At 47.3% G+C, this 115,343-nt stretch carries 110 protein-coding genes, 1 tRNA gene and 7 pseudogenes (1 of these 118 cut by a window edge); 81 read left to right on the top strand and 37 right to left on the bottom strand.

Translation table 11 applies throughout. The features are described 5' to 3' along the window. The 7 genes from gyrA to dnaA form a co-directional block, all read right to left on the bottom strand. Positions 1-1,619: the 5' portion of a DNA gyrase subunit A gene (gene gyrA, locus HMPREF1207_RS13475; protein ID WP_009673409.1), read on the bottom strand. The gene continues 907 nt to the left of window position 1, outside the view; the window shows 1,619 of its 2,526 coding nt (coding positions 1-1,619); it begins with the start codon at positions 1,617-1,619; the stop codon falls past the left edge of the window. A 64-nt stretch (positions 1,620-1,683) separates the two neighbouring features. Then, positions 1,684-3,600, bottom strand: coding sequence for a DNA topoisomerase (ATP-hydrolyzing) subunit B (gene gyrB / locus HMPREF1207_RS13470; protein WP_009673452.1), 1,917 nt, complete (start codon positions 3,598-3,600; stop codon positions 1,684-1,686). Between the two features lie 34 nt (positions 3,601-3,634). Next, on the bottom strand, positions 3,635-3,883 hold the full coding sequence (gene remB, locus HMPREF1207_RS13465) for an extracellular matrix regulator RemB (RefSeq protein WP_009673439.1): 249 nt from the start codon (positions 3,881-3,883) through the stop codon (positions 3,635-3,637). A gap of 6 nt (positions 3,884-3,889) precedes the next feature. Continuing rightward, on the bottom strand, positions 3,890-5,008 hold the full coding sequence (recF, locus tag HMPREF1207_RS13460; protein WP_009673481.1) for a DNA replication/repair protein RecF: 1,119 nt from the start codon (positions 5,006-5,008) through the stop codon (positions 3,890-3,892). A 26-nt stretch (positions 5,009-5,034) separates the two neighbouring features. After that, positions 5,035-5,250, bottom strand: a complete 216-nt coding sequence (yaaA, locus tag HMPREF1207_RS13455; RefSeq protein ID WP_009673395.1) for a S4 domain-containing protein YaaA — start codon at positions 5,248-5,250, stop codon at positions 5,035-5,037. A gap of 39 nt (positions 5,251-5,289) precedes the next feature. Further along, positions 5,290-6,432, bottom strand: a complete 1,143-nt coding sequence (gene dnaN, locus HMPREF1207_RS13450) for a DNA polymerase III subunit beta (protein ID WP_009673444.1) — start codon at positions 6,430-6,432, stop codon at positions 5,290-5,292. A 168-nt stretch (positions 6,433-6,600) separates the two neighbouring features. Continuing rightward, complete coding sequence (dnaA, locus tag HMPREF1207_RS13445) at positions 6,601-7,965, bottom strand: chromosomal replication initiator protein DnaA (protein ID WP_016423740.1); 1,365 nt, start codon at positions 7,963-7,965, stop codon at positions 6,601-6,603. Between the two features lie 477 nt (positions 7,966-8,442). Between dnaA and rpmH the strand changes: the two genes are divergently transcribed. The 12 genes from rpmH to HMPREF1207_RS13390 all read left to right on the top strand — a co-directional run bounded on the left by rpmH (position 8,443) and on the right by HMPREF1207_RS13390 (position 19,610). Further along, positions 8,443-8,577: a 50S ribosomal protein L34 gene (rpmH, locus tag HMPREF1207_RS28810; RefSeq protein ID WP_009673467.1), complete on the top strand. Its 135-nt coding sequence runs from the start codon at positions 8,443-8,445 to the stop codon at positions 8,575-8,577. A gap of 138 nt (positions 8,578-8,715) precedes the next feature. Beyond that, positions 8,716-9,063 (top strand): ribonuclease P protein component, encoded by a 348-nt coding sequence (rnpA, locus tag HMPREF1207_RS13440; protein WP_009673476.1) that lies wholly within the window; start codon positions 8,716-8,718, stop codon positions 9,061-9,063. Between the two features lie 104 nt (positions 9,064-9,167). Then, positions 9,168-9,923: a YidC/Oxa1 family membrane protein insertase gene (locus HMPREF1207_RS13435; RefSeq protein ID WP_016423739.1), complete on the top strand. Its 756-nt coding sequence runs from the start codon at positions 9,168-9,170 to the stop codon at positions 9,921-9,923. Beyond that, the gene (gene jag, locus HMPREF1207_RS13430) at positions 9,920-10,537 is read left to right on the top strand and encodes an RNA-binding cell elongation regulator Jag/EloR (protein ID WP_009673436.1); all 618 of its coding nucleotides are present in this window, start codon (positions 9,920-9,922) and stop codon (positions 10,535-10,537) included. The genes HMPREF1207_RS13435 and jag overlap by 4 nt, the downstream gene beginning before the upstream one ends. An 88-nt stretch (positions 10,538-10,625) precedes the next feature. Further along, positions 10,626-12,002, top strand: coding sequence for a tRNA uridine-5-carboxymethylaminomethyl(34) synthesis GTPase MnmE (mnmE, locus tag HMPREF1207_RS13425; RefSeq protein WP_009673451.1), 1,377 nt, complete (start codon positions 10,626-10,628; stop codon positions 12,000-12,002). A gap of 22 nt (positions 12,003-12,024) precedes the next feature. After that, positions 12,025-13,914, top strand: coding sequence for a tRNA uridine-5-carboxymethylaminomethyl(34) synthesis enzyme MnmG (gene mnmG, locus HMPREF1207_RS13420; RefSeq protein ID WP_009673482.1), 1,890 nt, complete (start codon positions 12,025-12,027; stop codon positions 13,912-13,914). A gap of 8 nt (positions 13,915-13,922) precedes the next feature. Then, positions 13,923-14,651 (top strand): 16S rRNA (guanine(527)-N(7))-methyltransferase RsmG, encoded by a 729-nt coding sequence (rsmG, locus tag HMPREF1207_RS13415; RefSeq protein WP_009673428.1) that lies wholly within the window; start codon positions 13,923-13,925, stop codon positions 14,649-14,651. A gap of 259 nt (positions 14,652-14,910) precedes the next feature. Next, positions 14,911-15,738, top strand: coding sequence for a nucleoid occlusion protein (gene noc, locus HMPREF1207_RS13410; RefSeq protein ID WP_009673389.1), 828 nt, complete (start codon positions 14,911-14,913; stop codon positions 15,736-15,738). A gap of 431 nt (positions 15,739-16,169) precedes the next feature. Further along, a complete protein-coding gene (locus tag HMPREF1207_RS13405) occupies positions 16,170-16,943 on the top strand; it encodes a ParA family protein (RefSeq protein ID WP_036739716.1) in 774 nt (257 codons plus the stop codon). Further along, complete coding sequence (locus tag HMPREF1207_RS13400; protein ID WP_009673433.1) at positions 16,924-17,784, top strand: ParB/RepB/Spo0J family partition protein; 861 nt, start codon at positions 16,924-16,926, stop codon at positions 17,782-17,784. The genes HMPREF1207_RS13405 and HMPREF1207_RS13400 overlap by 20 nt, the downstream gene beginning before the upstream one ends. 101 nt (positions 17,785-17,885) lie before the next feature. After that, complete coding sequence (locus HMPREF1207_RS13395; RefSeq protein ID WP_009673470.1) at positions 17,886-19,049, top strand: aminotransferase class V-fold PLP-dependent enzyme; 1,164 nt, start codon at positions 17,886-17,888, stop codon at positions 19,047-19,049. Between the two features lie 66 nt (positions 19,050-19,115). Beyond that, a complete protein-coding gene (locus tag HMPREF1207_RS13390) occupies positions 19,116-19,610 on the top strand; it encodes a DUF4446 family protein (protein WP_009673398.1) in 495 nt (164 codons plus the stop codon). Here the strand turns inward: HMPREF1207_RS13390 and yyaC are convergent. Further along, a complete protein-coding gene (gene yyaC / locus HMPREF1207_RS13385) occupies positions 19,585-20,199 on the bottom strand; it encodes a spore protease YyaC (protein WP_009673397.1) in 615 nt (204 codons plus the stop codon). The two genes, HMPREF1207_RS13390 and yyaC, sit on opposite strands and share 26 nt — an antisense overlap. Before the next feature lie 153 nt (positions 20,200-20,352). Between yyaC and HMPREF1207_RS13380 the strand changes: the two genes are divergently transcribed. From HMPREF1207_RS13380 to HMPREF1207_RS13365, 4 genes are all read left to right on the top strand, one after another. Next, positions 20,353-20,604, top strand: a complete 252-nt coding sequence (locus HMPREF1207_RS13380) for a DUF3343 domain-containing protein (protein WP_009673485.1) — start codon at positions 20,353-20,355, stop codon at positions 20,602-20,604. A gap of 13 nt (positions 20,605-20,617) precedes the next feature. Then, positions 20,618-21,541, top strand: coding sequence for a mechanosensitive ion channel family protein (locus HMPREF1207_RS13375; protein ID WP_009673459.1), 924 nt, complete (start codon positions 20,618-20,620; stop codon positions 21,539-21,541). Between the two features lie 4 nt (positions 21,542-21,545). Then, positions 21,546-21,782, top strand: coding sequence for a DUF951 domain-containing protein (locus tag HMPREF1207_RS13370; RefSeq protein ID WP_009673430.1), 237 nt, complete (start codon positions 21,546-21,548; stop codon positions 21,780-21,782). A gap of 78 nt (positions 21,783-21,860) precedes the next feature. Beyond that, positions 21,861-21,951 (top strand) — tRNA-Ser (locus tag HMPREF1207_RS13365). Positions 21,952-22,085: 134 nt separating this feature from the next. Here HMPREF1207_RS13365 and HMPREF1207_RS13360 read toward each other — a convergent pair. Together HMPREF1207_RS13360 and HMPREF1207_RS13355 are read right to left on the bottom strand one after the other, a co-directional pair. Beyond that, positions 22,086-22,367: a hypothetical protein gene (locus HMPREF1207_RS13360; protein WP_009673391.1), complete on the bottom strand. Its 282-nt coding sequence runs from the start codon at positions 22,365-22,367 to the stop codon at positions 22,086-22,088. A 17-nt stretch (positions 22,368-22,384) separates the two neighbouring features. After that, positions 22,385-22,567 carry a YjzC family protein gene (locus tag HMPREF1207_RS13355; protein ID WP_009673434.1) on the bottom strand — a complete coding sequence of 61 codons (183 nt, stop codon included), beginning with the start codon at positions 22,565-22,567 and terminating at the stop codon, positions 22,385-22,387. A gap of 244 nt (positions 22,568-22,811) precedes the next feature. On the opposite strand from HMPREF1207_RS13355, the gene rpsF reads away from it, so the two are divergent. The 17 genes and pseudogenes from rpsF (at position 22,812) to HMPREF1207_RS13275 (ending at position 39,731) form a co-directional block, all read left to right on the top strand. Beyond that, a complete protein-coding gene (gene rpsF, locus HMPREF1207_RS13350) occupies positions 22,812-23,099 on the top strand; it encodes a 30S ribosomal protein S6 (protein WP_009673440.1) in 288 nt (95 codons plus the stop codon). A gap of 38 nt (positions 23,100-23,137) precedes the next feature. Next, on the top strand, positions 23,138-23,620 hold the full coding sequence (ssb, locus tag HMPREF1207_RS13345; protein ID WP_009673468.1) for a single-stranded DNA-binding protein: 483 nt from the start codon (positions 23,138-23,140) through the stop codon (positions 23,618-23,620). Between the two features lie 19 nt (positions 23,621-23,639). After that, positions 23,640-23,948 (top strand): 30S ribosomal protein S18, encoded by a 309-nt coding sequence (rpsR, locus tag HMPREF1207_RS28805; protein WP_082211313.1) that lies wholly within the window; start codon positions 23,640-23,642, stop codon positions 23,946-23,948. Positions 23,949-24,287: 339 nt separating this feature from the next. Further along, entirely contained in the window at positions 24,288-24,641 is a 354-nt protein-coding gene (locus tag HMPREF1207_RS13340) for a cupin domain-containing protein (protein ID WP_009673477.1), read from the top strand. Positions 24,642-24,751: 110 nt separating this feature from the next. Continuing rightward, positions 24,752-25,064: pseudogene (locus HMPREF1207_RS13335) on the top strand (MazG-like family protein). A 5-nt stretch (positions 25,065-25,069) separates the two neighbouring features. After that, entirely contained in the window at positions 25,070-25,993 is a 924-nt protein-coding gene (locus HMPREF1207_RS13330; protein ID WP_009673447.1) for a DUF2232 domain-containing protein, read from the top strand. 17 nt (positions 25,994-26,010) lie between these two features. Beyond that, on the top strand, positions 26,011-27,978 hold the full coding sequence (locus HMPREF1207_RS13325; RefSeq protein ID WP_009673385.1) for a DHH family phosphoesterase: 1,968 nt from the start codon (positions 26,011-26,013) through the stop codon (positions 27,976-27,978). Then, the gene (rplI, locus tag HMPREF1207_RS13320; RefSeq protein ID WP_009673400.1) at positions 27,975-28,418 is read left to right on the top strand and encodes a 50S ribosomal protein L9; all 444 of its coding nucleotides are present in this window, start codon (positions 27,975-27,977) and stop codon (positions 28,416-28,418) included. The genes HMPREF1207_RS13325 and rplI overlap by 4 nt, the downstream gene beginning before the upstream one ends. Positions 28,419-28,483: 65 nt before the next feature. Then, positions 28,484-29,839, top strand: coding sequence for a replicative DNA helicase (gene dnaB / locus HMPREF1207_RS13315; RefSeq protein WP_009673460.1), 1,356 nt, complete (start codon positions 28,484-28,486; stop codon positions 29,837-29,839). A 149-nt stretch (positions 29,840-29,988) separates the two neighbouring features. Beyond that, complete coding sequence (locus HMPREF1207_RS13310) at positions 29,989-31,275, top strand: adenylosuccinate synthase (RefSeq protein WP_009673429.1); 1,287 nt, start codon at positions 29,989-29,991, stop codon at positions 31,273-31,275. Between the two features lie 291 nt (positions 31,276-31,566). Beyond that, entirely contained in the window at positions 31,567-32,292 is a 726-nt protein-coding gene (locus HMPREF1207_RS13305) for a hypothetical protein (RefSeq protein WP_009673419.1), read from the top strand. Positions 32,293-32,499: 207 nt separating this feature from the next. After that, complete coding sequence (locus HMPREF1207_RS13300) at positions 32,500-34,014, top strand: M23 family metallopeptidase (RefSeq protein ID WP_009673438.1); 1,515 nt, start codon at positions 32,500-32,502, stop codon at positions 34,012-34,014. 147 nt (positions 34,015-34,161) lie between these two features. Continuing rightward, the gene (yycF, locus tag HMPREF1207_RS13295; RefSeq protein ID WP_009673491.1) at positions 34,162-34,896 is read left to right on the top strand and encodes a response regulator YycF; all 735 of its coding nucleotides are present in this window, start codon (positions 34,162-34,164) and stop codon (positions 34,894-34,896) included. Position 34,897: 1 nt separating this feature from the next. Next, on the top strand, positions 34,898-36,730 hold the full coding sequence (gene walK, locus HMPREF1207_RS13290; RefSeq protein WP_009673424.1) for a cell wall metabolism sensor histidine kinase WalK: 1,833 nt from the start codon (positions 34,898-34,900) through the stop codon (positions 36,728-36,730). Next, a complete protein-coding gene (locus HMPREF1207_RS13285) occupies positions 36,727-38,013 on the top strand; it encodes a YycH family regulatory protein (RefSeq protein ID WP_009673404.1) in 1,287 nt (428 codons plus the stop codon). The genes walK and HMPREF1207_RS13285 overlap by 4 nt, the downstream gene beginning before the upstream one ends. Before the next feature lie 101 nt (positions 38,014-38,114). Beyond that, complete coding sequence (yycI, locus tag HMPREF1207_RS13280) at positions 38,115-38,879, top strand: two-component system regulatory protein YycI (protein ID WP_009673420.1); 765 nt, start codon at positions 38,115-38,117, stop codon at positions 38,877-38,879. Between the two features lie 45 nt (positions 38,880-38,924). Further along, the gene (locus HMPREF1207_RS13275; RefSeq protein ID WP_009673494.1) at positions 38,925-39,731 is read left to right on the top strand and encodes an MBL fold metallo-hydrolase; all 807 of its coding nucleotides are present in this window, start codon (positions 38,925-38,927) and stop codon (positions 39,729-39,731) included. Here the strand turns inward: HMPREF1207_RS13275 and HMPREF1207_RS13270 are convergent. Continuing rightward, positions 39,700-39,912 (bottom strand): hypothetical protein, encoded by a 213-nt coding sequence (locus HMPREF1207_RS13270; RefSeq protein ID WP_009673463.1) that lies wholly within the window; start codon positions 39,910-39,912, stop codon positions 39,700-39,702. The two genes, HMPREF1207_RS13275 and HMPREF1207_RS13270, sit on opposite strands and share 32 nt — an antisense overlap. 173 nt (positions 39,913-40,085) lie before the next feature. Between HMPREF1207_RS13270 and HMPREF1207_RS13265 the strand changes: the two genes are divergently transcribed. From HMPREF1207_RS13265 to HMPREF1207_RS13260, 3 genes are all read left to right on the top strand, one after another. Further along, positions 40,086-41,324 carry a S1C family serine protease gene (locus HMPREF1207_RS13265; RefSeq protein ID WP_009673473.1) on the top strand — a complete coding sequence of 413 codons (1,239 nt, stop codon included), beginning with the start codon at positions 40,086-40,088 and terminating at the stop codon, positions 41,322-41,324. A gap of 19 nt (positions 41,325-41,343) precedes the next feature. After that, complete coding sequence (locus HMPREF1207_RS28800) at positions 41,344-41,511, top strand: CxxH/CxxC protein (protein WP_009673401.1); 168 nt, start codon at positions 41,344-41,346, stop codon at positions 41,509-41,511. Positions 41,512-41,673: 162 nt separating this feature from the next. Further along, positions 41,674-42,081 (top strand): DUF4878 domain-containing protein, encoded by a 408-nt coding sequence (locus tag HMPREF1207_RS13260; protein WP_009673410.1) that lies wholly within the window; start codon positions 41,674-41,676, stop codon positions 42,079-42,081. Between the two features lie 83 nt (positions 42,082-42,164). Here HMPREF1207_RS13260 and HMPREF1207_RS13255 read toward each other — a convergent pair whose 3' ends face one another. Continuing rightward, on the bottom strand, positions 42,165-43,691 hold the full coding sequence (locus HMPREF1207_RS13255) for a gluconokinase (protein ID WP_036739966.1): 1,527 nt from the start codon (positions 43,689-43,691) through the stop codon (positions 42,165-42,167). 392 nt (positions 43,692-44,083) lie between these two features. Between HMPREF1207_RS13255 and rlmH the strand changes: the two genes are divergently transcribed. The 4 genes and pseudogenes from rlmH to HMPREF1207_RS30295 all read left to right on the top strand — a co-directional run. Beyond that, the gene (rlmH, locus tag HMPREF1207_RS13250; RefSeq protein WP_009673450.1) at positions 44,084-44,563 is read left to right on the top strand and encodes a 23S rRNA (pseudouridine(1915)-N(3))-methyltransferase RlmH; all 480 of its coding nucleotides are present in this window, start codon (positions 44,084-44,086) and stop codon (positions 44,561-44,563) included. 68 nt (positions 44,564-44,631) lie between these two features. After that, positions 44,632-45,309 carry a zinc dependent phospholipase C family protein gene (locus HMPREF1207_RS13245; RefSeq protein ID WP_009673493.1) on the top strand — a complete coding sequence of 226 codons (678 nt, stop codon included), beginning with the start codon at positions 44,632-44,634 and terminating at the stop codon, positions 45,307-45,309. Positions 45,310-45,585: 276 nt separating this feature from the next. Beyond that, complete coding sequence (locus tag HMPREF1207_RS13240) at positions 45,586-46,434, top strand: AraC family transcriptional regulator (RefSeq protein WP_016423734.1); 849 nt, start codon at positions 45,586-45,588, stop codon at positions 46,432-46,434. A gap of 262 nt (positions 46,435-46,696) precedes the next feature. Continuing rightward, positions 46,697-46,795: pseudogene (locus HMPREF1207_RS30295) on the top strand (DNA alkylation repair protein); the annotation flags it as partial. 190 nt (positions 46,796-46,985) lie between these two features. Here the strand turns inward: HMPREF1207_RS30295 and HMPREF1207_RS13235 are convergent. After that, positions 46,986-49,991 carry a DEAD/DEAH box helicase gene (locus HMPREF1207_RS13235; protein WP_009673406.1) on the bottom strand — a complete coding sequence of 1,002 codons (3,006 nt, stop codon included), beginning with the start codon at positions 49,989-49,991 and terminating at the stop codon, positions 46,986-46,988. Beyond that, the gene (locus HMPREF1207_RS13230) at positions 49,988-51,172 is read right to left on the bottom strand and encodes a hypothetical protein (RefSeq protein ID WP_016423733.1); all 1,185 of its coding nucleotides are present in this window, start codon (positions 51,170-51,172) and stop codon (positions 49,988-49,990) included. Before HMPREF1207_RS13230 ends, HMPREF1207_RS13235 begins: the two co-directional genes overlap by 4 nt. Before the next feature lie 293 nt (positions 51,173-51,465). Between HMPREF1207_RS13230 and HMPREF1207_RS13225 the strand changes: the two genes are divergently transcribed. The 5 genes and pseudogenes from HMPREF1207_RS13225 to HMPREF1207_RS30290 form a co-directional block, all read left to right on the top strand. Beyond that, positions 51,466-53,205 carry an ABC-F family ATP-binding cassette domain-containing protein gene (locus HMPREF1207_RS13225; RefSeq protein WP_009673487.1) on the top strand — a complete coding sequence of 580 codons (1,740 nt, stop codon included), beginning with the start codon at positions 51,466-51,468 and terminating at the stop codon, positions 53,203-53,205. Positions 53,206-53,439: 234 nt separating this feature from the next. After that, positions 53,440-54,300, top strand: a complete 861-nt coding sequence (locus tag HMPREF1207_RS13220; protein WP_009673415.1) for a S1 family peptidase — start codon at positions 53,440-53,442, stop codon at positions 54,298-54,300. A gap of 45 nt (positions 54,301-54,345) precedes the next feature. Beyond that, entirely contained in the window at positions 54,346-55,920 is a 1,575-nt protein-coding gene (locus HMPREF1207_RS13215) for an ABC-F family ATP-binding cassette domain-containing protein (RefSeq protein WP_009673399.1), read from the top strand. 447 nt (positions 55,921-56,367) lie between these two features. Next, positions 56,368-56,769: a hypothetical protein gene (locus HMPREF1207_RS13210; RefSeq protein ID WP_036739711.1), complete on the top strand. Its 402-nt coding sequence runs from the start codon at positions 56,368-56,370 to the stop codon at positions 56,767-56,769. A gap of 117 nt (positions 56,770-56,886) precedes the next feature. Beyond that, positions 56,887-57,095: pseudogene (locus tag HMPREF1207_RS30290) on the top strand (thioredoxin reductase); the annotation flags it as partial. Positions 57,096-57,562: 467 nt separating this feature from the next. On the opposite strand, the pseudogene HMPREF1207_RS30285 reads toward HMPREF1207_RS30290, so the two are convergent. Together HMPREF1207_RS30285 and HMPREF1207_RS13200 are read right to left on the bottom strand one after the other, a co-directional pair. After that, positions 57,563-57,827, bottom strand: a pseudogene (locus HMPREF1207_RS30285) (serine hydrolase domain-containing protein); the annotation flags it as partial. Between the two features lie 291 nt (positions 57,828-58,118). After that, positions 58,119-58,466 carry a hypothetical protein gene (locus HMPREF1207_RS13200; RefSeq protein ID WP_009673396.1) on the bottom strand — a complete coding sequence of 116 codons (348 nt, stop codon included), beginning with the start codon at positions 58,464-58,466 and terminating at the stop codon, positions 58,119-58,121. A 462-nt stretch (positions 58,467-58,928) separates the two neighbouring features. Here HMPREF1207_RS13200 and HMPREF1207_RS13195 point away from each other — a divergent pair, with 462 nt between their 5' ends. The 5 genes from HMPREF1207_RS13195 to HMPREF1207_RS13175 all read left to right on the top strand — a co-directional run bounded on the left by HMPREF1207_RS13195 (position 58,929) and on the right by HMPREF1207_RS13175 (position 64,962). Next, on the top strand, positions 58,929-59,525 hold the full coding sequence (locus HMPREF1207_RS13195) for a dihydrofolate reductase family protein (RefSeq protein ID WP_009673441.1): 597 nt from the start codon (positions 58,929-58,931) through the stop codon (positions 59,523-59,525). Positions 59,526-59,910: 385 nt separating this feature from the next. Continuing rightward, positions 59,911-60,597, top strand: coding sequence for a response regulator transcription factor (locus HMPREF1207_RS13190; RefSeq protein ID WP_009673456.1), 687 nt, complete (start codon positions 59,911-59,913; stop codon positions 60,595-60,597). Then, positions 60,590-61,591, top strand: a complete 1,002-nt coding sequence (locus tag HMPREF1207_RS13185) for a sensor histidine kinase (protein WP_009673480.1) — start codon at positions 60,590-60,592, stop codon at positions 61,589-61,591. Before HMPREF1207_RS13190 ends, HMPREF1207_RS13185 begins: the two co-directional genes overlap by 8 nt. Before the next feature lie 84 nt (positions 61,592-61,675). Beyond that, entirely contained in the window at positions 61,676-62,359 is a 684-nt protein-coding gene (locus HMPREF1207_RS13180) for an ABC transporter ATP-binding protein (RefSeq protein WP_009673446.1), read from the top strand. Further along, a complete protein-coding gene (locus tag HMPREF1207_RS13175) occupies positions 62,356-64,962 on the top strand; it encodes an ABC transporter permease (RefSeq protein ID WP_009673418.1) in 2,607 nt (868 codons plus the stop codon). The genes HMPREF1207_RS13180 and HMPREF1207_RS13175 overlap by 4 nt, the downstream gene beginning before the upstream one ends. Before the next feature lie 142 nt (positions 64,963-65,104). On the opposite strand, the gene HMPREF1207_RS13170 is transcribed toward HMPREF1207_RS13175, so the two are convergent. Next, positions 65,105-66,484 carry a DJ-1/PfpI family protein gene (locus tag HMPREF1207_RS13170; RefSeq protein WP_009673416.1) on the bottom strand — a complete coding sequence of 460 codons (1,380 nt, stop codon included), beginning with the start codon at positions 66,482-66,484 and terminating at the stop codon, positions 65,105-65,107. 595 nt (positions 66,485-67,079) lie between these two features. On the opposite strand from HMPREF1207_RS13170, the gene HMPREF1207_RS13165 reads away from it, so the two are divergent. Then, the gene (locus HMPREF1207_RS13165; protein WP_009673443.1) at positions 67,080-67,622 is read left to right on the top strand and encodes a hypothetical protein; all 543 of its coding nucleotides are present in this window, start codon (positions 67,080-67,082) and stop codon (positions 67,620-67,622) included. 323 nt (positions 67,623-67,945) lie between these two features. On the opposite strand, the gene HMPREF1207_RS13160 is transcribed toward HMPREF1207_RS13165, so the two are convergent. Next, complete coding sequence (locus HMPREF1207_RS13160; RefSeq protein WP_009673437.1) at positions 67,946-69,394, bottom strand: serine hydrolase domain-containing protein; 1,449 nt, start codon at positions 69,392-69,394, stop codon at positions 67,946-67,948. 476 nt (positions 69,395-69,870) lie between these two features. On the opposite strand from HMPREF1207_RS13160, the gene HMPREF1207_RS13155 reads away from it, so the two are divergent. Then, complete coding sequence (locus HMPREF1207_RS13155; protein ID WP_009673449.1) at positions 69,871-70,347, top strand: DinB family protein; 477 nt, start codon at positions 69,871-69,873, stop codon at positions 70,345-70,347. 127 nt (positions 70,348-70,474) lie between these two features. Here HMPREF1207_RS13155 and HMPREF1207_RS13150 read toward each other — a convergent pair whose 3' ends face one another. Further along, positions 70,475-70,972 carry a YfbM family protein gene (locus HMPREF1207_RS13150; protein ID WP_009673462.1) on the bottom strand — a complete coding sequence of 166 codons (498 nt, stop codon included), beginning with the start codon at positions 70,970-70,972 and terminating at the stop codon, positions 70,475-70,477. A gap of 164 nt (positions 70,973-71,136) precedes the next feature. Between HMPREF1207_RS13150 and HMPREF1207_RS13145 the strand changes: the two genes are divergently transcribed. From HMPREF1207_RS13145 to HMPREF1207_RS13135, 3 genes and pseudogenes are all read left to right on the top strand, one after another. After that, positions 71,137-72,132, top strand: coding sequence for a hypothetical protein (locus HMPREF1207_RS13145; protein ID WP_231392044.1), 996 nt, complete (start codon positions 71,137-71,139; stop codon positions 72,130-72,132). Between the two features lie 86 nt (positions 72,133-72,218). Next, a pseudogene (locus tag HMPREF1207_RS30280) lies at positions 72,219-72,362 on the top strand (VOC family protein); the annotation flags it as partial. A 531-nt stretch (positions 72,363-72,893) separates the two neighbouring features. Next, entirely contained in the window at positions 72,894-73,772 is an 879-nt protein-coding gene (locus HMPREF1207_RS13135) for a PhzF family phenazine biosynthesis protein (protein ID WP_009673414.1), read from the top strand. A 367-nt stretch (positions 73,773-74,139) separates the two neighbouring features. Here HMPREF1207_RS13135 and HMPREF1207_RS13130 read toward each other — a convergent pair whose 3' ends face one another. After that, positions 74,140-74,991: an aldo/keto reductase gene (locus HMPREF1207_RS13130; RefSeq protein ID WP_009673442.1), complete on the bottom strand. Its 852-nt coding sequence runs from the start codon at positions 74,989-74,991 to the stop codon at positions 74,140-74,142. A 176-nt stretch (positions 74,992-75,167) separates the two neighbouring features. On the opposite strand from HMPREF1207_RS13130, the gene HMPREF1207_RS13125 reads away from it, so the two are divergent. Further along, positions 75,168-75,617, top strand: a complete 450-nt coding sequence (locus HMPREF1207_RS13125) for a MerR family transcriptional regulator (protein ID WP_009673426.1) — start codon at positions 75,168-75,170, stop codon at positions 75,615-75,617. Positions 75,618-75,842: 225 nt separating this feature from the next. Here the strand turns inward: HMPREF1207_RS13125 and HMPREF1207_RS13120 are convergent, their stop codons facing one another. Further along, positions 75,843-77,009, bottom strand: coding sequence for an MFS transporter (locus tag HMPREF1207_RS13120; protein ID WP_009673461.1), 1,167 nt, complete (start codon positions 77,007-77,009; stop codon positions 75,843-75,845). Positions 77,010-77,146: 137 nt separating this feature from the next. After that, the gene (locus tag HMPREF1207_RS13115) at positions 77,147-77,734 is read right to left on the bottom strand and encodes a TetR/AcrR family transcriptional regulator (protein WP_036739702.1); all 588 of its coding nucleotides are present in this window, start codon (positions 77,732-77,734) and stop codon (positions 77,147-77,149) included. Positions 77,735-77,999: 265 nt separating this feature from the next. Here HMPREF1207_RS13115 and HMPREF1207_RS13110 point away from each other — a divergent pair, with 265 nt between their 5' ends. The 4 genes from HMPREF1207_RS13110 (at position 78,000) to HMPREF1207_RS13095 (ending at position 82,183) form a co-directional block, all read left to right on the top strand. Continuing rightward, positions 78,000-78,767: a DUF5986 family protein gene (locus HMPREF1207_RS13110; RefSeq protein WP_009673435.1), complete on the top strand. Its 768-nt coding sequence runs from the start codon at positions 78,000-78,002 to the stop codon at positions 78,765-78,767. A gap of 27 nt (positions 78,768-78,794) precedes the next feature. Next, on the top strand, positions 78,795-79,949 hold the full coding sequence (locus HMPREF1207_RS13105) for a helix-turn-helix domain-containing protein (RefSeq protein WP_009673382.1): 1,155 nt from the start codon (positions 78,795-78,797) through the stop codon (positions 79,947-79,949). A 23-nt stretch (positions 79,950-79,972) separates the two neighbouring features. Then, positions 79,973-81,493 (top strand): hypothetical protein, encoded by a 1,521-nt coding sequence (locus tag HMPREF1207_RS13100; protein ID WP_009673457.1) that lies wholly within the window; start codon positions 79,973-79,975, stop codon positions 81,491-81,493. Positions 81,494-81,604: 111 nt separating this feature from the next. Further along, entirely contained in the window at positions 81,605-82,183 is a 579-nt protein-coding gene (locus tag HMPREF1207_RS13095; protein WP_009673417.1) for a hypothetical protein, read from the top strand. Positions 82,184-82,238: 55 nt separating this feature from the next. Here HMPREF1207_RS13095 and HMPREF1207_RS13090 read toward each other — a convergent pair whose 3' ends face one another. Further along, complete coding sequence (locus tag HMPREF1207_RS13090) at positions 82,239-82,661, bottom strand: tetratricopeptide repeat protein (RefSeq protein WP_016423731.1); 423 nt, start codon at positions 82,659-82,661, stop codon at positions 82,239-82,241. A gap of 104 nt (positions 82,662-82,765) precedes the next feature. Between HMPREF1207_RS13090 and HMPREF1207_RS29255 the strand changes: the two genes are divergently transcribed. The 6 genes from HMPREF1207_RS29255 (at position 82,766) to HMPREF1207_RS13065 (ending at position 85,521) form a co-directional block, all read left to right on the top strand. Next, on the top strand, positions 82,766-82,996 hold the full coding sequence (locus HMPREF1207_RS29255; protein ID WP_148498282.1) for a hypothetical protein: 231 nt from the start codon (positions 82,766-82,768) through the stop codon (positions 82,994-82,996). 360 nt (positions 82,997-83,356) lie between these two features. After that, complete coding sequence (locus HMPREF1207_RS13085) at positions 83,357-83,779, top strand: hypothetical protein (RefSeq protein ID WP_231392043.1); 423 nt, start codon at positions 83,357-83,359, stop codon at positions 83,777-83,779. Between the two features lie 136 nt (positions 83,780-83,915). Continuing rightward, positions 83,916-84,098: a hypothetical protein gene (locus tag HMPREF1207_RS30275; RefSeq protein ID WP_009673422.1), complete on the top strand. Its 183-nt coding sequence runs from the start codon at positions 83,916-83,918 to the stop codon at positions 84,096-84,098. Then, the gene (locus HMPREF1207_RS30270) at positions 84,070-84,450 is read left to right on the top strand and encodes a hypothetical protein (protein WP_148498279.1); all 381 of its coding nucleotides are present in this window, start codon (positions 84,070-84,072) and stop codon (positions 84,448-84,450) included. Before HMPREF1207_RS30275 ends, HMPREF1207_RS30270 begins: the two co-directional genes overlap by 29 nt. Before the next feature lie 89 nt (positions 84,451-84,539). Then, positions 84,540-84,947, top strand: a complete 408-nt coding sequence (locus HMPREF1207_RS13070; protein WP_009673464.1) for a DUF7668 domain-containing protein — start codon at positions 84,540-84,542, stop codon at positions 84,945-84,947. A 232-nt stretch (positions 84,948-85,179) separates the two neighbouring features. Then, positions 85,180-85,521 carry a hypothetical protein gene (locus tag HMPREF1207_RS13065; protein WP_016423730.1) on the top strand — a complete coding sequence of 114 codons (342 nt, stop codon included), beginning with the start codon at positions 85,180-85,182 and terminating at the stop codon, positions 85,519-85,521. A 321-nt stretch (positions 85,522-85,842) separates the two neighbouring features. On the opposite strand, the gene HMPREF1207_RS29830 is transcribed toward HMPREF1207_RS13065, so the two are convergent. From HMPREF1207_RS29830 to HMPREF1207_RS13040, 4 genes are all read right to left on the bottom strand, one after another. Then, positions 85,843-85,992 (bottom strand): hypothetical protein, encoded by a 150-nt coding sequence (locus HMPREF1207_RS29830; protein WP_009673466.1) that lies wholly within the window; start codon positions 85,990-85,992, stop codon positions 85,843-85,845. Between the two features lie 80 nt (positions 85,993-86,072). Continuing rightward, positions 86,073-87,266, bottom strand: coding sequence for a phospholipase D family protein (locus HMPREF1207_RS13055; RefSeq protein WP_016423729.1), 1,194 nt, complete (start codon positions 87,264-87,266; stop codon positions 86,073-86,075). Positions 87,267-87,536: 270 nt separating this feature from the next. Then, positions 87,537-89,183, bottom strand: coding sequence for a class I SAM-dependent methyltransferase (locus tag HMPREF1207_RS13050; RefSeq protein ID WP_009673454.1), 1,647 nt, complete (start codon positions 89,181-89,183; stop codon positions 87,537-87,539). 1,208 nt (positions 89,184-90,391) lie between these two features. Continuing rightward, positions 90,392-91,282: a hypothetical protein gene (locus HMPREF1207_RS13040; RefSeq protein WP_016423727.1), complete on the bottom strand. Its 891-nt coding sequence runs from the start codon at positions 91,280-91,282 to the stop codon at positions 90,392-90,394. Between the two features lie 1,009 nt (positions 91,283-92,291). Here HMPREF1207_RS13040 and HMPREF1207_RS13030 point away from each other — a divergent pair. The 3 genes from HMPREF1207_RS13030 to HMPREF1207_RS13020 all read left to right on the top strand — a co-directional run bounded on the left by HMPREF1207_RS13030 (position 92,292) and on the right by HMPREF1207_RS13020 (position 93,898). Beyond that, entirely contained in the window at positions 92,292-92,507 is a 216-nt protein-coding gene (locus HMPREF1207_RS13030; RefSeq protein ID WP_036739699.1) for a hypothetical protein, read from the top strand. Positions 92,508-92,552: 45 nt separating this feature from the next. Further along, the gene (locus HMPREF1207_RS13025; protein WP_009673393.1) at positions 92,553-93,380 is read left to right on the top strand and encodes a helix-turn-helix transcriptional regulator; all 828 of its coding nucleotides are present in this window, start codon (positions 92,553-92,555) and stop codon (positions 93,378-93,380) included. Positions 93,381-93,535: 155 nt separating this feature from the next. Then, entirely contained in the window at positions 93,536-93,898 is a 363-nt protein-coding gene (locus HMPREF1207_RS13020) for a cupin domain-containing protein (protein WP_036739697.1), read from the top strand. 325 nt (positions 93,899-94,223) lie between these two features. Here the strand turns inward: HMPREF1207_RS13020 and HMPREF1207_RS13015 are convergent, their stop codons facing one another. Both HMPREF1207_RS13015 and HMPREF1207_RS13010 read right to left on the bottom strand, forming a co-directional pair. After that, complete coding sequence (locus HMPREF1207_RS13015) at positions 94,224-94,628, bottom strand: hypothetical protein (RefSeq protein ID WP_231392042.1); 405 nt, start codon at positions 94,626-94,628, stop codon at positions 94,224-94,226. A 35-nt stretch (positions 94,629-94,663) separates the two neighbouring features. After that, a complete protein-coding gene (locus HMPREF1207_RS13010) occupies positions 94,664-95,281 on the bottom strand; it encodes a TetR/AcrR family transcriptional regulator (protein WP_016423725.1) in 618 nt (205 codons plus the stop codon). A 297-nt stretch (positions 95,282-95,578) separates the two neighbouring features. Between HMPREF1207_RS13010 and HMPREF1207_RS13005 the strand changes: the two genes are divergently transcribed. Both HMPREF1207_RS13005 and HMPREF1207_RS28785 read left to right on the top strand, forming a co-directional pair. Further along, a complete protein-coding gene (locus HMPREF1207_RS13005; protein ID WP_009673492.1) occupies positions 95,579-96,781 on the top strand; it encodes a pectin acetylesterase-family hydrolase in 1,203 nt (400 codons plus the stop codon). A 33-nt stretch (positions 96,782-96,814) separates the two neighbouring features. After that, positions 96,815-96,922, top strand: a complete 108-nt coding sequence (locus HMPREF1207_RS28785) for a 23S rRNA (pseudouridine(1915)-N(3))-methyltransferase RlmH (RefSeq protein WP_082211312.1) — start codon at positions 96,815-96,817, stop codon at positions 96,920-96,922. An 87-nt stretch (positions 96,923-97,009) separates the two neighbouring features. Here HMPREF1207_RS28785 and HMPREF1207_RS13000 read toward each other — a convergent pair whose 3' ends face one another. Continuing rightward, a complete protein-coding gene (locus HMPREF1207_RS13000) occupies positions 97,010-97,714 on the bottom strand; it encodes a DUF421 domain-containing protein (RefSeq protein WP_036739695.1) in 705 nt (234 codons plus the stop codon). A gap of 250 nt (positions 97,715-97,964) precedes the next feature. Between HMPREF1207_RS13000 and HMPREF1207_RS30265 the strand changes: the two are divergent. Further along, positions 97,965-98,233, top strand: a pseudogene (locus HMPREF1207_RS30265) (transposase); the annotation flags it as partial. Positions 98,234-98,265: 32 nt separating this feature from the next. Here the strand turns inward: HMPREF1207_RS30265 and HMPREF1207_RS12985 are convergent. After that, positions 98,266-98,922, bottom strand: a complete 657-nt coding sequence (locus HMPREF1207_RS12985) for a CatB-related O-acetyltransferase (RefSeq protein WP_009673388.1) — start codon at positions 98,920-98,922, stop codon at positions 98,266-98,268. 664 nt (positions 98,923-99,586) lie between these two features. Between HMPREF1207_RS12985 and HMPREF1207_RS12980 the strand changes: the two genes are divergently transcribed. Then, positions 99,587-99,883, top strand: coding sequence for a hypothetical protein (locus HMPREF1207_RS12980; protein ID WP_016423723.1), 297 nt, complete (start codon positions 99,587-99,589; stop codon positions 99,881-99,883). Here the strand turns inward: HMPREF1207_RS12980 and HMPREF1207_RS12975 are convergent. Further along, complete coding sequence (locus HMPREF1207_RS12975; protein ID WP_231392041.1) at positions 99,868-101,241, bottom strand: DUF1214 domain-containing protein; 1,374 nt, start codon at positions 101,239-101,241, stop codon at positions 99,868-99,870. The genes HMPREF1207_RS12980 and HMPREF1207_RS12975 overlap by 16 nt on opposite strands. Before the next feature lie 1,126 nt (positions 101,242-102,367). On the opposite strand from HMPREF1207_RS12975, the gene HMPREF1207_RS12970 reads away from it, so the two are divergent. The 4 genes from HMPREF1207_RS12970 to HMPREF1207_RS12955 all read left to right on the top strand — a co-directional run bounded on the left by HMPREF1207_RS12970 (position 102,368) and on the right by HMPREF1207_RS12955 (position 107,912). Further along, on the top strand, positions 102,368-105,427 hold the full coding sequence (locus tag HMPREF1207_RS12970) for an AAA family ATPase (RefSeq protein WP_231392040.1): 3,060 nt from the start codon (positions 102,368-102,370) through the stop codon (positions 105,425-105,427). A 4-nt stretch (positions 105,428-105,431) separates the two neighbouring features. Beyond that, positions 105,432-105,875 carry a hypothetical protein gene (locus tag HMPREF1207_RS12965; protein ID WP_009673390.1) on the top strand — a complete coding sequence of 148 codons (444 nt, stop codon included), beginning with the start codon at positions 105,432-105,434 and terminating at the stop codon, positions 105,873-105,875. 14 nt (positions 105,876-105,889) lie between these two features. After that, on the top strand, positions 105,890-106,519 hold the full coding sequence (locus tag HMPREF1207_RS12960; protein ID WP_009673394.1) for a hypothetical protein: 630 nt from the start codon (positions 105,890-105,892) through the stop codon (positions 106,517-106,519). A 295-nt stretch (positions 106,520-106,814) separates the two neighbouring features. Beyond that, the gene (locus HMPREF1207_RS12955; protein WP_009673383.1) at positions 106,815-107,912 is read left to right on the top strand and encodes an L-dopachrome tautomerase-related protein; all 1,098 of its coding nucleotides are present in this window, start codon (positions 106,815-106,817) and stop codon (positions 107,910-107,912) included. Positions 107,913-108,162: 250 nt separating this feature from the next. On the opposite strand, the gene HMPREF1207_RS12950 is transcribed toward HMPREF1207_RS12955, so the two are convergent. From HMPREF1207_RS12950 to HMPREF1207_RS12940, 3 genes are all read right to left on the bottom strand, one after another. Continuing rightward, complete coding sequence (locus HMPREF1207_RS12950; protein ID WP_016423722.1) at positions 108,163-109,500, bottom strand: MFS transporter; 1,338 nt, start codon at positions 109,498-109,500, stop codon at positions 108,163-108,165. A 30-nt stretch (positions 109,501-109,530) separates the two neighbouring features. Next, a complete protein-coding gene (gene deoD, locus HMPREF1207_RS12945; protein WP_009673421.1) occupies positions 109,531-110,247 on the bottom strand; it encodes a purine-nucleoside phosphorylase in 717 nt (238 codons plus the stop codon). Between the two features lie 209 nt (positions 110,248-110,456). Next, complete coding sequence (locus HMPREF1207_RS12940) at positions 110,457-111,200, bottom strand: GntR family transcriptional regulator (RefSeq protein WP_009673387.1); 744 nt, start codon at positions 111,198-111,200, stop codon at positions 110,457-110,459. A gap of 227 nt (positions 111,201-111,427) precedes the next feature. On the opposite strand from HMPREF1207_RS12940, the gene HMPREF1207_RS12935 reads away from it, so the two are divergent. Continuing rightward, positions 111,428-111,871: a cell wall hydrolase gene (locus HMPREF1207_RS12935; protein WP_016423721.1), complete on the top strand. Its 444-nt coding sequence runs from the start codon at positions 111,428-111,430 to the stop codon at positions 111,869-111,871. A gap of 252 nt (positions 111,872-112,123) precedes the next feature. Here the strand turns inward: HMPREF1207_RS12935 and HMPREF1207_RS12930 are convergent, their stop codons facing one another. Next, the gene (locus HMPREF1207_RS12930) at positions 112,124-112,816 is read right to left on the bottom strand and encodes a YetF domain-containing protein (protein ID WP_016423720.1); all 693 of its coding nucleotides are present in this window, start codon (positions 112,814-112,816) and stop codon (positions 112,124-112,126) included. 124 nt (positions 112,817-112,940) lie between these two features. Between HMPREF1207_RS12930 and HMPREF1207_RS12925 the strand changes: the two genes are divergently transcribed. From HMPREF1207_RS12925 to HMPREF1207_RS12915, 3 genes are all read left to right on the top strand, one after another. After that, entirely contained in the window at positions 112,941-113,438 is a 498-nt protein-coding gene (locus HMPREF1207_RS12925) for an SMI1/KNR4 family protein (RefSeq protein WP_009673431.1), read from the top strand. A 156-nt stretch (positions 113,439-113,594) separates the two neighbouring features. Further along, complete coding sequence (locus HMPREF1207_RS12920) at positions 113,595-113,978, top strand: MerR family transcriptional regulator (RefSeq protein WP_016423719.1); 384 nt, start codon at positions 113,595-113,597, stop codon at positions 113,976-113,978. A gap of 19 nt (positions 113,979-113,997) precedes the next feature. Next, positions 113,998-114,843: an SDR family NAD(P)-dependent oxidoreductase gene (locus HMPREF1207_RS12915; protein ID WP_009673490.1), complete on the top strand. Its 846-nt coding sequence runs from the start codon at positions 113,998-114,000 to the stop codon at positions 114,841-114,843. Between the two features lie 155 nt (positions 114,844-114,998). On the opposite strand, the pseudogene HMPREF1207_RS12910 reads toward HMPREF1207_RS12915, so the two are convergent. Continuing rightward, positions 114,999-115,343 (bottom strand): annotated as a pseudogene (locus tag HMPREF1207_RS12910) (hypothetical protein); the annotation flags it as partial.

Below are 115,343 nucleotides of genomic sequence, written 5' to 3'. Positions count from 1 at the left end.
TCCGTCTTCGTATCCATACCGACGATTCCGCGGCCTCCGCGTTTCTGGCTGCGGTACGTGTTTACCGGAAGGCGTTTAATATAGCCCGTGTGGGTAATAGTAATGACAACATCTTCTTGAGGAATCAAGTCTTCGTCTTCGATGCTGTCTTCGCCTTTGGTAATTTCACTGCGTCTTTCATCGCCGTAACTTTGTTTAATTTCATTGAGTTCATCACTGATGATAGCAAGAATAAGCTGCTCATCCGCAAGAATAGCTTTCAATTCCGCGATCCTTTGAAGAAGCTCGGCATACTCTTGTTCAATCTTCTCCCGCTCCAGACCTGTAAGGCGCTGCAGACGCATATCCAAGATGGCTTGCGCCTGATCGTGTGAAAGGTTGAAGGTTGTCATCAAGCCTTCACGCGCAGCTTCGGTTGTACGCGAAGAACGGATCAGGGCAATGACTTCATCCAGATTGTCGAGCGCGATACGCAGACCTTCGAGAATATGAGCACGGGCTTCGGCTTTGCGCAGATCGTATTCGGTACGTCTACGGATAATGACTTTCTGGTGCTCCAGGTAATAATAAATCATCTCCCTCAGGTTCAGAACCCGAGGTTCTCCATTTACGAGGGCCAGCATAATGATACCGAAATTGGACTGCAAAGCTGTATGCTTATACAAATTGTTAAGAACGACATTCGGATTCACATCACGACGCAACTCCATAACGATGCGCATACCGTTACGGTCCGATTCGTCACGTAAGTCTGTAATGCCGTCGATTTTCTTGTCGCGGACGAGTTCTGCGATTTTCTCAATCAAACGGGCTTTGTTTACTTGATAAGGAATTTCATGCACGATAATCCGCGCTTTATTATTCACTTCTTCAATGTCGGCTTTCGCTCTCATGGTAACGGAGCCTCTGCCTGTGGCATAAGCCTGCCGAATTCCTTCGCGGCCAAGTATATACGCACCCGTCGGGAAGTCCGGCCCCTTGATTGACTGCATCAATTCCAACGGGGTTACATCCGGGTTCTCGATCATTTGCTGAATTCCGTCTATAACCTCTCCAAGGTTATGCGGCGGAATATTGGTGGCCATACCTACGGCAATCCCGGAAGACCCGTTAACAAGAAGGTTAGGGAACCGTGCCGGCAGTACAACCGGCTCCTGTTCCTCTCCGTCATAGTTCGGAATGTAGTCAATGGTCTCTTTATTGATATCGCGGAGCATCTCCATAGCAATTTTGGAAAGGCGTGCCTCCGTGTAACGCATAGCTGCCGCCATGTCGCCATCGACGGAACCGAAGTTTCCGTGCCCGTCAATGAGCATGTAACGCAGCGAGAAGTCCTGTGCCATCCGGACCATCGTTTCATACACGGGAGAATCCCCGTGAGGATGGTACTTGCCGATTACTTCGCCGACGATTCTGGCTGACTTTTTGTGCGGTTTATCTGAATACATGCCCAGCTCGGACATTGCGTACAATATACGCCGGTGAACCGGTTTGAGGCCGTCCCGGACATCGGGAAGCGCACGGCTGACGATGATACTCATGGCGTAATCTAAAAATGAGGTGCGCATTTCCGAACTAATATCAACCTCAACGACTTGCGAACGCATTTCTTCGGTCATGATTTATCCTCCTGAAACGTGCATCCTAGACTGGAATAAATCCAGCCCTCTATCTCTTGAAGCTTTAAATATCCAAGTTCTTTACATACTTAGCGTGCTGGTGAATGAAATTACGTCTAGGTTCCACGTTGTCTCCCATCAGCGTATCGAAAATAGAATCGGCATCCATCGCATCCTGGATAGTGACTTGCAGCAGAGTGCGAGTTTCCGGATCCATGGTTGTATCCCACAATTGTTCCGCATCCATCTCCCCGAGACCTTTGTAACGCTGAACGTTGACTTTGGCTCCTTCGCCAAATTCTTTCATGATCTCATCCCGCTGCTTGTCGCTGTATGCATAGCGGGCTACTTTGCCCCGCTCCAGTTTATAAAGCGGCGGCTGGGCGATATACACGTACCCCACTTCAATCAGCTTGCGCATGTAACGATAGAAATACGTAAGCAGCAAGGTACGGATATGGGCTCCGTCGACGTCCGCATCCGTCATAATGATCAGCTTGTGGTAGCGGGCTTTGGTAATATCGAAATCGTCGCTGATGCCGGTACCCATCGCCGTAATAATGGCACGGATCTCAAGGTTCGATAAAATTTTGTCCAGACGCGCTTTCTCCACGTTCAAAATTTTACCCCGGATCGGCAGAATGGCCTGGAAGTGACGGTCACGGCCCTGTTTGGCCGACCCGCCGGCGGAGTCCCCTTCCACGATGTACAGCTCGCTGATAGACGCATCCTTGGACGAGCAGTCGGCCAGCTTACCCGGAAGGGAGCTTACTTCCAGCACGCTCTTGCGGCGGGTCAGTTCTCTCGCTTTACGGGCCGCTTCGCGCGCACGGGAGGCCTGGAGGCCTTTCTCCACGATCTTCTTCGCGATCGCCGGGTTTTCGTCCAGGAACTCGAGAAGCTTCTCGGCAAACAGAGAATCGACGATTCCGCGCACTTCGCTGTTGCCGAGCTTCGTCTTGGTCTGTCCTTCAAACTGCGGCTCGGGTATCTTGACCGAGATAATGGCGGCCAAGCCCTCACGAACGTCGTCACCGGACAGGTTAGAGCCGCTTTCTTTGATCGCATTCGTTTTGCGCGCGTAATCATTCAGAATCCGCGTCAATGCGCTTTTGAAGCCGGACTCGTGGGTACCGCCTTCGTGGGTATTGATATTGTTGGCAAACGAATAGATGTTCTCCGTATAGCTGTCGTTGTACTGAATAGCCACTTCAACCTGGATGTTCTCCTTGCTGCCCTCCACATAGATCGGAGGCTGATGAAGGGCTTCTTTATTGCGGTTCAAGTGCTCGACGAAAGATTTAATTCCACCCTCGTACATAAAGCTTTCGGACGTGTCCGTGCGTTCGTCGATCAGATTGATTTCGATACCTTTATTCAAAAACGCCAGTTCACGGATTCTGGATTGCAGAATCTCGTATTCGTATTCGGTCGTCTCCGTAAAAATCTCCGGATCGGGCGTAAACGTAACCGTTGTTCCGGTCTCTTCCGTTTCGCCTATAATCCGAAGATCGTATTGCGGTTTACCCTGGCGATATTCTTGTTCGTGGATTTTGCCGTGAAGCTTGACTCGTACGAGAAGATGCGAGGACAAGGCGTTTACAACGGAAATACCTACCCCGTGAAGTCCGCCGGAAACTTTATAGCCCGAATCGTCTCCACCGAATTTGCCGCCTGCATGGAGCACGGTGAGAACCACTTCAAGCGCGGGACGCTTCATTTTGGCATGTTCCCCTACGGGAATTCCGCGGCCGTTATCAATAACGGTTATCCGGTTGTCTTTATGAACGATGACGTCGATACGGGTACAATAACCGGCCAGCGCTTCGTCGATGGAGTTATCGACAACTTCCCACACGAGATGGTGGAGGCCGCGGCTGCTGGTCGAGCCGATATACATGCCCGGTCTTTTACGAACGGCTTCCAGCCCTTCCAGTACCTGAATCTGATTCTCATCGTACGAATTTTGGTTCAAAGTCATACACCCTTCACCTGCTTTTACATAGTCAAATCGCTCAGTTCGTCAACAGCTGATTTGCGCGTTTCTTCAAAGTCATTGAGGAGATTGGGGAATAAAACACTTTGCTTTGCGTCACGACAAGCGATTTGCATTCCTCTTCGCCAATGATCTCGATCTTCTTGCTGCGAGTAGCCTCTGCAATAAACTGCTTGGATATCTTCGAAGACTTCTCGATCGACAGATCGAAAATCGCGATGAGTTCCGAGGAACGAATAATCTTTTCGCCGCCTAAATGGATAAACACAATCTCTCAACTCCTGTCGATGACGCTGCCGCTCGAAACATGAAAAACGGCCGCATGGTCTAACTGGTCCAAATGGACGCTTTCGAGTCCGGTCGTTGTGATAAACGTTTGCACTTTCTTCTGGAACGTCTGGATGAGTTGGGTCTGTCTATATTCGTCAAGTTCGGAAAGAACATCGTCGAGGAGTAAAACAGGGTACTCGCCGACCTCCTCCCGGATGAGTTCGATTTCGGCTAACTTTAAAGAAAGAGCAGTCGTTCTCTGCTGCCCTTGGGATCCGTACGTTTGTACGTCTTTGTCGTTAATGCAGAAAAGAAGGTCGTCCCGGTGCGGACCGATCAATGAGACGCCTCTTCGCATTTCCTGTTCTTTTATCTGTGATAACTTTATCATAAATCGGTCCAATAAAACAGATTCATCTTCAAAGTGCCCGTCCGCAAAGGAAGGAGCATACTCCACCCGGAGCATTTCCTTGCCGTCGGTGATTCCCTGATGAATCTGCTCCGCCCAGCTTTGGAGTTTCTTTATAAAGCTTTGACGCTTTTTCATAATTTTAACACCAAAGGCCGCAAGCTGTTCATTCCACACATCAAGCATGGAGCTATTGGCCGCGGAAGGGGGGTAAGACTGCTTCAGCAAATTATTCCGCTGCACTAGCACCTTCTGGTATTGAGTGAGGTCGTAGAGGTAGCTGGGGTAAACCTGCCCGATTTCCATATCGAGAAACCTCCGGCGGATGCCGGGGCTTCCCTTCACGATTTCCAGGTCTTCGGGAGCGAACATCACCACATTGAGCGCCCCGACGTACTGGCTCAGCTTTTTTTGCTCAAGCCCGTTTACTTTCGCTTTCTTGCCTTTGCCCGATATCGCAAGCTCGAGCGTACTCATTCCGTATTTTCGTTCCACCTCGCCGAAAAGTCTGGCATGGTCCTCCTGCCATTGAATCAATTCCTTATCCTGATGGGTACGATGAGACTTGGTCAGTGCAAGCACATAGATGGATTCCAGCAAGTTGGTCTTTCCCTGCGCATTGGGACCTACAAAGATGTTAACATTCCGATCCGTCGAGATTTCCACATGTGGATAATTTCGATAATGATCCAACAACAGCCGTTTGACAAACAATGGCGTTCCTCCTGTGCTTCTCGGGCCTATTCCCGGGACACGACGAATTCCCCGCAGCCTTCTACGGCAACTTTGTCTCCGGAGTACAGCTTCCGCCCGCGGCGGTTTTCGATTTCTCCGTTTACTTCGATATGGGCTTCCTGAAGAAAGGATTTGGCCTGTCCCCCGGTTTGAATGCAGTCCGCCAATTTTAAAAATTGACCCAAGGTTATATATTCCGTACGAATGGTGACCTCTTTCATCGAGTCTCCTCCGTTTGTTTGATTTAATTGTCAGTTGCCTTAGTTTGTCGTGCGGTACGGGAGAATAAGCTGCAAAATATTTTGCTGTTCTTCCGGACGAATAATAATCGGCTGCATAGCGCCGGTAAACCCGATGTGAATATGGTCGCTATCCATGACTTTAAGCGCATCGAGCATATATTTGGAATTAAACGAGATCCGCAGGAGATCCCCGTTGATTTTCTGAAGCTGCAGTTGTTCCGTTACTTTGCCCAATTCGGACGAACTTGAAGAAACCTCGATGGTTTCATCTTCTTTCATCACGAGTTTAACGATATTGGTCTTATCTTCTCTGGAGAGAAGGTAGGCACGGTCGATCGCATCGGCCAGTTCTTTGGTGCCCACAACGAGTTCTGTCTGGAACGATTGCGGAATAAGCTTGGATGTATCCGGATAAGTTCCGTCCAGGATGCGCGTATAGAACAAAATCGAGTTCATTTTGAACAACACCTGATTATCCGCAATAACGATATCGATCAAGGAATTCTGATCCGGCAAAATTTTGCTCAGCTCGTTAAGCGTACGTCCGGAAATAACGATCGGATGGAATTTTTGCCCCGGCTCCAGATCGAGGTTAATCTCACGGGAAGCCAGTCTGTGGCGGTCGCAAGCGATAAATTTCAGCTTATTGTCCGAAATCTGCCAGAGTACACCGGTCAGAATAGGCGTAGTTTCATTCGTCGAAACGGAAAAAGACGTCTGCTTGATCATCGTTTTGAGCAGATCGCTTGGAATCCGGATCGTACGGCTTTCTTCGATTTGGGGCAGAAGCGGATATTCTTCAGGGTCGAGACCCATAATTTGTACTTCGGAAGATCCCGAACGAATCGTCGTTTGAAAATGGTCCTTAACTTCGATCTCGATCGTTTGGGAAGGGAGCTTGCGGATCATTTCCATGAAAAATTTAGCAGGGAGCACAACGCTTCCCGGTTGAAAGAGCTCAATTACTTTCAGCTCAGCAGTTTCGGTCGGCATAAAGCTTTGGATGGAAATGTCGGTGTCACTGGCAGTCAGTGTTACACCCTCTGAAGTGGCGTCTATTTTGATTCCGGTCAAAATCGGAATAGTCGTTTTACTGGAGATTGCCTTGGAGACGTGCTGAATGGATTCATTAAGATAATCTTTCAATATCGTTAATTTCATGTTTTCACTCCTGTGGTTCTAAATTCTAGCCGGACTGCATACCCTTATATAATACCTTTTTTTTATTAGTAATAGTAGTAGAGGCACTGGATATGTGGATATGTGGACGAAAGCCACAAAAAACAAGCCTATCCACATGTGCATAGTTTGTGCATAGGCTTGTAGTTATTAAGAGGACGGATTTTTGATTTTTTCCGTCAGGCTATGAATGATTTTGAAAAGTTCCTGATCTGTTTTCAGGGCTTCGCTAATTTTTTCGTGCGCATGGATGACGGTCGTGTGATCGCGTCCGCCGAACGCCTCGCCAATCTTGGGAAGAGAGAAATCGGTCATTTCCCGAGATAAATACATGGCAACCTGCCTAGGAAAAGCAACGGCTTTGGTCCGTTTCCTCGCTTTGAAGTCCTCCATTTTCAACCCGTAGAACTCTCCGACTTTCTGCTGGATATCCTGCATCGTAATGACCCGCGGCCGGCTTGAAGGGATAATATCTTTCAGCGCTTCCGCAGCCAGATGAGTCGTAATATCCTGGTTGCTCAAGGAGGAATAGGCGACGACCCTAATCAATGCACCCTCTAGTTCCCGAATGTTCGTATCGATCTGATTGGCGATATACACCATCGCTTCATTCGGAATTTCAAGATTCTCGGCCTTGGCTTTCTTGCGGAGAATGGCAATACGCGTCTCCAGATCCGGCGGCTGGATATCCGTAATGAGTCCCCATTCAAAGCGCGAACGCAGACGGTCTTCGAGCGTCGGGATCTCTTTGGGAGGCCGGTCGCTGGAAATGATAATCTGCTTGCCTTCTTCATGAAGGGCGTTGAATGTGTGGAAAAATTCTTCCTGCGTCTGTTCTTTACCCGCAAGAAATTGAATATCGTCTATAAGAAGCACGTCGATGCTTCTGTATTTGTTGCGGAATCCTTCACCGCGGTTGTCCCGAATCGCATTGATGAATTCGTTCGTAAATTTCTCGGACGAGATGTAGAGAACGCGCGCCCGCGGATTATGTTCGAGTACATAATGCCCGATTGCGTGCATCAAGTGGGTTTTCCCGAGTCCTACGCCTCCGTATAGAAAAAGCGGATTGTATGCTTTGGCCGGAGCCTCCGCAACGGCAAGAGAAGCCGCATGGGCGAACCGGTTGCCGGCACCGATAACGAACGTATCGAACGTGTACCGCGAATTCATCATATGATGAAAAGTTTCTTCTTGAACGGGAGCGGCAGGCTCCTTCGGAATTTCCGGGGGCGGGGCTTGTACCGCGACGGGTGATTTCTCGTCGGACTCGTTTATGAATTTGACCTCGACTTGTTTGCCGAGAAATTCATAGATCGTGGTCCCGATCATTTTCGCGTAGCGGCTTTCCAGCCATTCTTTCGCAAAATTGTTCGGTGCGCTGATGACGACAGTCGTATCCGTAAAGACGGTAGCTCTTGTGGATTTAAGCCAAGTATCGAAGCTCGGCTTGCTTAATTTTTTTTGTATGATAGACAGGACTTGCTGCCATGAGTCGGTCGTATGGCTATCCACAACAGTTCACTCCTTTAAACATAAAAAAGACTTGCGGAAAACGCCATGTCGCCTTGCTTCATGTCAATTACCACAAAATCTTGTCGATTCTTATCCACACGAGTCAGGTTATGCAGAAGAGACTTGCTCGAATAGAGGGAAAATTGTTCACAATGTTATCCACAGGCTGTTGATAAACGAAGGGTGTCAGGAGAATATCCACAACAGAAACAATACTATATTAGCAAATGAGAGAGGGATTATCAACGCAATGTTTTAATTTATCCACATATTCAACCCCTTGTGTAAAGTTAATATTAACACCACTAGATATTGTTGATAATTTGTTTGTTTTCGACAAGTTCTGCACAGAGGCCTGAAAAATTTGTACACAGGTTGTTCCGACCGAGCTTCCACCTTGACTTATAGCCTCTCTTTGTGCTTTAATTGAAAAAGACATTTTTGGGATTAGATAGATCCTCAGGGAGGTGCAAATAGATGCGTCCTACGTTTAACCCGAACACAAGAACACGGAAGAAGAACCACGGTTTCCGTAAAAGAATGAGCACGAAAAACGGCCGTAAAGTGCTGCAAGCACGCCGTCAAAAAGGTAGAAAAGTACTGAGTGCTTAATTGCCAGGCCACTTGATGTGGTCTTTTTTTCTGGATTTTTATAGGCTTGTGAGGGTTTCGACCGATTAAACCGCCCGTTACCGGTGAAAACTAAGTAATGGGCGGTCAAAGAAGCGGTTTTGTTTGGAGTGCTTGCTTGTGGAAAAAAAGCTTAGGCTTGCAAAAAGAGAAGATTTTCAAAAGGTGTATCGCTACGGAAAGTCGGCAGCGAACCACCAGTTTGTTCTATATTATATGCCTCGTCGTGAGAATGAACATTTCCGGCTGGGGATCTCGGCCAGCAAAAAGATTGGAAACGCCGTCATCCGCAACCGGCTGCGCCGCGTTTTAAAGGAAATTATCCGGCTGAACGAGGAACGGTTTCCCGGTGGCTACGATTATATTGTCATCGTGAGAAAGCCGGCCGTCGAAATGGATTTCCACGAGATGGAGAAGAGCATCTACCATGTTTTCAAACGGGCGGGGCTGCTGCGAAAAAACAGCTGATCCCGGCTCGATTTGAACATGCTTTAATTTCCAAGCAATTATTTCCTTGCCGGATTAAACTATGGTATAGTTTATGGTGGAATAGAAAACTGGGAGGACCTCAATTGATTCGTCGAACCTACAAATATGCACCACTTCTTTTGCTGTTGTTCGTGCTAACGGGTTGCGGCACGTCGCCTACCTCGTATCCTCCATTGGATCCCGCGACAGCAGGATTTTTCACCAAATACTTCATTATCCCTCTGTCTGATCTGCTCGATTTCTTTGCCAATTCGATTGGCAATTCGTACGGTATCTCTATCCTGATCGTGACTATCATCATCCGCCTGATCGTTCTGCCGCTGACGCTGAAGCAGTACAAGAGCTCTAAGCGTATGCAGGAAGTACAGCCGGAAATGGCTAAACTCCGCGAGAAGTTTAAAGATAACCCGCAAAAGCAGCAGGAAGAGACAATGAAGCTTTTCCAGAAGCATGGTGTCAATCCGCTTGCCGGATGTTTCCCGATTCTGATTCAGATGCCGATTTTGCTGGCGCTTTATCAAGCGATCGTACGGAATCCGCACATTTTTTCTCACCAATTTCTATGGATGGAACTCGGTAAACCCGATCCGTTCTATGTACTGCCGATCCTAGCGGCGGCTACTACGTTCATTCAGCAGAAAGTGATGTCGGCTCAGAACCCGATGAACAAACAGATGCAGAGCATCATGTTTATTTTCCCGGTGATGATCTTCGTGATGTCGATGAGCTTCGCATCCGCTTTGCCGCTGTACTGGATTTACAGCAACGTCTTCACCATCGTTCAGACCTATTTCTTGTACGGTCGATCTCCTAAAACAAAAGGTGGACAGGCTGCATGAAAAAAGTGATTGCGACGGGAAAAACGATTGATGATGCAATAAAGGCCGGTCTTGTGCAGTTAAGCACTACGCAAGACCGGGTGCATGTCACCGTCCTGGAACAGCCGTCCAAAGGTTTTCTCGGATTGATCGGCACGAAGGAAGCGAAGGTGGAGCTCGAGAAGATCCCGGATCCGATCGAAGAAGCCATTGCTTTTCTGAAAGAGCTGTTCGATACGATGGGGCTGGCTATCTCCATTGACCAGAAGCAAACGAAAGAAGGCCATTTGTTTAACTTAAGCGGATCCGAACTCGGAATATTGATCGGTAAAAGAGGACAAACTTTGGACGCGCTTCAATATTTGGTCAATATCGTCGCAAATCGGTTCTCAAATGCGCATGTCCGCATCCTGCTCGATGCCGAGCAGTTTAGAGACAGACGGAAGCAGACGCTGCAGGAACTGGCACACCGGCTTGCGGGCCGTGTCGTCCGTTCTCGGAAGGAATTGATTTTGGAGCCGATGAACGCTCAGGAGCGCAAAATCATTCATGCCGAGCTACAATCGCATCCGTCGGTGAAAACATACAGCAAAGGCGACGAGCCGAATCGTCGCGTTGTAATTACGTTAAGATAACTGTCTGCAATGACCCTGTATTTTCTAGGCGTCATTGCTTTTTTCATAATTTGAGCGGTTACCGCTCCGCTTACGGGGTGTTTATTTTATGATTTCAGATACAATTGCCGCCATTGCCACTCCACTCGGGGAAGGCGGTATAGCGGTTGTGAGAGTCAGCGGCGACGAAGCCGTCAAGCTAGTGGAGCCGTTATTCCGGTCTAAAGTGAAATTGTCCGAGGCTCAGACACATACCATTCATTACGGGCATATCATTCACCCTTCATCGGGTGATAAAATAGAGGAAGTTCTTATCAGCGTCATGCGTGCACCGCGTTCTTTTACGACGGAAGATGTCGTTGAAATCAACTGTCACGGGGGAATTGTCTCCGTCAAACGGGTGATGGACCTCCTGCTGGAGCAGGGGATACGTGTTGCCGAGCCTGGTGAGTTCACCAAGCGCGCTTTTCTGAACGGACGGATCGACCTGACCCAGGCGGAAGCGGTCATCGACCTGATCCGGTCCAAATCGGACCGTGCTTTTCAAATTGCGCTGAAGCAGGTGGACGGCAATTTATCCAAAGCGATAGGCGAGCTGCGCTACCAGCTGGTTGAGCTGATGGCTCATATTGAAGTGAACATTGATTATCCGGAGCATGACGTTGAGGAAATGACCAATGCGTTTATCCGCGAACGCTGCATTCAAGTGAGTTCCCGTATCGACGAGCTGTTAAGAACGGCCGAACACGGGAAGATTTTGCGTGAGGGCATTGTGACGGCGATTATCGGCAAGCCGAACGTCGGAAAGTCCTCGCTGCTCAATACGCTGGCGCAGGAGAACCGCGCTATCGTCACGGATATTCCGGGGACAACCCGGGATGTGATCGAGGAATACGTCAATGTGGGCGGTATTCCGCTCAAGCTTCTTGATACGGCCGGTATCCGGGAAACGTCGGACCTTGTAGAGCAAATCGGGGTTGAGCGTTCCAGGACGGCTTTGTCCGAAGCGGATTTGATTCTCTTGGTGTTAAACAGCAGCGAACCGCTGCTGCCTGAAGAACTGGCCATGATAGAAGAACTGCGACAGCGTCAAACTATCGTCATTTTGAATAAAACGGATCTTCCCTTACAAATAGATAAAGATGAGATCGAAGCCAAATTCCCGCAGGGACGAGTGGTTTCTCTATCTCTTCTGGAAGGAAGCGGCCTCGCGGAGCTGGAAAAAGCGATCTCGGCTATTTTCTTCGAAGGTAATTTGGAGTCCACGGATTTGACCTATGTCAGCAACGTCCGGCATATCGGACTGCTGAAGCAGGCCAAAGGCTCGCTTCGTGAAGCAATGGAAGCCAATGATGCCTATGTGCCAATCGATATGATTCAGATTGATATCCGTGCTGCGTGGGAGCATCTCGGTGAAATTATAGGAGATTCGGTTGCCGAATCGTTGATTGATCAAATTTTTTCACAGTTCTGTCTTGGGAAATAAGACGGTATAGGAGGTAGAAAAGATGGGCTACTCAGCCGGGAACTACGAAGTTATCGTCATCGGAGCGGGCCATGCGGGTGTAGAGTCGGCGCTGGCCGCAGCCAGAATGGGCTGTGAAACGCTTCTGCTTACCATCAACCTGGATATGGTTGCTTTTATGCCTTGCAATCCCTCTATCGGAGGACCTGCAAAAGGGCATGTTGTCCGGGAGATCGACGCGCTTGGCGGAGAAATGGGACGCAATATCGATAAAACGTACATTCAGATGCGGATGTTGAACACAGGAAAAGGGCCGGCCGTTCATGCACTGCGTGCTCAGGCGGATAAATTTCTGTATCAGCACATGATGAAAGAAACGATTGAAAGCACTCCGAACCTGACGTTACGTCAGGGGATGGTGGAAGAACTGCTTGTGGAGGATGGCGTCTGCAAAGGCGTAGTCACGAAGACTGGGGCCGAATATTACGGCAAAGCGGTCGTTCTGACGACAGGTACTTATCTGCGCGGGAAAGTAATTATGGGTGAACTTATGTATGAAAGCGGCCCTAACAACCAACAGCCTTCTGTCCGGTTGTCCCAATCTCTGCGTGATTTAGGTCTGGAACTCGTTCGTTTCAAAACGGGAACTCCGCCGCGTGTGCACAAGGACTCCATTGATTTTTCCAAAACGGAAATTCAGCCCGGGGACGAAAATCCAAGATTTTTCTCCTACGAAACGAAAGAGGGCACTCAAGATCAGCTGCCATGCTGGCTGACTTATACGACCGAGAATACTCACGAGATTATTAACGATAATCTGCATCGTGCGCCGATGTTTTCGGGAGCCATTGAAGGAACGGGTCCCCGTTATTGTCCGTCTATCGAGGATAAAATCGTCCGTTTTGCGGATAAGCCGAAGCATCAGATTTTCCTTGAGCCGGAAGGCCGTAATACGTCCGAGTACTATGTGCAAGGACTGTCGACAAGCATGCCGGAAGATGTGCAGCTCAAAATTTTGCGTTCGATTACAGGCTTGGAGAAGGTTGAAATGATGCGTACCGGTTACGCTATCGAATACGATGCGGTTGTTCCGACGCAGCTGAAACCGACCCTTGAAACGAAACAGGTTGAGGGTTTGTTTACGGCAGGGCAGATCAACGGAACCTCGGGTTATGAAGAAGCGGCCGGGCAAGGCATCATGGCCGGTATTAATGCGGCCTGCAAGGTGCAAGGGAAGGACCCGGTCATCCTCGACCGTTCCGAAGGCTACATCGGCGTGCTGATCGATGACCTGGTGACCAAGGGGACGCCGGAGCCATACCGTTTGCTCACTTCGCGTGCGGAGTATCGTCTGCTGCTGCGTCACGATAACGCCGATCTTCGGCTGACTCCGATCGGTCATAAAATCGGGCTGATTCCGGAAGAACGTTACCAGCGTTTTATGGAGAAGAAGGAACAGATCGAACAGGAACTTCAGCGTCTTAAAACGACCAAGGTCCGTCCGGAACCTCACGTTCAGGCTATTCTCGAGGAAGCGGGCACCGTTCTGCTGAATAATGCCGTGGATCTTCTCACCCTTCTGAAACGCCCGGAGATCAACTACTCTCACATTGAGGGTATGCTTCCTCTGCCGGTAGAGCTTTCCGATGAGGTAAAAGAGCAGGCCGAAATTCAAGTGAAATATGCGGGGTATATCGAAAAACAGCTGGCGCAGGTAGAACGGCTTAAAAAGATGGAAAAGAAAAAGATTCCGGACGATATCATCTATGAAGATATTCACGGAATTGCAACGGAAGCAAAGCAGAAGCTCGCAAAAATTCGTCCCGTATCCATCGGACAGGCGAGCCGGATCTCTGGTGTAACACCGGCGGATATCTCCATCCTGCTCGTGTACCTGGAGCACTATAACCAAGTTATCGCTGCAAGGGGATAGAGGAATTTATGACCGATTTAATACAAGAGCAGTTTGTTAGTCATTTGCAGCCCCACCAGCTGTCTTTCTCCGATGAACAGCTCCAGCAGTTCGAGACGTATTACCGTTTGCTCGTGGAGTGGAACGAGAAAATTAATCTAACCGCGATCACAGAGCGCGACCAGGTTTATTTGAAACACTTCTACGATTCGCTTTCGCTTGCCTTTTATGTGGATATGGAAAAAGTAGATACCCTGGCGGATATCGGATCTGGTGCCGGTTTCCCCAGCATCCCTTTGAAAATCGCTTTTCCGCATCTGAAAGTTACGATTGTGGATTCTTTGAACAAACGGATTGTTTTTCTGAATGAGCTCGTAAAAGAGCTTGGACTGACGGATGTAACGTGTGTCCATGCCCGTGCGGAAGATGCAGCCCGGCTGCAGCAGCACCGTGACCGGTATGATCTGGTTACGGCGCGGGCAGTCGCTAGGCTCAGCGTGCTAAATGAATTTTGCCTGCCTTTTGTGAAGGTAGGGGGATTGTTTGTTGCAATGAAGGCCGCGGATGCGGAAGAAGAGATGAAAGAGGCAGCCTTTAGTATAGGCTTGCTCAAAGGCCGGCTTAAACAGGTAGAACGTTTGGAATTGCCAGTCGAGAAGTCCGTACGGCATTTTATCCAAATCCAGAAAACAGCACCTACACCCGGTAAATATCCTCGTAAAGCTGGATTGCCTTTAAAGCAGCCCTTAGTGAAATAGGATGTTTCACGTGGAACATCATTACCAGGAATTTCATGAATTCTTACCTTTATTGGCAGGAAAAAGATGGGTAGCTGACGAATATCTTATATAGGGGATTTTTACGCAATTAAAGATCTATGGATAGAATTGTCGTGACAGGGGAGTCTGCGACCCTTCTTTAATTCTTTGGTTTCAGATAAACGGGTTGGTAGAATGCCGAAGCTTTGCTTTCTCCTTCCTGTAAAATATCGGGGAAGAGTTGGGTGGTATTATATTCATGAAAGAGCAGCTGTCAAAACTTTTTGGTTTTACGGAGCGAAGCAATATGGATGAAGTTAAAAACATTCCCGTACAAAACATCAATCCGAGTCCGTACCAGCCAAGAACGATTTTTGATGATGATCGCATTGATGAACTTTGCCAAACGATTCGTACACATGGCGTTATTCAGCCTATCGTTGTAAGGGTACGTAATAATACTTTTGAGTTAATAGCAGGGGAACGCCGATTAAGAGCGGTCAAAAAGCTCGGTCTGGAAACCATCCCTGCCATCGTGCGGGAATTCAACGATTCTCAAGCTGCGTCTATTGCTTTAATCGAAAATCTGCAGCGTGAAGGTTTGACGGCGATCGAAGAAGCGGCCGCTTATCAGCAGCTTATAGAGATGCATGATCTCACACAAGAAAGTCTGGCACAACGACTGGGCAAAAGCCAATCGACTATCGCCAACAAGATTCGTCTGTTGAATTTGAGCGAACCTGTTAAAATGGCACTTATTGAGCGGAAGATCACGGAGAGGCATGCACGTGCACTGCTTTCTTTGGATCAAGAAGAGCTTCAGGTAAAAATTCTTGAAGAGGTTATTGCTAAAGAGCTTAATGTGAAGCAGACGGAAACACGCATTCAATTTTTGAAAGAAGCTACGCAGATTAAGAAAAGCAAACGTGTTTCTTATTCGAAAGATGTACGTCTGGCGCTAAATACCATCAGACAGTCCGTTGAGATGGTGGCCAGTTCGGGTCTCAATATTAATACGGCTGAACAGGATCATGAAGATCACTACGAAATCATCATTAAAATTCCTAAACAGCATTCGGCAAAATAATCAAGGGATTAAAGCATAATCCTCCTGTATGACAAAGGCAGTCTCCCGTAAAGGAAGCTGAATTTGTAACAGGAGGTTTTTTTGTTAGGAAGATTGGAATGTGGAATTAATTGAGGGGGATACCAGAAAAGGTTTTTAAAAATTCAGCTGCAAAATATCAGGAAGAGTGCAAACTTTTTAGGTGCGAGATACGTCATAGGTTTGTTCGTTATTTACTGCATGCATTCTAAGTGGGAAAGAGCCGCATGTGTATAGTTTAATTGACGCTTGGAAACCGATTTGAAACTACAGTCGAGCAATCTGCCAAATTTCTTCATTTTGTTGTCGGAACCTGCATTTTTATTAGTTTCGTTCTCTTGATTATGGTAATATAGTAGTATTCTCTTTGTTAAATTTTTAATGAGAGGTTTTAAGGTAGTGGGGTGAATGAATTGTCCAAGACAATCGCGATAACGAATCAAAAAGGCGGCGTAGGGAAGACAACGACATCTGTCAATCTGGGTGCTTGTTTGGCTTCGCTCGGCAAAAAAGTACTGCTGGTGGACATCGACCCTCAGGGTAATACGACGAGTGGGATTGGGGTCAATAAAGCAGATGTGGAATACTGTATTTATGACGTCCTAATTAATGATATTCACCCGAAAGACGCTACAGTTGCTACTAAAATTCCGAATTTGAACATTATTCCGGCTACTATCCAATTGGCGGGCGCCGAAATTGAATTGGTTCCAACGATATCGCGTGAAGTTCGGTTGAAAAAATCGCTTCAGCTTGTCGAGCATATGTACGATTATATCCTCATCGATTGTCCTCCGTCGTTAGGGATTTTGACCATTAACTCACTGACGGCTTCCGACTCCGTGATTATCCCGATCCAGTGCGAGTATTATGCGCTTGAAGGATTAAGCCAGCTGTTGAATACAGTCAGACTTGTGCAGAAGCATTTAAACACATCACTGCAAATTGAAGGCGTTCTCCTAACGATGTTTGACGCCCGTACAAACCTAGGTATTCAGGTCATTGAAGAAGTGAAGAAATATTTTCAGCAAAAAGTGTATCAAACGATTATACCGCGTAATGTCCGACTCAGCGAAGCGCCGAGCCATGGACAATCCATTATTACTTATGACCCGCGGTCTAAAGGTGCGGAAGTATACTTAGAGCTTGCAAAGGAAGTGATTAGTCTTGAGCAAACGACTAGGTAAAGGTCTCGGAGCGCTTATTCCGGAGCTGGAGATCGGGGAAGAGGACAAGGTCATTGAGATCCCTTTGAATCAGCTGCGGGCGAATCCATACCAACCTCGTAAACATTTTAACGAAGACGGTATTCAAGAGCTGGCTTCTTCCATCAAGGAACATGGCGTTATTCAGCCGATCATTGTTCGTACGGTTTTAAAAGGCTACGAGATTATTGCCGGGGAGAGAAGATTCCGCGCTTCTCAGGCAAGCGGTTTAGCAACCATTCCAGCGGTTGTGAAAAAGCTTAGCGATCAGCAGGTTATGGAAATCGCATTGATCGAAAACGTTCAGCGTGAAGATTTGAATGCGATGGAGATTGCAATCGCTTATCAAGCCATCATAGATCAGTTTTCATTAACGCAAGAAGAGTTGTCTGTAAAAGTAGGCAAGAGCCGTTCTCATATCGCGAACTTCCTGCGTCTTCTTCATTTGCCTGAATCCATCAAGCAATATGTTTCACGTGGAACACTGTCCATGGGACATGCCCGTGCGATTGTAGGGGTTAAGGATGACAAGGTGAAGAAAGAACTGACGGATGCTTGTATTAACGGTCAATGGAGCGTTCGCCAGTTAGAGGAAGAGATTAAGCGGCGTGAAGAGCTTGCTTCCGAAGACAAGGAAAAACCGAAAGTGAAAGACAAGAAGAAAGATCCTTATCTTCATCAGGCGGAAGAGCAGCTTCAGGATCATTACCGTACGACGGTCCGGATCAAGCATCAAAATTATAAAGGACGGATCGAACTGATGTATTACTCCAAAGATGATTTGGAAAGATTGCTGGAAATGCTTCAAGGGCAGATTTCCTGATTGTTTATCTAACTAAACCATACATAGCATACAAATCTTTGGCTTTCTGTCCGTAAAGAAAGTGAGAGAAGGTATGCTATCTTTGTGAGGAGGGGCCGGCAGTGACGAAGCCGTTTTTATATTTCGATAATGCCGCTTCCTCTTGGCCAAAACCGCCGCAGGTCGGAGAGGCTGTGCTGCGCTGCATCAACGAATATGCGGCTAATCCCGGCAGAGGCAGCCATGCCATGGCTGTACAGGCAAGCCGGGTTGTGTTCGAAGCACGCAAGCACGCAGCGAAGCTGTTCGGTTTTAAAAATCCAAATGATCTCGCATTCGGTTCCAATACAACGGAAGCCCTCAATTTGGCTATCAAAGGCCATGTGAAAGAGGGAGAGCATGTTATCTGTACGGCAGTAGAGCATAACTCCGTCCGAAGACCCCTTGAATATTTGAGGCGTACCAAAAACGTGCAGGTCACCTATCTGGAAACCGATGAATTCGGGAGAATAAACATAGACGCCTTAAAGGAAAATATTCAAAGCAACACTTCGCTTGTCGTTATCAACCATAGCTCCAATTTGCTCGGAAGCATCCTGCCTGTCGCTGATATTGCGCAGCTCTGCAGAGAGAAGGGAATATGCTTGCTCGTAGATGCCGCTCAGACGGCCGGAATCCTTCCTATTCACGTGGAGCAGATGGGGATCGATATGTTGGCGTTTCCGGGCCATAAAGGTCTCCTGGGGCCTCAAGGGACGGGAGGCCTGTATATCCATCCCCGGCTCGATCTGGAGCCTCTTATGCACGGCGGAACAGGCAGCCAGTCGGAAGCGATCGACCAGCCTTCCGTAAGACCGGACAGGTACGAAGCGGGCACGCCGAATACCCCGGGATTAGCCGGGTTAAGCGAAGGCCTGAAGTTTGTCCTGCAGACGGGTGTGGAGAACATTCACGCGAAGGAGTGGCGGCAAACTCAGCGGATCATGGAAGCGCTCCGTGATGTGCCGGATCTTCGGCTTCTCGGTCCCGGAATCGGCGAAGAACGGACGGGCATCGTGCCCTTCGTCCTGGAGCATATGGATGCGTCCGAGGTGGCGTTCATCCTGGACCAGCATTACGGCATCGCGGTCAGAGCCGGCTATCACTGCACGCCGCTTGCGCATGAAACCGCAGGCACAGGTAAAACCGGTGCCGTCCGGGCAAGCGTCAGCTATTTTACGACAGATGAAGAAGTGGATACTCTAATTGAAGCGGTCAAAGAAATAGCGGAATCCGTTATTTTATAAGCAGGAACGCAGCCGACTGGAATGAACAAGAAACAGCGAGACAAGATAGCAGAGGGGAAGAAGGACATGGGTGAAAACAACATCGGGCTGCCGGTTGAACCGATTTTATCGGTTCTTTGTTTGCTTGTCTTGTTGCTGTTAATCGGAATGCTTGCGTTGTGGATTAAACTGGGCAAGCTTCGCAAACAATATAAGAAAGTCATGAATGGCGCCGGAGAGGTTAATATCGAACAGCTGCTTGTTCACATGCAGCAGCAGATTGAGGATCAGATCATTCTGCAGGGAGATACGGCGGACCGGCTGAACCGGATCAGCCAATCCATGAAACGGATGAAATCCAAGGTCGGCATTCACCGCTATAACGCCTTCTCGGACACGGGAAGTCTTATGAGCTTCACGGTGGCTATTCTGGACGAGTATGAAGATGGGATTCTCATCACCGGCATTCACAGCAGGGAAGATACATACATCTATGCCAAACCGGTCGAGAAGGGCGGTTCTCCATACTTGCTTTCTCCCGAGGAGAAAGAAGCGATCAATCTGACGTTAGCGCAGAAGTAGGGGAAGACCGCCGGACGGAACAAAGCGCGTGATGGAGGGAGCCGGCGATAACGTCGGCCATATTCATCACCAGATTGAGGCGGGTATTTTGAAGCACGAAATACTCCATAAAACCGCCGACGTTTACAATACCGGTAACATGGATATCGCCAACCGACGGAAGTTCCTTATTTACGCCTGCTCCCGGCTTAAGCGGGCCATGCCCGACTTGTATAGAGCCGACACTGGATACCTGACCGAGACAAGCGTCAATCGCCACGATGAAGGGATAGCGGTGGGCAGTCTCGACAGCCGTAATCGTATCCGACAAATTCATGGCATGTACCGGCTCATCCAAGGTTCCGTACAGGGAGTAGGAAGCGCCGCTTCGTCTCTTTAAATTGCTGCCAACCAGGGGGCCTAGTGAATCGCCTGTGGAACGGTCCGTACCGACACACACGATCACAATAGGTTGATAGGAGGGCAGCTTTTTTAGAATCTCGGAAAAGTATGCGGATAGAGCTGCAGGCGTGCTGCCGTCCGAATGAGAAAGTTTAATAGAAGCGGGCTGCTCGGCAGCCGGTTTCGCGGAAAAGCCGAATGGTTTCATTGAGGATCCCTCCGGGTTTGTCTTCTTAATCGTGGAAAAACGCTTTGGCAGGCATTAGCTGGGCGCTTAGAAGTTTTTACTAGTATACGGAGAAAGTCGATAAAATATACGTAGTCGATAGAGAAGAAACTAGAGTGAAGAGAGGGATGAAGAATGGGGGAATGGCTGCTCATTGCATTCGACTCTACCCAGCAGGCGCTGCGGGCCGAAATGCTGCTCGAATACGCGGATATCGAAATCGACCTGTGCCCGACTCCCAAAGGCGTAACGGCGGGCTGTGCGCTTTCCATTCAATTTCCGGCAGAGGACTATACGGAAGTGCAGCGGATCATCGAGACGGAGAAGGTGGAAATCAGAGGCATTTATTTCAAAAAAGAATCCGAATATGTTAGGATGGAAAAGTAAGGGCGGTGGAAAAATGACTAACATGGGGAACAGACTGGCTGCCATTACGGGACTGCAAAATCCTGAAGAAACGGTGACCCATTTCGTGGATGATATCAAAAAATATTTGCTGGATTCCCAACAGCTGATCAAGTACGGAGCTACGATCGTTGAAATTATCGTTATATACGTACTCTCGCGTTTAATTATTAAAGTGGCCGACAAGCTTGTTAACCGGATGATGGAAACGAGGGAGAAGAGCCCTCTTAAGTTCGATCCGAGACGCACAGCTACAATCGGCAAGCTTATTCACAACATCATTTCTTATGTAGTCAATTTTATAACCATTCTGCTTATTCTGGCCCAAGTAGGCATTAATCTGGGACCTATTCTCGCCGGAGCGGGTGTGCTCGGACTGGCGATCGGTTTCGGAGCCCAAAGCTTGGTGAAGGATGTCATAACGGGGTTCTTCATTATTTTCGAGGATCAGTTTGCCGTAGGGGACGTTATTCAAGTCGATACGTTCCGGGGAACCGTAGAGCAAATCGGCATCCGGGTAACCCGGCTTCGCAGCTGGACAGGGGAAGTTCACTTTATTCCGAACGGGAATATCAAACAGGTTACGAACTATTCGATCAATAATTCGCTGGCGATCGTCGATATTTCGATTGCTTATGAATCCGATATCGATAAAACGGTGGAGGTTCTCCAGAAAACGGTTGACCGCATGGCGGAAGGCAACGAGAACATCGTAAGCGAGCCGAAGGTGCTTGGTGTCCAGTCTATGGGACAGTCGGAGATTGTTCTGAGGATTACAGCGGAGTGCAAACCGAATATGCAGGTGGATGTGCAGCGTAAAATGTTCGCGGAAGTGAAAAAGCAGCTGGATGCGCACGGAATCGAGATTCCGTGTCCGAAAATCGTGACCTATTTCAAAGGGGAAAGGGGAGCCATATAGCCCTATGGAGAAGAAGCAGTACGAACTCGGGGATATCGTGCAGATGAAAAAACAGCATCCCTGCGGAACGAACGAAATGGAAATTATTCGTATGGGCATGGACATCCGGATCAAATGCGTAGGCTGCAAACACAGCGTACTGGTGCCCCGCGCCAAGTTCGAAAGCAAACTGAAGAAGGTGCTCCGGTCCTCTGCAGATAAGGGGGCGGAAGCCTCCGAAAACGGAGTGTCAGGTTCTTGACGCTCCTTTTTTTCTTGCCGAATTTCCCTCTTGCAGACTAACCACAGCTTGTGCTACAATAAAAAATGTTCTCGATACGGAAAGGTACCCAAGAGGCCCAAGGGGGCTGACTCGAAATCAGCTAGGCGGCGCAAGCCGTGCGTGGGTTCGAATCCCACTCTTTCCGCCATAACTTTACCAATGATAACCTCCTGCTTCGTTATGAAGCAGGAGGTTTTTGCATGCCATTGCGGTTGCAGCTTACATCGGCTTGCCGAAGCAGGCCCAAAGTTCGTTCTGCGAAGCGACGGACTTCGTCCGCTTTCAGGCCGCCCCGCCGGTACGTCCCTGCCGTTCTTTCCGCACAACGGAGAAGCGGTCGATGACGTAACCGATAAGCGCCCAGGAAGCTACGGTAAGCACGTAGATCACGAACATTTTACCCATGGAGATCTCGTAGACATTCGTAAACATGGGAGCAAACCAGGCAGGAACGCTGAGGGAGTAAAAGAGCAGATACAGCGAGTCCTGGTCATGGCCGAAATAATGAATCAGACAGAGTAAAAGGCCGAAAACCGTCCCGTATAGTGTGAAGGATTTCTTCATAAAGGCAGAGCTCCTTTTTAGTGGTACAGCCGTTTCCATTTGCGGTTGTGATTTTTGGTGTCGGGAAACGAGTCACCTTTCTTCAAGTGAACGATTTCCGGGTTGTTGATCCCCATATGAAAGGCATTCTCGCCGATTTCGATGTAGCGCCCTTCGTTGGGCGCCTTGTCGCCAGGCACGAACTGCGTCTTCTCACCCATGCTTTTCACCTCCAAGCTTTTAATTACGGGGTTAGTATGTCCCTCGCTTAAGAAAGCATGTGCCGCGCAGGGAGCCTGCCGGTAAGCATACATTGGCAGTTCTGGCGGATGGACAGGTTGTGACTTGTAATGGGGAAAGCAATCTGCTATAGTATTTAGGTGCGAGTTTTGTAATTCAACTAATTCTCGCTCCTTGCTCCCGATCAGAATTGGGAGCCGCTTAGTCCAAAAGGAGGTGACAAGCATGCGCAAATACGAAGTGATGTATATCATTCGTACAGACATTGAACAAGAACAAGTTCAATCTACTGTAGAGAAGTTCCAAGGCATTATCACCAACGGTGGTGGCGAAATTACGAAGCACGACCTGATGGGTAAACGTCGCCTTGCGTATGAGATCAACAAGTTCCGTGACGGACACTATGTGCTCGTACATTTCAACGCAGAACCTGCAGTTGTAGCAGAGCTTGATCGTGTAATGAAGATTTCCGACGAAATCATTCGCTACCTGATCGTTAAAGACGTAGCTTAATCAGCGTGTTAAGTAAGGAAGCATCGGAGGGATGAACGTTGTTAAACCGTGTAATTCTTATCGGCAGACTGACAAGAGATCCTGAGCTGCGTTACACACCTGCGGGTGTGGCCGTAACCCAATTTACACTGGCGGTGGATCGGCCGTTCGTAAGTTCGCAATCGAAGGAACGGGAAGCCGATTTCATACCTGTCGTAACTTGGAGACAGCTTGCGGAAACTTGCGCCAACTATCTTCGCAAAGGCCGTTTGGCGGCTGTGGAAGGACGCATGCAGGTACGCTCTTACGACAATAACGAGGGACGTAAAGTTTACGTAACCGAAGTCATTGCCGATAATGTGCGCTTCCTGGAATCTGCTAATTCCGCTAACCGTGAAGAGGGTTCTTACTCCGGCGGTTCAGGCGGTGGATATGGCGGCGGCGGAAGCGGCAGCGGCCGAAATACGCGGGATCAACAGCAGGATCCTTTCCTCGACGACGGGAAACCGATCGACATATCCGATGATGATTTGCCATTCTAAGTAGAAAGGACTGACTCAAATGAGCGAACAACAAACAAGCAGCCGTCCGCAACGTTCGGAAGGCGGTGATCGTCCGGAGCGTTCGGAGCGTAAATTCACTCCACGCCGCGGTAAAGGCGGTAAGCGCCGTAAAGTTTGCTACTTCACAGCAAACAAGATCACTCATATCGATTACAAAGATATCGAGACCCTTAAGAAATTTATCTCCGAAAGAGGTAAAATCTTGCCTCGTCGTGTAACAGGTACTTCCGCGAAGTATCAGCGTATGCTGACAACAGCAATCAAGCGCTCGCGCACAATTGCTTTGCTTCCATACACTACGGAGTAGTTTGTATAGAGAAGAAGACAGCCGGTTCTGCCGGTTGTCTTTTTTTATCGGTAAAAAGGCAAACAGAGCCGGAAGCGGCGGCGGCAACAAGAATGATTCAACAAAAAAAGGATAGAACGAAGGAAGCCGGAGAGAAATTTCCGGTTTTTTTGCGTTCCGGAGGGGAACAGGGTTGTGGATAACCGCCAAAGTTAGACAGTCCACAGGAACTTTTATAGAATGAAGATAGGACTTGGGGACATGTGGAAAACACGGTGACTAAATCCGGACGGAAAGTTATGCACATGTGGATAGAAAACGAACGAAAGTTATCTACAAAACCGGGGAGTGGCGGATGATTTGAAAATCAGCAAACAAAACGCCGAGCATTACGTATGGGGAGACGGATGCGACGGCTGGTATCTCCACAAAGGGGACGAGACGATTATTCACGAACGAATGCCTCCGGGAACGAGCGAGGAGAGACATGTGCATGAGCGCGCGGCGCAGTTCTTTTTCATTTTAACGGGGCAGGTTGTGATGGAGATGGACGGGGAATGGCATGAGCTGGGGCCTCAAGAAGGGCTTCGGATCGCACCGGGAACCCCGCACTGTATTCATAACCGTTCGCATGATGCAGCGGAGTTTCTAGTTATCTCCAAACCGGGTACTAAAGGAGACCGAATCCCTCAGGCAGAACTCAAACCTGACTGAAATTTAACGTACCCTGAGCCCGTAAAGCGCCAAGTTCAGGAAACACAGCTCAAGCTGTTTTGTGGTATAATCGTGTATAAAGCTTGTAAGGGATAAGGGGAGGAGCGGCGTTGTCCAATCGGGAAAGAGAGGTTGATCTCGCGAAGCGGGTCAAGGTCATTGAAATGGCTCAAAACCGAGGTTGTCGATCAGGTAGCGCATCTGTTGAAAGGGATATGGGAAGGCAATCTAGCTAAAATTATAGATGGCCTTGCCAGTCTGATTTCCAGCGTATATATACTTGGCCGCCGGCTTGGGGTCTCTTTTCGAAGTTTAGATGAAGCAATCATGGATAAAATGAAAAAGCATAGAGAAGAGGGTCACCAGCTCGAGGATTGGTATGGAGATATCTCGGCACTGGAAGATCATCTTCGTAAGAGGTGAACGCGTTGACAAAGAAAAATTTGCAGTTCATCGGATGGGGTCTGCTGTATATACTCTTTCTGTTATCTTTTATGACGTCCTATTTGGTGATTACGGCCAGTTTCCTGATGATTCCGGTCTTGATTCTGTTCGTGAAGCTGGACGCCAAACGATTTACAGCTTTCTATCTGGGAATTCTCCTGGTTGTGAATTTATTGCTCGGGTGGACGGGATTCGTCGTCTTGGCCATTTCACTATTCCTGCTGCCGCCGGTCATCGTAATCGGCACGCTTTATAAGAAGAAGGCGCCCGCACATCTGGTCATCACGTACGGTACGCTTACTTTTCTGGCCGAAATGCTGCTTACGCTCGTGATCGGGTTCCTGTTCAAATTGAATTTCATTAAGAAATTCAAAACGGTCATGCTGGATTACTTAAATAACATGCAGCCTGCCGTAAAGGGAATGCTGCCGACCCAGGGCGACATGCAGTGGTATGTGGATGTGCTCGTACAAATCATTCCGCTGGATATGATTCTGTTCTCGCTCTACTTTATCGGAGTTACTCATCTGATCGGACGCCGTCTGCTTAATCGCATGGGAGAGGACATCCCCGGCATGCCGCCTGTGAGAGAGTGGAAACTTCCGAAAGCGTTCGTCTGGATTTACCTCATCGCGTTCGCGGCGGATATGCTGTTCGTATCGGCGACCAATTCGCTGATGTCGGCTTTGCTTATCAATCTGCTGCCGCTGCTTATGTTCGCGTTCGCCATCCAAGCAATTTCGTTTCTTGCGTTCGTGGCCCATTATAAAGGTTGGGGTAAACTGCTGCCGGTGGCCGGCACGATTCTTCTGATCGTGTTTATGCCGTTTTTGCTTGTGCTCTACAGTTTACTCGGCGTGTTCGATGTGGCTTTTCCGTTGCGGGAAAGGCTCTTCAAATCTAGATAAGGGTCAGGGGAGAATAAATGCCGAAATTCTTGTCGAAACGATGGCATGGACAACATATGGTATGGACGTTTGCGCTGCTCGGCGCTTTAACGATCGTACTGTTTCTGTATGAATGGGTATTGGGTGTCGCTGCTCTGCTCGCCTCGGGACTTGTGCTGTACTTCTCGTGGAAGGCGGAGAGTGCTTTTCGTCACGATTTGAATGCTTATCTGGGCACCATCACGCATCGGGTCAAAAAATCCGCCGGCGACGTGATATCGGAGCTGCCGATCGGCATGATTCTATATAATGAAGAAAAAGAAATCGAATGGCACAATCCGTTCGTCGCCAAGCTCGCCAAAAAGGACTCCGTGATCGGGGATTCCCTGGAGGACGTGCTTCCAAGCTGGAAGCCGGGCAAGGAGAAGGAAAAAGAAGAGACGCATGAAGTCGAGCAGGACGGCCAGGTGTACAAAATATGGCACCGTCCCGAAGAACGTCTTCTGTATATCCGCGATGTGACGGATTACGTCCGGCTCGTTCAGAAGCATGACGAGGAAAAAATCGCGATCGGCATCGTTCTGATGGATAACCTGGATGAAGTCACCCAGGGAATGGACGATCAGACGCGGAGCATCATGCTCGCCCGGGTAACCGGTGAAATCACGGAGTGGGCTCACCGGTACGGAGTGTATCTGCGCAGGACCTCATCCGACCGTTTTCTGATTCTGATGAATCAGAAGGCGCTGCGCGAGCTGGAGCAGAACCGCTTCGATATCCTCGATGAAGTGCGCGATCTCACGATGGAATACAAGCTGCCGCTCACGGTCAGCGTGGGGATCGCCTCCGGCATCGAGGAGCTCGAGGAGCTCGGCCGGGTCGCGCAGACTAGCCTGGACATGTCTCTGGGCCGCGGAGGCGACCAGGTGACCGTCAAGGCGGGCCAGCGCATCTCGTTCTACGGCGGGCGAACTAACGCCGTAGAGAAGCGCACACGCGTGCGTGCCCGCGTGATCTCGCATGCGCTGAGAGATCTGATCAAGGAAAGCGACAAGGTCATCATCATGGGACACCGCTTTCCGGATATGGACTCTATCGGCGCGGCGATCGGCCTGCTGAAGGCCGTGCAGATCAGCAACAAGGAAGGCTACATTGTGCTGGAAGGCATCAATCCTTCGATCGAGAAGCTGATGGCGATGATCGAAGAGGACGAGAAGCTGAACCGGTGGTTCATCACACCGGCGCAGGCGATGCAGATCACGACGCAGCGCACGCTGGCCGTCGTGCTGGATACTCACCGGGCTTCGATGGTCGCCGAGCCGAAGCTGTTTAACCTGACACACCGTGTCATGGTCGTGGATCATCACCGCCGCAGCGAAGAGTTCTTCCACGACGCCGTGCTCGTGTACATGGAGCCGTACGCATCTTCGACCTGTGAGCTGGTAACGGAGCTGCTCCAGTACTTCAACGAGAAGATGTCGCTGGATGCGCTGGAGGCCACCGTGCTGCTTGCCGGGATCGTGGTCGACACGAAGCAGTTCAGTCTCCGTACGGGCTCCCGTACGTTCGAAGCGGCTTCGTTCCTGAGACGGAACGGAGCGGACCCGACTCTCATTCAGAAGATGCTGAAGGAAGATCTTCAAGCCTATATCGATAAAGCTGAGATTATGAGATATACGGAAATGATGTATGATCATATTGCTCTGGCGGTCGGCGAACAGAATCACAAATATTCTCAGTTGATGATTGCCCAGGTGGCTGATACCTTATTAAATATGACCGGCGTTTTCGCCTCCTTCGTCATCTGTGAACGGCCGGACGGTTTAACCGGCATCAGCGCGCGCTCGCTTGGCGCGATGAACGTTCAAATCGTGATGGAACGGATGGGCGGCGGCGGCCACCTGACGAACGCAGCGACCCAGCTTGAGCTGACTCCGCAGGAAGCGGCGGCGAAGCTGAAACAAATATTGCAAGAGATAGAGGAAGAGGAGGGGCTTTTCGAATGAAAGTCGTATTTCTGAAGGACGTTAAAGGGCAAGGCAAAAAAGGGGAAATTAAAGAGGTATCCGAGGGCTACGCAACGAATTTCCTGATCCCCCGCGGATTGGCCGCAGCAGGAACGAACGGGGCGGTTAAGCAGGTTGACCAGCAGAAAAAAGCCGAACAGAAGCGTAAAGATCAGGAGAAAGAAGACGCGGAAGTTCTGGCAGGCAAGCTGAACGAAACAACGGTGACCATCAAGACGAAAGCCGGCGAAGGCGGCCGTTTGTTCGGGGCTATCACAAGCAAGCAGATCGCGGAGCAGTTGGAGAAAGCCGGCTATAAGATCGATAAGCGTAAAATTTTGCTGAACGATCCTATCCGCTCCCTGGGCGTAACGAAAGTGCCCGTCAAGCTGCATACGGAAGTAACGGCTACGATCAGCGTGCAAGTGTCGGAAGAATAGACGGTGTTATTATTCCTTCTAAGTTTGGACAGGATAGAAACTAACAATAGAACAGGTGAAGGTTCATGAACGAAGAAATGTTCATGGGACGTGTTCTGCCGCAAAATATAGAAGCCGAACAGGCCGTTCTCGGCGCCATCCTGCTGGACAGCGACTCGCTGATCACGGCGATGGAGCGGATGAGTCCGGACGATTTCTACCGTCCGGCCCATCAGCACATCTTCGAAGCGATGATCGAGCTGGCGGAGGAAGACGAGCCGGTCGATCTTGTGACGCTGACCGCCCGGCTGCAGAACAAGCAGCAGCTGGAGGAAATCGGCGGCGTCGCCTATTTGTCGGAGCTGGCCAATGCCGTTCCGACGGCAGCGAATATCGACTATTACGGGCAAATCGTAGAAGAGAAGTCGCTGCTCCGGAGGCTCATCCGGACTGCTTCGCAGATCGTATCGGACGGCTACGCGAGCGCCGACGATGTGGGCATGATGCTCAACGATGCGGAAGCCCGCATTCTCGAAATTTCGCAGCGCCGGGCTTCCAACGGCTTCATCTCCATCCGGGACGTTCTGATGGAAGTCTTCGAGCGGGTGGAGTTTCTTTATTCCCATAAAGGCGGCTCCACGGGGATTCCGTCGGGTTTCAACGATCTCGACAAAATGACGTCCGGCTTCCAGCGCTCCGACTTAATCATTGTGGCGGCCCGTCCTTCCGTAGGTAAGACGGCATTTGCTCTTAACATCGCACAGAATGTCGGTGTGAGGGCGAAGGAAACCGTCGCGATCTTCTCGCTCGAGATGGGCGCCGCTCAGCTTGTGCAGCGGATGATCTGCGCGGAAGCCAACGTCGACGCCACCCGGCTCAGATCCGGCTTCCTCGAAGGCGACGACTGGGAGAAGCTGACGATGGCGATCGGTTCGCTTTCCGAAGCGGACATCTACATCGACGATTCGCCTTCCGTCACGGTAGCGGACATCCGGGCGAAGTGCCGCCGTCTCAAGCAGGAGAAGGGGCTCGGCATGATCCTGATCGACTACCTGCAGCTTATCCAGGGCAGGGGCAAGGGAGACAACCGTCAGCAGGAGGTCTCCGAGATCTCCCGTACGCTCAAACAGATCGCGCGTGAGCTGAACGTGCCGGTCATCGCGCTCTCCCAGCTCAGCCGGGGTGTAGAGCAGCGTCAGGACAAGCGTCCGATGATGTCCGACCTTCGGGAATCCGGTTCGATCGAGCAGGATGCCGACATCGTGGCGTTCCTGTACCGGGACGATTACTACGACAAGGAATCCGAGAAAAAGAACATCATCGAGATCATTATCGCCAAGCAGCGTAACGGCCCGGTCGGCACGGTAGAACTGGCGTTTCTCAAAAACTTTAATAAATTCGTCAACATGGATCGCGCTCATCAGGAGATGCAGACAGGTTGACTGAAATATCCGAACAATCATACTAGAGATAGTATGATTGTTCGCGTTTTGTTGACTTTGCTTCATGCGGTCTGCTACACTAAAGTGGTGTGTAAAAGAAGTAAGCAAAATGAGTGGCGATGCAATTCGCCTAACGGAGGTAATACAGAATGTCAACAGTGGTTGTAGTCGGAACCCAATGGGGAGACGAAGGGAAAGGGAAAATCACGGACTATTTGGCGGAGTCCGCGGAAGTGGTCGCCCGCTACCAAGGCGGCAACAATGCCGGCCACACCATTCTGATCGGAGGCAAGAAGTACAAGCTGACGATGATACCGTCCGGTATTTTCAATCACGATAAAATGTGTGTCATCGGAAACGGCATGGTCATCAACCCGGCTGCTCTGGTAGACGAACTTCAATATATTCGCGATAACGGATTCTCGGTAGACAACTTGAAAATCAGCGACCGCGCCCATGTGATTATGCCTTATCATCTGCTTCTGGACGAGCTGGAAGAAGACCGCAAAGGCGCTAACAAAATCGGCACGACCCGCAAAGGCATCGGCCCTTGCTACATGGATAAAGCGGCGCGCAACGGCATCCGTATCGCGGACTTGATGGACGCGGGAGAGTTCGAGCGCAAACTCCGCCATATCGTCGAAGACAAGAACACGCTGCTGAAGCAGGTGTACGGACGCGACGGTCTGGATGCGGACGCGATTCTAAAAGAATACCTCGGTTACGCCGAGCAGCTCCGCATGTTCGTAACGGACACGTCCGTGGTCCTGAACGATGCGATTGACGCCGGCAAGCGCGTTCTGTTCGAAGGCGCGCAGGGCGTTATGCTCGACATCGACCAAGGCACGTACCCGTTCGTGACGTCGTCCAATCCGACGGCCGGCGGCGTATGTATCGGTTCCGGCGTAGGCCCGACGAAGATCAACCAGATCATCGGCGTAGCGAAAGCCTACACGACCCGTGTCGGCGACGGTCCTTTCCCGACGGAGCTAAGCGATGCCATCGGCGACCAAATCCGCGAAACGGGCCACGAATACGGCACCGTTACCGGACGTCCGCGCCGCGTCGGCTGGTTCGACAGCGTCGTGGTCCGTCACGCCCGCCGCGTGAGCGGCATCACCGGCCTGTCCCTGAACTCCATCGACGTGCTGACAGGCTTGGAGACCGTTAAGATTTGCACGGGCTACAAGTACAAAGGCGAGATCATCGAGCACTATCCGGCGAGCCTTAACATGCTCTCCGAGTGCGAAGCGGTGTACGAAGAGCTTCCGGGCTGGAGCGAAGACGTCTCCAACGCGAAATCGCTCAGCGACCTGCCGGAAAATGCGCGTCATTACCTGGAGCGCGTTTCCCAGCTGACCGGTATTCCGCTGGCCATCTTCTCCGTCGGCCGTAACCGTGAGCAGACGAACCTGGTCCGCCCGGTTTACGCTTAATCGGTTCTTACAAGATCATATTGAGAGGACGATTTCTTAATCATCGTCCCTAAGACCTCACGCAACCGGACTTGCTTCCGGCTGCGCGGGGTCTTTTTTATTGTCCGGAAGGAAGGAATGGCAGGGGCCGGGTGACCACCTTCATGCGACGCTGCGCCGCGTTTGGAGCTGCGCGCTGGAGGTTCTAAGGTTTTTTTGGGAAATAGCGGGTTGATCCGGGTCTAAACCGTCAATACTGGGCTTATAGAGAAACCAGAATAAACGAGAAGTTTCAAGGCGGTGGATGAACGAATGAAATGGTTGGGACGGTTAGGCAGGTGGACGGCCGGTGCGGTTGTGATGTCTTTTTTGTCCATTTTTACGACGTATGTGATTGTGACTACGATGGTAGATGAAGTGCTCAAGCAGTTTCAGCTGCCGCCGATAGGAAGCAAGCTTTCCTTCTCTCAGATTACCGGGAAGCTGGGCGAGCAGTTCGGTATAGGCGCGATAGGCAAGGGAGGATCGGTTAACGACCGGGTGGAGCGCATAGCGGCTTCCTCGTCGAAGCCCAGCCCAAGCCCGAGTCCGACCCCGTCCGCAACCCCCGGAGGAGCGGAAAAGCCCGTGACGGGCAGTCTGGACGGCTCTGGGACGCCGTCACCGTCCTCTTCCCCCGTACAGGGAGGCGTCTCTTCGCCGGAGCCGAGCGGAATGCCGGATGCCGTCGCCGTAATGGGCGAGTTAAAGGAGGGGCAGGCAAGCCCCGATCCGAAGGATGCGCAGAAACGGGACGTGGTCATGTCGACGGATGACTTTTCCAAGAAGAAGGACGCTCTGTCGAGCGGCGACAAGCAGAAAATCTTCTCCATTCTCGTCGCGAAGCTGCCTGCGGAAGAAGTTCAGAAGCTTTCCGCGATGGTGGAAGACGGCATTACAGCCGAGGAGCTGAAGGAAGTGGACAGCAAGCTGAAAAAATACCTGAATCCGGCCGAATATGAACAGCTTTCGGGGATTTTGAAAAAATATGGGGGCTGATTAAACCCTTTTGAATCTCTTTCAATCCTGATTTTTGAGCTTCTTCCAAACCGTTCCTAATAGTGGCAACCCCCTGTTTTCTTGAAACCGCAAGAGAAGGTGTGGTAAATTATTAAGGAAGTTTTATGCGCTGGTAGAGTTGGAGATGATCGGCTGGGCCTATCATTCTCTTGCCACGTAAAGAAACAAACGGATAAGGAGAAGGATATGAAAGGTTTTAAAGCAGTAGATTGGGCCAGGAAGTTGTGGAATCAAAGCCGGGCTCAGTGGCATAGCTTGACCGGGAATAAAGCGGAACCTTCCACCGAGCTTGCGGCTGGTCCGGCAGTGCGGGGAAAAGGGTTCTTCCTATATAGCGTCAGTTCCATAGCAGTAATCGGATTTTTAACCGTTAGCGGTCAGCAGTATGTCAAAGCGAATCTCGCGGACATTTACCCGGTCAAAGTCGGTCAGGAGACACTCGGTTATATCAGTTCGAAGGAAGTTTTGCAGGAGTACAAACAAGAACGTGAAGAAAAGCTGGAGAAGCAGTATCCGGATGTACATATGGCATTACCCGACATCGAAGAACCCAAACCGGAGAAAGCTTTCATGAAGAAAACGGACGATCAGCAGGTGCTCGCGCTGCTTGACGAGAAGCTGAAGCCTGTCGCATCCGGTGTAGAACTGGTTATCGAAGGCAAAACGTATGCGATCGTCAAAGATCAGGCCACGGCCGATCGGGTGCTGGCGGAGATCAAGAAGCCTTTCGAGCAGAAGGAAAAGGAAAGCAAGGTCGCCGTTCTGTCGGCGGACGGCAGTCCGTCTGCGGCTCCGGCCACGGTCGAGAAGGTGGAATTCGTCCAGCAGGTCAAAACGGAGGAAGCCGTCGATATCCAGCCTCAGGATGTGATGAAGCCCGAGGAGCTGATCGCCAAGATCAAGACGGGCGGCGTACAGCCGACGAAGTATACGGTGGTAGCCGGAGATTGTGTGGGCTGCATCGCCCAGAAGCTGAACATCCCGAAGCAGGTGATTTATGACAAGAATCCTTGGATTCATGACGATATGATCCGCGAAGGCGATGTGCTCGACCTTACGGTCATCCAGCCGGCTCTGTCCGTCAAGACGGTCGAGAAGATGGTGGAGAACGAGGAAGTCCACTTCGAAACCGAAGTCGAAACGGATCCGACGATGAAAGAAGGCATTGTGGAGACGATCTCTCCGGGCAAGAACGGATTGAAACAGGTCACGTATGAGCTGACGAAGATCAACGGCCAACTGACGGACGAGAAAATCGTCGGAGAAGACATCGTTGAACAGCCGGTAACGGAGAAAGTAAGAAAAGGCACCAAGGTTGTAAAAGGAGAAGGCACAGGGACATTCGCATGGCCGGTTCTTTCTCAATCCATCACCTCTACGTTCGGTACACGTTGGGGCAAGATGCACAAAGGCATCGACATTGTAGGCAATCACACGATCATGGCGGCGGACAACGGGAAAGTGGTGTCGGCCGGTTATAAATCGGATTACGGCAATTATGTTCTTATCGATCATATGAACGGATACGAAACGATGTATGCTCACATGAGCAAGGTAGAAACCACTGCCGGCACCATCGTGGAAAAAGGAGAGCAGATCGGGATCATGGGGAGCACGGGCGACTCGACCGGCGTTCATCTTCACTTCGAGGTCCACAAAGGCGGCAGCCTGGAAAATCCTCTGAAATATTTGAACCGGTAAATCGCGATGCGAATCGCCTATCATAGACGCAAGTTTTTTAAGAGAGATGTGGCCTTCCGGGCGGGGGGCTATGTCTCTTTTTGCGTACAGGTATGTTACAATAATAGGGTATGGTTTTCTAGGTGAAGGACAGGTGATGAGAGAGACATGTTCGGCACAAATGGCAAAATACTCGTGGTCGACGACGAACAACCGATTGCAGATATATTGAAGTTTAATTTGGAAAAAGAGGGCTACCAGGTCGTCTGCGCTTATGACGGCGGAGCGGCGGTAGAGCTGGCTTTTTCGGAGCGGCCGGATCTTATTCTCCTCGATCTGATGCTGCCGGTCAAAGACGGGATGGACGTGTGCCGGGAAATCCGCGCCAGGCTGAATACGCCTATTATCATGTTGACGGCCAAGGACACGGAGCTGGATAAAGTGCTCGGTCTGGAGATGGGGGCGGACGACTATGTGACGAAGCCCTTCGGCAACCGGGAGCTGCTTGCCCGCGTCAAAGCGCATTTGCGCCGCCAAAGCAAAACCACGCCGCTCGGACAAGCGGAGCCGGAACCGGAGGAAGCCAACGGAATCCGGCTTCACGGGCTCTTTATCGACAGCGACATGTATGTCGTCTACCGGGACGGAGAACCGCTGGATTTGACACACAGGGAGTTCGAGCTGATCCACTATATGGCGAAGCACCCCGGCAAGGTGATGACGCGCGAGCACCTGCTCCAGGCCGTATGGGGCTATGACTATTACGGCGATGTCCGGACGGTGGACGTCACGATCCGGCGTCTGCGCGAGAAGCTGGAGGCCGATCCGAGCAAACCGGAGTATATCGTGACCCGTAGAGGGCTCGGTTACATGATGCGGGGAACGAAAAACGGAGGCTTCTGAGATGAAGGTGATCCGGTTTTTCCAATCCATCCAGGCGAAGCTGATTATTATTTACGTCCTTCTGATCCTGATCGCGATGCAGCTGATCGCGGCTTATTTCTATCAGACGCTCGACAGCCATTATAAGAATGAATTCCGCGATTCCATCAACAGCCAGGCTACGCTGATTGCGGGGCTGGTGGAAAGCCAGTATTTGAACGAGCCGAGAAACAGCGATACGAAGAACTTGTCGGAAGAGCTGACCTACTTCGTTAACAGCCTGTTCGCGCCGGGAAATACGGAAATACAGATTATCGACGCCGGCGGGGTTGTGCTCAGCACGTCGCTGGAAGCCAATAAACAGATTGTGAATCAGAAAACGACGAAGACGGAAGTGACCCGCGCCCTTCAGGGAATCCGGGATAACGACCGCATGTTCACGGACGTGGACAATACGCGCAAATTCGCGACGGCCAAGCCGATCGGCAGCGGCGTCCGGGTGCTGGGCGCGGTGTACATCGTCTCCTCGATGGAGGATCTGTACAAAACGATGTCCAGCATCAACCGGATTCTCATCGTGGCGACGCTGATCGCCCTTGCGTTTACGGCCGGGCTGGGCGTCATTCTGTCCGGTACGATCACGAAACCGATCAAGGAAATCACCCAGCAGGCGACGGCCGCCGCCGAGGGGAATTTCGACCAGAGCGTAAAAGTCTACGGTAAAGACGAGATCAGCCAGCTTGGCCATACGTTCAACTTCATGATGAACCGGCTCAAGGAAGCCATCTTCATCAATGAGGAAGAGAAGGAGAAGCTGGCCTCGATTCTGACGAATATGAACGACGGGGTGGTCGCCACCGACGAAGCGGGGCAGATCATCCTCATGAACCGCCGGGCGATGCAGATCCTCCAGGTGAAGGAGGAGCACTCCGCACAGCGGCACATTTCGGAGCTGCTCGGCCTCACCCGTGAGGAAATCGACCAGTACGTGCACGGCGAGCGCAACACGACGCTGATCGATGTGCCTCTGCCGGATGACGAGGACGTGCAGACCGTGCGTGTGACGTTTACGACGATTCACCGCAGAGGCGACGGCGTAACCGGAGCGATTGCGGTGCTCCAGGACGTCACGGAGCAGGAGAAGCTCGAGCAGTCGCGCCGGGAGTTCGTCGCGAACGTGTCTCACGAGCTGCGGACGCCGCTGACGACGATCAAGAGCTACCTCGAGGCGCTGGAGGACGGCGCGATGGAAGACAAGCAGCTTGCTCCGCGCTTCCTGAGCGTGACGCGCAACGAGACCGAGCGGATGATCCGGCTCGTGACGGATCTGCTCCACTTGTCGCGCCTGGATTCGAAGCAGGCGCTGCTCACGAAGGAGCAGACCGATATCGCCGACATGCTGGAGGAGGTAGCGGACCGCTTCTCCTTCCAGCTGAGGCAGAAGAGCATCCGGATCCGCATCGTGGCGGAGCCGGGAATCCGTCCGGTGGCGCTGGATCGCGACAAGATCGACCAGGTGCTGGACAACCTGGTCTCCAACGCGATCAAATATACGCCGGACGAGGGGGCCATCACCATCTATGCCCGGATGGCGGAGGGAGATCAGCTCGAAATCTCGGTGCAGGATACGGGCATCGGGATTCCGAAGAAGGATCAGCCGCGCATTTTCGACCGGTTCTACCGGGTCGATAAGGCGCGTTCCCGCAACATGGGCGGCACCGGCCTCGGGCTCTCGATTGCCCGGGAAATAGTAAAAGCCCATGGCGGCGCCATGTCTCTGGAGTCCGAGCCGGGGTCCGGCACGAAAGTCACCTTTATGCTGCCGGTCCTGCCGGAGGAGGAGAATGCGTCATGATAGAGAAGCTGAAGTCGGTCACGCTGACCGTACTGATTCTGCTGAGCCTGCTGCTCAGCTATCTGCTGGCGTACAGCACACCGAACTACGACCCGCTGCCTCCTTCCGAATATATTTCCAGCGAACTGGAAGGGACGAAAGCGAAGCTGGAAGATCTGCTGTTCCCGGATCAGATTGTGCTGCATTTCGGCAATCAGCAGCATACGGTCCTTTATCCGGATTCGACGTCGTACTCGACCATTTTCGAAAGCGTCAAGCAGCGCAAAATGGAACGCTTCCGCAAAGTTACCTTGAATCAGGAACGGACGAACTGGGACGAAATCCGCGAGAAGCAGGAAGGCGTCGAAGTTCGCTTCCGCGACGGTCTTCCGCTGAGCGTGCTGCAGAATACGTTCCAGATCAAGGGGGATATCCCGGACGACACGGAGCTGATTACCCGGATCTGGATTTTCGCCAGCAGCGATAAAAAATCCGCCGCCACGTACCTGTTCACGGATTCCTCGAACACGGCTTTCGAAGTGCTCGGAGCCGATTTTACGGCGAAGGATGTAGAGAACTTTACGGCGATTGCCGGAACCAATCCTCCCTATGCGGCGGCTTCCGGCGGAGAGTTTTATTTGCCGGTCAATCCCATTCCGGCGACTTCTTATGACTTTGGCTATAAGGAATTTCCCACGGAGCAGCTGAAAAGCAGCCTTTTCGCCGATCCTTCCCTGACGAGGAACCTCAAAGACCGGGACGGCTCGCAGATCTACACGGACGCGAAGCGGGGGCTGCAGATCAACCAGGAAAAGAAGTGGATGAAATATACCGATCCGCTGGCGGTAACGGACAGCAAGAACAGCATCAAGGAAAATCTCGATGCGGGGGTTCAGTTTATTAACCAGCACGGCGGCTGGAACGGGACTTACTCGATCAGCAAGCCGCAGCAGCAACACGCTTTTTCGAATCAGATGTTTGTGTTCCGGCAGGTTTATGACGCGTTCCCGATTCTGACCGAGCAGAAGGAAGGCTACGGGGCCATTCATATTACCCTGCAAAAAGGAGTCGTCTCCAACTACGAGCGCTCCGTCGTTTATTCCGATTTGAAAATCATCAATCAGCAGAAAACCGAGCTGATCGGCGGTGAAGCGCTGAACGCGAAGATTACGAATCATCCGAAGCGCTACAACATCGTGAACGTGTTTCCGGCTTACCGGCCGACGCTGGGCGTCAAAACCGTCAATCTGTCCCCCGTGTGGGCGATCGAATTTAAAGACGGGACTTACGAGTTTTTCCGCTGAGTTTTACGAGGAGCTTGTAGGAGCTCAAAAATCCAATCAACAGATGAGGCGTTAACGCGACGCAAGTATCTACTATATTTTATGGGAAGGAGGCTGCGCAGTTGAACTGGGGAAGAGCCAAAACCATTCTGATTCTTTCGTTTTTCTTTCTGAATGTGGTGCTGGGGTATCTCGTATGGACGGGAAAAGCGAAGCAGACCGAGCTGGCGACGGATATGACGGGCGTGCTGGAAGAAACGAACAAGCTTTTGAAGGGAAAAAGCATTCAGCTCAGCCACGAGCTGCCCAAGGAAGCGCCGAAGCTCAAGGAAATCACGTTTAAGTTCGTGGAGTCTTACCAGCCTAACGTCACACTCAAACTTCAGTACCCGTTCAAAATCGCCAGCCTCCTGAACCGGATTTCTCCGAAGGACGATTTGCCGAAAACCGACATTCCCAAACTGGACGCGTACAAGCACGACCCGATACTCAGCAAGAAAGGGATGTACGTGCTGAACCAGATGTACAACGAGTATCCGATGTTCGATGTTCAATTAAAGCTCTATGAAACCGATGCACAAATTACCAGTTACCGGCAGGCGTATGTTGAAGTAGAATCAGGTGGAGAGGACAAGGAGCAGAAGGTGATTCCGGCTTATATTGCGGTGCGCAGTCTGGTTGAGAAGTTTCTGCTCGACGGTTCGGTAATTACGGATGTAAGGCTCGGTTACCATGGGCAATTGTTTGATTCCCAGACGCAATATATGGTGCCGAACTGGCGTGTCACGATTAATAACGGCGATATTTATTATGTGCATGCTTTTAACGGGGCGGTCGAAATGCAGTCGGCCTCGGCGGAAGAAGCAGCTGCGGATACTAAAAAGTAATCCGGTCTTTCGGGACGGGATTTTACGATAGAGGAGTTAACGCTTATGGGTTTACGATTTACGGTGCTCTCCAGCGGATCGACGGGCAATGCGACCGTCATCTGCGACGGGGAAACGAAGCTGCTGGTAGACGCGGGACTCAGCGCCCGGAGAGTCGAACAGCTCATGAAGGAACGGGAGGTCAGCGGGGATCAGATCGATGCGATTCTGGTGACCCACGAGCATTCCGACCATATCAAGGGCCTTGGGGCCATTGCGCGGAAATATGACCTTCCCGTCTATGCGAATACCAAGACTTGGGAAGCGCTTGATAAACATATCGGGACGATAGCGGAACCGAACCGCCGGATTATGGAGACGGGTACGGAAGAGTATTTCGGAAACATCCGGGTCGAGTCTTACGGCATTTCCCATGATGCTGCGGAGCCGGTCGGATACTGCTTTCACTGCGGAGGCCAAAAGCTCGCCATGGCGACGGACCTGGGCTACATGAGCACTAAGGTCAAGGATGTCATCGGGGACTCGGACGCCATTATTCTGGAGGCGAATCACGACATCGAGATGCTGCGGATGGGGCGTTACCCGTGGAACATCAAACGCCGGATTCTGAGCGATCTCGGCCACTTGTCCAACGAAGCGGCCGGAGAAGCGCTGCTGGATATTATGACGGCCCGTACGAGAGCCGTATACATGGCGCATTTGAGCCAAAATCATAACCTGATGGATTTAGCCAGGCTTACCCTGAATAGTGTATTAGAAGACCGGGGCGTCTCCCTCAAGGAGCGCAATATCCGGCTGATGGACACGTATTTTGACCGTCCTACGAAATGGGAGGAGTTGGGTGCGGACTGAAGCTGCTGTCGAGCTTGTCCATCCGGTTTTGAAGCTCCTGCGTGGTCAGTACGCCTTTATCGATCAGAACGTCGATGAGAGCGGTAAGAATGAGCGAATTGCGGTAATGGTCTTCCTTGAGATCGGCGAGCTTGCCGATGAGCTGGACTTCATCCAAGTGGGTGCGGATACGGTTATTCATGGAGGGTAGCTCCTTTACGGATTAGTGGGCCGTCCTTGGTCTAGCATTCTTATAAAATTATTTACTATTATTGTAGGCGGTTTGGTCCGGAAACATTCCTGTTTTCTCCGTATTTTCCCGAATGAAGTGCAACATGTACAATAATCCGCCGATAGAGCGAGAGGTGTGATCGCGTGAGTTTGTTCGATGACGAGTTCTATTCTACGAAGCAGCGCAAGGATCGGCGGAAGCAGGAGGAGGGGGGCTGGTCGAAGGGAAAGCCTTTCGCCTCGGGGGACCGGCCGTTAGCGGGCCTGAGAGGGCTTCCAGACCTGCGCAGCCGCACGGTGTGGCTGGCTGGTGGAGCGGGAGCCGCTGTCATGCTGGTCGTCGTCCTGCTCGTGCAGGCGCTGGCCGGGACCGGCAGCGCGAAGCCGGCTGCCATGTCCGCCAAGCAGATGGAGGACTCCTACAACAACGCTGTCGTTCAGGCCGCGGAGCGGGTGAAGCTGGCCATCGTCAGCATCGTCAATCTGCAGCCGAACGACAAGAACGAACTCAAACAGACGGGCATCGGGTCCGGCATCGTGTTCGAGAAGAACGGCTCGAAGGTAAGAATCGTCACGAACTACCATGTGGTGGACGGCGGCAAGCAGTTCGAGGTGTACACGGCATCCGGCGAGAAGAAAAAAGCCGAGCTGCTCGGCAAAGACCAGATCACGGATCTGGCCGTGCTGGAGACGGACGCGTCGAACTTGACGTCCATTGCGGAATTCGGCGACTCCGCCAGCCTGAAGGCCGGAGAGACCGTCATCGCGCTGGGCAATCCGCTGGGACTCGGCTTCTCGCCGACCGTCACCAAGGGCATCGTCTCGTCGCCCAAAAGATCCATCCCGATCTCGTTCGCCATGGACGGCCAGTACGATTGGGAGATGGAGCTGATCCAGACGGACGCCTCTATTAACCAAGGCAACAGCGGCGGCGCGCTCGTTAACCTGAACGGTCAGGTCGTCGGAATTAATTCGCTGAAAATCTCCGACATGGGCGTGGAGGGTTTGGGCTTCGCTATCCCGATCAAGGATGCCGAGCCTGTGATCCGGTCGCTGATCGACAATCACAAAGTCATCCGCCCGCTGATGGGCGTGTCGACCCAGGAGCTGCAGCTTTTCCAAGGGACGGAGGAGCTTAAACTGCCTGCCGACGTGAAAAGCGGCCTGATCGTCATTGAAGCTTCGGGACCGGCCAAGAGCGCGGGCCTCAAAAGCGAGGACGTGATCGTGGCGATCAACGGGAAGAAGATCGAGACGACCGTCCAGCTCCGCAAATTTTTGTATAAGGAAAGCAAGATAGGGGATAAAATTGAAGTTGCGTATTACCGCGAAGGAAAGAAGCAGAAGACCGAGCTGACGCTTGCCGAAGCGGGAGAGAATTAAGGGAAGAAGGGGCCGAGCAATGTATTCCGTCTGTAAAGAGCACCTGGAGCTGGCCATTGACGTATTCGTGGACGAATACGAGGACGCACCGGACATCGTGGATTTGGGCAAAGTGAAGTTCGCCGAGTGGGAGCCGCCCGCTCATTGCGAGCATTGCAAGGAAAAGCCGGAGTATCTGGTCGTTTGACGATAGAAAAAGAGGCCTCTGCACAAGGTTCGCTGAGAAGCGAGCTTGGTGCAGAGGCCTTTTTGGTGTGGGGGGCTAAAATAAAGCAATGTAATTTGAGAAAACTTTTGGCTTCCAATAATATAGAATATGGGAAAAATTTCTTGTTGAAGGAGTGTTGGGTTGAAATCTTTTCTAGAAACTTATAAAAGAATAATGGTTCCTTCTACTGCGTTTTTTATTTTTGTTCTTTTTGGGGTGGGAATTTTATATTTTAAGCAGGATGATTCCACGGAGGCTAAACGAAGCGCAAATCGGTATTTGACGGCAGTTATCAAACATAATGCGGAGGCGGTTGAACAGAACGTGGTATATGAGGTACCGCTTACGTCCAGGGAAAGGTCAGACTTTAAAAATTACATTTGGACAAGTGATATCAGAGACTTTGAAATAAAAGACGCTGTCTTGTCAGAACCCGGTAAGTATGAAATGCGGGTTCTTATCATGAAGGAGGCTAGTCAGGAAGAGAGCAGAATTACGGTTGTAAAGGCGGATAGCAAGTGGAAGGTTTTAATAAAAAAGCCCGTTTAATAAACCAAGAGACCGTAAAGACAAAGGAAATTTGTCCTGTACGGTCTCTTTTAGTTTCATTTGAAAGCCGTTAGAGTAATGGCTTATTTGCTGGTCGTGCGGCGCTGGTACTCCGCGATAATCGAGAACTCCTGCTCCAGCTTGCGGTAGACGCGGTCATAGAGATAATAGAGCTCGATGTACGTAGGCGAAATCTCGATGTTCGGCTCCTGGCGCTCGGTAATCGGGATGAGCTTGTTCACGTCCTCCAGACGTTCCAGCGCGCCTACGGCGTACATGGCGAGCACGACGGCGCCGAAGCTGGAGCTTTCGTGGCTCTTCGGAATGTGCACCGGATAGCCGAACATGTCGGACATGATCTGGCGCCATTCCGGGGAGCGGGCGAAGCCGCCGGACGCCCGGATTTCCGTCGCCGGACCGGCCAGGTCGCGCAGGGCGATGCCGATGCCGTAGACGGCGAACAGGATGCCTTCGAGCACGGCGCGGATAAAATGCGGCCGCTTGTGGTGCAGGCCGATGCCGAAGAAGCTGCCGCGCGCGTCCGCGTTCCAGTACGGCGCTCTTTCGCCGGATAGGAACGGCAGGAAGAGCAGGCCTTCGGAGCCGGGCGCGACTTCCTTGGCCGCCGCAATCATGACGTCGTACGGGTCGCGGCCCGTGCGGCGGGCTTCCTCGACCTCCGGCCAAGAGAACTCGTCGCGGAACCAGCGGAGCATAAGGCCGCCGTTGCTTGTGGCCCCGCCGATGACCCAGTGATTCTCCGTGAGCGCGTAGCAGAACGTGCGCTCCTTGGCATCGGTAAGCGGCTTGGGCACGACGGTACGGACGGCGCCGCTTGTCCCGATCGTGAGCGCGACCACGCCGGGCTCGACTGCGCCGACACCGAGGTTGGCAAGCGCTCCGTCGGCCGCGCCGACAACGAAAGCCACTTCGGGATCGAGGCCGAGCAGGTCTGCGAATTCGCGGTTCATGCCGCGCATAATGTGCGTGGTCGGAACGAGCTCGCTGAGCTGATCTTCACGGATACCGGCGATGCGCAGAGCGTCGGGGTCCCAGCTCATGGTGTTCAGGTTGAAGAGGCAGGTGCCGCCCGCCACCGAATGATCGACCACGTAACGGCCGAAAAATTTGTAGAGCACATATTCCTTGATCGATATGTATTTAACGGCTTTTTCGAAAATATCCGGACGCTCTTCTTTCAGCCACATGATCTTCGGAAGCGGGGTCATCGGATGGATCGGGATGCCGGTTTTATGATAAAGCATGCTGCTCAGATTCTCGTCTTTCAGGCGCTGTACTTGGGCCACACTGCGGTTATCCGCCCAAATGATGCTGTTCATCAGGGGACGTCCGTCGGCGTCCATCGGAATCACACTGTGCATCGCAGTGCTGAAACCGATCGCTTCGAGCTGCTTGCCGTCGATGCCTGCGCGCTGAATCGCTTCCTTGATGGATTGAAGCACGGCTTCGAACATCAGGTCCGAGTCCTGCTCCGCCCAGGAAGGCTGAGGTACGGCCAACGGATATCCGGCTTCCCCGGCTCCGAGGAGGGTTCCTTTTTCGTTCGTGATGATGGTCTTGGTGCTCGTCGTTCCAATGTCAATTCCCATGAAATAGGTCAATTCTAGTTCACCTCTGCGTCGGTATGGTCGATCTCCTTGCCTCAATGGTCAGCATCTCTATCTTCATTATAAGGCTTATCGGGCAGACTTTCGAAAATGCAGCTCTTTTTTATCTGTCTGGTGGCTGCAAACCGCACTCCAAGAGGGTTTTTCCGCGGCAGGAGCCCTGCTGGAAATTACCCCCTACTGGCATCATACCTGCTTGGGGGGAAACGTCAAGTGTGTTTTTTTCGGATCGGGCGGCGTGAAAATACGGGAATTGGCCGGACGGGTGTTTTCCGGGACGGGACAGGTTGGATTCGGGTTGGATTCAGGCGGGATTTGGGGTACAGTAAGGGAAGATTAAGCCACTGACCGGTAAAAAAAGGAGCGACTTCGCCATGCACATCACGATTGCCTCTGTCGGCAAACTGAAAGAGAAATACCTCGTCAACGGGATTGACGAGTACGTTAAGCGCCTTGGCCCGTATGCCAAGGTGCAGCTTGTGGAGGTGCCGGACGAGAAGGCACCGGAGAGCATGAGCCCTGCGGAGGAGCAGCAGGTGCGGGCCAAAGAGGGCGAGCGGCTGCTGGCCAAGCTCGCCCCGGACGCTTACGTCGTGGCGCTGGCCATCGACGGCGAGATGTGGACGAGCGAGCAGCTGGCGGGCTCGCTCGATAAGTTGGCCACCTATGGGCGCAGCCAGGTGGCCTTTGTCATCGGCGGCTCGCTCGGGCTGTCGAGCGAGGTGCTGCGCCGCGCCGACGCGAAGCTGTCGTTCGGGCGCATGACCTTGCCGCACCAGTTGATGCGGCTGGTGCTGGTGGAGCAGGTTTATCGGGCGTTTAAGATAAACCGGGGGGAACCGTACCATAAGTGAGGGCGAAATTTTTATTGTATACCTTACGGCATATTCTTTTATTCATTGAAGAAGGGGAGGACCATGATATGGGTTCAAGAATAATGCATGTGATTATTGCTAATAAAATTGCAGAGCGTCTGTCGATGGAAGATCGAACACCGTTTTTACTCGGAAGCATTGCCCCAGATGCGGTTTCAACTAAAAACGAATCACATTTCTTTATAGGTGAACATCAAGACTATTCAAGAAGTGTTGACTACAAAGGATTTTTAAATAAGTATAGTTCACATACAGATAATCATTATATTCTGGGATACTATGCACATTTAATTGCTGATGAAATATGGATGAAAGGGTTTTATCTTGCTTGGTTGAGAAATAGAATGGATGCAGATAAAGAATTACATGGTTTATACCATAATGATTTCAGATTACTAAACGGAAAATTATTGGAACACTACGGTTTTAGAGATGAACTGAGAAAGACGCTGTATTACATTCCTACCATCATTGATTTACAAGAGGTTATGTCCCAAGATGTCGAAAAATTTATTCCGTATGTATGGGGAGATATGGATTACGAAAAGGAAGTTGTGCATCAAAAACTTAATGTTTTTACTTTTGATCAGATAGTAGGTTACATAGAAACATCAGTTGATTTAGGATTATTGAATTTAAAACAGGCTGCCGTCTTACACCGGATACCTCTGCTCGCGAATGGTCGGTTAACCCCCATCCTTAAAGAGGGAGAGTTACGAAGGTAAATCAAAATGAAAATTCCACGACATCCGAAATGGATGGCCTTAAACGAGCCGCTATAGACGGCTCGAAGAACACCATAAGTGACGGCAAAATTTTTTGGAAGTGGCAAGTACAGAAGCCTGTCCGGCAATCGGGTAACATAGCTAAATGTTACAAATACTCGGATTTGTTGGGATCGATCCTCAGGAGATCCTCGACATACTGACTTTTTCGTGCAGAAAATGCAAGGTAATTATTTTGTATCTGCCATAAAATTTATCTAGAAAGGAGGGGAAACGATGGATTGGTTGGACAGGATGAATAGCGCCTTGGAATATATCGAAACAAATCTAGCGGACAATATCTCATATGATGAAATAGCGCAGAGGGCCTATTGCTCCACATATCATTTTCAACGAATGTTTCCGTTTATTACTGGAGTAACGTTATCTGAGTACATTCGACGTCGACGGTTGACATTGGCAGCATTTGAACTGCAGACAACGGACGCAAAGGTTATTGATGTGGCTATGAAATATGGATATGATTCGCCAGAAGCGTTTGCACGGGCGTTTAAGAATCTTCATGGGATAATGCCGATATCTGCGCGAGATAAAGGTGCTTCTCTAAAAGCCTATCCTCGAATGTCCTTTCATATTTCAATAAAAGGAGATGTCGAAATGAATTACCGCATCGAATCAAAAGGTCCTTTTGAGATGTTTGGAGCTTATGGTCTGGTCAATTCCGATCCCCAAAAAGTATATGCTGAAGTTGCTCAATTCCGTCAACAATGTGATGTGGATGGCAGTGTTGAAGGGATGAATGGATTACTGGGACGCTTTAGTAACACCATCTTGCACGCTGCCTTATATGATCATACTGGAACATCTTTTAAATACATGGTGAGTTATTTTTTACCAAAAGGGCTTGAAATTCCGGAGACATTTACCAAACTTTCTGTTCCAGCATTAACGTGGGCGGTTTTCCCAGAACCGCAATGTGATTTAATAAAGTTATGGGGACGTATTTATTCCGAATGGTTTCCGACATCGGAATACGAACAGGTTGAAGGTCCTAGCTTCGAAATGTATTATGGAACAACAGGGTATGTTACTGGGGAAATTTGGATTCCGGTGAAGAAAAAATAGTTTTTACTCGAGTGAATGTATTGCACTAACGAAGATGAAAGCGAACAAAGTAAATCAAAGGAAGGCCATCCACAAAGGATGGCCTTTATTCAAAACTTGTCGTTACAGACAACTCGGTGAACCGTATCATAAGTGACGGCGAAAAATTGGTATTGTTGGTTAGTGACCTGAGTACCGACTCTGAAAGAAATAAACAAAATGGATATATGGATGTATTTGCTGGTTCAATAAGGAAAACATTACCAAAGGGTTACCTAGAGTTACGGGTCTTTATAAAGATGAAATGGTATCAAAGGGCTGCACTCCCAATTATTTGCCGGAGTTCATTGCGATTGAAGTTAACAAACGAAATAATAATTAGTTACCCCTGCAAAAAGGATCTGAAAGTAAGCTTCCAGATCCTTTTTGCTTGGAGGGCAATTTCAAAAGTTTCATCCGTAACAAGGTTTTCGTCTGTCGCAATTATCATGTAGTTTTCGATACTTTGAGATGATGAAAGAATTTCTCAGGGAGGAAAGTAAGGAACCCATGCTAGGTTGCCCAAATCCCGCTTAATCGCGAGACCAGTCCCGCCGCAGCGAGAACAACTCCCGCAGCGCATCCGTCGACAGCTCGGTAATCCAGCCCTCCGAGCTGGAGATGACGTTGTCGCTTAGCTGCTGCTTGTTCACCAGCATCTCGTCGATGCGCTCCTCGAGCGTGCCGAGCGAGATGAATTTATGCACCTGCACGTCGCGCGTCTGGCCCATCCGGTAGGCGCGGTCGGTCGCCTGGTTCTCGACGGCCGGGTTCCACCAGCGGTCGAAGTGGAAGACGTGGTTCGCCGCGGTCAAGTTAAGCCCGACGCCTCCCGCCTTGAGGGAGAGGATGAACACGTTCGGCTGCTCGGACGGCGGAAGGTCGCGGGACTGGAACCGTTCGACCATCCGGTCCCGCTGCGCCTTCGGCGTGCTGCCGTTCAGGTATAGCACGGGTTCGTCCAGCTCGCGCTGCAGCACATCCTGTATCATCTTGCCCATGCCGATGTATTGCGTGAAGATGAGGCAGCGCTCGTCCGCCTCGCGCAGCTCCTTGACCATGGCCAGCAGCCTCTCCAGCTTGGAGGAGCGGGCGACGATCGCCTCCGTATGTAGAGGGCCATCCTCCAGCTCCGTTCCCATATCCTCATTCAGTAGAGCTGGATGGTCGCAAGCCTGCTTGAGCCGCGTCAGCGCCCCGAGAATAGCGCCTTTGCGCTGGATGCCGTCGAGCTTCTTCAGCTTCTCTAGCAGCTCCTTAACGCAATTGTCGTACAGGGCGGCCTGCTCGGAGGTCAGTGGAACATACGTCTTCATCTCGTTTTTGTCCGGCAGGTCGAGCTGGATGGCGGGATCCTTCTTCTTGCGTCGCAGCATGAACGGTTTCACTAGCCGCTTTAGTTCAGCCGTGCGACGCCCGTCCTGCTCGCGCTCGATCGGAGAGGCGAACCGTTCCTGGAACGACTTGGCGGCCCCGAGATAGGTGGGCACGATAAAATCATAGATGGACCATAGCTCCGCCAGCCGGTTCTCGATCGGCGTCCCGGTGAGCGCGATGCGATGGAGTGCGGGAAAGCTCTTAACCGCCGCAGCCTGCCTGGTCCCGGCATTCTTAATGTTCTGGGCCTCGTCCAAACAGACGGCGCCCCATTGGAATCCGGCGAGCGTCTCCTGGTCGAGCGAGGCGGTAGCAAAGGAGGTCAGTATGACGTCAACGCTGCGGGCCTCGTTCCGGAACGCGTCGCCGCTCTTACGCCCGGAGCCGTAATGCATGGCCACTCGCAGCGACGGGGCAAAGCGGGAGATCTCCTTCTGCCAATTGCCGAGCACCGACGTGGGGCAGACGATAAGCGAAGGGAGTCCCATCCCCTCGTCCGCCTGTTCCTTGGCGTAGAGCAGGTAGGCAATCAACTGGACCGTCTTGCCGAGGCCCATGTCGTCCGCGAGACAGGCCCCGAGCCCGAAGCGGCGGAGAAAAGCCAGCCAGGTGAATCCGTCCTGCTGGTAGCTGCGCAGCTCGGCACGCAGACCGGCCGGCGGATCAAGCCGCGGCCATTCGCTCTGCTGATTAATCTTGGCGAATAGCCCGGTCAAATGCGCGTTCAGCTCGACATCGAGCTCAACGCGAGCAGCATCGGCCCCGAATGTCTCCGGGCCGGCATCCGTGACCCCGCCATCCGCACCGGCGTCCGTCTCGGCCTGCGAGAGCAAATGCAATTGCAGTACATCCTGGAAGCTCAATCCCTGGCTCTTGTCCATGCCTTCCATCATGCGGCGGATCTGGGCAATCAGCGCCGGGTCGAGCACGATCCAGCGGTCCCGGAACTTCACGAGACGCTCCCCTCGCGCGAGCAGCTCGTCGAACTCCTCCTCGTTCAGGTCGGCGCCGCCGATAGAGATGCGCCAGTTGAAGCTCAGAATCGCTTCCAGCCCGAATAAAGACTTGCCGCCGCCACGCTCTTTGGACTCGTCCTCCGACTGCACCGCCGCGCGCAGCCGCGGTTTCTTGCGGCTGGCGGCTTCCCACCATGCGGGCAGCAGCACCTGCCAGCCGGCTTCGAGCAGCCGGCGGCTGTCCTCGTTCAGAAACCGCCAGGCCGCCTCGTCGTCAAGCGGCTTGCCGAGCACGTCCTCGCCGCGCGACAGCCGATCGTGCGGAAGGCTGGCTTGCAGCCGTTGCAGCCAACCGTCCGAGCGGCTGCGGATAGCCTCCGCCCATGCGTCAGGCCACTTGCCGACCGCCGAGCCGTCGTCGCCGAGCCGTACTCTGCGGAGCTTAGCCGGATCGCTCTTGTCCTGCAGCACGAACCGCAGCCGCCAGCGGGAGTGCTCGTCGCCCTCCCATGGCTCCAATAGTTGCAGCAAGGGGCGGAACGGCGCGACATCCGCTTTCCAGCCAATCTGCACGAGCCAGCTCTCGTCGTCCAGTCCCGCCGTCGCGGCCGCCGCATTCTCGTGCGCGAACAGGGCCGGGAATTCGCGGCGCAGATCCGCCTCGTCCGGCTCCGTTCCGTAGAAGCGGCTCATGACGGCCGCCGAGAAGGCCGCCTTCAGCCCGTCGCGCGCCTCATCGCTCCAACTGCCGCTCTTCAGGTCCAGTTCGTCGCGGCGCGCCTGTCCGAAGGTCGCACCGACCGCCGCCGCATCCCAGCTCCAGCGCAGCGAGCCGCTGCGGTAAGCCGCAAGATCGGGCGCGTACAGCCGCTTCTCCAGGCATTCGGCCAGCAATGGCGCCAATTCGGCCAAGCGCACGGCATCGTCTTCCCACTTCCACTCCATATGCGCCAGTAGAGGTCCAGATGCAAAGAAGGGGATGACCTCTTCGGCGGGCAGCACAATGGCTTCGAGCTCCCCGACCTTGACGAGCTCCAGCTCGGTGCCATAGAAGGACGGCTCGTGCCAGGCGAACAGGCGATGCTTCAGTTGAAGCCCGGTCCACTCCCGCAGCGAATCCGGGTCCGCGAAGAACAACGCGTCGCCATGCGACGTCAACACCATTCGAACCGCGATGGTATCCAGATTATCGATCGTCGTCGTCATGGAATCAGCTTTCCTTTCCGCAGCTCTTCCTGGAGGGCCCGCAGCCGGCTATGCCGGCTCACGAATGTCTCTATGTACACGTCCCACCGCTGCTCACGCTTTAGCTTCTTGTACAGCTTGGCCAGCCGTTTGAGCAGCTTCACCGCTCGCTTGTAGCCGTGGCGGTTTCTTAACAACACGTATTTCTCTGTGCCTTGGTGGTAGAACGGCAGCAGCGCCTCCGGGGCCTCCTTCTCGATGGGCTGCAGATCCTTCGCCCGGAAGTCGAGCGGATCGCTGCCGAGGCTAAGCTGATAATCAACCCACTGACGCCAACGGCCGAAGCGCATCAGGCTCTCCTCGTACAGGCTGCTGGAGTAGGGAAGCAGGCTCGTAATCGCGCTCCACATGTTCCTCTCGGCCTCCGGCAATTGTCCGACGACGGCTTCCCAGTAGCGTCTATATGTATCCAGGCTGCCGGGGCTGCGACCGACCCGCTCGGTGGCGCAATGGCTTAGCCAAGCCTCTAGCCGTATCCATTCGCCAGCCTCCTCCAGCACGCGCAGAAAGCGGAACACATGCCCGGGATTTAGCCGATGCCGCTCCGCTGCTTCGAGCAGCCGCCAAGCAGCTTGATCCTCTTGAAGCCAGAAGTGAATCCAAGCGCGGGCGACAAGCGGGAAGAGCTTATTTTCCTTGCCGAATCCATCGGTCAAATGGGACAGCTCCTCCTTAAAGAGGCGAGGGCTGTCCGCATCGGATGATACCAGGATCAACCACAGCTCCACATAGATATCCAAATAGGCTGGAGGGAACCACGCATTCGCCTTTACCGTTTCGCGGATGTAAACGGCCGTCTCCAGCAGTCGCCCTTGATGCTTGACCGCGATCTCCGGCGGCAAGCCGCTATTGAGGTGAGCCTCAATCGTATCTATCGTCTCGGATGCCGCCACCTGGGCGAAGTAGCCCGAGTGGCGGTCGGTCGATTGCTTGCGAAGCAAAAACAGCCCGATGTTCAGCTCGAGCAGCCAGGCCTCCTCGGGTGTCAATTCGGACAGAAAGAGACGCACTTTGGAGCGCACTTCGTTACCGTAGTTTATTTGAAACGGGCTGTTCACCGCTTCCTCGGTGCAGCCTGCGATCAGGCCCTGACACTCTTCAATGCTCAGCTCGCTCAGTCGATTTGACTCGGTTATCGTCATAATGCCGGACATTCCTTTCTTGAGCTTTGGCCGCTCGTAAATCCCTCCCTTCATTATAACGATAAATGGTAAAGATGGCATACAGCCCAAAGACCATTGATCTAAGACCCAATTAACGTCGGCTTAAAAACGACCACCCGCCACAATGACAGGTAATCCAATAAAGGCCACAGGGGATACAATGGGATTGAAGTTGGTTGTAAACAGTGTTATTCTGACAGCGGTAAATTCAAAATCTATGGTTTGCAATACATCTAATAGCCACTATTTTAGTGATAAAGAAAGGTAATACTATGATAAAACTCGATAACTTATCCTTCTCGTTTCCTCAAAAAGAACTATTTAACAACATTTCATTTACGTTAGAAGAAGCACAACATTGCGCTTTTATCGGAACAAGCGGCAGTGGGAAAAGCACATTGATAGATATACTGATGGACCCGGAAAGATATCTTTTCGATGGTAAATTAGAGATGGACCCCGATTGTACAATTGGATACGTAAGTCAGTTCTCAGAACTAGACAACACGAAAGAAACAACCGTTTTTGAATATATAGGAGAACCATTTATAAAGCTTCAAAATGAAATTCAATCGATTTGCACGGAAATGGAAACCTCAACAGATATAGAACCGTTACTGGAAAAGTATCAATTCGCTTTAGACGCATTGGATGCTATTGGTGGGGATGATTTTGAAAGCAACATTCATAAGCAGCTAAATGTAGCAAACCTTATGAAGCGAAGAGATAGTAAGGTAGCCGACCTGAGCGGCGGGGAATTCAAACTTATTCAAGTGATGAAGGAAATGCTTAATCGTCCCGACATATTGATTATGGACGAGCCTGATGTATTTCTAGACTTCGAAAACCTAAATGCGCTTAAAAAACTTATTCATTCGTACAAAGGCATACTACTGGTTGTTACGCACAACCGATATCTATTGAATCATTGTTTCAACAAAATTATACACCTTGAAAATAGGGAGATCCAGGAGTTTGATGGGCGATATATCGAGTATAACTTCTCATTGCTTCAGACAAAAATGGAGCTGCAAGAGCTCGCGGTCGCTGAACAAGAAGAGATGGAGAGAAACGATACGATCATCAACAATCTTAGAGTTATCGCAACTTACAATTCAGACGCTTCGAGAGGGAGAGCGTTAAAAGCTAGAGTTAGATTTCAAGAAAGACTGGAAGCGCGTCGAATTAAAGCGCCATTCGTTGAAATTAAACAACCGAATATCAGTTTTGGTGTGGATAATGAAATGGAAGACGCTATTGTTGTAAGTGTCCATCATTATAGTGTTGGCTTTGATGAGCTGCTGCTAGACAATGTTAACTTTGAGATAAAATCTACGGATAAAGTAGCTATTATCGGCGCAAACGGTACCGGGAAAACGACCTTACTTCGAGACATCTTTAAAAATAATCATGCTTCCATTGAAATCAATGCTGATGTTAAAGTAGCTTATTTGTCTCAGCTTCAAGGTGAAATGCTAAAGGACGCTAATACAATACTAGAAGAATTCTTCGATGCAGGGTTCAAAACTTACGATGAGATCGGATTGTATCTTTCCAACTATGGCTTTGAAGGAGAAACCCTTAGTCAAAAGATAGAATCTCTATCTGGTGGAGAAAAAAATTTACTTCAATTGGCTAAGGTTTCCGCCAGTAAAGCAAACGTATTGCTTCTTGATGAACCGACAAGTCATTTAGATACCTATACACAACTAGCACTGGAGAAAGCCATTGAAAAATTTAAAGGCGCGATTCTCATGGTTTCCCATGATTTCTATTCTGTTGTAAATGGTATGGATTATGTTTTAATTATTGACGATAAGACGATTAGAAAAATGACTTTGCCAAAGTTTAGACAGATGATTTATGAGAGTCATTTTGATAAAGATTATTTAGAAACGGAACAAAAGAAAAAATCAGTTGAAATGAAAATAGAATTGGCTCTAAAAAATACTGATTTTGAACTTGCAAAAGGATTGGTAGAGGAGCTGGAAGAGCTGATTAAATGGCTTTAAATGACAACCTTCGAAGTGAGGTCAGTTAGCAATAAAACATGATGATAGTGGAAAAATATCAACGATGTAACCCAAACAAACCACTCCATTCCCGGAAGTGGTTTGTTTGAATTCCCCACTGCACTAATAATGTATTCAATGCGACGCAGGACGTTGCCGCCATCTTCCCCCAATTATAGGCAGTTTGATGATACAATAACGGGACAAGATTACGGCGAATACGGAGGGATGCGCATGGAAAATAATCCGAGTCGAAACAAAGAGAACTCTCTTTCTCATTCCGAACAGAAGCAAGAACATGAGAATGACCACCCATATGCAGACGAGGAGTGGGACTTTGAGTCGGAAGAGGAGGACGACGACGGGGGTTCATCGGCCAACCGACGGAAGTGGATCAGAAATACGGTCATATTCCTGCTCGTTGCCGCTCTAGTCGGAAATATATTGGCCTTCTGGCCGCAAATCTACAACATGAAGACGCTCCCCCTCTTGTTCGGGTCGAGGGAATTATCCAGCCAAGCTGAAATCCAAAGCTATAAAGAAGCGGTTGTTACAGTCAGCACGGACAACGGCAAGGGCACCGGATTCCACATTAACGGCGGCTATATTGTGACCAACTACCACGTCATCGAAGATAACGGCTATATTATAGTGAAATTCCCGGGGCAAAGTCAGATTTATAAAGCGGAGCTGTCGGGCAGCGATCCCGATCTGGATATCGCCATACTGAAGGTGGACATCGGGGATCAACGGCTGCCGTTTATTGAAGTCGAGCGAGACAACAAACAGTGGGAGCCTGATGAACAAATCTACGTGATTGGCAATCCGCTTCATTTCACGCAAATCGCCATCAAAGGGGCTATTATCGGCTTGGTCCCGATCCAAGGCCGTCAGACGCCGGTCATGGCCCTTGATGCGCCGGTCTATAACGGCAATAGCGGCTCTCCCGTCATTAACAAGCGTGGCAAAGCCATCGCCGTTGTATTCGCCACTGCCGATGTCGAGCATCAAGACCAAATGATAGAGGCCGGTTTGGCCGTACCGATTGCCGACATGGAGACCCTGCTGCGAACTTCGCTGCCGCCAGTAGAATAAAAACTTTAATATTTTCGACATCTTGCTAAAGTAAGGGTGATAGCCATGAGCGTAATACGTTTGGAGAACGTCACGAAGAAGTATGAAGGGTCCATGATCTTTCGCGATATTTATTTTCGAGTTATGCAAGGGGAACGTATCGGCCTGATCGGACGAAACGGTGCCGGCAAGTCGACGGTATTTAAGCTCATTATGGGCAAAGAGGAGCCGACTTCCGGCAGAGTAGAAATAAATCCTCAGTTGAAAATCGGATATTTCTCTCAATTCTCGGAATTGAGCGGAAGCCTGTCTGTTCAGCAAGAACTGGAAATGTGCTTCGAGCAGGTTGCCCTTATCGAACGAGAGCTACTAGAGGTAGGAGATAAGCTGGGTTTGGTTACAGATAATAACGAAATGGAGAGGCTGCTAGCGAGGCAGGCGGAGTTATTCGAGCAAATGGATCATCTCGATGGCTGGAACGTGTCCGTCGAGATTAACACAGTGCTCACGAAGCTAGGGTTCAACGACAGATCTCGCAATCAGCCGATCGATGAGTTGTCCGGGGGATGGCGTAACCGTGCGGCGCTCGCGAAGTTACTAATCGAGCTGCCCGATGTCGTTCTGCTCGACGAGCCTACGAATTACTTGGATATGGAAGGCATTGCATGGCTGGAGCAGTGGCTGTACCGGTTCAAGGGAGCCATGATTCTGGTGTCGCATGACCGGCAATTCATCGATAAGGTCGTCACGCGTACGATCGAGATCGAGAATTATCATTTTCAGGAATACGAAGGCAACTACACCGATTACGTCCGTAAGAAGAAGATGCGCAAGAAGGAGCTGGACCGTCAGTTCGAATGGGAGGAAGAGCTGCTGCTCATGGAGTCTGAGGCGATCGACGACCGCGCGAGCAGGAAATCCGCTTCCAAGGACCGTCTCACACGGAAGCTGGCGGATAACAAGAAGCGGATCGAGCCGCATCCCGTTAACGTACTGATTACCGATATATACGAGAGGCTGCGTTTCCCGGATAAGCTATGCGAAGTGAAGAAGATCGGACAGACCTACGAGGGCAGACAGATCTTCGAGCACGTTAGCTTCGATATTCAGAAGGAAGATCGCTTGGTCATCGCGGGGCCGAACGGAAGCGGGAAGTCCACGCTCATCAAGACGCTTACCGGGGCGGAGAAGCCGGAGTCGGGAGAGGTTATCTGGGAGAAGGGCGTTAGCTACGCCTACTTCAACCGGATGTGGGAGGAGCTTGATCCCAAGGATACCGTTAGCCACGCGGTGAATACGTATGGATTGGGGCTGGACGCCCCGCGCAAAAAGGTGGCCAAATTTCTATCGATGCTGCAATTCTCGGAGGCGGATCTGAGCAAGGAGATCGGCAATCTGTCCGGCGGACAGAAGGCTCGGGTGGCGCTGGCCAAGTGTCTTCTATCGGGTGCGGCGGTTATCATCTTGGATGAGCCTACCAACCATCTGGATCTCATGAGTATTCAGGTCATGGAGCAAGCTCTAATCCATTTTCCCGGCGCCGTCATTACGGTCAGTCATGATCGCTTCTTCATCGATAAGATAGGGACGAAAATGCTGACCTTCGATCCGGTGACGGGAGTGACCGAACAAAGTCTATAAGGGAGAATGGTTCTCTCGATACCTCTCAACATACATGTTACAAAGCAAGGGCACCCAATTGGGTGCCTTAAAATTCGCCGTTAGAATGGTACGGTGAGCCGTATCATAAGTGACGGCAACGATTTTTGAAAAGGAGATTTAATTGTTTTGTTGAGGAACGTATAGTAGATTTAAAATATATATGTCAAGAAACGATGTAACTAAAGGGAGGCTAGTTTATGAGCAGTTCTCTGGACATTTTAAGACAGAGTAATGAATACCCTGTGGTATTTGTTGGGTCGGGTCCAATAGGTACTTAGCTAGCTTTCCGAGTTGGGAAGAGTTGCTTCAAAGGTTCTGGCAGCAGTTAGATGAAGGTGTGGATTTCTACGCATTTTTAAATCAACTCAGAAATAAAAGATTTTTTCTCACTCCTTAGCTAGACAGACCCAAAAAGGGGGGGAACGATTGGTATTTAAAAATTTATTACGTTTATTTATTTTATCTATATGCTTGATTGCTGTTGTCGGATGTAGCGAAAGCTTCACATTTAATCCTTCTGAAATTACCGGTGTTAAAGCTCAAAAACATAGTAGTAAAGATGTTGGAATAGATTTATCCGAAGATCAAGTTGCCATATTCCTCAAAGCCGTTAAAAAAGCAAAAAAAGTTACTGAAGGTGTCAGTACTACAATAGGGAGTTCGGATGAGTTAGTTCTTACTGAGAAAAGTGGAAAGAAAACTGCCCTGCAAGTATTCTATTTTGATTCTTATACCCTATTCTCAGATGGTGAGTTCGATTATAAAACGACTGGGGAAAGTGCTGATGAGCTTATCACCCTATGGAAGCAACTTGGACTTCAAAAATAATTTGGTTTTTGTGCTAAACAGGCCCTTTGTGCCTGTTTTTTTTTCATATTGAGGAACCACACACTAAAGTCACCGTTAACCCAAGGATAGAGAGAAAGCCACACATACATTATCTGACTTGAGACGAACTTGCCGGGCATCTTCGGGACTGGCGACTTCGTTAATTACGAAAGCAAGCTCAACCTCATAGCGGGGGCGTTCAGGGATGCGGCCTTAGCGCTTAACAGCGCCAAACGCTACATGGACCCTGAGGCGCCGAGAATGGCTTATGTATCGTTACATAACTAAGGTTTAAAGAACGGAACAAAGCGCTTGGCATCCGATAAAACGCAATAGTCCGTTTTAGCCGCGGCGTGGGTACCTAGTGATATGGAGCCTATACCATGCCGCGGCAGTTCCTTTCACATTTTTCGCCGATGGAGACTTTAGGCTGAGCCTTATCATAAGTGAGGCGAATTTTTTTAACAGCGAGGGGGCTTCATATGTTTTTCAAAGCTATAATGCACTAATATTCACTAAGCCACAAAAACCTTTCGTCCGGTTAGCGAAAGGTTTTTGTTTAATGCCTTTAATGCTAGATGATTCTTCGCGCGGATGCAGGTATTGGTTATAGAATAACCTAAACTCTTCAAAACTTGCCGTTACAGACAGCACGGTGAGCCTTACAAGTGACGGTGAAAAATAGGGGTTACCTGGCACTTTCATTTGTCTGATATTGTTCTCTCATTAAAAGAAATTTTCATGTTTTTCAATAAGGAGCACGAATGAAATTCCTATTTTTGGAGCGAGCATTTTACCGGTGAGTGTATACAAACCATGTAATACTTGCTGTTAATAATGCTGAAATCAAAGCTGTAAGAAAACTATATATTTGGCAAATAAGTATCGTTGACCAATCTAATGCACAGCACTTATACACTGGACAATCGTAGCAATCAGCAAATAGGTGTTACAATTATTTGCTTTTTGTCATTATCTGTTGCTTATTTGTAATACTAGGAGAAAGAACAAAAAGCCAATAGACAAAGAATAATTGTGGCAGACGACAAGATGATGTCGCTGTGTGCTGCTTATAGGGGTAGTGAAATGTTGCGCTCGGTTATAAAAGGGATTAATTTACGAAATGCTATGGTGCTTGCAGCCTGTCCATCCCGTTGATATGCATGATAATCGTTCTCGAAGATTTCCTGCATTTCCTCCGATAAGTGGCGGATGTATCGATGCGCGCATTCACGTATTTGTACAGGTGAGCCGAAATCAACCACCAGGTCTAGAACGTCAAGCACATAGAATTCCATTGGATTCGCCTGCGGCAAAAACCATCCAGTCTGGATGACCTCCTCAAGGATCTAATCAAGATTAGTCTCATGCTTGTCCATCAATGGAGCGACCTTATTTTGAATCAACGTGATTATTTCTGCCAATTCCCGCTCTCGGGTGGCTTCCTTGGCCAAATTCCATACCTTGCCTTTGTGCCGGAAGTTGCTCAAGCTGATCTCCCAGTATACTTTTCCGCTATGCGTATTTATGATTCGGGAATTGGTATCAAACTCCAAATAACTGCCTTCTATATTGGAAGAGTGACTTAAAAAACGTATCTCAGCTGTAAAGGAACCGAGTGGTTTGATCATTTTTCTTCTGGATTTATTGTATTTGAACCGCATGGCGCGCAGGCCGCGGCAATCCTGGAACAACATTCCCGAAAAATATCCTTGCCAGTAAGATAATCTGTCATATCGCTTCATCTCCATATAGTTTAATCTAAAAAGGTAAAACTACACAGCAGTTTTCATTTGTCTCCAAGCCTTTAGTTCCCGTATATATCCTATTATAATCTTACAGGTATAACAAAAAACGCCTGAAGCCTTTCGTTATGATATAGTAAGGAGTAGAGGGCACCCAATGGGTGCCTTTCGACTTCGCCTTATAGATGTTATGGGGAACCGTATCACAAGTAACGACAAGTTTTTTTGCGGAATTCCTTTCCGAGCTTAGGTTTGATATCTGTCTGTAGGTACCTGCTATTGCCTAATATGTGCGGAGCAGCGACAAAACTTGCTTACTTGACCGATGAATCTTGCGGTTGGATTTCGTCAAATAAATGTAAAAGAAAAAAACCAAAGCAATTAAAATAATCCAACTATTGGAGGCACTCAATCATGAGAAAAATTATTGTGCTAGAACACGTCTCCCTTGATGGTGTCATACAAGCCCCAGGCGGACCAGACGAAGATAACAGTGGCGGTTTCGCGTATGGCGGGTGGGTAGCGCCCTATTCTGACGAGATCCTTGGAACGCTCCTGAGCAGGCAGATGAATATGCCCTTCGACTTGTTGTTAGGGCGAAAAACCTATGAAATTTGGGCGCCATACTGGCCGAAGCATGCGGACGTATGGCCAGGGGCTAACAAGGCGACTAAGTATGTAACCTCCAATACCTTGACATCCGTGGAATGGAAGCCGTCCGTGTTATTAAGCGAAGATATTGTGGAAAAAATTACCCAAGTCAAGCAACAGCAAGGGCCGGATTTGCACGTATGGGGAAGTAGTGATCTCATTCAGACGCTTATGAAGTATGATTTGATCGATGTGTTCTGGCTGATGATTTACCCGGTAACTTTGGGCAGTGGAAAGCGATTGTTCGCTGGGGGTACGATCCCGGCGGCATTCAAGGTAACGGAAAGCAAAGTTACCCCTAATGGCGTTATAGTTGTGAATTACGAGCGCGCAGGTGAAATTGAAAGCGGAGGTTTTTAACTATTCGTATAAGTAAAGGGACTAACTTGCCGATACAGACAACGCGGTGAACCTTATCATAAATAACGGCAAGCTTTTGTGGAATTGCTTACGTGGCACGAATTTGTATCGGAGCAGTTGTCGAGCACGTGAACGCTTCGGCATACAGTTGTCCGAGGAAGTGCTTGGGCGTATCGAGATATTTCTAGCATAGGATTGGCATACAGTAGAGGAAAGCCCGACCGGTAACCGGTCCGGCTTTCTCTGTCTAATGGGGACGCAAATTCCTAGTTTATATCAAGGGATGAAAACAATTACCGCGTATATGATGAAGTTAAAGGGCAAGGCGAATTTTCAGACCCGATGCAAATCTAAGCATAAAAATTAATAATTAGGGGAGTGAAAGATGAAAGTTCTCATTGTAGAAGATGACAAAACCATTGCAGACGGACTGCATTATTCGCTTTACAGCGAGGGATATGAGGTTTCGATTTGTGAAAATAAGCAGAAGGCATTAGACATAATCAGACAAAAGAGTTTTGACATCTATTTACTCGACCTTACTTTACCGGACGGTAGTGGTTATGAGATTTGCGAATATGTAAAAGAAAATCAGAATGCTCCTGTCATTTTCTTGACTGCATGTGATGAGGAGATCCATGTAGTTCGAGGTTTAGATATGGGAGCGGACGATTATATAACAAAACCATTTCGCATTCGTGAGCTGATTAGCCGAATGAAATCATCACTTAAGCATTATCAAAAAGAATTATCTTCGACTGATATTATGAAAATTGGAAATATTGCCGTAAATACAAAACTGGCTAAAGTGTATAAAGGAACAGAGGAAGTGGTACTAACCTCGTTAGAATACCGTATGCTGTTAACATTTATAAATAATAAAGGTCAAGTTTTATCCAGAAATCAGCTGTTAGAGGGCATATGGGATCTAGAGGGAAACTTTATTAATAACAATACGCTTTCTGTATATATTAAACGTCTGCGAGAAAAGCTGGAGGACGATAGCCAGAATCCTAAAATCATTGAAACCGTACGCGGACTTGGATATCGTATGGGTGGCCGTCATGGTTAAAAACAAAGAGGTAAAGCTATTCTATATGAGTAGTACACTCATTTCAGCTATCGGAATGGCAATTATTTGGATGATTGATTGGAAAGCAGGGGGTGTAGCCATTCTTATACTACTCCTTCTCTTTTCATGTTTTTTCTTATTTACTCGAAAACGCTATCAAGATATTAAAAAGCTATCTGATTATTTAGCCTCCGTTTATTCAAGTCAACCCACTATGGATATTCGGGATAACGTTGAAGGTGAATTGAGCATTTTGAAAAATGATATTTATAAAGTTACTTTAACTTTATCAGAGCAGTCTATGCTTCTAAAAAAAGACAAATTATATTTAGCAGAGACACTTTCAAACATTTCTCATCAACTAAGAACCCCACTTACTTCAATGTTTGTCATGGCAGATTTGTTGAATAGTCCTAGTCTGCCTCAAGACAAAAGGGAAGAGTTTTTAGTCAATATCATGAATCAATTAAATCGTATTGAATGGCTCGTGACCTCATTGCTCAAGCTATCCAAAATCGATGTCCATAGTGTAGCTTTCAAAAAGGAAATCGTATCTGTTAAAAAAATGTTAAACAAGGCTTTAGAACCACTTCTTATCCCGATGGAATTGAAAAATCAACAGCTTTCTATATCGTGTGATGAAAATCTGTTTGTGGCTGTAGATGAAAACTGGACAGTTGAATCGATCTTAAATGTGATTAAAAACGGGATAGAGCACACACCAGTTGGAGGAGAAATAGCCATTTCGTGTAAGGAAACACCTTTGTATACGCAAATTATAATTGCAGATAGTGGTGAGGGAATTAGTCCAGAAGATGCACCACACATTTTTGAACGATTTTATAAAGGAAAAAATGCTGGCCCTGACAGTATTGGAATAGGCCTAGCTATGTCCAAAACAATCTTACAAAGTCAAGGCTACGATATAGGAATGGAAAGTCAGCCCGGTATAGGAACAAAGTTTATTATTAAATTTTTCAAGCAAATTATTTAGTGACTAATCTGTAAGAAAAAAGTCACCGACAAGACATCTTTGTCAGGTAATTTAATACGTAAGAATCAATCTAGGAGGTTTACTATGGAGATTTTACGAGTAGAGCACCTGACAAAGACATACGGCAAAGGCGAAGCGGCTGTTACAGCACTGGATGATATATCTTTTTCCGTACAAAAAGGAGAGTTTGTAGCGATTATTGGTCCGTCTGGTTCAGGCAAGTCTACACTGTTGCATATTTTAGGCGGCGTAGACACGCCTACATCTGGTAAGGTGATTGTTGACCAAACAGATATATACGATATGGATGAAACAAAACTTGCAATTTTCAGACGCAGACAGATTGGTCTTATCTATCAATTTTACAATCTCATTCCTGTCCTTAATGTGAAAGAAAATATTACCTTACCTTTACTGTTGGATGGGAGAGAAGAAAATCGTGATAACTTAAATAGCATCGTAGAGGTTTTAGGTCTAGGGCATCGATTAAAGCATTTGCCAAATCAACTATCTGGTGGACAGCAACAGCGTGTTTCAATAGGTCGTGCGTTAATTAACAGTCCCGCTATTGTATTGGCTGATGAGCCTACGGGGAATCTGGATACCAAAAACAGTGAGGAGATTGTAAAGCTCTTTAAACGATTCCATAGAGAACGGGATCAAACACTGATCCTTATTACACATGATGAAAACATTGCGTTGCAAGCGGATCGGATTATTTCTATCCAGGATGGCAGAATTTCAAGAGATGAGGTGAACCGGCGATGAATATCGTCAATCAGCTCACCTTGCGTTATATGAAGCAAAATAAAAGTCGTACTCTTGTTACGATCATCGGTGCTGTGATTTCGGTCGCGATGCTAACAGCAGTTTTTACAATCAGCGGTTCTTTCATGGATATGATGCAGAGAAGCACCATTGCCTACACTGGTAAATGGCAAGCAGCTTTTAAAGATGTTGCTGGGGAAGATGTAACGAACATTACAAATACAGAAGTGATTGAAAGATATGATATCGAGCACCAACTCGGTTTTGCACGACTCCCTAATTCTAAAAACGGCAAGAAGCCCTATTTGTATGTTTCTGAACACAGTAATCTTGATGTGATAGGGGTGAGTCTAATCGATGGCCGCTTGCCTCAGAATGAACATGAACTGGTGCTTTCATCGCAATTTGTAGAGACTTCCGGTGTCCACTGGCAGGTTGGTGATGTAATCACATTGGAATATGGAGAGCGTAGCGGAACTGTGGATGGCAAGAAAATGTCATTGGGTAATAATTCTTCTTATCAAGCAGAGGAATTCTTTACGCCGAAAACCACTAAAACATACACCATTTCTGGGATTATTCAAGCACCTGCTAGAGAGCAGGATGCAACTGCTGCATACCGTGCATTCAGCGGTCTTTCTAGAGAAAATTTGAGATCCGGTTCTCCCTACACAGTAAGCGTAGAATATATGGATTATAAAGAATTAGGGAATAACATCTATGATAGTAGTAAAGCGATCGCTAACAAAGTAAATCAAGTTAAATCAAACGAAGTGAAAATCGAGTATAACAGAAATCTTTTGCTCTATTCCGGGATTTCGAATGATTCTCGGTTTGTTATGACTATGTATTTGACGGTATTTACCATTGGATCCGTCATTCTAATTGGATCTATATCGCTTATCTACAACGCGTTTGCAATCTCACTTTCAGAGCGCAGTCGAACTTTGGGGATGTTATCCAGCGTGGGGGCGACCAAACAGCAAAAGAGGGCTTCTGTATTTTTTGAAGCTGCTGTGATCGGAATCACCGCTATACCTACTGGTATGCTTTTAGGGTCTTTGGGGATTGGTGTTACTCTTCATCTACTCAATCCGTTCATTCAAAAAATGTTTTCTGTCAGTGAGCAGATGCGTTTGGTGATAAAGCCGTTCGACATTATTGCTGTCATCTTATTTTCTATTTTGACACTACTGATTTCGGCTTGGTTACCAGCCGTAAGAGCATCAAGGATTACTGCGATAAATGCTATCCGTCAGACAAAGGATATTGAAATTAAAGGAAAAGATATACGCACATCTAAAATCACCCGTAGGTTGTTTGGGTTTGAAGCTGTACTTGGATTGAAAAATCTAAAAAGGAATAAACATCACTATCGTGCAACCGTTTTTTCCCTTGCGATCAGTGTAATCTTGTATTTATCTGCCTCTTCTTTTTCGATGTATTTGGAAAAATCCTTTAACATGGCACAGGCACCGATACCATACGATGTATCAGTCTCGGTAAATGGGGCCGATCCAGAAAACATGAAGCCATTAACGAACGAACTGATGTCTGTAAAAAACGCTACTACAAAAGTGAAAACCCAAATTTTTACTGCCGAGCTAAGTCTCAAAGAAAACGAAGTCACCACGGACATTACCAGTCGCTTAACGCCTTATCAGGGTACTTACGAAATGAGTGCGAACATTATTTCGCTTGATGACGCATCTTTTACTTCTTATCTACAATCAGCGGGAATTAATGAAAAGAAACTCGAAGTGGGTGATACCGTTTCAGCGGTACTTGTAAATCGATTCACTTTGAAAGACAAACATATTTTTACGGATATCTCCCAGCTCACAGTTACAGAAGGAACAGAATTACCCTTCAACGTAAATCCGCTTGATGGAACTAAGACACAAGGAAAAGTTCGAATTGCATCGATCACGGATAAACGTCCACCGAATATGTTTCGCTATCAGGAAACCCCTTCTACTGTGACACTTATTGTTTCAGAACAAGGGTTTGACAAGCTGCGACAAGAACTAGATAACGATAAGTTGTCTAGTCTAATTTCCAGTGAGGTGCAATTTACTACCGTACAATCTGCTGAATTGGAAAAAGAAACAATATCTATTCTTAACGAATATCCAAATGTAGATGCCTATACTACCAATCTGATTGAGATTCGTCAGAATGAAAAGGATCGGGCTACAGTCATATCCGTTTTCCTCTATGGTTTTGTGATTCTAATTGGACTTATTTGTACGGCAAATATAATCAATACGATTTCGACAGGAATGGCCTTAAGAAAACGTGAATTTGCGATGTTAGCTTCTATTGGCATGACTCCGAAAAGCATGAAACGAATGATACGCTATGAAGGATTGTTTTATGGAATGAAGTCACTGATATACGGTTTACCCGTAAGTCTGTGCGTGATCTTTATCATTTACAAAATCCTTAGCCGCAATTTTTCATTTACTTTTACTTTACCTTGGGATGCTTTCTTACTTGCAGGAATGGGTGTGTTTTTCATTGTGGGGACGACCATACTATATGCGAATAGAAAACAAAAAGAACAAAACATTGTTGAATCACTGAAGAGCGAAAATTCTTAGATCATTTAAGTTGCAGATAGTACTACTTGGTTTAATGAACAACAAACAGCGGAGAGGATGCAGGTAGTCCTTTCCGCTGTTTGTGGTTTATAGAAACCGTTGTGGAGAACCGTATTTGAAAGGTAGCATCTTGTAGCAAGGGTTACCTCGAAGCGCTTATATCTGCGGATGATCCCTTTTTCCTACGGATGAAGCGCCGATCGATGAAAAAAGCGATGAGCAAGGACAGGACGCCGAGCAAAACCGGTAGGCCAAACGCTTCAAAAGAGAAGGAGCTGCCCTCCAGCTTCAGGTGGTCAGTGGCGCGATATTCGAGCCGCTTGGCGGCAAATTTCGCCGTCTGGATATCCTCCTGCCCGGCCAAATCCTCGAATGCGGGATCCATTGCAAACCGATTCGCCGCGTCGCGGTGCAGGAACAGCAGTTTCGCGCTGTTGCCGCTGCTCTTCCATTGGTTGATGTCTTCGGCGGCTGTAGACTCGGCATCGGCACCGACAACAATCATTTTCGACAGCTTCGGCACGTCTTTTATCTGATAACGCGCGACTAGGTTCAGGCCGTGCTTCGTTACGATCGGTTCGTTCGCGCTGGAGACGGTCAACGTCGTTGTCGTACCGGAAGCGGCGTACGTATCGAATGCGGCGGACAAATCCAGTTCATCGGCGCCGTTATATAGCAGCACACCCGCCTTTACTTTGTTCCATTGAAAGGCGTTATTCAGTACGTACGTTATATCGCTCAGCCCGGCAACGAACGGTTTCATTTGCGGGTTTGTCACATAATCGTAAGAGGGATAGTTCATCTCTCCCGCCACTTTCTTCGCCGCCGCCTCGCCCAACTGCTGGGAGATGACGTATAGCACAGCGTCGATCCCCGATGTCAGACCGGCAGAAGATACAAGATTGCCTTGTGGGACGTAGCGCCGATCTTTCACCCACTGGATTTCCGGATAGTTTTTAATGAGCCGGTCGATGTCTCCCCAGTGCGTCGCAGCCGATTTGCCGTTCAGCAAGCCGGTATCCGCCAAGTTTTCAGCCCCATTGCAAATGGAGATCAATGTCGTCTTGGTGCCCGAGTGCTTCCGAATCCATTCGCGGATGGGCGCATATTTTTTCTCGTCCAAAATCGGCATAAACGGGATGACGATAATGTCCGGGCTTTTGCCGAGCATCACATCCATCTCGTCAAATGAATAATGCGGGACGACATCGAGTCCGCCAGTTAGTGATTTAATTTTGCGATCGGGGGCAACGCCGTATACATTGTAAGCTTCAGTCATCGCAAACATCTCGTACGGGACGAGAAAATCGAACACTTCCGTCACTTCGTTCGCCAGCAGCACGGCCACTGTCGGTTTGTTCGCGTCATATTTCGGTACCTTCACATCCGTCAATGAAGGGGCGGCTTTATCGTAAACCGACATTCCGGCATTCATTGTATTGACGTACCCGATGGCGCCTGTCCCCCCTACGACGACGACAAAAACGATGAGATAGATAATGATGCGTAATAAAGTTTTCACTTGCTGCGCTCCTCCCAGCTAGATTGCTTACCCGTAAAGCTTAACAAAACAAGATGAACCTATCCTCTGTCTGTGGTTCGGTAGAGGGGCCCTCCTAAAGTTTGAGCGACCACTGGACCTTGGTCTGTATTCTTTTTGCGGCATGACTCGATAGGGCTATAATGTTAACAAAACGGTGACAAATGCGCTGCTCGGAAATGAGACTCCTGAAGAGCTAACTCTTCTCATCCTGGCGGAACCGCTAAAAATCAAAAAGACATCTGACTATTGAAATTCGGGCAGACGTCTCTTTCTCGACAATATGGGCAATGCCTAACTGGGCAACTTCATCCGCTAAAGCATCGTTTAATGATAAGAAACAGGCCATGATTCCCATATTTCGTCTTTTGGGCTTTAACCGTTATCGGTAGTAGAGCGAGAGGGCGTTCAGCTAATGGGCAGAATAATGCAACTATTTGATTAATCATTACGTCTAACATATGGAAAAATGAGGTATCAATTTACCGTCTACAGTTCGAATATATTGCAATTTTTGCGGGATTTCTTCGTATGACGGGAGTATATGGATTGAGTGAACACAGGGAGGATAACTGGGATGAGAATGCCAAGCGACAGCGAGCTGACATTGCTATTCGATGGAGATGGGCGACAGCTTCAACAATTTATTGAGAAGCATCATGAAAAACTGAAGCGCTATCAATTGATGGATGATGAGAATGAATTGGCGGACGAGATCGCGATCAAGGAGCAAATTCCGATTGTGTTTGCTTTTGTATACAGCGTCACTGTAGATTGGGGAGAGGATGACGAGGAGATCGTCCGATTGTTCGGCAAACGGCTTCCAGATGAAACGGTCGAGGTGACGTCTACGGACAAAGGACTGGACGTTACCTACAATGGACAACTGCATTCGATTGCGCTTACCCTTACCGGAAATGATCGCTATATCACGATTCGCGGCATTCAGGAGCTGATCCGGGACAAATACGAAATTCGACTATTTGAGGCCTCGTATCTTTCCGATACGCACGACTTTTTGATTTTACCGAAGCGGCAGTGGGAGGAACTGGATGCCCGGTATCCGGTGCGGAGTAGGGAGATATTCCGTGTCATCGATGATGAGCTGGATTTTCCGTAACCAGGATGTTTTTGCCCTGATTTGCTTGGGATAAGACAAAAAAAGCTATAGCTGCGACAATAGTTTCATTTTTATAGCGGGTCTTATGTCAAACAAGAGCAATCAGGGATTTATTCTCTCGCGCCGAATTGGATCGATTACAGTACAAGGGAGCTGACCGCGACAGCTCCTTTTCGCATTTTTCGCCGATAGACCCGTTAAGCTGAACCGTACCATAAGTAGGGCGAAAAATAGGGGGTGCCTGGCACTTCCTTTTTGCTGATATTGTTCTCTCATTAAAAGAAATCTTCGCGTTTTTTCAATAAGGTGAACGAATGAAATGCTTATTTTCGGAGCGAGGCATTATATCGGTGAGTGTATACAAACCATGTAATGCTTGTTGTTAATAATGCCGACGAAATTAAAGCTGTAAGAACACTATATGTTTGCCAAATAAGTATCGTTGACCAATCTAATGCACAGCACATTATACACTGGACAATCGTAGCAATCAGCAAGGTAGCTGTTACGATTATTCGCTTTTTTGTCATTGGCTGCCGCTCATTCGTTTTCCTTCTGCGTAATCCTAAGAGAAAGAACAGAACAGCCAATAGGCAAAGAATAATTGTGGTAGACGATAAAATGATGTCCAAAAGCTGTGTGCCGCTTATTTCATATGACTGCGTCAGATTGCCGTCTAATATATCTTTAACTTTTAGTACCATGCTTCTATTGATATTTGCGCCGTTGGTCAGCAAGCAGAAGGCTGTTCGTTCATTTGGCAGTATGGCCACTTCGGTTCCGAAATTGGGATTGCCCCCTGGGTGCTCTATAATCGTTTGGTTGGCGTTTACCGACCAGCCCGCCGCATAATACATTTCGTTGACAGCCGGAACAGACATATCACCCTGATGTGATTTTTCGATAACCGTATGGAATATTTCGGGTATGTCCTGCACGATACCCATCTGTATGCCCATCCAACGGGCCATATCTTTTGTACAAGAAATGATGTAGCCTGCGGGTTTATTCCCGGAATAATCCGGCGCGTTATATGGAGTTGTCATAAAAAAGGAAGAACGGTAGCCCTGTGCCAACTGTCCGGTGGCTTGAGCATCTTCTTTATAAACATACGTATGGTGAAGACCTAACGGCTGAAATACCTGTTCCCTCATAAAGTCTTCATAGCTTTGTCCTGACACAATCTCAATAACCAAACCCAATACGTCATAATTAACGGTTCCGTAATCATACTGCTTACCAGGATAGAACGACAATTCAGAATCTACGAGCATTTCTACGGTTTTTTGCAACATATCCGGCGTATTGCCTTGTGGAATGTTTTGACTATGACTGCCATTTGTTAAGCCGCTAGTATGGTGTAAAAAGTTATTGAGTGTAATACTTTGCATATCAACGTGTTTCCCCTGATACTTTAACGTAAACCAAGGCAAGTATTTCTGGATAGGGTCTGACATTGACAGCAGTCCTTGTTCTTCCATCAGCAGAATACCCATGCCGGTAAAAGCTTTACTTACCGAAGCCAGCTCATATAGAGTATCTTCACTTGCCGGCAGTCCCTTTTCACGATCTGCGTACCCGGAAGAAAAGTAGAGCACTTCATTGTCCGCAAGTATTGAGATTGACATTCCCGGTACACCTGATATACGGCTTGCATCATCCAACAATGATTGTATTGAATCAGATTGCGAATCTGATAATGCATAATTTGGTGTTGCGAATCCGGTGAACAGTATAAGTAATGCAATCATAAAGACAATAATTTTTTTCATAGTCTCTCCATTCCGAAAAACTCCCGTACGGAAAATAATCCGCAGTACGCCTTATTCCCCTAAAGTGTAATAAGATTTATATTATGAAGCTTATTAGTGCAAAGTCTTATTGTATGTGAAGAATCATACGATATAAAAAATTCGATTGCTAGCATAATCTTCTGCTTACTACGAACTATTTTGCTAGGAACACAAAAAGCCCCCTCTGCTTCATTAGCGGAAGGGGCAATAGTTTAGAAGTATTCCTCAATCTTCTCATCAAAGGTTAGCTCGATCTCTTTGTGATGCACTTATTTACTGCTACAGTCAGATAGAAACACTGCATTTGTCAAACTTGAATAGCTCAGAAGACTGGGAGATTATCCTGTGGCACGAATCCAATAAATCAATTAGCGGAGCTTGAGATAGAAGAACACATGCGCCGTTAAGGTGAACTGTATCATAAGTAACGGCAACTATCCTGGGAGGGAATTGAAATGAAGGACTTAATTAAGGAGTATGCCTTAGGCTATGCAATGCTTCGGGATGCCATCGAAGGGTTGACGGAGGAAGAGCTTCGTTTCAAACCTGCACCAGACAAGTGGAGCATTCACCAAATCCTCATCCATGTTACAGATTCAGAGATCTCGTCCACATCTCGACTAAAAAAAGTTTTGGCTGAAGATGAGCCGACATTGAAATCATTTGACCAAGATGCATGGGCGAGTAACTTGGGGTATGATTTATTAGACCGGGAGCAATATTTGCTTCTGTTTAAAATGCTGCGTTCCAGCATGCAAACCATTCTAGACAATCTAACTAGTGAACAAAGCGAGCGGGTGGGAGTCTATATCGATCAAGGGAGGTTCACATTTAAGCAGTTGATGGAATTCCGCGTCGAACATGTCTGCAACCATCTTGCTCAAATTGAAAGGGTAAAGAAGGCATACCACGATGAAGCTAAAGAGACATGATAGCTAGATCAACAATAATCAGGCCGCCGATACTTCGGCGGCTTTCTGTGAATGTATGAAGCTTGATCATAGCCCCTGGATCGGGTATTGAAAGGTAGGTAACTATGCGCCGCGGCATGCGGCAGTTTTAATAAATGCTGATCAATATATCATGACCTTGGGCAAGGCTTTGTTCATAAAAATGGGTTAATTGGTTGAGTTCCGTTATGAGCTCCGTAAAACGTTCCTCAGCTTCATCGTCCACCCAAATATCCGGGTAAATCTGTTTGGATCTAAAATCGGCAGGGTTGAAATGCTGCTTCAAGACGGTCCTATCCACAGAATGAAGGGCTTTGAGAATGCGGGGAAGCTCATCCGAACCAATGGCACTTACGAATTCCTCCGTATCCAGGACATGGACTCCTACAATAGCCTCGCTTAATGGGTGATCCTCGATCGGCTGTGAGGCGGAGTTTCCGGTTAGCAGATAATGCAATCCGTCCCACAATTTATCCATCTCATATACTGGACAGCGTTGTTTTTCCATAAGTTCCTCGATCTTCTCGATGATATGGGCATTGTCTAACTGGGCAACTTCATCCGCTAAAGCATCGTTTAATGATAAGAAACAGGCCATGATTCCCATATTTCGTCTTCTCCTTTATTTTCGAGGTGATTCGACAAAGGTGATCCTTTCAGGTGTATGAGGTTTATAAAACATTTTATCATTATTTTACAATATAAGAAAAGCTCGATTACTACTAAGCCCCGGATCTACAGTTTTACTAGAGGAAGTGTTATAGTTTAACTATGAATAAACAAATAAACACGAAACATCAGCGTAAACAGAAGCAATGGGGGCAAGAGAACAAAGCGCCAACTGAAATACTGAGGCGGGAATCGTTGTTTAAATTTCTTGGATTTGCTGCAGTGGTATCGCTTTTTGTGTCCCTTCTTTTAGTTGGAATATTTTCGGTTCTGATCCTTTCGGTCAAATTTCCCCGCATGGGATGGTTGTCCTTTCTGTCGGAAGATCTGAAAATGCTGGCGATCAATGGCTCAGCTGTGTGTCTGGGCATTTTTTTATTCATAAGCGGAACAGCGCTATCCGGCTACTTACGGCCACCGTATTCCATCGTAATGTCGCATGATCGGATTCAATTCTCGAAATGGGGCCGCCGCTACGATGTGGCATTCGAGGAACTGATCGGGGTCGAGCAAAAATTCAGAATCGCACGCTTTAGTTTTTTCTGGCTGCAAGAATATATTCTTTATACGCCCGAGCAGGTCATCAAACTGCCTATTAGATCTATCGAGGGCCATTATAAAGTGGAGGATCGGTTGTTGCAAAGAAATGAACAGCTGAATAATCAGAAATTGGAGGCACTTGAAGCAACGGCGCAGTTACAATTAAGTACAGATTCTTCCATATCTCCCGCGACTCGATTAACACTTACTTACAGTACAATAAAGACCCAGCGGATCGTCGTAGATTCTGAACAAAACCGAATTATTTTTTCCGAAAGAAATCAACTGCCCGCAGACCAAATCAGGAAAATCGTCGTAGATTGCCATGCAACTTTGGAAAATGTCGGAGGCAGAAAGATCACATTCTGGCAGCAGGATGGCAGGAACTTTACCATCAAAACGAAAAATTATGCATGCTGGGACGCTGAATGGTTCACGCTGCTGCAAAATTTGCATATAGCCGCAAGGAAGCTGAACATTCCCCTTGAGGTCGATATTCCGCCGAATCGACCACTTCATATCTTTTCAGTCAACGACGAGAAAGAGAGAGCGTCTTAGAAAAGCAGACCTCGTGCTCTTTAGACGGATTTGTGAGGAAGCCCAAAAAACTCTAAAACGCTACTGACATAAGTTTGTCAGTAGCGTTTTTTTATAATTGGGTAATGGAACCGACCACGATGCCGTGGGGGAACCGTTCTATGTTGTTCCGCGATCCCGACGGCAACCTTCTTAACCTATTCGAGCCGGTGACCGAGGATGCGATTAAACGGTTCGAAGGTAGGTACTGAAGGGCAGTAAAAGATGGCCTTCAAATTTGCCGTTACAGACAGCGCGGAGAACCGTATCATCGATAGTGGTAAAGCAGAAGATTGAATTGAACATTGATGTTGCAATGATAAATTTTCGAATTGGAATTTAATTGCTCGACACATATTGAATAAGCAAGTGTCAAATATTACACTCCTATGGCGACCTGTAAAACATGAGATAAACTTCCTCAGAATATTTTGAGCTGTCAGTGTATAATGGACCCTTGGCCCATGCTGATCAACCTTGATGCGCAGCAACCGGCATTGGTAGGGCTTTACTGGAAGGCGGATCTATTTGTCGTCCAGACCTGTGTTGCTTGCAGTAGTAACGATACGGTGTATATGGAGACTGATAGGGCAGGGAGAGCCCGTCTGGAGTGAACATAATGCAATGTCGTAAGGAGCGGGAGAGATTTGCGCGGGCGCCCCGACATCCGTTTCATGGCAGCGAGTGGGACGTGCGGTTGCACACATCGATTTTTCGAAGATAAGGGAGAGGACGAGCGGAACATGAATGTGGAAGTGTATACGTTAAATGCGTTTGCGAAAGGGGAGCGTGGTGGTAACCCAGCAGGCGTTGTTTTGGAAGGCGGCCTTTCGCTGTGTGCTGCCGAAATGCAGCTTATAGCGAAGGAATTGGGCTTTTCGGAGACCGCATTTATGGAAAAATCCCTGTTTGCGGATTACAAAATCCGCTATTTCACCCCCGCCAGCGAAGTTGATCTGTGCGGACATGCCACGATTGCTGCATTTGGACTCATGCATTCGCTGGGTTTGGCAAAGGAAGGGACCTCCTATAAGATAGAGACCAAGGCAGGGATTTTGGATGTTGATATTAGCTCTGAGGGTCTTGTTTATTTGTCACAAGCCTTACCACAATTTCTTGAAAGGATATCCTGTGAGGAAATCGCCCCATCTTTGGGGATGGATGCCGAGGATCTGGAAACCGGATTGCCCATCCAGATTGTTTCGACGGGGCTGCGGGACATTTTGATCCCGATCCGCAGCAGGAAGCTCTTGAATGAAGTTCAGCCAAATTTTGATGCTATAACCGCCATCAGCGAAAAATATGATGTGGTTGGATATCATCTGTTCACGATGGATACTCCAGATGATGCTGCTGCGGAATGCCGGAATTTTGCGCCGCTGTACGATATTCCCGAGGAGAGCGCGACAGGAACATCCAACGGTGCCCTGCTCAGCTATTTGTACCAACATGGCCAACTATCTTTGCGGGAAGTGGAGCACGTCATGTTCAGGCAAGGGTATTCGATGAATTGTCCTTCTGAAATTAAGGTAGGATTGCGCCTGAGCGAGAGCGGTGAAATCAACCAGGTTCGGGTCGGCGGTGCAGTGGCTGGTATTGAACGAAGACATATCACGATATAAGTGAAATCAAACAGGCTGTTTGCAGCTGCTGTACCTTAAGCTTCCTCCGGTGCATCGTATCGGTTGCTTATGGGCAAGTACGCCCCTTTGTAAGTGGCAGGGTTTCTTCATCTTCGCTCCATTCATCCTTGGAAGCCTCATCTTCTTTAAACGCGTTGCCACAACAGCTTCAGTAATGAGCTAAGAAGGTTGGCGGTTAAACGCCGCGGCAGATTTTTCGCCGATAGCCCCGTTAAGCTGAGCCGGTTCACAAATAACGGCAAGTTTTATAATTTTCTATATAATCCAAGAAAGTACAGGGCATTCGCCCTGTACTTTCTTAATAGATGGAGATATACACGTAATGAGTTTGTATTTCAGCCGAGGTTTACAGATCGACTCTCCAGTTGCCCATCATCTTGGCGACTTCCGGATCGCGGTACGATAAGAAGAGACTTTCCCGCGTATCAAGGGTCGAAATTTGTTCCATATCGTCCGCGCTTAACTCAAAGTCGAAAATATCGAAGTTTTCTACGATCCGCTCTTTGCGTACCGATTTTGGAATGACGACGACTTCGCGCTGAACAAGCCAGCGCAACACGACTTGAGCGACGGATTTGTTGTGTTTTTCAGCAATCGAGGTCAGCACTTCGTTGCCGAACATGTTACCCCGTCCTTCAGCGAATGGCGCCCACGACTGGTGTTGAACCCCCTGCTCTTTCAAAAAAACGGTGGTCTCCGTCTGCTGATAGAATGGGTGCGTTTCAATCTGGTTGAGGGCGGGCACGATTTCATTATGCACGATAAGATCCATCAGACGGTCGGGCAGGAAGTTGCTGACCCCGATTGCCTTCATTTTGCCTTCCCTGTACAGCTCTTCCATTGCGCGCCAAGCACCGTAGTAATCGCCGAACGGCTGATGAATAAGGTAAAGATCGAGATAGTCGAGCTGCAGCTTCTTCAAGGATTTAGCAAACGCCAGCTTGGCACTCTCGTAGCCGGCATCCTGAACCCAGAGCTTGGTCGTGATGAAAAGCTCCTCACGCGGTATGCCGCTGCGCTTAATCGCGCGTCCGACCGCTTCCTCGTTCAGATATCCGGCAGCGGTGTCGATCAGGCGGTAACCGGCCATCAGTGCTTCATATACTGCGTTCTCGCATTCTTCGGCATCGGGAACCTGGTAGACCCCAAAGCCGATGATCGGCATTTTCACTCCGTTGTTCAATGTTACGGTTTGCATTGCAATTCCTCCTATTGTTCAAATGAATAGCGGCAAACGGCTGCGAATCCCGGGGGAACGGTACTGCAAAGCGGGGATTCCGCTTATAGCCGATTTGCATTACAATCAGCTTAGAGCCTTCGTGTTACACGAAGTCAAGCTGTCTTTAAAAATTTTTTTTCCTAGGAGGATTTCACATGCATACGGTTAAAGAAGCCGCCCAGATAACCGGACTCACCGAGCACGCCGTGCGCTTTTACACAGATAAAGGTCTGGTACCAAGCGTACAGCGCGACGAGAATAATATCCGGTTGTTCAACGAAGAATCGATCAACTGGCTGCATGGCGTCAAGTGTCTCAAGCAATCCGGGATGCCCATTGAAGTCATTAAAAAGTACATCGATTTATGTCTCGAAGGGGATTCGACCATTCCACTACGTTATACAATTATGATGGAGCATAAAGAAGCGGCGCTTGTTAAGCTTGAGGAAGCCAAACGGCACGTTGCCCATTTGGAGGAAAAAACAACTCTATATCAGGACATTCTAGAGCACCGTTCTCCAGACACGACTAATCCCGGCAACTGGGACAAAATTCTGCATATGCATAGTGACGTGTTTTATTCGTCCTCTGTTCGTGAAGCATGAGGGACATATATAATTCAAGAATGGCCATTCATGAAGGCTGGCCATAAAGCTTGCCGTTATAGACAGCACGGGGAGCCTTATCATAAGTGACGGCGAAAAAATAGGTATGCGTATGATGGGTAAGTGTACATGATATAAAGGATTTATAGCCTCTGAGTCCTTGAGTTTCAGGGGTTTTAGTTCGTTTTGACTAGAGAACAGATCGCGGCTGATTGCCCTTCCTAATTAAGACTTGCTCTTCATCATGATGGCTGACGCTTTAGCTCTCTTTAAGTAGGGAAGCAATGAAATCAAGCCCAGGATCGCCAGAATAAAACCGACCCATAACGGAGAGTGGAGCCCGTATCCGCTGTCGATGGTCAGTCCTCCGATGGAGGATCCGACGACGACGCCGAGGCTAATAATCGATCCGTGAACGGTCGTAACAAGCGTGCCGGTCCCTGCAACGCGGGTGATGCGGGTCGACATAGCGGGATTCAGGGTCACCCCCGTTAGGCCGATCATAATGACTGCAAGGACTGAGATGTACGGACTGCGTGGATAGAGTCCGAACATCAACAGCGCTGCAGTTAAGAGCATCAATCCTATGGTTAGGGTTGGCATCATATATCGATCGGCAGTTCTGCCGGTAACAAGGTTTCCTGCGATAGTGGCTATGCCGTATATTCCTAATATAAGCGGAACCATAGCGGTGTCAAAGCCGGAGAGGTCGGTAAGGATAGGTGTAAAATAACTGAATGCGGCAAATGTCGCTCCGATAATGAGAAGACTGGTCGCAAAGGCAGCCCATAGATTTGGATTTTTGAAACTCGCCAGTTCACTGCGCAAACTAACGGACTCCGAATGCGATGCGGTGGGGATCACTTTCATGCCCAACATTCCAGACAGCAAAACCAGTACGACAACTGCCCAGAAACTGGACCGCCATCCGAAGTATTGGTTGAATAGCATCGCCGCGGGCAATCCCAGCGCGGTAGCAACCATTAAGCCACCAAGGACGATGGAAGCGGCACGACCGCGGTACTGAGGACTGACTAAGTCAAAGCAAATACCCAGCGAAATGCCGAAGCAGGCAGCGGAGGAAACCCCAGTAATGATCCGGGCAACCATCATCATTTCATAACTGATGGCTGAAGCGCCAAGAATCTGACCGAACAGGAATATGGCGGAAATCAATAAGAAGGCCCTCTTCTTCGACACTTTGGACAAGCCAATCGCTAACAAGGGCCCCCCCACAATCATCCCTGCAGCATAAGCGGTTATAAGGTAGCCGACGGAAGCAATGGATACGTCAAATTCATTCGATAACGAAGGCATAATTCCGGCTACCGTGAATTCGGCAGTGGTCATGGAGAAGATCATCATCCCCAGTACATAAATAGCAAACGGCATAGCAATTACCCCCATTTCTTAATAAATTGTAATGAACAGTACAAAATAAGACGTGATAATGCTTCTAAGGTGATCTGCTCAGATGTCTTTAATTCTTTATTAATCAGTACAAAATAAGCCATAAAAAAAGCGCAACGCTAAAATACGATTTCCAACGTTGCTTTGGCCATTTGAACAGCCCTTTCACGATTCTGAGCAGCATTGAGTACCCGGAGTCCATAATAATTGCCTAGAAAGAGGTGGACTAAATCCGAAGCCTGATGTGTCCGCGAGATCTCTCCCGACATCTGCCCCGTCTCAATAGCCTGCTGCAGAGCCTGCTCCAGCAAATCCACGTGTCGTTTGAATAGGCGTTCGACCAACGGATCTCTTTGCGCACGCTCCATTGCGGCATTGATCAATAAGCAGCCTCTGCGATTCTCGTTTGCAAAGTCCTCTTGGATGGCCCAATCCAATAAAGCACGAAGGCGGTCTTTTATAGGCCCCTGTCCCTGGAGAATCTCAATCTGGGCTTGGATGCCGATTTCATGGTAATGCAAGAGGGCTTGTTCATAAAGCTCATGCTTACTTCCGTATGCATTGTATAAGCTTCCTCTTCCAAGACCGGTTTGTTTACACAAATCTTCTGTCGAGCAAGCCTCGTAGCCAGTTTCCCAGAATAATTCCATAGCCGAATCGATCACTGCGGTATCCTTAAATTCTCGTGGTCTTCCGCTTTTCCTCACTTCATTGCCCCCTTCCTGCTCTCTAATAAAAACATAATAATCATTTTGTACTGATGTGTCAAATATACATTTGAGTTCACCGATAGACCTATTAAGCTGAATCATATCATAGTTTATGGTAAAGGAAAGATGGGAATTGAGTATAGATATAAATCATATTAAGCAGTACTTTGATTATGTTTATTGATAAAATAAAGCAATTAGATTGACAAAAATCACGTTTTTGGTAAAATGAATTTATAAAACCAAAGGCGCGGGTGATCACATGGTTAAGCAGGATTTATATATATCGATGGCTGATAATCATAAGACGGTAATCATCGATGCGATTAGGAATGCCAGCAAAAAGGACATAATGGAATTTAGAATGGAAAGAAAGGTCGAGACGTTCAATAGTGTTCATTTTTTGAAATGGGACTTCATTAACACCAATCTTATTCGAACGCTTCCGACAAGCCAATTCCAGTGTGTGAAAATTAAAAGAGGCCCTTTATGGGAACTGGTCTTGATTTATGACAAAGAAACACAATACTTATATGCTGCTATGCAAGAGAAGCGTTTTCATCAATTAAGCGAACGAACTTATAAAGAAACCGTTCATTATATTGATGCGCTTTCTTCAATAAACTGTGACTTGGAAGCTAATGTAAAACTTAATCCCGCCAAGCAACTTTCTCTTTTTGAGAGTGAGAACGATGACTGGAATGCACAGGTTGAATATGAGTTAAATTCGATGCTACATATGCTTGAAGGCGAGGTAAAACGGTTTGTCCTCATTACCTTTTCGACAGAAAAAGGTGAAATAGCGTCTGTTAATGCCATTATGCCCAACGCTAAATTGGAAATAACGTATGAGGAAAATTGGAATGAATTTATTACGGCTGACTTTAGTATAGCACTTGAATCCCAAGGAGCTATTGCTGCTGAACAGGAAGAAGAAATCTTTGTTGGTCTTAGAGAAGGAGTTATTTCTCATCAGCAAAACGATGACCTAGTACAACTTAGAGATGATGAGACGGAGAAGGAAGGTTAAAGTTCTTTCTCTTAGGAGGAATTAAGTATGTCAGTTTTAAGGGTTTTTAATGGTGATAGGTTGAAAGCAGCACGAGTATATAGAGGCAAAACTATTGCTGAATTAGCTGATGAGGTATCAGTCAGCAAGCAGTCAATTTCACAATACGAAAATGGAAAAGTAAATCCTAGCTTAGAAACATTACTAAAATTAATTAGCGCCCTTGGGTTTCCAAGGGAGTATTTTTATGAACAGGACAATGAAAATATAAAGGTTGGCACTACATATTTTAGAGCCCTCCTATCGACTAATAAAAAAGATCGTCTTTCACAAGAAGAAAAAACGAAAGTGTTAGCAAAGATCTACCACACATTAAATCAGTTTGTACAATTTCCGAAAATAAATATTCCCCCGAAACGGGAAGGATTAACTGACATTGAATTGATTGCTCAATATACACGAGACTATTGGAATTTGGGCACTGACCCAATTCCTAGCATGGTTTACGTGCTCGAAAAGAATGGATTTATTGTAACCTCGTTTGGTACAGACAATACGCATATAGATGCTTTTAGTCAACGACAAGAAGTTGCTGGAGCAGAGTATTTCTTTATTGTTCTTGGAAGCGACAAGAGTTCAGCAACAAGAAGACAATTCGATGCGGCCCATGAGTTGGGGCATATAATGTTGCATGATTGGAATAATGATTTGGAACTTGTTTCTCGCGAAGAGTTTCGTCAAATTGAAAATGAAGCGCATCAATTTGCAGCTTCATTTTTACTGCCAAAAGAAGCCTTTTTGAAGGACTTGATTTTGCCGAACAACCTAGATTTTTATATAGAGCTAAAGAAAAAGTGGAGAGTGTCAATATCTGCAATGATAGTTCGGGCTTACCAATTAAAAGTGCTCAACTATAATCAGTATCAGTACCTAATGAGGCAGATATCGAAAAAGGGTTGGCGTACTAAAGAACCTTTAGATAATGTAATTCAAGTATCGAAACCAACCGTGCTTAGAAAGGCTATTGAAGTCTTACAAGGTAATAGAGTTCTAACTGGAGATCAATTTATGAAACAGTTATCTAAAAACAATATAAGTTTGAATAAGGACGAAGTTGAGGTTCTTTTAGGACTGGACCGTGGAACCTTGAATGATAGTAAACAAAATTCTGTAATTTTAAAATTAAAAGATGACAGAAACTAAACTCTAAGAAGGTGAATATTATAGTGAACTATACTGAGTTGCGGTCACTGGTTATTGAAGAGAAAGATAAAATTCTCTTTGATGAAGCTATTTCATGTTTGAAGGGAAATGCTTTGAGAGCAGCGTATATAACTGCTTGGATCTGTGTTGCTGAATCTCTAAAGAGTAAATTTTATAAGATGGCTACAAGAGATCATGAAGTAGCCAGAAAGGTAATTTCTCAACTTGAAAAAAGAGAGGAATCCGAACGGCCTACTGACACTGCGCTGATAAATTATGCTGATGATTATGGGTTAATAACAAAGGACCAAAAAAGGAAATTAGAGCACATAAAAACAATGAGAGGGATCTATGCACATCCTTTAAATAATGCTCCCACGATTAGTGAAGTAGAGTTTGCACTGGAAACAGGAGTCATCTCAGTGCTATCTAAACCTGCTTTACTAAAGCATGCTTTTGTTCAGGATTTATGTACTCAAATATTTGAAAACTATCACTTTCTTGATGATGAAATGACGAAGGTTGAAAGACATGCAACCTCAACATTAAAACATATCAATCCTATAGTATATCCGTACTTTTTCAAGAAACTTGTGCAAGGTTTAAATCAATCAGTAAATGATTATACAAAAGAGGTTTTTTACCGTAGAGGAATGGTTTTTGCACGTACTCTTTTAAAGGAAGTCGGAACACAATTAGCTGAAAGAGAATGGGCTATTCCAGAATTACTGAGAAACCAAACTGGTATTATTTCTAAAATATTTGTTGATGAAGAATTTTGGCCAAAAATTAGTGAAGAAACACAAGATTCAATTCTAGGTTATGAATTAGAACCGATTAATAATGGGGAACCGACAACCCCTTCAGTTGAGAGTATCGAATACTTCAAGATACTTTTTGACAAAGAATTACTAACCGAAAGGCAGTTAGAGAGATTTAAACTTGCTGTAAATAGATCAACATTAAAACAAAGAGTTCAGTCTGAAATTCCATTGCAATGGTATATGCAAGATTTCATTGAGGACTTAAAATCCCGCAATTGGTACGTTCAAAATGATGTTATTGAAGCCGTTATTCTATTAGGGCCTGAGAAATTGTCCGTGGCGAATAATGATTTCTTAATACAACTTGGCAGGAACTTTTTACAAGCGGCAGACGGTGGTGCAAGAACAGCAGAAGAATTTATTAAATCGCTATATAAAGAAAGCAACAACTGGCCTGAAGCTTTTGTGGAGGGTATGTTTTTAGAAACATTTATCAATGATGATGAAAGGCTGCGATTCAAAAAATATTTTCAAAGCTCTTTGGTGGCAGTACTTAGATTAGAAAAGTATGCTAAAATAATAGCGCGAGCAATTTTATTACTAAAAACTTGTACCCCAAAAAACTGGATTACCGAAAAGACTTTTGACAAAACACTGGAGAGCCTACAAGTAGCAATAGATAGTTTGAAAGGAACAAAACAAAAATCTGTTGAAAATTTCAGGGAAGCAATGGAACAAACAAAAATAAGAATTTTAAAAGATCAAGAACTTGAAGAGTAACGTTCATAATTTATATTTTTACAACAAATTTTATATAAACTTTAAATGTAAACTTATGCCTTTCCGACCTGCGGAATGGCTTTTTATTTTTTTCGAAAGAGTGAATTCTTCATGTCGAAAAACGAAATCAGTGAGTTTGTAGGACAAATCAAACAGGAGGAATTGAAACTGAAGGAGGTCGAGGAGCGGATTGAGTCTTTCTCAGCAAAGGCACGTGAATACCGAAATAGTGCGCAGAAAAGTGAACCGAGTCCAGAAACGCCTGCAAAGGTTGCAGAGTTGATTAGACAAGCAATTTATTATAAGTCGCTTGCAGAAAACACAATGCATACCGAAAGGTATACCCAACTCCAAAAACTGGACATGGCAAAGGAGACCGCGACGAGACTGGGCAACCCTGCTCTTACGGTACATAAAGAATTTTTGGTTATCGATGAATCGGTGATTGCATCAGAGTGTATGTTTAAAAGTGTTACAGAATTTTGCGAAAAAATTATCCCCTATTTATTGAATAAGAAAAATGAGTCGTTATTTTATTTGGGGAGTACTATGATGCGGAGAAGGATAAGATGGTGGACATGGATGATATTGAAACAACTTATTCCAAACCCGGACCTTTCTAAAGGCTGGGTTTGTTTCGCTTATAACGGTATTTTAAATGCCCCTGTTATCGAGCAACAACAGAGATAACAAAAGATATGAAAATCTATATGATTTTAATGATAGGTGAAACTAACCTGAATTTTCAAATCTCTATGTTTGTCTCCAAAAACTCAAGATATTTTGGGTCGTCTTCCATAAAAATCTCAATACCGCCGCCCATGTAAGCCCGGGTTAACTCGTCAGCTGCCTTTTCAAAGTTTTCCTGTTCGTAATATAACTGCCCCAGCCGAAGATGAATATACGGATTCCCCAACCCATTCGGACACTGGACGGCATTAAAAAAGCACTTGAAGGCCTTATCGTAATTCTTCAAACGATAGTGGACATCCCCAATAGCTGCATATATCCAGGTAGCGGCCTCCCATTCTTGATGATTTTCAGGCAATAAGCGAAGGGCGGCCATATAATTTTGCTTGGCGGCGTCAAAATCGCCTGTCTTCACTAAATCATCGCCTTGTTTACATAGAGCCCTAATTGCGGAATAAGTGGAATCTGTGAGTTGCAACGCAATCTCTCCTGTTCTATTGATTGATTGGATAAACAAATGCGTTCGGCACAGTCTTTGACTTCAGGCAAACAATCCCATAGTTGTAACAAGGGGAATTTATGATGAAAAAAACTACAGCACGTGTTTTGATTCTAAGTTTAATTGTTTTATTGATTGTTTTGGCTGTTCCATGTTTTCAGTTTTATAATTCAAAACAAAAAACACAAGAAAAAATTGACGGTGATTTTGTTATGTCAATTGCTAGAATTTCTGCAGGACTAAATAAGCCCCTGTTGATGGAATTGATTGGATCTGTAGCTCGCGAAACTCGTGAATGTCCCTCATGTTTGTAAGTCCATAATATGGGATTATAATGCACCTTCCATGATATAATGTACCGCATACAGCACTGCTCGTCATCACCAACCAGCCGCTCTACATTGGAAAGACAGAATGCTCTTCGCAGAGCTCTGCTATGGCCGGACATTTATCGAAATGATGCCGAATGAAAATAGGACCTGGAAATAGCCCGCCGAACCATTGACGCGATGAAAGCCGTTTACACCGAACTCGAATACGAAGCAGTTGAGCTTCCGCATTGCACAGCATCGAAGACCAAGCCGAATACATCCGGTTGAGCATACGCTGACGAAGAATGATGAAGTGTTAGGCATTAGCAATGAAATGTAAGTAGAATGGTACGGGATCAAAAAGTGAGCATCGGATTAATGGTAAACGGGAACGGTAGTTCCAATATACTGAAAAAAGAAGGGAAATGTAGCATGGGGGTTTCTGTTTATTACACTTGTATGAGAAATCATAACCTTACCAACAGTGAGGAGCAAGAGATAACAGCCATCATTGATAAATACAATGCGGGTTTTGAAATGAAGGATATTGGAGAAACATTTTGTGTTTATGACTATGATCAGGATGAACCAACCGTGATCTTTGCAGGTTCGACAAAGCTACCCTTTTCAGATGATTTTGAAGTGATATTGAATGCGCTGAATTATTGGTTGACCTGTTTGACGAATATTAGAAGAAGTATTTCTAATGGGGATTGGCATGTGCATCTAGATGATACAGATGCCATTTGGGATGAGGAAACGGGTTGGCAAATGCCAGAATATTAGTACTCTTATTCCCAACAAAGTAATGGAGGGATCTTATTTAGGTACCGTTAGAAAAGGGGGATTCTATAATTTTCCTGCATGATTTGATTAAGTTGAATTTATAGCTTTGAGATAAAAGAGGAAAAAGGAGCTTTAAATGATTTACAAATTTACAGAAGTGCTGAATGATCTGATAGACTATTTCATTCTCGGGGATATTTTGCTGCTGGAGAGCTGGAAACAGTCCAATCATCTTTCGGACAACTTAGCCATGGAGTTTACAACAAACGAAAGCGGCGATCATGCCGTGCTTGAACTATCCCTATACAATTATATTTAATCTTTCTGGTGATACACCGGAGTTGTTGAGATCAGATAGCCATTTACAATTTAGACGTGGTGGCTATTCGCTTAAAGTTGAAAACAACATACTGATGCTGTTTACTTGGCGAATACTAGAACAATTCACTAACGAAAGAGTCAACGCTTTACTTAATCATTACCGGCAATACAAAAAGCCGATGATTGAAATTGAAAACGGCTGGTACAGCATAGAAGTATTGGGTGGAGAAACGTTGCAGGATTCATATTATGAACCCACATTTGAGTTTGTTTTGCAAAAGACAGAAAGGAAGGGGCCAGCGGAATTTGACATCAATTTAGATTTTAAGATTGAAAGTACCACCTACTAAATAGAAGTTTGCCAGCCCTCGCATCGGTAAAGCATTTAAGGGACGATCTTCATAAGGTAGACTATTCTGGAGATAAGGGAGCACGTGGTATGCTTAACCGGGTATTGGGTAAAGAGAAAGATATCATTCGGGCGTTCGCAAAAGAGATTGTTGACTCCATCGCAGATGGACGATATGAGGAAATTGCTCAAAAAGTTGATGATATGCAGGATTGGGACGTTGAGCTATTAAAAGAGGTCATTGAGAGTTTTAAGGAAGATAATGAGTTGGGGCAGATCGATAGGTTTGATGTAGAATGTACCTTTAGGCCTGTTTATAAAGATGGCAGTGTTTATCAACAAGAATCCTTCTATTACTTTAACGATGGAAGCGGAATTGCTTACGAATATGCATTGACGACAGATGGCGAACCCAATGATTTGACTTTGAGTTTTGAGTTTCACTTTGAGGGTGACTCTCTGAGAGTCATTTTTAAGAGTGGGATTACTGTACTTTAATGACATCGTATTTTATATGAAAAATATTGTTTTGGGTCAACCCAATTGAATTCGCTAGGAGCTGTCACGCCGCGACAGGCTCCTCTTTTCATTTTTCGCTGATAGCCCCGTTAAGCTGAACCGTATCACAAGTAGGGCGAAATTTGGGGTACTTAAGCCTTCTGGAGAATAACCAAGTAAAGTGGCATACTCTTATCTATATCTAAGAGGAGCAAAGGAGGAGCGTATTAATATGATCGTGCTCAATGATTCAGACACTATGCGAAAATACCTTCGGGGAGTGCTTGCGCGAGCTGGTCACCATGCCCCAAATGTAGAGGCTTGCGTTATTGCTCTCTTTGGTGGAGTAATAGCATACAAGGATAAGGGGACAGATTTGGAAGTGAAGGAGCATGAAGGGGATATGAAGAATGTCCTCTGGACACAAATAAAGGGAAAGAGATACGCATTCACTTATAATCATGATAAACAATGTATCGATATGCGAGAAAGTAGCACACATGGGCCAGCCAGAGAAAGCTTCGACGATACATGGACGCTCAGCCGAATTAGAGCTTTGTTTTCATCGCTATAATCAAATTGTTAAGCATAGCTAAATTGTGATGGTCAGATTTTGTGTTAAACGTGGGGCTTTTCCCGACAAAGGAAAAGCCCCTTCCGCCATGTTGTCAGCGGAAGGGGCTAAGCTTAAAAAATGCTTCTCGGTCTCCTCGTTGAAGGCGAGCTCGACGCTGCCGACGCGCTTTCTTTCGTCCAGCGTGATCCGCTTCACGAGATCAGGTGCATCAGGGTTTTGCGCTGCGGGAATGGCGAGCGGCGGAGCAGTGCGTCGAACCTGCCCACAAGGGAGCGCACGAGGTCGTAGGAGACGGGCTCAGACTGGTCGTCGCGCAGCTCAAGCTAGAGTGTAGTGGTGGTTTTCCTCATTTTCATTGAATGATTTAGAACTGGCTAGCATAATCCAAACGGTTCCATCGCCATTTTCGGGATTCTGTTCAAATTCTGCTTTAAGGCGTTTTATGATGAGTTTTTGTATAATGTCCATTAAAATCGCTCCTTAATCCTCACGAAATTTTTCATCCAAAAACCCCATGACGTCTTGAGCGTCATGGGGTTAGATTGCTACTACTGAATTTCAATTAGAAACTCATCTGTAGATCCAAGAACCTGAAAAAGAGTAAGGTGTTTCTCTAACAGATTGCGATTGGCGATAAGTTTCTTGGCATTACCCCATAAGAGATGGGTCATAGGCTGCCGTTGCTCATACGTTTTGGTATCAGTTCTTGTATCGTGCTTAAGTTCCAATTCGTATTCACCGTAGTTAATTCCCTCAATGATAAAGTGAAATTTTGCTCTTGCGTACTCAAAATGGCTTTCCTTTCCTGATCTATTACCCCAGTTGAGGTTTTTAAATACATCCACACGAAAGTAAGTCTGCTGATCAATATCATATTGACCCTTTTTTAAGAGCATGGAGCCGGTAACATTTGTTGTAGTACCGGTAGGAACATTCAAATCCCTTTCTTTTAGTTCTTTACTTACCCATACCTCTTTGAGTTGCATACCTTTATTATCCAAGATCACAATAGCGGGGTCTAAGACTTCTGTATGTTCTATCTGTTGCTTGTGATCCATTTTATTAGCTGCTCTCCTTGCCTTAGCAGGCAAATAAACCTTCTCACGTTTTAGCGGCATTACAGGGGTTACTTCGTCACCTTTTTTATTTCTGCCGACATTTGATACCGTTTTAGATTCTGATTCATCAATAAGTTTTCCTTCTTCAAACAACTGCTGGATAGTTTCTCTACTAACGATTTTTATAACATTCTCTGGGAAGTTAGTTTTCAACGCAGCAAATACGTTAATGAAGTCTTGGGCATATTGCATGTCATCAGCATTATTTTTCAAATCGAGTTCCGTCACGGAACTTGACTCCAAATTATTTACTAAACCGCCATAAGTTAAGTTTGCACTTCCAACAATAGAAATCGCCTTGTTAGGGTTCATTGACAGGAAGGCTTTAGGATGAAAAATAAATCTGCTGCTTCCCGTGTCAACAGCGTAAGTTTCTACACCTAGTTCGAATAAGCTCTCAAAACCCTGCCTGGATGTTATACCGTTTCTCACCCCAATAAAGGCTGTTATTTTATCATTTGCAGCCTGCAGGGACTCTCTAAGCAAATAAACCCCTTCACTGGTTAGAAAGGCCGTGCTAATGATAATTTGGTTGGTATTCTCAAGCGTCAGTAAATCCTTCACTGCTTTTTTGTGATTAATTTCAGCACTCATTCCTTGCATTAAAAATTGCATCTTAGCCATAATCGCATACCACCTCGCATGTTATCTGTAGGAAAATCATATTACATACTACAGTAAAAATCAAATGGTTTTTGAGATATCTGGAGAAAAAATGCGATTATAAGGCATTTTAACGTGATAAAATCGCTATTTACTGTAGAAATTTGAATAAATAATCTGCAGTAATTAAAATAAATTCTGTAGTTTAAAATTTACGAGAATACATAAAAAGAGTCCTCTCCGTTATGGAAAGGACTCTTTGAATGGGTTGAATAATATATTGTGGGGTTGCTATCGGTTCCTTCCCCGCTGTAACCTTCTGTTTCGTAATAATAACCACATGTCCCTGAACGCAGTGACAGTCTCCATTGGTATATTTAATATCTCAACAAGTATTCGACTGTCAATCTCAGGAAGTATACCGAGTATGTCATCGTTCTTTTTTACATGGTCATCGATCAAATGTAATAGTTGTTCAATGTAATCGTCTGTTAGTTCAATTTGGAACAGATTGGGGACAAATATCTTTTCGACTTCACCCGGTAATATCTCTAGTACGCCACCACCGTAACTTCTCCCCTCAATTTCAGTAAAGGCAAGCGTTATACTGTTATAGTAAGCTAAAATAGCTCTTCTACTATCAATACCATCTGCAAATCTTATTCTATGCATTGTATCTGTACTTACAGCATTAAAATCATTAAGAACGAATTTTGGATATAAGTAGTTCCTTCTCAAGAAGAAAGCGTCCGGCGTCCAAATCGATGGGACCTGGTACCACCTATTCCTAATGCGACACTTATATCCAGTGTTTTCGCCTCGCTTCTCACCTTCAATAATGTAACGTCTTTGCCCTTCGGGGTACTGTTCAAAGTCAATAGTTGGGAAGTCCAGCAAATATGCTTTTGCTCCCCTATCAACATTTGCTTGCCAAACTTGTTCATTGAAATATATTCCGTCCATACTAACACTTCTAGCTATTAAGGGCCTAGAGATATCGATCAATCCGTAATCTTCGGCGGTGGCACGGTCAACGCAAAAGAAATTATTATTGCCAGTTGTAATTCCAATGTCTACTTCCGCTATCTCATTAAATTGAATAAAATCAGTACTTTGTCTGATTTCATTTATTAAAACATTGTCCTTTGTGCTTAAGAAATATCTTGTCCATTTCGTATTTGTAAATTCAATATCTACGAAAGGAACGGTATTGGTTTCGAAGTTTTCAACAAGATCTATTATGTTGTCGAATTCGAGAATTCTTATCTGATGTTCTTCCGCATGCTCGACGTCCTTCTCTCCTAATAATAAAACAACCTCTTGTTCAATATCTTCGAAAACTAACTCACGGAACGTAACAATAGTTATATGCTGCAAGTTTCTCATTAAATAGTTTCTTAAGTCTTCTGAGTAGGCAACCTGTAGGAGTTCGGCCGGTATAACAAAGCCGATTTTACCGTTTCTATCTAGCAGACTTACACAAGCTACTACAAAGGAAACCCAAGCGTTGATTAACTTATTTGATCTCATTCCATTGGAAGTTAAGATTCGAGATTGCTCTTCTCTTTGGTCTTCCGATAAATACTGGTATCTTATATATGGAGGATTTCCGACGACAAGATCATATCTCTCGCCATTTAAATTCTCCCTGTACCACGAATAGAAATCTTCGTGTATCACATTAAAATGATCATTTCTGGTGGTCATGTTCTGCACTTTAATCATTTCGTCGTGAATAATCTCTATAGCAGTACACGAGAAAGGTTGTTCAACTGCTAAGAGACTTTCAACAAATGCTCCATCACCACAACTTGGTTCCAACACTCGGCGAACATTATTATCGGTAAAGCCCCATCTAGTAATAAAATCAGCTAAAGCTGTTGGGGTATAATAGCCTCCCCTTAGCTTTTCAGCTGTAGCATTTTCTTTTAATAACATATAACTCACCACCCGCAAATATTTTAACACAAATATAGATTCCCAACGTGTCTTCGATAAAACTATCTATAAGAAAACGGGGCTTTAATAGCTGTCAAATATACGAGTAAACATGGCAACAGTATTAAAGGGTGGAAACCGTTCTCCCCCTCATTTGCAAATATAAAAAGCACACGCAACCAAGGGAAACCCTTAATTTACGTGTGCTTCACGTTAGTTCAGCTTACACTATAAATGGGGGTATTGTCAATAAAAATAGAAACATTTGTTCTGCTCGGGGGAGGATGAATATTTCGCTCTATAGATGATACGGTGAACCGTATCATAAGTAGCGGCTAAATTTCTAACATATAATCCTTACCGGGAGTTGAGCGAGAGGGCGTTTCAACTAACGGGTAGGAAACAGCTAAGTTACACTTACAGGGTTATTATCCTATATATGTAAAATAAATAATTTAGATTTCAAGGTCTTGACGCTAAAACAGAAGTTAGATTAGGATTATAGCTCATTCTTCCAGGATTAACTGTAATGTTAGGGACATCGTACTTAACGTCTTCTGTATTATTGGCATCTGTGCTCACGGTAGGAGTGATCACATTCCAACAGCAGGATGGCAGGAACTTTACCATCAAAACGAAAAATTATGCATGCTCGGACGCAGAATGGTTCACGCTGCTGCAAAATTTGCATATAGCCGCAAGGAAGCTGAACATTCCCCTTGAGGTCGATATTCCGCCGAATCGACCACTTCATATCTTTTCAGTCAACGACGAGAAAGAGAGGGCGTCTTAGAAAAGCAGACCTCGTGCTCATTAGACGAAGTCCTTGGATCGAGTAAAAGGCTGGCGATTATGCGCCGCGGCGGATTTTTGGCAGATAGCCCTGTTAAGCTGAGCCTTATCATAAGTAGGGCGAAAAATCTCCTTGGTGGGACGCTTGGGAATGTTATATGCGTGTGATATAAAGGATTTTACAGAACCTCTGAGACCTTGAGTTTCAGAGGTTTTTTAGTTTCTACTGACTAGAAATAACCCACTATTTTCCATGTTATAGTACGGATGATGTTCCAATACCTTTCTTTCTACTTGCTGCGCATAGGAATACCGAGTGAGCGCCCAATTTGTCCTGCGTTAAAAATGGTGAAGCGAAGCTTTAGCTCCGTATTGACTTGAACTCCTTATAACCATGTTGCATTAGGGTCGCAAAATCAACCGTCCGACGGGGTGTACTTACCCACGTCCGGCTCGAATGACGTTCCACTCGCCAGGTCCAGCTCCACGTGGGTGGTTCCGCGATCATCGATCAGCACGATCATTCGCGACCCGACGACGGGAACGCGGTCGACGCTGGTGCGCATGTGTGCTGAAACGACACGAGGAGCACCGTCAACGATATAATTTACCTCAACCGTGAACATCGGGAAATTAAAGAGCCAACGGTTAGTAAAATGCACGGCGGTCAACGTCCCGGTGCATGACGAACCCTCCACGCGGAGTCGCTCGATGTCCGCCTGACGCCGCCGAGCGTGGGCGATAGAGCCGGGCAACCGCAGGAGCGCGATGGCGGCCCAGAGGGCGAAGCTAGCTCCGACGACGGCGCCGAGCTCTAGCGGGATCGTCGGCGATGTCGCTATGGCCTCGAGGTCAAAGGGTCGCGACTGGTCGCTTGTCAGCGTCCAGAGCAGGAGGACTCCCGCGACTGCTGCGAGTCCTCCTGCTCTGGATAGCGTCGCGAACAGCCCGGCCACCCTGGTCTGTCCGAACTGCTCATTCGATAGCGAGTACACTGCACCGGTCGTACCGATCGCGACGAACAGCAGCAAAACGGCGACGCCCACTGTGACCGGATGACCGAGGAGCATGCTAATCGCCGGTGTCGGCGCCATGCCGAGCAGTGCGCCGAACGGCACGGAGCCTGTCAGCGCCCACAGTGCAGCGGCTGTAAGCAGCCACGGCATCAGCGGAGCCGCGCGTCCGACGCGACGTCCCGGCCGGAGCATAGTCATCCGTCCGTTCTTATCCGTGGTGGAGAACAGCGGCAACGTCTCGATATGTTCTTGCTGCCCGTGCTTCTGCTGACCCTCCGCAGCATCCCTCATTGGCATCGCCCTCCCGAGGAAGATACCCGCACCCTGAGCGGCGGAGGGGGATTGCCCGCGACGCGGCCGGGACGATCAACTATAAAATGGAGGAGTTTCTTCCCTTTTTCTTCCTCATTATTGAACGTTTTTTTGTAGGTGTTATGATATTCTAGGTGCTGTAATAGAAAGTTCAACTTCCTATTATCTTTGTACTCAGCCATACACACCTTCACCCCCAATATCTCATATCTATATTTTACCACTATAAGGTTGTCCACTGTAAATACCCCCAAGTCGACAACTTTTTTTGGAATTCCTTGCGGCGCAAATGTATACGGTCATTGATCGCATGAAAACGGGGCTAAGCAGAAAACGATGGAATTGACCGACTGGATCATCGAAACGGCGAGTCGGTAGCTGCCCAGAGTATGGTTGATCGAACAACGGGAATATCTCTATTCCATCAACAATCCGCAGATTCGTTCTAGTTGCCCCACCCTTCAATAATGATAACTATATTAAAGTGAAATATTGTGTACTCTCTGTAAATTGCTGAACTGCTTGGTACAATCGTCCCCAAAATCAACCGTTGCGTAGACAAGGCGTTAGCACTCGGGAACAAGGCCGTTTTCGGGGAAGAGCAAGCTTCGGACAGACCCGCCATTATAACGCCTGAAGCTAAAGTTGGGGTCATTTCGCTAGCTTACCAAAAACCAAAAGAACTGGGCTACTCGTATGAGGTCTGGACGCAACGTCTGCTCGCGCAGCATGTACGACATCACGCGGTGTCTGAAGGACATGGATAATCAGCTTAATTTAAAGGCAGTCGATCATGATGAATAATGATCGGCTGCCTTTTCTACGCTAAAGAAGAAGATGGGGAAGCTTTTGGCCGAATATGCTGTCAATCAGCCGAATCCGCCTGAAATTCGCGCGGTTTCTCCTCGGGATGCTGCTAGTGAATGAAACCGGAGCGGGTGCAATCTCGGGATGGATGGTTGAGACCTATTGTTCATAGAGGTTGACAATGAAAATCATTATCAATAACCTAAAAGTAGACGAGAGTTCTCATGTCCACCTTTCTGTATGGCAAGCATTACGCGGTGGGAAACGGACCTTAAAATCGGTGCTTGATGCCAATGGGTCCATCCTTGAACGCTATGATTGTATTTTACTGGATGCTTATACATGGAAGGAAGGATCTGCTTGTGGTCAAGAGCTGCACAGGGTGTACAAAGAATGATCTTAGGATTATCGGTCAATAACCATTGAAAACGAGGGATGCAATGTGAAAATCGACGTTAATCAGTTAGCAGAGCATCTGGCACACATTCCTTTTCAAGTACAAGGAGTATATCGATATGCTAGAAATCCAGGTGTGCCTCACGCTGACTATACAGATTCTTTTCCTGGATTTGTGTTTCCTCTTACAGGGAAAATACAATTTCAATTTAATGGAACCCCCTATATCTTTTCGCCAGGGAAAGTTGTACATGGGGGTGCAAAAATGAAACTATCCCAAAAAGTGTTTGGTAAAACTGACTGGGAATACATCCTTGTTTTATACCGGATATGTAACTCAGAACTAAAAGAGTCAAGCTTTTTGCATCAGCATTTTGAATTATTAACAGGGCAATCTCCTCGACTTCTTGAGCTAATTATGCGTCTTTGGCATGTTTATAATCAGCGTGGAGGCATTTCGAAGTTTCAGACCGAGATGTTATTTCGCGATGTACTGAATGAAGCTTTATTATGTGTCGATAATAGGCAAAATAGTTGTGGAACGCATACATTATTCGAACGGGTATCTAATTACATTCAAGAATACTATTATCAAAGCCTTACAATAGCATCGCTTGCAGAACAAAATAACGTTAATCGAAATCGGCTTTCTTATGTATTTAGAACACATGCAGGTATGGGACCAGCAGAGTATTTAGTAAACTATCGTATAAACATGGCGCAAAGAATGTTATTTACAAGTGATGCGCCTGTACAACAAATTGCGCAAGCTGTTGGAATTGCCGACCCCTTTTATTTTAGTAGAGTGTTCAAGAAACAATTTGGTATTTCTCCCACTGAATATCGAGAGAAGTTCATCAATAATCCATGCTGATTTCAGCAAGCATCCATTCTAATTTAAAAATTACTTTACTATAATAGTGTCAAATCAATGAAGATATTATGTTGGAGAAATTTCATATGCAACAGACTACAGGCCTGTTTACTGTAAGGGTATATTTAGAATTAAAGAAATAAGGAGGGGTTAATATCCATTGCCAAGCTATTAATCTGAATGAGAAGCTATCCAAATTCAACGACTATTGGTCTCTGAAAGTCATTGGTGAAATGAATGATTATCAATTTAAGCTTATTAAGATTGCCGGGGATTACGAATGGCACGTTCATCAAGATACCGATAAGGTATTTATCGCACTCGAAGGGGAGATGACCCTTGATTTTCGTGATGGCCAAGTGAAAATTTCCAAGGGCGAGATGTATATTGTCCCGAAAGGAATAGAGATGAAGCCTTCCGCCGAAAAAGAATGCCATCTCATGCTGGTGGAGCCTAAAAGCGTTATAAACACTGGCGGTCCTGAGACCGAAATAACAGCAGCTGTAATATCTTTGTAGGAGTAAGGCGCTTCTTTCTTCAATTCTTCTTCCCATTTTTTCAAAATATCGCTCCGTCCGCGCAAGTCCGCTCGCTTGGGATCAATCGGATTGATAACTCTGAATTGGGCCAGAAACTCGCGAAACTTGGCATCGTCCACTTTAACCGAACGGGGCAGAGGCACCTATGAACAACGCAATTATCCGTTGATACATCGCGTAAAAGGCATCATTATGGAGTTGGAGCTTGCCGAACAGGCGCTCAGTCACCCAATTGCGGAATTCCTTGCGGCGTATGGCGTATGGGGTTGATATGTGTGTAGGCTACGCGCTAAGGAAATGCGAATCACATTCGATTATCCCTTAGCTTTGCTGGCTGAGGCATGGGTTTGAATCTGAGATACAATGCATGACCGAGGAGGAGGCCCCCAATGGCGTAGACGATGGACAGGTAGATGCCGCTATTACTCGTGGCAAGATAAGACGGGATGAAGACGTTTATGGCAACTTTTACAATGACAAGCACAACGATGACGCCGATAATCCATAGTCTCTTCTTGTCCGGTGTGATGAGCCCGAGTCTTTGTCTGACGACTGCCCAGCGTTGAACGAGACCCGCAATAATCCCTAGGACGATTCCTGACAGCAACAATAACCATTCGCGCATTCCGATCCCGTCCAATAGCAGACCCCACGCAATCCCGATCAGGATCAAGATGATACCGACCACAAATGTTTTATTCAACCTCACCAACTCCTTTGCTTAATGGTGATGGGTAAAGCTGTTCAAACCTTGCGTGCAGCCATTTGAAATATAGTAACGAGCTCTTTAGCATAAGCGTCCAGGTCAAGATCAAGACTCGCTGCTAACTGAAAGCTGAGTCCATCGATGGCCGATCGGATCGTGGCCGCCAAGACACGAGCGGAGAAATCGGTAAATTCCCGGAAATCCCCTTCCATAGTGCCCCTGTGCAACATCTTCACAAGCACATTGATTGTCGCATCAGTATCGATGTTCCTGAAATGGCGAGGCTTTCCCTCCTCGTCCCTTGCATGAAATATAATCTCCGTTACGGCAATAACATGCTTCCGATGCGATTTCATGAACATGACATTCTTATCGATATAGGTGTTAATCCAACCCAATGCTGTCGTCTGCGCCGCAAGATAAGGTGTCATGAACGTAGAGCCGGATTCGTATAAGTCGGACACAATCTGTTCGATCAGATCGTCTTTGCCGGAGAAATGGTAGGAAATCACCCCTTTGCTGATCCCAGCCTCTTTGGCGATTTGTGCCAAAGAGGCTTGTGCATAACCTCTTGAGGAAATAAGCTCGATTGCGCACGTCATGATTTGGTTTCGCCTTGCTTCTTCGATGAATGACAACTTTTTTTGGCTGTTCATTTTGGTTTTTATCCTCACGATTTAATTTTAGCTATATCGGTTTGATTTTAGTGCGATCGGTCAAAAAAATCAAGAGCACTTCGAAGGTTTCATCAACCTGAACAACATCGTTAGGGTTATGTGGAAAACTCGCCGTTATAGATAGTGCGGAGAACCTTATCATAAGTGACGGCGAAAAATAATGTTTACTGGTATAAAGTTTGTAAAATTCCCCCTAAAAAATGCAAGTAGCCAAAACAGTAAGCACTTTACGCTCTGATCTGGGGGATATATTTTGGTAGGAAGGACGGTCTTTGTGTGGCAAAAAAGAAAATCGTGAAAAGAATCAACAAGATTCTTCTGACTGCGATAGGCGGCATTATAATTATCTTGGGTGTTTTGGCAGGTTATGTTCATTTTTTCATACTTGAAAAGCCTGCTGAACCGGATAAATGGGCTGCTACGGAGAGCTATGTCTGGAATAAAATCAAGTTTGACCAGGATGCACAAGTAATTTCTGCCGACAGTTCAGAATACTATTTACTTGCCAATAAGGGAGCAACTGCTGAAGATAAATTGATCATTTACTTTTCTGGGGGCGGTGTGGCTTGGGATGCGGTGACTGCCGCGCAGCCGATCAGTCTGAGTAATGTAGTGAAGAACGGTGAGATCAAATATTACTTTCCCAACATTCCATTCTTTAAAGTAAGTACGCTTGGCGGCCTGTTGAAAAATAATAACCCTGACAATCCGTTCAAGGATTGGAATATTGTATATATCCCTTATTCTACTGGTGATTTGCATATCGGGAATGCATCCAAGGAATATACGGACGCCAAAGGCAAGCCGTTTACAATGCGTTACAACGGTCAAGCCAATACGCGCGCAGCATTGGAATGGATTGCAAACCATTTCGCTGCGCCGGAAAAGATCCTCATTGCGGGAGAAAGCGCCGGAGGATTCGGAGCTGCTTTCTGGGCGCCTGAGATTGCGAAACGCTACCCGGATGCCCGCATTTATCAATATTCGGACAGCTCCTACTTAAATGCCGACCGCTGGCCGGATATTATCGATAACGAATGGAAGGCCAACTTTGCAGCAACCTTTGGTTATGAAGTCCAGGTCGATTTGATTTCGTCCGTATTCGCGGCGAACCGCAAGCTGCTCCCGGACAACGCGGTACTTTTGCAGTCCAATACGCTTTATGACGAGCTGCTGTTCGACTTTGAAAAGGATCTGAATGGTGACGTTTCGGACGATAGCGAATATGTGCATCGCTGGTCGGCCCGCATGCTGCAATCTGCCGGAGAGCTAACTGAAGTATTACCAGGCTACTATTATTACATCACTGATTACGGTCTTAACGAGAAGACGGGCAGGACACCACATACACTCTCCCCATTAAATCATTTCTACAAAGCCGAACAGGACGGGGTGAAGCTGATGAAGTGGCTGGACGATGCCGTGAATAAGGATGAATATTACTCCGTGGGGCGGCATTTTGTAGAGAAAGAGGGCTGACGATGTCGGTCCAGCGTCTTCGTCTGCTTCTTCATGAGGGTCATATGTCGCGCCGACAAGAAGCTGTCGTTTGGGCGGGTGACTTCCCCGCATAAGATGATGCGGGTGATGCTTCTCGAGCAGGTTTATCGGGGGCATTAGAATAACCGGGGAACCTTATCACAAGTAACGGCGAAAATTTTGATAGGGGCATTCGGCTAGCAAGGGGAGAGCGCGGTGAGGTCGGGGCTAATCGATAGGCTTGTCAATGTGGTCCCGATAGTAGTCAAAATACAACTGATTTTGCGTACCTCTCACGGCATAGAACACGTCGGATACGGACTTGTTCCGCTGCCGCAGCACCTGCTCCAACCATTGGACGGTCAGCCCGTTGTGGACGAGATTGTCTTCCATGATTATGCCGTCCATAATCAGCTCGACAGGGAACGACTGGACGGCCGCGGCGTGTAGCTTCAGATCTTTGCGCGTCACCCACTCATAATCGCTTTTCTTCTTGACGGATAGCTTCCCGTGATCCTCCAAGCAAGCGTACTCGACTTCCGCTATATTGAAAATATCTTTTTCACGCAAAGATTGGGCTAGGGAGTCCAACGTGTAGCGGATTTTTCGCATGTTGTCCTCGAGAATTTTGCCGTTCTCGATGATGACGGTCGGAGTGCCGGATACCAACCGGTTCCATGCCTGGTTTTTGAGCGCGATCTTGGACACGAGGAAAGAAATGACGAAGAACATCAGCAGCGATACGACGATGGGCCAGTGGTTGAGCTTATCGTTAAACGCCAAATTCGCCGCAATGGCGCCCAGCGTGATGCCGCTCACGAAGTCATGGAAGGTCATATTGGATATCGTCTGCTTGCCGAGAATTCTCGACGTGATCATGAGGAGGACAAAAGCGGCGATCGTTCGAAAAATAACTTCCACGTATGCTTGCAATGGGCGGACTCCTTGTTCCAATTTATGGGATCTGGCGTACGGCTCGATAATAACACTATTGACGGTTGGAGCCGGTGTTATAACTCTTTCGCATTGCGGGCTGCAAAGAAAAGGCCATACCATAAGAATGGACTTAAACTTGCCGTTATAGACAGCACGGAGAATCTTAAAACCCGTCTGTTCAAAGAGGCTACGGGTCAAGTATCGCTCCAGTACTTGAATGAAGTACGGATTAATCAAGCCAAGAAGCTACGCCCGGCGTAAAGAAACGATTGAGCGCGTATTCGCAGATATGAAAGAAAGCATGGCATGCGATGGACGACTTTGCGGGGACTGCGTAAAGTTTCGATGCAGGCGATGCTCGTTTTCGCTTGCATGAACCTCAAAAAGTTACCCGCCTGGCTCTGGAGGCTGGGTGGTGGCAGGTCTGCCCTTACTAAAATTCTGCTCTTGTTAGCTGAAAAAACAAACAAATTCCCTCGGTTTCGATGGAAACCAGGGAATTTGTCTGCAATCTGAGAGGGGCAATTAGCCCCTCTTTTTCTTTTACCCTATGATTTTATTTCTCTTTGATAAAAGTCATATAATTGATCAATAGAAGAACTTGAGAAGATATGACTGGCTTGTTCAATTTTCTCACGTTCCCAATCGAACCAACGCATTTCCTTTAACTTTTCGATTTCTTTGTCTGAGAACCGTTTTTTTATCTCTTTGGCAGGGTTGCCGCCTACTATCGTATAGGGTGGGACATCTTTTACAACAACCGATCCTGCCGCAACAATGGCACCCTCACCTATTTTCACACCGGGCATAATCATTGCATTCATGCCAATCCAGGAGTCATTTTCGATGATCGTATCTCCTTTTGGTTCGTAAGAGGTTTCAATCTGCTCCACAAACGGATACACGGTAATCCATTCAGGATGATGATTGTGATTTCCACCCATTAAAATAATTACACCACTTGCAATGCATACGTAATTTCCTATTATCAATTTATCTAAAAGCCAACCATAGTTCTCGATGGGGTTAAATAATTTTCTTGATTTTTCATCTCCCCAAAGGTATCTAACACACCCATCTTCAAAATCATGATTATCGTAATAACCAGAGTAGTAGGAATATTCCCCTACTTCAATCATTGGGTTGGTAACAATATCCTTTAGATACTTAATTTCAGACCAGTGGTTAAATCGATGTTGTTTCATTCTTACCCCTCGCTTCTAAGTAATATAGATCATTTTTTTACTTAGAAGCTTGATGCGCTAGCAACATTCTTAAGCCGTTTCAAACGACGAACCATCGTCCTCATCCTTTTCCTTTTTGATGGGGACATTGTAACAAACGAATTTTCTGTTCGTCAAATCATACCTCACTGTTATAACTAACCATGACATAAAAAAAGTAACTAATTTGGATAAACATCTTAGGAATTGACAGCCTCCTTGTATATACCAATGCGTTTTATAGGCTGCGTCGGATTATATAAGGACATCGTACGTACTCAACCTAATCATTGTTAAGGACGAGAATCAGTTCATATTCTTAGCACCTCTCAATTAACGTAGCACATTATTGACATTAAAATTTGACAATTTGAGATACAAGATGTCTTAAGTAGATCGAAAAAAGAGTGGCTTGTCTTAGCCGCCCTAGTCATAAGAGCAAATGTCATTCCTGTGAAGGTTTGTACTCCCTGTCTAGTCGTCACATGTCGAATGCCTAATATTGATGGTGCTGAAAGAATAGATGAGATGTGACAGGTTGGCTCAAAGAACAAATTCGGTAAATGAATCATTGTAAACAAGACTTGCGAAATCTCCCAGTCCAAGCTAACATCAACAAAACTTGTTGACTGGGAGGAATTTACTTATGATCGCAATAACTGAAAAAATCGTATCGCCTATCAATGAAGCCGCATCCGCTAATCGTTGTTCGCTGATCGGGCTGATCATTGACGATGCGACATCGGCTCAATTACTGGCGGTCGCAAGACGCCATTGCAAGCTCGCCCCCGAACATGGCAAAGCTATTACGACCGCAGTACGGCGGCGGGAAATCATCGAAGAAATTCAGAGTTTACGTTCGCTGCGTGGTGGTCTTATTGATGAACTTCGAAAGTCACAAAATAATGGTGGAAAACGAGACCTTTGTCAGCGAAGTGCGTAACCGGCTGCCCGGTCGGCCAACTGCCGGCTGCGCTGCTCCGAAGTCACGTAGCGGGTATCGGACGGCAAAACCCTGCTCAGGTCAGCCAGCTTCACGACCTGTGTCTGTACGGACGGCCCGCCTGTTGCAGGCGGTTTATCGGGCAGGTTCTGCCAGCGAACCATAATCGTTCCCTCATGCAGCCCTACAGGGTCAATCCAGTTGGCTACGCCAGGGTCTTTGACCGATACTACAAACGTATAGCTGCCGTTGGCATTCGGCGCTGCCTGAACGTTGTTAAGACTTGATTGATGACGGATAGGGTCTACGGTTACCATCCACGGATCTGTAACCGGAAACACTACATAACCTGCTCCCCCGGTTGTTACCCTTGCGACCAGCGCTTCGTCATCCGCCAGTTTGAAGTGGCCGAACGAACTGGCCTGCGTGACCAGCGTGCCTAATGTGGATGATACGCTCGGACTGGAGAGTGTATTCACCGGATTGGTGTGAGTCTTTATGCCCAAAGCACCATAGCCATAATCGACGATGGATTCCTGCAGATTCGCCCAAGCTTCGGCAGCAATGGCAAGCTGACTCTTGGGCGTACGCTGGCTGCCGTCGGGCAGCCGCTCTACCGTAAGCGCATCGGGCGTTTCGGTATTCCAATTGCCAAGGTTATTGCGGACGAATAACTGCACGGCCGCGCTCGTGGACTGTATATGGTTGGCACGTCCGTTAGCGGGATCGCTATCTACGGTGATGGCGTAGCTCCCGTCCGCATTCACTACCAGATCTTTGCCGGACAGAAAGGTGATGGTCTGTTGCGAATTGGGGTTGCTGATCAGGGAGAACGTTACATCGGTCGGCCCCGGAAAAGTACGTTTCCCATGAATGATGTACTTCGACGAGCCGTCAATCGGGATGGTACGGTAAATATTGTCCGGGTTATCATAAGAATACCGTCCTCCCGGCACGTTTAGACCAAGCCAACTGCGTGGTGGAGTGTTTAACCAGTATACTTTAGGGAAATACGGATCGTTGTTGACCGCTTTCTGAATTGCGCTGAACGCGAGCTCGTTGATTGCGTTATCGAGACGGCTCTCCGCTTCTGTGCTCAATGAGCCGCCGTAGGCGAGCTTGTACGCCGCCTTGGCTTGAGCCTTCAGCAAAGGGTAATTGTTGTTCTGATTGATCTGAATGCTCCATACATCCAGCGCCTGTTGATCCGCGGTTGCCAGCACCGATGCAGCCGCTTGAGCACCCTGCACCGTTACGGAGCTAAAGGACACGAAAACCAGCGCGCATAGCCCCAGTTTAAGCAACCGCTTATGAAGCTTTCGGAAAACGTTCCGCTTTTTCTGTAAATGCCTATTCATAGTAGTTGACATGCTCCCTCCAAAATAAATTTTTACAAAGCTAAAAGAGGCATACTTTTAACCCACGGTAACGGGTTTTTATCAGCATGCCTCTGGTTAAACCAGTCGGGTGTAATAATTTAACATATAATACAAAAGATACCCTTGTTTTAATTTAAATTATTCCTATGTGTTTTGTCAACAAAATAGTTGGATTGAATTGTATAGTGTCTATTGAGTTCATCCCCCGTATCCTTCTTCTAATCAAGCAGTCTGGATTGAGGATTTTTTTCCGTATGCACCATACATGGTTATAGGAGATTGATTGAATCTTTATTGTCAGTAATGAACAGCATTTGCAAGGACCTATCTGTTCCCCATGCTAAAAATATGCATTCCGTATCGAAGAGGGCTAGCCCTAGATAATTTTTTAGGCGGATACACATTCCATAGTTTGAAAGCAAAAGTAACGGAGCCATAGTATAATATAGGAAAAAAAGAAAGAAAGAACAGCAGGTCGCAGGGGGTAACGGGAAATATGAGAATCAACCGAAGCAGTATGTTGAAAGCGCTCAAATTTCTTTTTCCTGAGTATCAACTCGTTGAATTGGTTCGGGAAAAAGGATTTATCGCCAAAAAAGAAGACCCTCCGGCTCCAACGAGGCAAGTGCAGCCGACGCAACAATATCATGCAGGATCGGGAGCCAGAAGTGCAGGTCCGAGCTATTCCGAGCAGGCCGCCGCGGGACAGAACATTTCTTCACCGACTTCCCGACCTGTTCAGACCCCAGCATATACGTCGCAGGGAGAAGGCCGGAATGATGCGCAGAGTGCTTTATCTCCCAAGCAATTGGATCAACTGTTCCGAGAAGTGGAAAAGAACGTAAATAGTCAAGTGATCGGACAGGCGTTCTTCGTAGACGATTTGGTTGCGGGATATAAGCAGGGATATATGAATGGGCGCCAGAGTAATAAGCCAAGGAATGTGATCTTACTGGCCGGGGCTCCTGGTACGGGCAAAAAAACAGCCTTGGAATGGCTGGTTCGGGAGATGCATGCACGTCGGGTAACCTCCCGGCCACATATTGCAGAAATTGATTTACAGCGTTATGAGGCGGATGAACTATCAGGAAATTTTATTAGTGATATGGCGGAGGCTTTCCGGCATTCCGAGGGCACGGTGTTATTCCAGGGGGTCAAAGGGGCTGACCCGGCTATTATCGGCCTGGTCGCTAAGCTCGCCGCGGAAGGCAGCTTCCGAACCAAAGAAGGGGTTCGCATAAGCGCCGCCGATTATTTCATCATCTTCTATATCGATGAACATGCAGAGAGAGAAAGCGAATATGGCCAAGTTCCGTCCGTGCTGGCAAGGCATCTCCCTGCCTCTATCTTGCAAACCATCCTTGCGGCGGCAATATCTTCACCATTAGAGCAGGAGACGATGCGGCAGATCGCCGGGATCTTGCTGGGGAAAGCGATAGACGATCTGTCAAGGGATATGCAAACAGAGATTACCGTCCATCCTTCCACGTATGAGGCGTTGGCCGATATAGCCGCAGCAAACAAAACGTTCGGCGAGGCAGTGCAGCATTGGATTGATAAGGAGCTTACTGTTGTATTGTCCGGTCTACGGGCCCGCAATGAGATTCGTGGCAATGAGAGTGTGCGTATCCGTTTCAAGAACGATTCTTTTTTTGTGGAGTCGAATTCTCTTGAAATTCCGATCAAAGCACTATCTTTCGTTCGTCAGGAGTCGATTGACGATGTTCTGGAAGAATTAAATGCATTAACGGGTCTGGAACCCGTGAAAAAGTTTGTCTATGAGCTCATGGAGACGGTACAGGTTAACAAGCTGAGGGCCAGGGAAGGCGAAGGCTCTGTGGCGATGTCGCTTCACATGGTGTTCACCGGGAATCCCGGAACCGGCAAAACGACGGTCGCCCGCTTAGTCGGCCGTATTCTGAAGGCGCTCGGATTGCTGCCGCAAGGTCAACTGATCGAAGTGACGAGACAGGATCTTGTAGGCCAATATGTGGGCTCTACCGCTCCCAAAACGATGGCACAAGTCAATGAAGCCTTGGGAGGCGTATTGTTCATCGACGAGGCCTATACGCTCGCTCGTCACGATCACGATACGTTCGGCATCGAAGCGATCGACACGATTGTCAAGGCGATGGAGGATCATCGGGATCATCTGGTTGTTGTGCTGGCAGGGTATACCCAGGAGATGGAGACTTTTTTGCGATCGAATCCAGGTTTGCGTTCAAGATTTCCTTTCATCGTGGAATTCCCGGATTACAAAGCGGCAGATATGCTGGACATTATGATTCAGATGGCGAACAAGAATGGTTTCCGGATAGAAACGGATGCTTATGAGGGTTTGATCGAGCTGTTTGATCAAAAGCAAATCCCTGGCCGCAATGACAGCGGCAACGGCCGGCTTGTCCGCAATTTGTTCGAGGAGGCTGTCCGCAAGCAAGCGACTCGGCTTAGAGGGCTGATGTCAGGGGCAACTTCAGATACAGACTTGCAATTATTGACGGGGGCAGACTTCGGGATCGGAGAGAAAGAAGCATTTAATATCGAGAATGAGCTCGCCGGAATTGTCGGATTGGAGAAAGTCAAACTATTCGTCCGAACGTTAGAGAAACAGCTTATCGTTGATCGAAGGCGGAAGGAAGCCGGGATTCACGTCGATACCGGACAGACTCTCAACATGATTTTTTCGGGCAATCCCGGCACGGGCAAGACGACGATGGCGCGGCTGGTGGCAGGGATGCTCCGGTCCATGGGCTATTTGAAAAAAGGACATCTCGTTGAGGTGGACCGATCCGATCTGGTAGCGGAGTATGTCGGCCAGACGGCCAACAAGACCAAGCTGGTTGTCGAATCTGCTCTTGGCGGCGTGCTCTTCATCGACGAAGCCTATGCGCTTGCGCAGGATGGCGTGCAGGGCGGGGGCTTCGGTAAGGAAGCGATCGATTCACTGGTTCGTCTTATCGAGCTTCATAAAGACAATCTGGTTGTCATTTTGGCGGGATACACAGAGGATATGCAGCGGTTTGTTCAAGTCAATCCGGGTCTGTCCTCGCGCTTCCCGCTGCAGATCGAATTCCCCGATTACACGGCAGAGGAAATGCAGCAAATCGCCTCTATTATGGTGAAGGCGCGCGGTTTTGCTTTAGCTCCGGATGTGTCAGGTTTGCTCGAATCCTATTTTAACGAGAAGCAAATCCCGGGCAGAAAGGACGGAGGCAACGGACGACTCGTCCGCAATACGCTGGAGGAGGCGATACGCAAGCAAGCGGAGCGATTGGCCGATCACCCCGATATTGCGGCGGATCAGTTAAATGAGCTGACTGTGGAGGATTTTGGACTGTCGGCACATGTAGACCTTGCGGGGAAGCGGGCGAATGCGCTTGGAGCGCTCGATGCGGTTGTCGGTCTGTCCTCTGTTAAGGAATTTGTGAAAAGCCTATCGGCTCAAATTGAGGTGGCCAAGCGCCGTCAAGAGATGGGGCTGCCCAAGGCTTCCGCCCAAGCTCTTCATATGGTATTTAAAGGAAACCCAGGAACCGGCAAAACGACCATTGCCCGTATTTTGGCCCAACGATTTAAAGAACTGGGCGTGATTAAGGCCGACACGCTGGTAGAAACCGATCGGTCCGGCCTGGTTGCCGGTTATGTGGGGCAAACCGCGCTCAAGACGAAAGAGGTTATCGAACGCGCTCTTGGCGGGATCTTGTTTGTGGATGAGGCTTATGCCTTGGCGGAAGGGGATCAATTCGGACAGGAAGCGATCGATACGCTCGTCAAAGCCATGGACGATTACCGGGACAGACTCATCGTTATATTGGCCGGCTACGACGAAGATATGGAGCGCTTCTTGAACCGCAATGCGGGACTCCGCTCCAGGTTTCCCAATATGATTACATTCCCCGATTATACAGCCGAGGAAATGCTGCAAATTGCGCGTTTGCTGGTAAAGGCGCAAGGATATGTGATCGTCCGGGAGGCCGAAGCTACGCTGCTCTCCATTTTGGAGACCTATGAAGGAGATAGGACCGCAGGCAATGGACGGCTCGTTCGAAATTTGGTAGAGAAAGCGATTCGAGACCATGCCTTGCGTATGAGCAAGAAAGCCGACGCCACGGCCGAGGAATTATCCGCTTTGATGCCTGAAGACTTCAAGGAAAGACGGGGGTGATGTAATGAAAGTCCTAAAATGGCTGCTCGCCATTGTTTTTTATCATTCCTTCATGCTCGGGGTCATTATCGTTACGCTTTTTATGCCTTTCATGATATACGGTGACATAAGGAATCTTCTGATTAACGAGGTTCCGGTCGCAAGCGGCGGTGTGATCGTAATAAGCCTTTTGGCTTTCTTTATTTACTTGGCCATGAGAAGTCAATTTTTAGGAATCCCCTATCGTAAAATAACGATATTGCTTCCTTTCCTGCAAATGCTCATCTATACCAGTTTCACTCTATCGATAGGAGTCATGATTCTTAACAAATGGGCTGACGAAGGACTTTATTCCAAAGGATGGGCCATTACGCTTATGCTGCTTGCGATTGTGGCTATCCGATTATGCATGTCGCTGCTGTACTGGAAGTATCCGATTGATCGGCAGACAAATCGATATATGGAATAGTGAGGAGAAGGAAATTGGCAAATCACGAACAAAACGAGCAAAAGCCGAAGTCATACGCTCCAAATCAATATGAGCCTCGACAAAGGGAAGATGATGATGTTCCATTGGAAGTTACAGGGTCATCCGTCAATCGCAAGTCATCATCTAACGGAAAAATAAGCAATAAACACCGATTTTGGATCGGAATTACGGCGTTGATCACGTTTGGGATGGGCATGTATTTCCAAGGTTCAACCGGCAGTATAAAAGATGTTCAGTCGAATGGAATCGGTAAAGGGATGAAGGCGGGTATCCAGCTAGCCGCGGCAGATGATTCGGCGGGACTCGAGGCCAGGGACTTCGAGATTGAGATGAAGAAAAATACGACGACAAGCCGCATGCTGATCTGGGATTTCGCCGCGGAAGACGGCGATGTCGTTACAGTGAAGGTGGACGGCAATATCCTTCAAGCGAACATAAATATTATGCATAACCCGGTGTTCCTTGATATTCCGATTCCGAGTGTGGTTGAAATTACAGGTGTCAAGGATGGCGGAGGCGGGATTACATACGGGGTTAAGTTCCCCGGAGCCGTTCAGAATAACGCTTATTTCAATGCGGCGCCGGTAGGCTCCTCTAACGTCTATACGATAACCGGACAGTAGTTTGATCGACAAGTGAACAGGTACGCTGAACTACAACCATTGCCGACTTTTATGTCACCAATGGTTTTTTTCTCAGCCTATCATTTTTCGCCGATAGACCCGTTAAGCTGAACTTATCATAAGTAATCGGAAAACGAACCGATCATCATTCCGATGAGAGTATAACTGCCAATCGTCCCTGGGAAGTTGAAATCCACGGCATCCATGAAGAGAGAAATTTATCGAGAACTAGGCACTACAAAAAAATTTGATCATATATAGGTGATATCCATTCGGATTTGATGAGGAGGATATCATGCCACCTATATTACCTATAGAAAAATATTTTGGGCAGTTTGAACTGGTGCATGCTTTTTATGAGGCTATGCCTACAGGTGTCAGCGTTTCCGAAACCGGTCGTATTTTTGTTTGCTTTCCGAAATGGGGAGACGACGTTCAGTTTACTGTGGCGGAAATTGTTGCGGGTGAATTGCAGCCTTATCCCAGTTTAGAAGCCAATGTGGTTAATACGGGACATATTACGATGTCTTTCGTCAGTGTCCAAAGTATCGTTGCGGATGGAAGAGGAACACTTTGGGTACTGGATACAGGAGCACCAAACTTTTCTGAACCTATTCAAGGGGGAGCAAAATTAGTTGCTGTTGATTTAAGCACGAATACAATAAAGAGGGTATATACCTTTACGGAAGATGTTGTCTTGCCAACCACTTATCTGAATGATGTCCGTTTGGACTTTCGGATTGGAAGTGCAGGCTATGCATATATAACGGATTCTTCTTCCAAAGGGCCAGGGGCTATTATCGTCGTAGATTTAGAAAATGGGAACGCGTTTAGACGGTTAAATGGGGCCCTATCAACTTCACCTGATCCTTATTTTTTACCGAAAGTAGAAGGTCAAATTTTGATGAATCGAAACCCGGACGGCTCGACTTTCCCATTTAGATTGGCTTCCGATAGTTTAGCGATTTCTCCTGATGGAAAGGTTTTATTTTATGCTCCGCTAACCAGCCGTCAGCTGTTCTCGATCTCAACAGAAGCCCTAAGAGACAGAAGGATACAGGACATGGATTTATCCCAATATGTGCAGTATTGGGGGGAAAAAGGTGCGTCTGATGGAATGATCACCGGCGCAAAAGGAACCGTTTATGCGGGAGACTATGAAAACAACAGTATCCGGAAGATATTGCCGGATGGCGCAATGGAAACCATCGCACATGACCCCAGAATTTTATGGCCGGATACTTTTTCGATTGGCCCCGATCAATACTTATATGTCATTGTGAATCAATTACATCGGCAGGCGAGATTCCATTATGGAAGAGACCTGCGGGAAAAACCATATAGTTTACTTCGTATGAGAATTGATGAATTCCCTGCTCCTACCTTTTCATAATGAAGGCAGCTATCCCTCATCAGGGAGCTGGCCATCACCAGCTGCTCTCGTATTTTTCGCTGATGACCCCGTTAAGCTGAACCGTACCATAAATGACTACGAAAGATTCGGTGTATATAAGAACAACTACAAAGTTTCTTCAAGGAGAACTTTCAAGGAGAACGGCTTCAAGAGCGCAGGAGATAGTTAAAACGCCAAAACACCCCCAAAGAGGAGGTATTTTGGCGTTTTAAGCTAAAGGTATCTTTACTTATTTGGACTCAGTGAGTCGCCCTACAAGCAACACGTACATCAATAGAGCGAACAAGGTAATTATAGCCAGGATCCATAACACCGTTCCAAAAGAAACTACATCCATTAGAGACGCGGTATAGGTGATGCCTATAGAAACGGCCACGTTCAACACCAAGTTGTAGAATCCAATGGCTGTTCCTGATCTTTCTACAGGAATGGAGCGTATACATGAATCAAGCATAGGTGCGTACATGAATGCGAATGACCCCGAGAACAGCAGCATGGAGAGAACGTATACGATAACCGAGCCTCCAATAAGGCCGGGCAAAGCCAGGCTGCACACGATAATGATCATAGCTATGGAAACCGCTTGCTTATTGGTCAATACTTTTGCTATTTTTCCTGACAGCGATCCAATCAGTATCGCGGTTACATAACCTGGTATCAGCAGTAGTGAGATCGTGTCGAGCTGAAGATTATACATTTTCTGAAGCAGGAATGGGAAAATAAAGATGTAGCCCAGTTGAACGGAATAAATCACAAAAGCGATGGCAAGAACCGCTGCAAACCGTTTATTTTGGAAAAAGGAAATCCCGATGAACGACTTCTTACTCTTGCTGATATAGCCAAGAAATAGTCCTGCTGCAGCTATGAAGATCACAATAAAGATCCAGTTGAAATCCGTTAAATACATCATGACGGAAGTAGTAATGGCGGATATTAGAAGCAGTCCGATAAAATCAACATGACTCTTCCGGGATTGTTCCTTCGGCAAATATTTAAGAATGAAGGGAAGCAGGATTAAGGACAGCAGCGGGATTAAGAATAACGTGGACCAATTTAAATAGGTGGACACGTAACCCCCCGTAATGGAACCGATAACAAGAGAAAGCGAATAGCTGCTTGTGCTGAGTCCCAGGAACTTTTTCTGCTCCTCTTTGGGCAGGTGTTTCGTTACATAGATCACATATAAAGTTTCAGCCGCGGCCAGGCCTGCTGTCTGGATCATACGAGCGATAATAACGAGCAGATAAGAGTGTTGAAAAATAAAACCGATAACAGAACCGATGCAGATTAAGATAATCCCTGCACTCAGCAGCTTTCTGATACTGATCGTGTCGGCCAAAGAGGCATAGATGACAGCGCCAATTCCAATCACAAGTCCCGCTAATGAGGCTTGCCAGCTAACCGCAGCTGCCGAGATTCCCAGATCTTCGGCTATAGCTACCGAAACCAACTTGAATGAGTTGTCGACGATCAAGGCAAAAACGAAAAAGAGCAGAATCACAGGCACTGCCCTTTTCGCCTGAAAGGATGGGGCAGTTTGCGGTGTTTGTTCAGTTATTGCAGCCATTAGCCACATCCCCTTCTTGGAATCAAATGATTAAGCAAGTTCCAGTGCAATTTCCATCATTTTAGTGAAAGCTGTCTGTCTTTCTTCAGGGGTCGTGGATTCATGTCTGAAAATATGATCGCTGATCGTCAAGATACACAGTGCGTTAACGCCCGCATGGGCCGCGTTCATATACAGGCCGGCCGATTCCATCTCGGCGCATAGAATGCCCATTTCACTCCATTTCTTCAGCGCCGTTGGATCCGCATTATAGAAGATGTCACTGGAGAGCACATTGCCTACATGAACCTTCTGCCCCTGCGCATCCGCTATTTTCTTGGCTTTTTCCAACAGCTCGAATGAGGCCGTAATCGAATAGTGACCTGGGAGATTGTACTGGTGTCCATAATTGGAATCGGTTGCAGAACCCATTGCGAAAACAATGTCATACAGGTTCAAATGATCTTGAATCGCCCCTGCGGAACCGATTCGAATGAGATTCTTAACACCGAATACATGAATCAGCTCCCACGAATACAGACTCATGCTTGGAGTTCCCATTCCGGTTCCCATCACGGATATTTTTCTACCCTTGAAAGTTCCCGTGTAGCCCAGCATACCGCGGACTTCATTGAACTGGACGACATTCTCCAAAAAGTTCTCCGCAATAAACTTCGCTCTTAAGGGATCGCCCGGCAATAGAATCGTCTCGGCGATCTCTGCTCCTCCAGGTTGAATATGCGGCGTTTCTTTAGTGGATGTACTCATTTTAAATCTCCTTTTCTTTACGAATTGGTATAGTTGTATAATAATTTGTCTAATTGGTATACGGATAAAGTAACATACATCGCATTCCTTTATCAACTAATTTTTTCTGGATAAATTTCTAATGTTCTATCCCTTTAGGCGGTCCTATGCAAAAAGGGCAGTGGTCTCTCCTTTATGGAGAAACCACTGCCCGGCAATTAGATTACGTCCTATTTCCTCGAAGCGTTGATCACAATCCGGCTAAATTCTTTAGGAATATAATATTTATTGTATACAAGAGGGTACTGTTCATTTACATATAGACTTTCCAGCAGCAAGTCACACCCCTCGCCGGCATTAAGTTCAAATTTTTGAGACGAGGTATTCATCACCGTGGAATGTTTGACCTCCACCGTTGCCGAGTTAGCCAACTCGTATACCTTATTCTCAAGCATGTCCAACAACTGCTCTTCATTTTGGAGGTCCAGGTTCAATTCGGTTACGGCCTCGATTGCCATAAAGGTAAATCCGAAAGCCACCGCCTGTCCTTTACTCATATACCAACGCTCAACGGCCACCACAGCCGTGGCTTTCCTTTTCAGGACCTCTTTGGTGTAGTCACTCTCCAAGTCCAGTCTGAACTGGATGTCGACACGGTCAATGTCCTCTGTATGGCACTTATAAATAGGATTTCCGATTTTATCCAGTCCATCATTTCTCTGCACCATTCGAGATGGGGTAACAAAGTTTCCTTTACCGTGAATACTCTTTACCAGCCCGTCATCCTGCAAGAGAGCTAATGCTTGTCTTAACGTCATTCTGCTTACATCGAACATTTTGGCAAGTTCAGGTTCAGTAGGCAATTGACTATTGGGGGGAAACACACCACTCATGATTTTTTTGAAAAGTTCATTATATACGGTAAGGTATAGCGGTATTTTTGCTTTGGCTGGATGTTCCGGCTTTACTTCCATCGGTCCACACACCTATTCTCTAAATTCATCAGTTAGAGCCTATTATATCACACCTGTAATCGTTGAGTTTGGGCGGACCTTCCTGTCGAAGGTTGATTCTTAACCCAAGCGAAATAGGCGGCTATTAGGTGAAATAGCCTTGTTCATTTTATTAAATTGTCTGTCAGAGTAACACATCCGCTTCGCCTACAATATGATGAGTCTAGGAAATCTAAAGAGGTGATCCAATGGCAGTCGTAAAAGCCAGGGACCAGGATATTAATATGTTGGCAAGGTTGCTTCGAGCCGAAGCTGAGACCGAAGGCGAAACGGGCATGCTCCTTGTTGGAAATGTTGGCATTAACCGAGTAAGAGCGAATTGCTCCGATTTTAAAGGAATCCGGACAATTCCCCAAATGATCAACCAGCCGCATGCGTTCGAAGCCTTGCAACATGGTCTGTACTATCAAAAGGCAAGGGACAGGGAACGCCGTCTGGCACGACGGGCTGTGAATGGGGAGCGGAATTGGCCGGGTAAATTCTCCCTGTGGTATTTCCGTCCAGGAACGTTCGAAAATCCCGGACCCTGTCCGCCAACTTGGTATAATCAGCCGCTCGCAGGACGATGGAAGAAGCACTGTTTCTATGAACCGACCGGGGAAGAATGTGAAAATATATATAACACGTTTTAATTTTATAAACGAATAAGAGTTCAGGATCTCTTAAACCTGACTTGTTACAGCCTCGGGTGACAAGAACTTTATCTCATTTAATGCCGCGTATATCGCGGCTTCTTTTTTATTTTGAAGGAGACAAGTCGAGTCCAAATTACAAAAGGTCATCCCGCCAAGGATGGCCCGAAAACTTGCCGTTATAGACAGCGCGGCGAACCGTATCAGTTGTTGAAGGTTGGGTTGAACTCAAGTAGTCGCTACCGGGTCTTTTTATGGGATCGAATCCTGGTATTTGTCGATATATAGCGTCCCGTCCAACTGGAGCTCTGCGTAAAATACTTGATCCAAAGAATGAATGCTGGCTTTCTTTAATTGTTGGTTGAGCCAGGCAGCGGAGACATCCATTTTTATAAGATTTTTTTCTACGATTTTGCCATCAACGATAAGTTCAGTCGGGATTCTTTGAATAGGCGTAACGGTTGCTTTTATATCTTTTTTTGTAGCAGGCAGTAGTTCTTCTTTTCTCAACACACTGAGTTTACCGTCAGGTTCCAGAATTGCAAATTCGACTTCTTCGGGTGAGAAGACATCCTTGTTCCGAAGCAGCATGATTAAATCGTCGATGTTGAGGTGCTGTTTAGCCAATGCCTTTTCCATAATCATTCCTTTTTTGACGAGAATCGTAGGCTGGCCGTCGAGAATCTCACGAGCTCTGACGGAGCGCAATCCGGTCAATGCGATGATGAACGTCAAGAGCGACCATAAGACCAAGCTGGATATTCCTTGCAGCAGCGTGATTTGTCTGTTGACGATAATCTCGGCAGTGGTGGAGCCGAAGGTGATCCCTGTTACATAATTGAAAAACGTTAGATGTCCGACTTGTTTTTTACCGAGCAGACGCGTCAAAACGAGTAGAGCAACGAAGGACGTTGCCGTACGAAATAGAATTTCTCCATACGTCATGTGCCGAGCTCCTTGCATAACAGATAGTTTTAGATTGGGCCTTATTTCAGTGTCGGCAAAAATAATGTTGTGGAAACCTAGGAGAATGTGTTGGGCGTGTGGAATATTTTAGAAGGTGATGAATATGAACAAAAAAATTGGCGAATTTATTATTTGGGCTAATGAAAACGGTTGGGATATAACCCCAAAATCGGGGTTTCAATTAAATTTAGATAGCAGCATTCTATCTAGATATAAAGAAATCCCAAATGAATATTTGGATTTTTTAAGTGTGGTTGAAAAATGTATGACACCAAATGAAGAGACTTGGTTTATTTGTGAGAATGAGTTCAATAATAGCTCGGATAGTGCGTTTAAATGGAATGAATATGAATTGCTCAGTTTAGAAGCAGCCATGGATGATACTATCTGGAAATCAGAAATAACCGCGTGGTGGGATAATTACTTGCCCATAGTTATGTCAGTTGATGGCGGATATTCCTTCTATGCGATTGATTTAACCAATGATAAAGGTGCTATTGTACGTGGATATGAGCCCGAATTCGAAGAAGTTGATAAAGTGGCCAACTCTCTTGAAGAGTTTTTGGAATTAATTATGTCGAGTTCAATAGGGTTCCAGTGATACATAAAGGTGTATTTCGATTCCGCTAATCCTCATATAACTCAAACGCAAACGGCAAAAATGCCGTTTTTTTGTTGTCAGAAATATCATTCTTGACTTGGAGTTAACTCCAAGTTGTAGAATACAGTTAATCCTACGTAGGGAGCTGTTAATAAGGTGAGTGACACTTTCACAATTAAAGAAATATCGAAGATAAGCGGCTTAAGTGAAGATACTATTCGCTACTATGAGAAAATTCAACTCCTGCCCCGAGCAAAACGAAAGGATAATGGACATCGGTTCTATAGTTCAACGGATAAAGACATCATGTCTCTAATTACGTGTATGAAGAAGACGGGAATGTCACTAAACGAGATGAAACCATTTTTATCTTTATCACAAGAGGGAGACGTTCAATTAGATCCTGATTTATATAATCTTCTGCAAACCCACAAGGAGAAAATCGAAGTTCAAATCAAGGGGATGCAAATCATTTTGGAGTTCATCAATAATAAACTGAAAAAGGGTGAAGGTTTCGGAAAGACATTTTACGCTGAATAAAAACATGGAGTGTTGCTCTTTGGATACTAAACTACAAAATAAGGTAGCCCTTATTACCGGTGCAAAATCCGGAATCGGGTTCGAGTTAACAAAACGGTTGCTTTCGGAGGGAATACAAGTAATAGCTTTGATCCGATCTGATCTTCAAAGTAACGATTCTCTTGTTCGAGAATCTCTAAAGAATAACCATCTTCGAGTCTATAAAGCCGATTTGAGCGATTTTAAAAGTTTGAAAGCAGCACTGAATGAGATCAAATCGAGCGAAGAACGAATCGATGTGATTTTTAATAACGCAGGTATTATGCCGGAGAAAATAAACTACTCCAAACAGGGGCGGGAGATGCAATTCGAGGTACATGCGGTAGTTCCTTATATCATTTTTATGGAATTAAGAGAACTACTGTTAAAAGGAGTGATGAAAACGATAGTCAATACTTCATCCAATGCTTTGCTAATGGTGAAACAGTTTGAACTAGAGACGCTAGAGAAACCGGCCAAATTCAAAAAATTAATGGGTGGATATGCAACTTCAAAGCTGGCTCTTTCTCTCTGGACGCAAGCAGTATCACAGACAGCTTCTGCGGAAGGGATCGAAATAAGGAGTATTTGCCCGGGACCCAATAAAACCCCTATGAGCGGAAGTTCGGGCATGCCCCTATACATGATTCCGATTCGTAATCTTTTCTTCTCCCCTCCAAGCAAGGGGGCTGCGCGACTTTATGAAGCTGCATTCGGAGTGAATAGGGGTAAAACGGGTGTCTTTATCAACAAGGGAAAAATTACGCCTGTGAAATTCATGCAGGAAAGTCGAAGTGTACTGGAAAAAGTAGATTTTATTTACAAGCTGGAGTTTCTCAACAGTTGATGAAACTCCTAACAGTCTGCACCCAAGACATGTGCCTAAAAACAAAAGGACATCCGCTCTGAAATTCAAAGCGGATGTCTTTTTTGTAGAATCTCCATTAGCGACGGATGACAAAATAAAGCAAGTTCTTCAGTGGCTTCGTTGCGCGGAGGGCTTCATTTCTTTCGCGATCGACGGGCTCCGTTTCGCCCCGCCAGCATCAATGCCAGCGGCAGGATGAGCACCGTGACGGCGGCCAGCACATTTAGGCAAATGTTAAACGCGTCGGGATAGGCGGATACCGAGCCGGTATGTGCTTCAAGAGCGCTAAGCCAAACGATGCCGATCAGGGCGATTCCGATCGTAGAGGCGATCTGTATGCTGGTTGTCATGACGCCGGATGCGGAGCCGATATCCGTTGTGCGGATTTTCGCCAAAACGATATTCGTCAGCGGCGCGGCGACGAAGCCTTGACCGATGCCGAGCACAGCTAGAGCCGGGATCCACACGCCGATATCGGA

The sequence above is a fragment of the Paenibacillus sp. HGH0039 genome (assembly GCF_000411255.1).
Taxonomy (GTDB): domain Bacteria; phylum Bacillota; class Bacilli; order Paenibacillales; family NBRC-103111; genus Paenibacillus_F.
Note: the sequence above shows the minus strand (reverse complement) of the source record. Positions and strands in the feature narration are given on the sequence as shown.

What these genes read in the sequence shown, in the direction of transcription:
- rpsF (WP_009673440.1), top strand. Translation starts at nt 22,812, where the DNA reads ATGCGCAAATACGAAGTGATGTATATCATTCGTACAGACATTGAACAA.
- HMPREF1207_RS13065 (WP_016423730.1), top strand. Translation starts at nt 85,180, where the DNA reads ATGATCGTGCTCAATGATTCAGACACTATGCGAAAATACCTTCGGGGA.
- mnmE (WP_009673451.1), top strand. Translation starts at nt 10,626, where the DNA reads ATGATTTCAGATACAATTGCCGCCATTGCCACTCCACTCGGGGAAGGC.
- HMPREF1207_RS12930 (WP_016423720.1), bottom strand. Translation starts at nt 112,816, where the DNA reads ATGACGTATGGAGAAATTCTATTTCGTACGGCAACGTCCTTCGTTGCT.
- HMPREF1207_RS29830 (WP_009673466.1), bottom strand. Translation starts at nt 85,992, where the DNA reads ATGGACATTATACAAAAACTCATCATAAAACGCCTTAAAGCAGAATTT.
- HMPREF1207_RS13130 (WP_009673442.1), bottom strand. Translation starts at nt 74,991, where the DNA reads ATGCAAACCGTAACATTGAACAACGGAGTGAAAATGCCGATCATCGGC.
- walK (WP_009673424.1), top strand. Translation starts at nt 34,898, where the DNA reads ATGAAGGTGATCCGGTTTTTCCAATCCATCCAGGCGAAGCTGATTATT.
- jag (WP_009673436.1), top strand. Translation starts at nt 9,920, where the DNA reads ATGAAAAAAGTGATTGCGACGGGAAAAACGATTGATGATGCAATAAAG.
- HMPREF1207_RS13095 (WP_009673417.1), top strand. Translation starts at nt 81,605, where the DNA reads ATGTCGAAAAACGAAATCAGTGAGTTTGTAGGACAAATCAAACAGGAG.
- HMPREF1207_RS13375 (WP_009673459.1), top strand. Translation starts at nt 20,618, where the DNA reads ATGACTAACATGGGGAACAGACTGGCTGCCATTACGGGACTGCAAAAT.
- HMPREF1207_RS13070 (WP_009673464.1), top strand. Translation starts at nt 84,540, where the DNA reads ATGCTTAACCGGGTATTGGGTAAAGAGAAAGATATCATTCGGGCGTTC.
- HMPREF1207_RS12985 (WP_009673388.1), bottom strand. Translation starts at nt 98,922, where the DNA reads ATGAAACAACATCGATTTAACCACTGGTCTGAAATTAAGTATCTAAAG.
- rlmH (WP_009673450.1), top strand. Translation starts at nt 44,084, where the DNA reads ATGCACATCACGATTGCCTCTGTCGGCAAACTGAAAGAGAAATACCTC.
- dnaB (WP_009673460.1), top strand. Translation starts at nt 28,484, where the DNA reads ATGAACGAAGAAATGTTCATGGGACGTGTTCTGCCGCAAAATATAGAA.
- HMPREF1207_RS13235 (WP_009673406.1), bottom strand. Translation starts at nt 49,991, where the DNA reads ATGACGACGACGATCGATAATCTGGATACCATCGCGGTTCGAATGGTG.
- rpsR (WP_082211313.1), top strand. Translation starts at nt 23,640, where the DNA reads ATGAGCGAACAACAAACAAGCAGCCGTCCGCAACGTTCGGAAGGCGGT.
- HMPREF1207_RS13255 (WP_036739966.1), bottom strand. Translation starts at nt 43,691, where the DNA reads ATGGGAATTGACATTGGAACGACGAGCACCAAGACCATCATCACGAAC.
- HMPREF1207_RS13175 (WP_009673418.1), top strand. Translation starts at nt 62,356, where the DNA reads ATGAATATCGTCAATCAGCTCACCTTGCGTTATATGAAGCAAAATAAA.
- rplI (WP_009673400.1), top strand. Translation starts at nt 27,975, where the DNA reads ATGAAAGTCGTATTTCTGAAGGACGTTAAAGGGCAAGGCAAAAAAGGG.
- yyaC (WP_009673397.1), bottom strand. Translation starts at nt 20,199, where the DNA reads ATGAAACCATTCGGCTTTTCCGCGAAACCGGCTGCCGAGCAGCCCGCT.
- HMPREF1207_RS13285 (WP_009673404.1), top strand. Translation starts at nt 36,727, where the DNA reads ATGATAGAGAAGCTGAAGTCGGTCACGCTGACCGTACTGATTCTGCTG.
- HMPREF1207_RS13125 (WP_009673426.1), top strand. Translation starts at nt 75,168, where the DNA reads ATGCATACGGTTAAAGAAGCCGCCCAGATAACCGGACTCACCGAGCAC.
- HMPREF1207_RS28785 (WP_082211312.1), top strand. Translation starts at nt 96,815, where the DNA reads ATGAGGGTCATATGTCGCGCCGACAAGAAGCTGTCGTTTGGGCGGGTG.
- HMPREF1207_RS13380 (WP_009673485.1), top strand. Translation starts at nt 20,353, where the DNA reads ATGGGGGAATGGCTGCTCATTGCATTCGACTCTACCCAGCAGGCGCTG.
- HMPREF1207_RS12975 (WP_231392041.1), bottom strand. Translation starts at nt 101,241, where the DNA reads ATGAATAGGCATTTACAGAAAAAGCGGAACGTTTTCCGAAAGCTTCAT.
- HMPREF1207_RS13185 (WP_009673480.1), top strand. Translation starts at nt 60,590, where the DNA reads ATGGTTAAAAACAAAGAGGTAAAGCTATTCTATATGAGTAGTACACTC.
- HMPREF1207_RS13310 (WP_009673429.1), top strand. Translation starts at nt 29,989, where the DNA reads ATGTCAACAGTGGTTGTAGTCGGAACCCAATGGGGAGACGAAGGGAAA.
- yaaA (WP_009673395.1), bottom strand. Translation starts at nt 5,250, where the DNA reads ATGAAAGAGGTCACCATTCGTACGGAATATATAACCTTGGGTCAATTT.
- HMPREF1207_RS12965 (WP_009673390.1), top strand. Translation starts at nt 105,432, where the DNA reads ATGAAAGTCCTAAAATGGCTGCTCGCCATTGTTTTTTATCATTCCTTC.
- HMPREF1207_RS28800 (WP_009673401.1), top strand. Translation starts at nt 41,344, where the DNA reads ATGTATTCCGTCTGTAAAGAGCACCTGGAGCTGGCCATTGACGTATTC.
- yycF (WP_009673491.1), top strand. Translation starts at nt 34,162, where the DNA reads ATGTTCGGCACAAATGGCAAAATACTCGTGGTCGACGACGAACAACCG.
- HMPREF1207_RS12935 (WP_016423721.1), top strand. Translation starts at nt 111,428, where the DNA reads ATGGCAGTCGTAAAAGCCAGGGACCAGGATATTAATATGTTGGCAAGG.
- HMPREF1207_RS13230 (WP_016423733.1), bottom strand. Translation starts at nt 51,172, where the DNA reads ATGACGATAACCGAGTCAAATCGACTGAGCGAGCTGAGCATTGAAGAG.
- HMPREF1207_RS13195 (WP_009673441.1), top strand. Translation starts at nt 58,929, where the DNA reads ATGAGAAAAATTATTGTGCTAGAACACGTCTCCCTTGATGGTGTCATA.
- HMPREF1207_RS13105 (WP_009673382.1), top strand. Translation starts at nt 78,795, where the DNA reads ATGTCAGTTTTAAGGGTTTTTAATGGTGATAGGTTGAAAGCAGCACGA.
- HMPREF1207_RS12925 (WP_009673431.1), top strand. Translation starts at nt 112,941, where the DNA reads ATGAACAAAAAAATTGGCGAATTTATTATTTGGGCTAATGAAAACGGT.
- HMPREF1207_RS12955 (WP_009673383.1), top strand. Translation starts at nt 106,815, where the DNA reads ATGCCACCTATATTACCTATAGAAAAATATTTTGGGCAGTTTGAACTG.
- HMPREF1207_RS13030 (WP_036739699.1), top strand. Translation starts at nt 92,292, where the DNA reads ATGAAAATCATTATCAATAACCTAAAAGTAGACGAGAGTTCTCATGTC.
- HMPREF1207_RS13240 (WP_016423734.1), top strand. Translation starts at nt 45,586, where the DNA reads ATGGATTGGTTGGACAGGATGAATAGCGCCTTGGAATATATCGAAACA.
- HMPREF1207_RS13165 (WP_009673443.1), top strand. Translation starts at nt 67,080, where the DNA reads ATGAGAATGCCAAGCGACAGCGAGCTGACATTGCTATTCGATGGAGAT.
- rpmH (WP_009673467.1), top strand. Translation starts at nt 8,443, where the DNA reads ATGCGTCCTACGTTTAACCCGAACACAAGAACACGGAAGAAGAACCAC.
- HMPREF1207_RS13225 (WP_009673487.1), top strand. Translation starts at nt 51,466, where the DNA reads ATGATAAAACTCGATAACTTATCCTTCTCGTTTCCTCAAAAAGAACTA.
- HMPREF1207_RS13355 (WP_009673434.1), bottom strand. Translation starts at nt 22,567, where the DNA reads ATGGGTGAGAAGACGCAGTTCGTGCCTGGCGACAAGGCGCCCAACGAA.
- gyrB (WP_009673452.1), bottom strand. Translation starts at nt 3,600, where the DNA reads ATGACTTTGAACCAAAATTCGTACGATGAGAATCAGATTCAGGTACTG.
- HMPREF1207_RS12980 (WP_016423723.1), top strand. Translation starts at nt 99,587, where the DNA reads ATGATCGCAATAACTGAAAAAATCGTATCGCCTATCAATGAAGCCGCA.
- HMPREF1207_RS13270 (WP_009673463.1), bottom strand. Translation starts at nt 39,912, where the DNA reads ATGAATAACCGTATCCGCACCCACTTGGATGAAGTCCAGCTCATCGGC.
- HMPREF1207_RS30275 (WP_009673422.1), top strand. Translation starts at nt 83,916, where the DNA reads ATGATTTACAAATTTACAGAAGTGCTGAATGATCTGATAGACTATTTC.
- HMPREF1207_RS13325 (WP_009673385.1), top strand. Translation starts at nt 26,011, where the DNA reads ATGCCGAAATTCTTGTCGAAACGATGGCATGGACAACATATGGTATGG.
- HMPREF1207_RS13300 (WP_009673438.1), top strand. Translation starts at nt 32,500, where the DNA reads ATGAAAGGTTTTAAAGCAGTAGATTGGGCCAGGAAGTTGTGGAATCAA.
- HMPREF1207_RS13120 (WP_009673461.1), bottom strand. Translation starts at nt 77,009, where the DNA reads ATGCCGTTTGCTATTTATGTACTGGGGATGATGATCTTCTCCATGACC.
- HMPREF1207_RS12970 (WP_231392040.1), top strand. Translation starts at nt 102,368, where the DNA reads ATGGCGGAGGCTTTCCGGCATTCCGAGGGCACGGTGTTATTCCAGGGG.
- HMPREF1207_RS13155 (WP_009673449.1), top strand. Translation starts at nt 69,871, where the DNA reads ATGAAGGACTTAATTAAGGAGTATGCCTTAGGCTATGCAATGCTTCGG.
- HMPREF1207_RS13220 (WP_009673415.1), top strand. Translation starts at nt 53,440, where the DNA reads ATGGAAAATAATCCGAGTCGAAACAAAGAGAACTCTCTTTCTCATTCC.
- HMPREF1207_RS13135 (WP_009673414.1), top strand. Translation starts at nt 72,894, where the DNA reads ATGAATGTGGAAGTGTATACGTTAAATGCGTTTGCGAAAGGGGAGCGT.
- HMPREF1207_RS13150 (WP_009673462.1), bottom strand. Translation starts at nt 70,972, where the DNA reads ATGGGAATCATGGCCTGTTTCTTATCATTAAACGATGCTTTAGCGGAT.
- HMPREF1207_RS13055 (WP_016423729.1), bottom strand. Translation starts at nt 87,266, where the DNA reads ATGGCTAAGATGCAATTTTTAATGCAAGGAATGAGTGCTGAAATTAAT.
- HMPREF1207_RS12950 (WP_016423722.1), bottom strand. Translation starts at nt 109,500, where the DNA reads ATGGCTGCAATAACTGAACAAACACCGCAAACTGCCCCATCCTTTCAG.
- HMPREF1207_RS12940 (WP_009673387.1), bottom strand. Translation starts at nt 111,200, where the DNA reads ATGGAAGTAAAGCCGGAACATCCAGCCAAAGCAAAAATACCGCTATAC.
- HMPREF1207_RS13010 (WP_016423725.1), bottom strand. Translation starts at nt 95,281, where the DNA reads ATGAACAGCCAAAAAAAGTTGTCATTCATCGAAGAAGCAAGGCGAAAC.
- HMPREF1207_RS13370 (WP_009673430.1), top strand. Translation starts at nt 21,546, where the DNA reads ATGGAGAAGAAGCAGTACGAACTCGGGGATATCGTGCAGATGAAAAAA.
- HMPREF1207_RS13360 (WP_009673391.1), bottom strand. Translation starts at nt 22,367, where the DNA reads ATGAAGAAATCCTTCACACTATACGGGACGGTTTTCGGCCTTTTACTC.
- HMPREF1207_RS13200 (WP_009673396.1), bottom strand. Translation starts at nt 58,466, where the DNA reads ATGTTGTTCCAGGATTGCCGCGGCCTGCGCGCCATGCGGTTCAAATAC.
- HMPREF1207_RS13245 (WP_009673493.1), top strand. Translation starts at nt 44,632, where the DNA reads ATGGGTTCAAGAATAATGCATGTGATTATTGCTAATAAAATTGCAGAG.
- deoD (WP_009673421.1), bottom strand. Translation starts at nt 110,247, where the DNA reads ATGAGTACATCCACTAAAGAAACGCCGCATATTCAACCTGGAGGAGCA.
- HMPREF1207_RS29255 (WP_148498282.1), top strand. Translation starts at nt 82,766, where the DNA reads ATGAAAAAAACTACAGCACGTGTTTTGATTCTAAGTTTAATTGTTTTA.
- HMPREF1207_RS13050 (WP_009673454.1), bottom strand. Translation starts at nt 89,183, where the DNA reads ATGTTATTAAAAGAAAATGCTACAGCTGAAAAGCTAAGGGGAGGCTAT.
- HMPREF1207_RS13215 (WP_009673399.1), top strand. Translation starts at nt 54,346, where the DNA reads ATGAGCGTAATACGTTTGGAGAACGTCACGAAGAAGTATGAAGGGTCC.
- HMPREF1207_RS13180 (WP_009673446.1), top strand. Translation starts at nt 61,676, where the DNA reads ATGGAGATTTTACGAGTAGAGCACCTGACAAAGACATACGGCAAAGGC.
- HMPREF1207_RS13040 (WP_016423727.1), bottom strand. Translation starts at nt 91,282, where the DNA reads ATGAGGGATGCTGCGGAGGGTCAGCAGAAGCACGGGCAGCAAGAACAT.
- HMPREF1207_RS13190 (WP_009673456.1), top strand. Translation starts at nt 59,911, where the DNA reads ATGAAAGTTCTCATTGTAGAAGATGACAAAACCATTGCAGACGGACTG.
- dnaN (WP_009673444.1), bottom strand. Translation starts at nt 6,432, where the DNA reads ATGAAATTAACGATATTGAAAGATTATCTTAATGAATCCATTCAGCAC.
- HMPREF1207_RS13390 (WP_009673398.1), top strand. Translation starts at nt 19,116, where the DNA reads ATGGGTGAAAACAACATCGGGCTGCCGGTTGAACCGATTTTATCGGTT.
- mnmG (WP_009673482.1), top strand. Translation starts at nt 12,025, where the DNA reads ATGGGCTACTCAGCCGGGAACTACGAAGTTATCGTCATCGGAGCGGGC.
- HMPREF1207_RS13275 (WP_009673494.1), top strand. Translation starts at nt 38,925, where the DNA reads ATGGGTTTACGATTTACGGTGCTCTCCAGCGGATCGACGGGCAATGCG.
- HMPREF1207_RS13145 (WP_231392044.1), top strand. Translation starts at nt 71,137, where the DNA reads ATGAATAAACAAATAAACACGAAACATCAGCGTAAACAGAAGCAATGG.
- HMPREF1207_RS13305 (WP_009673419.1), top strand. Translation starts at nt 31,567, where the DNA reads ATGAAATGGTTGGGACGGTTAGGCAGGTGGACGGCCGGTGCGGTTGTG.
- HMPREF1207_RS13160 (WP_009673437.1), bottom strand. Translation starts at nt 69,394, where the DNA reads ATGAAAAAAATTATTGTCTTTATGATTGCATTACTTATACTGTTCACC.
- noc (WP_009673389.1), top strand. Translation starts at nt 14,911, where the DNA reads ATGAAAGAGCAGCTGTCAAAACTTTTTGGTTTTACGGAGCGAAGCAAT.
- HMPREF1207_RS13110 (WP_009673435.1), top strand. Translation starts at nt 78,000, where the DNA reads ATGGTTAAGCAGGATTTATATATATCGATGGCTGATAATCATAAGACG.
- rsmG (WP_009673428.1), top strand. Translation starts at nt 13,923, where the DNA reads ATGACCGATTTAATACAAGAGCAGTTTGTTAGTCATTTGCAGCCCCAC.